This window comes from Coraliomargarita parva, from assembly GCF_027257905.1.
Taxonomy (GTDB): Bacteria; Verrucomicrobiota; Verrucomicrobiia; order Opitutales; family Coraliomargaritaceae; genus Coraliomargarita_A; species Coraliomargarita_A parva.
Window position 1 is genome coordinate 57,672 of sequence record NZ_JAPZEI010000002.1, and the last position, 115,343, is coordinate 173,014.

Annotated in this window: 67 protein-coding genes (2 of these 67 cut by a window edge); 43 read left to right on the plus strand and 24 right to left on the minus strand. The window is 52.1% G+C overall.

Features of this window, described 5'->3' with window-relative positions; translation table 11 throughout:
• From O2597_RS02780 to O2597_RS02820, 9 genes are all read left to right on the plus strand, one after another.
• Positions 1-4,029, plus strand: the 3' portion of a protein-coding gene (locus tag O2597_RS02780) for a hypothetical protein (protein WP_269522661.1). Its footprint begins 138 nt before the window's first position; only the last 4,029 of its 4,167 coding nucleotides appear in the window; its start codon lies off the left edge, out of view; its stop codon occupies positions 4,027-4,029.
• A 24-nt stretch (positions 4,030-4,053) separates the two neighbouring features.
• The gene (locus O2597_RS02785) at positions 4,054-6,363 is read left to right on the plus strand and encodes a sialate O-acetylesterase (RefSeq protein WP_269522662.1); all 2,310 of its coding nucleotides are present in this window, start codon (positions 4,054-4,056) and stop codon (positions 6,361-6,363) included.
• A gap of 10 nt (positions 6,364-6,373) precedes the next feature.
• Complete coding sequence (locus O2597_RS02790; protein ID WP_269522663.1) at positions 6,374-11,269, plus strand: hypothetical protein; 4,896 nt, start codon at positions 6,374-6,376, stop codon at positions 11,267-11,269.
• A gap of 6 nt (positions 11,270-11,275) precedes the next feature.
• Positions 11,276-12,676 (plus strand): family 4 glycosyl hydrolase, encoded by a 1,401-nt coding sequence (locus O2597_RS02795; RefSeq protein WP_269522664.1) that lies wholly within the window; start codon positions 11,276-11,278, stop codon positions 12,674-12,676.
• 2 nt (positions 12,677-12,678) lie between these two features.
• Positions 12,679-14,436, plus strand: coding sequence for an FAD-dependent oxidoreductase (locus O2597_RS02800; protein ID WP_269522665.1), 1,758 nt, complete (start codon positions 12,679-12,681; stop codon positions 14,434-14,436).
• A 15-nt stretch (positions 14,437-14,451) separates the two neighbouring features.
• On the plus strand, positions 14,452-15,834 hold the full coding sequence (locus O2597_RS02805) for an enolase C-terminal domain-like protein (protein ID WP_269522666.1): 1,383 nt from the start codon (positions 14,452-14,454) through the stop codon (positions 15,832-15,834).
• Entirely contained in the window at positions 15,831-16,832 is a 1,002-nt protein-coding gene (locus tag O2597_RS02810; protein ID WP_269522667.1) for a hypothetical protein, read from the plus strand. Before O2597_RS02805 ends, O2597_RS02810 begins: the two co-directional genes overlap by 4 nt.
• A 2-nt stretch (positions 16,833-16,834) precedes the next feature.
• A complete protein-coding gene (locus O2597_RS02815; RefSeq protein WP_269522668.1) occupies positions 16,835-17,017 on the plus strand; it encodes a hypothetical protein in 183 nt (60 codons plus the stop codon).
• 278 nt (positions 17,018-17,295) lie between these two features.
• Positions 17,296-19,062, plus strand: coding sequence for a sialate O-acetylesterase (locus O2597_RS02820; protein ID WP_269522669.1), 1,767 nt, complete (start codon positions 17,296-17,298; stop codon positions 19,060-19,062).
• A gap of 56 nt (positions 19,063-19,118) precedes the next feature.
• Here O2597_RS02820 and O2597_RS02825 read toward each other — a convergent pair whose 3' ends face one another.
• On the minus strand, positions 19,119-20,189 hold the full coding sequence (locus O2597_RS02825; RefSeq protein WP_269522670.1) for a LacI family DNA-binding transcriptional regulator: 1,071 nt from the start codon (positions 20,187-20,189) through the stop codon (positions 19,119-19,121).
• A 313-nt stretch (positions 20,190-20,502) separates the two neighbouring features.
• Here O2597_RS02825 and O2597_RS02830 point away from each other — a divergent pair, with 313 nt between their 5' ends.
• The 3 genes from O2597_RS02830 to O2597_RS02840 all read left to right on the plus strand — a co-directional run bounded on the left by O2597_RS02830 (position 20,503) and on the right by O2597_RS02840 (position 24,720).
• Positions 20,503-21,447, plus strand: coding sequence for a PEP-CTERM sorting domain-containing protein (locus O2597_RS02830; protein WP_269522671.1), 945 nt, complete (start codon positions 20,503-20,505; stop codon positions 21,445-21,447).
• A gap of 207 nt (positions 21,448-21,654) precedes the next feature.
• Positions 21,655-22,632, plus strand: a complete 978-nt coding sequence (locus O2597_RS02835) for a hypothetical protein (protein WP_269522672.1) — start codon at positions 21,655-21,657, stop codon at positions 22,630-22,632.
• Between the two features lie 60 nt (positions 22,633-22,692).
• A complete protein-coding gene (locus O2597_RS02840) occupies positions 22,693-24,720 on the plus strand; it encodes an alpha-amylase family protein (RefSeq protein ID WP_269522673.1) in 2,028 nt (675 codons plus the stop codon).
• Positions 24,721-24,758: 38 nt separating this feature from the next.
• Here O2597_RS02840 and O2597_RS02845 read toward each other — a convergent pair whose 3' ends face one another.
• Together O2597_RS02845 and O2597_RS02850 are read right to left on the minus strand one after the other, a co-directional pair.
• Positions 24,759-26,846 carry an alpha/beta fold hydrolase gene (locus O2597_RS02845; RefSeq protein WP_332108357.1) on the minus strand — a complete coding sequence of 696 codons (2,088 nt, stop codon included), beginning with the start codon at positions 26,844-26,846 and terminating at the stop codon, positions 24,759-24,761.
• Positions 26,847-26,856: 10 nt separating this feature from the next.
• Positions 26,857-28,866, minus strand: coding sequence for a hypothetical protein (locus tag O2597_RS02850; protein ID WP_269522674.1), 2,010 nt, complete (start codon positions 28,864-28,866; stop codon positions 26,857-26,859).
• Between the two features lie 659 nt (positions 28,867-29,525).
• Here O2597_RS02850 and O2597_RS02855 point away from each other — a divergent pair.
• The 3 genes from O2597_RS02855 (at position 29,526) to O2597_RS02865 (ending at position 30,428) form a co-directional block, all read left to right on the plus strand.
• Positions 29,526-29,699: a hypothetical protein gene (locus O2597_RS02855; RefSeq protein ID WP_269522675.1), complete on the plus strand. Its 174-nt coding sequence runs from the start codon at positions 29,526-29,528 to the stop codon at positions 29,697-29,699.
• Positions 29,700-29,781: 82 nt separating this feature from the next.
• Complete coding sequence (locus O2597_RS02860) at positions 29,782-30,051, plus strand: antitoxin VapB family protein (protein WP_269522676.1); 270 nt, start codon at positions 29,782-29,784, stop codon at positions 30,049-30,051.
• Positions 30,048-30,428 carry a type II toxin-antitoxin system VapC family toxin gene (locus O2597_RS02865; RefSeq protein WP_269522677.1) on the plus strand — a complete coding sequence of 127 codons (381 nt, stop codon included), beginning with the start codon at positions 30,048-30,050 and terminating at the stop codon, positions 30,426-30,428. Before O2597_RS02860 ends, O2597_RS02865 begins: the two co-directional genes overlap by 4 nt.
• A 54-nt stretch (positions 30,429-30,482) precedes the next feature.
• On the opposite strand, the gene O2597_RS02870 is transcribed toward O2597_RS02865, so the two are convergent.
• Positions 30,483-31,364 carry a helix-turn-helix domain-containing protein gene (locus tag O2597_RS02870; protein WP_269522678.1) on the minus strand — a complete coding sequence of 294 codons (882 nt, stop codon included), beginning with the start codon at positions 31,362-31,364 and terminating at the stop codon, positions 30,483-30,485.
• 91 nt (positions 31,365-31,455) lie between these two features.
• On the opposite strand from O2597_RS02870, the gene O2597_RS02875 reads away from it, so the two are divergent.
• The 9 genes from O2597_RS02875 (at position 31,456) to O2597_RS02915 (ending at position 42,800) form a co-directional block, all read left to right on the plus strand.
• The gene (locus tag O2597_RS02875; protein ID WP_269522679.1) at positions 31,456-33,339 is read left to right on the plus strand and encodes an FAD-dependent oxidoreductase; all 1,884 of its coding nucleotides are present in this window, start codon (positions 31,456-31,458) and stop codon (positions 33,337-33,339) included.
• 233 nt (positions 33,340-33,572) lie between these two features.
• A complete protein-coding gene (locus O2597_RS02880; RefSeq protein WP_269522680.1) occupies positions 33,573-33,827 on the plus strand; it encodes a hypothetical protein in 255 nt (84 codons plus the stop codon).
• Positions 33,824-34,252 (plus strand): TA system VapC family ribonuclease toxin, encoded by a 429-nt coding sequence (locus O2597_RS02885; RefSeq protein WP_269522681.1) that lies wholly within the window; start codon positions 33,824-33,826, stop codon positions 34,250-34,252. The genes O2597_RS02880 and O2597_RS02885 overlap by 4 nt, the downstream gene beginning before the upstream one ends.
• A gap of 206 nt (positions 34,253-34,458) precedes the next feature.
• Positions 34,459-37,023 (plus strand): GDSL-type esterase/lipase family protein, encoded by a 2,565-nt coding sequence (locus O2597_RS02890; protein WP_269522682.1) that lies wholly within the window; start codon positions 34,459-34,461, stop codon positions 37,021-37,023.
• A 54-nt stretch (positions 37,024-37,077) separates the two neighbouring features.
• Positions 37,078-38,493, plus strand: coding sequence for a glycoside hydrolase family 88 protein (locus O2597_RS02895; RefSeq protein WP_269522683.1), 1,416 nt, complete (start codon positions 37,078-37,080; stop codon positions 38,491-38,493).
• A gap of 23 nt (positions 38,494-38,516) precedes the next feature.
• Positions 38,517-39,380: an alpha/beta hydrolase gene (locus tag O2597_RS02900; protein WP_269522684.1), complete on the plus strand. Its 864-nt coding sequence runs from the start codon at positions 38,517-38,519 to the stop codon at positions 39,378-39,380.
• A 12-nt stretch (positions 39,381-39,392) separates the two neighbouring features.
• Positions 39,393-40,169, plus strand: coding sequence for a carboxylesterase family protein (locus O2597_RS02905; protein WP_269522685.1), 777 nt, complete (start codon positions 39,393-39,395; stop codon positions 40,167-40,169).
• 288 nt (positions 40,170-40,457) lie between these two features.
• Complete coding sequence (locus tag O2597_RS02910; protein ID WP_269522686.1) at positions 40,458-41,540, plus strand: hypothetical protein; 1,083 nt, start codon at positions 40,458-40,460, stop codon at positions 41,538-41,540.
• 12 nt (positions 41,541-41,552) lie between these two features.
• Positions 41,553-42,800 (plus strand): SGNH/GDSL hydrolase family protein, encoded by a 1,248-nt coding sequence (locus O2597_RS02915; protein WP_269522687.1) that lies wholly within the window; start codon positions 41,553-41,555, stop codon positions 42,798-42,800.
• 10 nt (positions 42,801-42,810) lie between these two features.
• On the opposite strand, the gene O2597_RS02920 is transcribed toward O2597_RS02915, so the two are convergent.
• Positions 42,811-43,935, minus strand: a complete 1,125-nt coding sequence (locus O2597_RS02920) for a GntR family transcriptional regulator (RefSeq protein ID WP_269522688.1) — start codon at positions 43,933-43,935, stop codon at positions 42,811-42,813.
• A 317-nt stretch (positions 43,936-44,252) separates the two neighbouring features.
• Here O2597_RS02920 and O2597_RS02925 point away from each other — a divergent pair, with 317 nt between their 5' ends.
• The 4 genes from O2597_RS02925 to O2597_RS02940 all read left to right on the plus strand — a co-directional run bounded on the left by O2597_RS02925 (position 44,253) and on the right by O2597_RS02940 (position 53,396).
• Positions 44,253-48,125 (plus strand): type 1 glutamine amidotransferase family protein, encoded by a 3,873-nt coding sequence (locus O2597_RS02925; protein ID WP_269522689.1) that lies wholly within the window; start codon positions 44,253-44,255, stop codon positions 48,123-48,125.
• 91 nt (positions 48,126-48,216) lie between these two features.
• Positions 48,217-51,684, plus strand: coding sequence for a hypothetical protein (locus tag O2597_RS02930; protein WP_269522690.1), 3,468 nt, complete (start codon positions 48,217-48,219; stop codon positions 51,682-51,684).
• Between the two features lies 1 nt (position 51,685).
• Entirely contained in the window at positions 51,686-52,402 is a 717-nt protein-coding gene (locus O2597_RS02935; RefSeq protein WP_269522691.1) for a hypothetical protein, read from the plus strand.
• A gap of 181 nt (positions 52,403-52,583) precedes the next feature.
• Entirely contained in the window at positions 52,584-53,396 is an 813-nt protein-coding gene (locus tag O2597_RS02940; protein ID WP_269522692.1) for a PEP-CTERM sorting domain-containing protein, read from the plus strand.
• A 752-nt stretch (positions 53,397-54,148) separates the two neighbouring features.
• Here O2597_RS02940 and O2597_RS02945 read toward each other — a convergent pair.
• Genes O2597_RS02945 through O2597_RS02960 form a run of 4 tightly spaced genes read right to left on the minus strand, consistent with a single transcriptional unit; the run spans position 54,149 to position 62,574 of the window.
• On the minus strand, positions 54,149-55,576 hold the full coding sequence (locus tag O2597_RS02945; RefSeq protein ID WP_269522693.1) for a GDSL-type esterase/lipase family protein: 1,428 nt from the start codon (positions 55,574-55,576) through the stop codon (positions 54,149-54,151).
• A complete protein-coding gene (locus tag O2597_RS02950) occupies positions 55,573-57,387 on the minus strand; it encodes a sialate O-acetylesterase (RefSeq protein ID WP_269522694.1) in 1,815 nt (604 codons plus the stop codon). The genes O2597_RS02945 and O2597_RS02950 overlap by 4 nt, the downstream gene beginning before the upstream one ends.
• A gap of 37 nt (positions 57,388-57,424) precedes the next feature.
• Entirely contained in the window at positions 57,425-58,258 is an 834-nt protein-coding gene (locus tag O2597_RS02955) for a hypothetical protein (protein WP_269522695.1), read from the minus strand.
• Between the two features lie 2 nt (positions 58,259-58,260).
• Entirely contained in the window at positions 58,261-62,574 is a 4,314-nt protein-coding gene (locus O2597_RS02960) for a sugar-binding protein (RefSeq protein ID WP_269522696.1), read from the minus strand.
• A 180-nt stretch (positions 62,575-62,754) separates the two neighbouring features.
• Here O2597_RS02960 and O2597_RS02965 point away from each other — a divergent pair, with 180 nt between their 5' ends.
• Positions 62,755-64,791 carry a hypothetical protein gene (locus tag O2597_RS02965; protein WP_269522697.1) on the plus strand — a complete coding sequence of 679 codons (2,037 nt, stop codon included), beginning with the start codon at positions 62,755-62,757 and terminating at the stop codon, positions 64,789-64,791.
• A 3-nt stretch (positions 64,792-64,794) separates the two neighbouring features.
• Positions 64,795-65,745: an alpha/beta hydrolase gene (locus O2597_RS02970; protein WP_269522698.1), complete on the plus strand. Its 951-nt coding sequence runs from the start codon at positions 64,795-64,797 to the stop codon at positions 65,743-65,745.
• 19 nt (positions 65,746-65,764) lie between these two features.
• Here O2597_RS02970 and O2597_RS02975 read toward each other — a convergent pair whose 3' ends face one another.
• Positions 65,765-67,249: a sulfatase-like hydrolase/transferase gene (locus O2597_RS02975; RefSeq protein WP_269522699.1), complete on the minus strand. Its 1,485-nt coding sequence runs from the start codon at positions 67,247-67,249 to the stop codon at positions 65,765-65,767.
• A gap of 11 nt (positions 67,250-67,260) precedes the next feature.
• Positions 67,261-68,646 carry a hypothetical protein gene (locus O2597_RS02980; RefSeq protein WP_269522700.1) on the minus strand — a complete coding sequence of 462 codons (1,386 nt, stop codon included), beginning with the start codon at positions 68,644-68,646 and terminating at the stop codon, positions 67,261-67,263.
• Positions 68,647-68,720: 74 nt separating this feature from the next.
• Between O2597_RS02980 and O2597_RS02985 the strand changes: the two genes are divergently transcribed.
• On the plus strand, positions 68,721-69,698 hold the full coding sequence (locus O2597_RS02985) for a LacI family DNA-binding transcriptional regulator (RefSeq protein WP_269522701.1): 978 nt from the start codon (positions 68,721-68,723) through the stop codon (positions 69,696-69,698).
• Between the two features lie 55 nt (positions 69,699-69,753).
• Here O2597_RS02985 and O2597_RS02990 read toward each other — a convergent pair whose 3' ends face one another.
• Positions 69,754-70,791 carry a substrate-binding domain-containing protein gene (locus O2597_RS02990; RefSeq protein WP_269522702.1) on the minus strand — a complete coding sequence of 346 codons (1,038 nt, stop codon included), beginning with the start codon at positions 70,789-70,791 and terminating at the stop codon, positions 69,754-69,756.
• 151 nt (positions 70,792-70,942) lie between these two features.
• On the opposite strand from O2597_RS02990, the gene O2597_RS02995 reads away from it, so the two are divergent.
• Positions 70,943-72,625 carry a glycoside hydrolase family 3 protein gene (locus O2597_RS02995; protein WP_269522703.1) on the plus strand — a complete coding sequence of 561 codons (1,683 nt, stop codon included), beginning with the start codon at positions 70,943-70,945 and terminating at the stop codon, positions 72,623-72,625.
• 13 nt (positions 72,626-72,638) lie between these two features.
• On the opposite strand, the gene O2597_RS03000 is transcribed toward O2597_RS02995, so the two are convergent.
• The 5 genes from O2597_RS03000 to O2597_RS03020 all read right to left on the minus strand — a co-directional run bounded on the left by O2597_RS03000 (position 72,639) and on the right by O2597_RS03020 (position 82,853).
• A complete protein-coding gene (locus tag O2597_RS03000; protein WP_269522704.1) occupies positions 72,639-73,400 on the minus strand; it encodes an HpcH/HpaI aldolase family protein in 762 nt (253 codons plus the stop codon).
• Positions 73,401-73,484: 84 nt separating this feature from the next.
• Positions 73,485-76,874, minus strand: a complete 3,390-nt coding sequence (locus O2597_RS03005; protein WP_269522705.1) for a beta-galactosidase — start codon at positions 76,872-76,874, stop codon at positions 73,485-73,487.
• A 267-nt stretch (positions 76,875-77,141) separates the two neighbouring features.
• Complete coding sequence (locus O2597_RS03010; protein ID WP_269522706.1) at positions 77,142-77,918, minus strand: hypothetical protein; 777 nt, start codon at positions 77,916-77,918, stop codon at positions 77,142-77,144.
• A gap of 20 nt (positions 77,919-77,938) precedes the next feature.
• A complete protein-coding gene (locus O2597_RS03015; protein ID WP_269522707.1) occupies positions 77,939-81,169 on the minus strand; it encodes a hypothetical protein in 3,231 nt (1,076 codons plus the stop codon).
• Positions 81,170-81,302: 133 nt separating this feature from the next.
• Positions 81,303-82,853, minus strand: coding sequence for a hypothetical protein (locus O2597_RS03020; protein WP_269522708.1), 1,551 nt, complete (start codon positions 82,851-82,853; stop codon positions 81,303-81,305).
• A 152-nt stretch (positions 82,854-83,005) separates the two neighbouring features.
• On the opposite strand from O2597_RS03020, the gene O2597_RS03025 reads away from it, so the two are divergent.
• Both O2597_RS03025 and O2597_RS03030 read left to right on the plus strand, forming a co-directional pair.
• On the plus strand, positions 83,006-83,929 hold the full coding sequence (locus tag O2597_RS03025; RefSeq protein ID WP_269522709.1) for an AraC family transcriptional regulator: 924 nt from the start codon (positions 83,006-83,008) through the stop codon (positions 83,927-83,929).
• A gap of 219 nt (positions 83,930-84,148) precedes the next feature.
• The gene (locus O2597_RS03030) at positions 84,149-85,888 is read left to right on the plus strand and encodes a TIM-barrel domain-containing protein (protein ID WP_269522710.1); all 1,740 of its coding nucleotides are present in this window, start codon (positions 84,149-84,151) and stop codon (positions 85,886-85,888) included.
• 399 nt (positions 85,889-86,287) lie between these two features.
• Here O2597_RS03030 and O2597_RS03035 read toward each other — a convergent pair whose 3' ends face one another.
• Complete coding sequence (locus O2597_RS03035; protein WP_269522711.1) at positions 86,288-91,474, minus strand: LamG-like jellyroll fold domain-containing protein; 5,187 nt, start codon at positions 91,472-91,474, stop codon at positions 86,288-86,290.
• A gap of 576 nt (positions 91,475-92,050) precedes the next feature.
• Here O2597_RS03035 and O2597_RS03040 point away from each other — a divergent pair.
• The 5 genes from O2597_RS03040 (at position 92,051) to O2597_RS03060 (ending at position 100,600) form a co-directional block, all read left to right on the plus strand.
• Positions 92,051-95,614: a beta-galactosidase gene (locus O2597_RS03040; protein WP_269522712.1), complete on the plus strand. Its 3,564-nt coding sequence runs from the start codon at positions 92,051-92,053 to the stop codon at positions 95,612-95,614.
• Between the two features lie 182 nt (positions 95,615-95,796).
• Positions 95,797-96,543: a hypothetical protein gene (locus O2597_RS03045; protein WP_269522713.1), complete on the plus strand. Its 747-nt coding sequence runs from the start codon at positions 95,797-95,799 to the stop codon at positions 96,541-96,543.
• 393 nt (positions 96,544-96,936) lie between these two features.
• Positions 96,937-97,530 (plus strand): hypothetical protein, encoded by a 594-nt coding sequence (locus O2597_RS03050; protein ID WP_269522714.1) that lies wholly within the window; start codon positions 96,937-96,939, stop codon positions 97,528-97,530.
• A gap of 359 nt (positions 97,531-97,889) precedes the next feature.
• The gene (locus tag O2597_RS03055; RefSeq protein WP_269522715.1) at positions 97,890-99,398 is read left to right on the plus strand and encodes an endo-1,4-beta-xylanase; all 1,509 of its coding nucleotides are present in this window, start codon (positions 97,890-97,892) and stop codon (positions 99,396-99,398) included.
• A 32-nt stretch (positions 99,399-99,430) separates the two neighbouring features.
• Positions 99,431-100,600 (plus strand): sialidase family protein, encoded by a 1,170-nt coding sequence (locus O2597_RS03060; RefSeq protein WP_269522716.1) that lies wholly within the window; start codon positions 99,431-99,433, stop codon positions 100,598-100,600.
• 161 nt (positions 100,601-100,761) lie between these two features.
• On the opposite strand, the gene O2597_RS03065 is transcribed toward O2597_RS03060, so the two are convergent.
• The 3 genes from O2597_RS03065 to O2597_RS03075 all read right to left on the minus strand — a co-directional run bounded on the left by O2597_RS03065 (position 100,762) and on the right by O2597_RS03075 (position 106,535).
• The gene (locus O2597_RS03065; protein WP_269522717.1) at positions 100,762-102,225 is read right to left on the minus strand and encodes a GH39 family glycosyl hydrolase; all 1,464 of its coding nucleotides are present in this window, start codon (positions 102,223-102,225) and stop codon (positions 100,762-100,764) included.
• Positions 102,226-102,350: 125 nt separating this feature from the next.
• On the minus strand, positions 102,351-103,247 hold the full coding sequence (locus tag O2597_RS03070; protein ID WP_269522718.1) for an alpha/beta hydrolase: 897 nt from the start codon (positions 103,245-103,247) through the stop codon (positions 102,351-102,353).
• 21 nt (positions 103,248-103,268) lie between these two features.
• Entirely contained in the window at positions 103,269-106,535 is a 3,267-nt protein-coding gene (locus O2597_RS03075) for a DUF5107 domain-containing protein (protein ID WP_269522719.1), read from the minus strand.
• 140 nt (positions 106,536-106,675) lie between these two features.
• Here O2597_RS03075 and O2597_RS03080 point away from each other — a divergent pair, with 140 nt between their 5' ends.
• Complete coding sequence (locus O2597_RS03080; protein WP_269522720.1) at positions 106,676-107,716, plus strand: substrate-binding domain-containing protein; 1,041 nt, start codon at positions 106,676-106,678, stop codon at positions 107,714-107,716.
• 20 nt (positions 107,717-107,736) lie between these two features.
• On the opposite strand, the gene O2597_RS03085 is transcribed toward O2597_RS03080, so the two are convergent.
• Positions 107,737-108,504, minus strand: coding sequence for an AraC family transcriptional regulator (locus tag O2597_RS03085; RefSeq protein ID WP_269522721.1), 768 nt, complete (start codon positions 108,502-108,504; stop codon positions 107,737-107,739).
• Positions 108,505-108,627: 123 nt separating this feature from the next.
• Here O2597_RS03085 and O2597_RS03090 point away from each other — a divergent pair, with 123 nt between their 5' ends.
• Both O2597_RS03090 and O2597_RS03095 read left to right on the plus strand, forming a co-directional pair.
• The gene (locus O2597_RS03090; RefSeq protein WP_269522722.1) at positions 108,628-109,674 is read left to right on the plus strand and encodes a zinc-binding dehydrogenase; all 1,047 of its coding nucleotides are present in this window, start codon (positions 108,628-108,630) and stop codon (positions 109,672-109,674) included.
• Between the two features lie 28 nt (positions 109,675-109,702).
• On the plus strand, positions 109,703-110,734 hold the full coding sequence (locus O2597_RS03095; RefSeq protein WP_269522723.1) for a Gfo/Idh/MocA family protein: 1,032 nt from the start codon (positions 109,703-109,705) through the stop codon (positions 110,732-110,734).
• Between the two features lie 45 nt (positions 110,735-110,779).
• Here O2597_RS03095 and O2597_RS03100 read toward each other — a convergent pair whose 3' ends face one another.
• Together O2597_RS03100 and O2597_RS03105 are read right to left on the minus strand one after the other, a co-directional pair.
• Entirely contained in the window at positions 110,780-112,111 is a 1,332-nt protein-coding gene (locus O2597_RS03100; protein ID WP_269522724.1) for an alpha/beta hydrolase, read from the minus strand.
• 41 nt (positions 112,112-112,152) lie between these two features.
• On the minus strand, positions 112,153-113,478 hold the full coding sequence (locus O2597_RS03105) for an alpha/beta hydrolase (RefSeq protein WP_269522725.1): 1,326 nt from the start codon (positions 113,476-113,478) through the stop codon (positions 112,153-112,155).
• Between the two features lie 265 nt (positions 113,479-113,743).
• Here O2597_RS03105 and O2597_RS03110 point away from each other — a divergent pair, with 265 nt between their 5' ends.
• Positions 113,744-115,343, plus strand: the 5' portion of a protein-coding gene (locus tag O2597_RS03110; RefSeq protein WP_269522726.1) for a glycosyl hydrolase family 28-related protein. Its footprint extends 1,427 nt past the window's final position; the window shows 1,600 of its 3,027 coding nt (coding positions 1-1,600); the start codon lies at positions 113,744-113,746; its stop codon lies off the right edge, out of view.

Below are 115,343 nucleotides of genomic sequence, written 5' to 3' on the forward strand. Positions count from 1 at the left end.
TCTGGTAAAGGTAGTTTAGATGGTGAAGGCTGGTTTGAATTTGATGTCGAGATAGAGCAGAGCGATTGGTATACGCTCTCATTCGAGAATTTACCCTCATTGATGTATGAGGTTTTTTTGGATGGGGAACGGATTATACTAGGGCTTCGTAATAGCGATAAATCGGCAGCGGAAACTCTGAGTCTTCCTCAGGAGAAGCTGACAACCAATGGCTGGACCGATGTCGCTCATTTGCCCTTAACGAAAGGAGTCCATACCATTCGCTATCAACGCGTGGGGCGCATGGGCTATCCGGCTGGCCTCCCCCGGCGAATGGCTCTTAAAGCCGCCTCTGGGCCGGAATCTTCTGTTAGTGTCAAGGTGCTTGGCTATAAGGAGCTTCGGTTGGGCGATCCATTTGAATTGGAGTTGACTGGAGGAGCCGGAGAGGCCCGAAGCTATGACTTGGTCCGATTTGATGAATTGAATCGGACGGATGCGGTCGTTGCGTCGGTTCACTTTCCGAAGAGCACTTCGTTTATTACACGTAAGGTTTCGATCCCTACGGATTCAGAGGGCGTTTTTCAGCTCGCTGTGCGCTCGGAAGAGCATCTGATCTCGATCGATGTGTTTGCGGGTCTCCGCTATTTTGTCGTTGATACGGAATTGGCGAAGATGCAGACGGAGCCAGCCGTCAAGCGTTTGCTCTATGTAGTCGATTGCGTCGAAAATACAATCAATGGCGAAGCGGTTACGCTGGGTGAGAATTACTGGGAAGCCAATGGTTCGACACGCCTCGTTACGACCGAGGCAGGCACTTATCGGGAAAGTAATAACGGAACTGGGCCTGATGTGGATCCGCACCCTCGTTTTGTTCAGGAAAACTTCTCTGGTTTTGCTTACTTGTTCGATGTCGAAGACCCCGGTTCCCGCTACCTGATCGAAATTGACCATCCGGATGATGATTGGCGCTCGGTCTGTATCTCTATTGTGGATGTTTATAACAAAGCCAAAGGCGACGGTTTTTTGCCGCCGACCGCGGGTTATGAGACCGGTGGGCCGGTTACTTTATCCAATCAGATGCTGACTGAGAGCGTTTTCTTCTACCCCAATGGAAAAGAGCTCCACGTTGGTCTCATGAGTGCCCGATTGGGGAAACGTGCTGCCGCTTCGAAAATCCGTATTTACAAGATCGAGGGTGGGTTGCGTCCCGAGAGTGGTGGTGCAAATGGACGCTTGGTTGGTTCCTATATGGAAGAGCCGGAGCGCTGGCATCGTCATTTCAATACGCCGGAGGATCTTTCGCCGATCCTGCGAGACTATATTGGACTCCAACGGAACATGGAGTGGATCGGTTATTCCGGGATGAATGCCTTTTGGCCGACGATCACTGCCTACCAGCAGGCAACTTACCCTTCGGAAGAGCTCGTTGGATTCATGCAATATGATTACAACATCCCTCGCCTGAGCGCGCTGTTATGCGATAAATACGGTTTGGGTTATATCGGCGAAATTTTTACTGCCAAGCAGCGCTACTTCACGGATAAAGTTATGGCGGAAGGTGCAGAGAATCCTGACGATTTGTATACGGCTTCTTGGTGGGGCTATCGCTACAACAAGACGGAGAGTCGGGGTGGAATTTTGCCCGTTTGGAATGTGCTGCATCCGCATGTGCAGGACAAAGTCATCGCGATCTATGCTGAGATGGCGCAAACTTTAGGAGACACGCGTTCCTTTGCTGGCTTAGCCGGACGTCTGAATTCGTGGAAGTGGTCCGGGCTCTTTGCTCTGTCCAGTTTAAATTGGGGATACGGGGATTGGACGATCTCGCAATTTAGTGACGATACAGGGATTGCAGTGCCCGGTGCTGTGGATGATCCAAAGCGTTTTGAGAAGCGCTACCGTTTTCTGACTAGTCCGGAGATGAAGGAGCACTGGATCGCGTGGCGTCAGGAACGCGTGACTGATTTTCTGGCGCGGCTTCGGGACGCAGTGCAAGCGGCGAAGCCAGAAGCGGCTTTTTTCCTCGTCGGCGATGCCCGGACGGATCAGGCGCATCTGCCGAGTGTGCCTGCTAATTTACAGCAACGAGTGGCACTGCAAGGTCTGGATTTGGAGCGTTTAGACTCCGAACCTGGCTTGGCATTTATGCCGGATTCGGGGTATGGTCGTGGTAAGTCGATGACTTTGTTACAAGACCAAGCTCAGTATGATGACTTTATGGATGCCGATTATATCGGTGCTGGGCATGGGGCTTTTAGATCGTATTCTGAATTTGGTTACTATCAGGAATGGGCTAAGGAATTCCCGCTCGATAAACTCGGGATGCCATTAAAGCGATGGTGGTATACTTCGGGTTCCGATGTGGCTGGGCGTAATCAACTCGAGCGCTATGCGACTGTCTTGGCCGAACAGGATACAATGGTATTTCGAGATGGTGGCTACCCGATTACCTGGGGTGAACGCGAATACTTTAATGAGTGGATGGCAGAATTCCGACGCTTGCCTCGCGTCCCGTTCGAGCGGGTCGAGTTTGCTGATGATCCAGTTGCTTTTTGGACATTGGAAACCGATGACGCATTCATTTTTTATGCAGTCAACCGCGAGCGTTATCCGGTTCAAACAACAGTCGAACTTCAAAATACCAAGCAAATCACACAGCTGGGAACTGGAGGCGTCTTTAAGCTGCAGGATGGAAATGTGCGTCTTGAATTCAAGCCATTCCAGTTGCGGGCATTTCGAGCGTCCAAGAAGGCCTCCATTGAGGCAGTTCAGTATTCTGTGCCGAAAGAAGCGATTGGATTTTTACGTTATCGCCTGTCCTTCGCCCAAAAATTAAACGCTCAAATGCAGTCATCGACCTATGCAGGGCTTGTGGAACCGAAGGCACAAAGCATGTTTCAAAAGAAACTGAACGAGGCTTGGAACTGCTTCTCGGCGGAAGATTACTGGCGGGCGCGCTCACTTCTTGTGTCGGCTACAATGATGCAAGTCTACCAGCAATTCGGTCGCTATCCGGAGGGACAAATCCGCGGTCAATTTATAAACCGCTTGGAAAACTTGGGCACGGACCGCTTTTCGCCCAGTGAGCCATTTCTGTCCGTCGAGGATTTGAATTCGATGCTTGTCGATCCCGATAAAGCCGAACTGCAGGCGTCCGAGAGCTTCAATCCGGAATGGAAATTCCAGAAAGTTCTGGTGACGAAGCATACGGGTTTCGAATTGGATTTGGATGTGCCGGTCGATGGCTTCTATCGTCTGAGCTTGGGCTATATTGGTCAGGAGGCCAGTGTAGCAATTGCTTCATTGGACGGAAAAAGTTTGAAGATTCCGCTTCATATCGATCAGCCAGGTGAGCCCCAGCGTGTTGATTTTGCCGCAGTGTCTTTGAAAAGTGGCAAAGCCCGATTGATACTTGAGGGCGCAGCTCCATTTGGTCTCTATGCTGCCAAATTGGCTCCTGATTTGGTTTCTGTGCCAACGACCCAATGGTCGACAGTGGGTCCTTTCAAATCGATATGGAACACCAATTTACGGGGCAAATCGAGTGATGAGGCGCTGAAGTCAGTTGCGATGAAGAAATTTCCGCCGGAGTTAAATCCTGATTTGGATGCGACTTACACAAACGAATTGGGCGATGCATTGTCCTGGCAACAGACTGGTGAGGTCGTCGGTTCCTATGAGGAGTCTGGTGTCAATTTTGCGCAACGGGCTGGGATTACTGGCTATTGGGTCGGCTTTGCTCAGACCTTTATTGAAAGTCCGCGAGATCAGGATGTGATTCTTCATGTGGGTTCCGACTGGTGGGCGAACGTATATTTGAATGGAGAAATCGTCCTGCCGATGGCGGGGCATGAGAAACTTTATGCGAATACCGGATTCGGCTTTAATGGCTGGAAGCCCAGAGCGGCAAAAATACATCTGAACAAGGGGCAAAACCGTTTAATGGTGAAGAATCATGGTGGCAGTATGAATTGCTGGTTCACCGTCTTTATGACGGATCCTGGCGGTCTCCGTTTTGCGCCAACCCCGAATGAATTATCAAACTGATCTCTGCATTCTAGAATGACCCAAATGATGAATATTCTAAATCGAAAATACCTTTCTGCACTCTGCGGTTTTACTTGTCTGGCCAGCACTTTATTGGCTGCCGAAGTTATTCAGCGGGATGGCTGGAGTTTTGATCGCTCACAGCTGACTGGTAGCGAAGCCGAAGTGGCTGCTGCCATCGAGGACGGGCTGCCCAACGAGTTTGCTGGATGGATGGAGTATGACTTTGAAGTCAGCGATGCGGGCTGGTATGCGCTCTATCTCAGGTGTGGTGCGCCCTCGTGGTCACACGATGTCTTCGTCGATGGAGTGACGTATGTTAGACTGCAGGGAGCCGATCCAGAGGATGTCGTGCCCAATGCGCCGAAAGACAGTGTGAATTTTAAGGAGATCAATGTCTATTTGAGTGAAGGCATGCATACTTTGCGTCTTCAAAGGAATCAATTCCCTGCGAATTTGCCGAGTCTATGGGAACTGCGTCCGGCTGAAGATGCGGGTGATACCGTTAGAGTGTGGGCGGATGAGAGTCGTCTATTGGACACCGAAACAAAAATTAAGATAAAGATCGAAGGCGGCGCTTCGTTCGAAACGAGCTATGATGTGTATTGGGAGGATCTGGCAACTGGTGAATTGACTTCGATCGGAACGGTTCAATTCCCTAAGGCATCCGCCCCAATTATTCGTGAGGCCGAGTTGAGTCCTCCCGGAGAAGGCTTTTATACGATTCGCGCGAAGGTTAACGATGCGTTGTTGACGAATGCCGATTTCAAGTCGGGTTTCTTTCTCGTTCAGGAAGCAAAAGAAAAGAAAACGCGTGAATTAGGCTTTGAGTTCTCAGCGTTGTTTCGAAGTGGTGCCGTCCTGCAACGTGATATGGAACTACCAGTTTGGGGTTGGGCAACGCCAGACAGCAAAGTGACTGTGGAGCTTGCCGGGCAGAAATTATCCACCCAGAGCCAAGCGGATGGACGTTGGCAAGTGACCTTCGAACCGATTGCAGTAGGCGGTCCTTATGAATTAACGGCGACTTCGGGAGACAAAACCCTGAAGTGCTACAACATTCTGATGGGGGACGTTTGGTTGCTCTCCGGACAGTCAAATCTAGGCGGGCCCTTGAAGAGTGCAACGGGTGCGGTGGAATACGCGTCTGAAGTGGATTACCCGGATGTGAGAATTACCAATAACTACCCTGATGATTTGGTGACCGATCAGCATGTTCTGCGGCACGCCTATTGGAACTCCGCTGTATTCGGTGGTGATGTGTCTAAAATGTATCCGTGGAAAGCGATTCATTATGCATTTGGACGGGATATCCATGAGGCTTTGGGCGTGCCGGTGGGATTGATTGATGCCGGGCGGGGGGGGACGATTATCTCTACCTGGATGAGCCAGGAAGCACATGAAGCCTTGCCATCGCTCAGGAAGATCGCCGAGGCATATGAAACTAATCTGGATGAAGCAATTTATGAATTAGACTACCTTAACAAGGTTGAGGCGGAGGTGCTTAAGTGGCGCAAACTGAAGGAGGCTGGCAAAGCGAAAACCAAGAAACCCAAACTGCCTACTCTCTACCCTCCAAGAAACTTTCCTTCGAAGCACTATGATCAATTGATTGCACCGATGGCACCTTTCGCTCTTAAGGGAATCCTGTGGTATCAAGGGGAAAGTGATAGCCCCATGGCTGCTTGTTACGAGGAACGTTTTAAACTCATGATACAGGAATGGCGTGAACTGTTTGATCAGCCTGATCTCGCGTTTCTCTATGTGCAGATTGCCTATGGAAGCGGTAAACATTTTACGGGTCCTGCTGGTGATTACCGCCAAGGTGAACTCAAAGAGGCGCAAACCGCTGCTTTGGATCTGCCTAATACCGCCATGGTGGTTACGGATGATCTGATGACACCGGAAGACGATGTGCATTATCTGGACAAGTTACCCGTCGGGCATCGTCTGGCTCGGGCGGCTTTGAATACGGTCTACGGTAAGGAAGTGCCTTACCAGGGGCCGACATTCCGGGAATTCAAAATTGAGGGGGATGCCATTCGTGTTTATTTCGACCATGCTAAGGGGCTTAGTTACAAAGGAGAGGTGTTGAATGCTTTTTCAATTGCGGGCGATGATCGTCAGTGGCATTGGGCGGATGCCCGAATCGACGGGGAGACTGTGATTGTCAGCAGCCCTGAAGTGCCGAATCCGGTTGCAGTGCGCTATTCTTGGTCCGAGTCCACCCGAGGCAGTCAGCTCATTAACAAGCATGGTTTGCCGACGCCGGTCTTCCGCACAGATGATTGGCCGAAAGTGACGGAAGGTGTGGATTGGGTTCGCGAATACTAGGATGTGGAATATGAAAAAATTAATTATTTCCATGTTGGTTTTCTTGGGGGCGAGCTTGCTCTCATTGGCGGAGATACCGCTTGTCGTTTCACGCGACGGATGGGACTTTGACCGTTCTAGAATCGACTGGCCCAGAAATGTTGAGCTAGAGCCTCTAAAAAAGGCGGGCACGCTGAAATTGGGTCAAGGATGGGTCGAGTATGATCTCGAAGTTCCTGTAGACGGTTGGTATTCGCTTTGGTTCAAAGGTATGTCGCCGGCATGGATTCGTTCGGTCTATGTTGACGGTGAGCCGGTTTTTGAAATCTCCAGATCGGATGACGAGGATGTGGATCGGGCATTCGGTGGATTCAAAGAAGGGAATCTCTGGTTGGACTCGGGCATGCACACCTTGCGCATTCATCGTCCTCTCCATCCCGGGGACTTTCCCGACTATTGGGAGTTGCGTGCATCCGGATTGGATGCTTCTGGATCCATTCGTATTTGGCCGTCCAAAAACGTGGTGCGAACACTGGAACCGATCTCTTTGAAGGTTGCCGGCGGGACGAAGGTTCCGACACGGTATGAGTTGATTTTAATCGATACGGTTTCTCATGAAGAGCAGGCAGTTGGGCAGATTGATTTTCCAGCTTCCGAAAAACTGATTCATCAGACTGTTCAGATTACGATTCCTGAGGAGGGTGTGTATCGTCTGGTGGCGGATGTTGATGGCCAGCGCTTACGCCCATCCGATCTAAAGGCTGGTGAATTTGTCGCAGTGAATACAGACCATGCGCCATCGGCGCCAGCTGAGTTGGTCACGACTCCTGTGATCGATATTGATTGCACGGCTGAACCGCCGGAAGGTCGATTCTGGGAAAAAGGGGGCGTTTCCACCTTGGTGGAGAAAGCGTTCGGCAGTTACCGCGAGTCTCCGGGCTCAATCACTGCGGAAGAGAGCGAGTGGGGACTCGATGGCTTTTCATACAAATTCAAACTTCCAGAGATCAACCGGCAGTATCGTTTGAGAGTGACGTATCCGGATGATGATCGCCGTAGTATGGGATTCTGGATCAATGACGGTTCGGAACCCCGTGGCACGGCCGCAGCGCAGGTCAATACCGGTGGAGTGGAAACGGGGGACCAATATCCGCTGACACACTCGATGAAAGTGCATGAAGCTTACTTCATTCCTAAGGCAAAGGATGAGGTTGTGATTGCGGTGCTTAATTTAGTGCCGGAAATGAAGGCAGCGGCTGCTCGTATCCAGATCGACCTGATCGAATCTGGCTTGCCCGCGGCGAACTTGGGGGAGACCCGGGGGCGAAGCTTTGGTTTTTATTTTGAAGAGAGTGGTCGCTGGAGAAAGTTCTTTGGTGCCGATGATGGAACTTCGGTTCTTGAGGACTTAAAGTCGCTCGATCGTTGGGGGCAATGGAATCGCTTCTTAGGTGCGAATCTGATGTTTCCAACCGTGGTGGTCTATCAAGGGGCACACCATCCCAGTAAGCTCTTGGACGGATATTTCGTGAAGCCTGTTAATGAAGTGCGTCTAGCATCTCTGATTGCGGAAAAATACGATTCAAAATTAGTGCCGGAGTTTCATCTTACAGGTCAGTCTTGGTTCGACCGTGAAGTCATGGGCGTTTGGGCCAAGCCTGTCTACGAAAACGGGCGCAAGCATTTTGAGGTCAACTTTGTTACGGATGATGCAAAGGACATGGTGATCTATGATAAGGAAGGTCGCACGCGTGTTGCTTGGGAGTCTTTTGTCTACAATCCTTTACATCCAAAAGTGCAGGACGCTTACATTCAAATTCTAGGCGAGATGGCGGATAGTCTTGCGGACAGTGAGGCTTTTGCCGGCATCAGTTCCCGCATGATGTTTCGTTGGCAGTGGCAGGGCTGGAATGCTTTGCCGAATCACAGTTGTGGATACGGAGATTGGACTATTGAATATTTCGAGCGGGAGACTGGGATCGATGTCCCCGGCAAGTCTGGCGATCCGAATCGGTTCGAGGAGCGGTTCGCATTCCTCATGGGGCAAGCACGTGATGCCTGGTTTGAATGGCGTTGTCAAAAGATACACGATTATCATAAGAGGTTGTTAGCACGCATCCAACAGGCAAAGCCCGATGCCAAATTGTATTTTAATTGGTATGGATTGCATCCGGATGTGGCCTTGAGCACGGATATTCTCGATCAAATGCGGGAGGTCGGGATGGATCCTAAGCAGTATGCGAATGAGTCGGATATCGTCGTGATTCCTCCGGGGGGTATGTATGGCCGTCGTTACTCGATTCCGACGAACGATGCGGATAAGTTGAATCTGATATACGATACTTCGATTCAGGAGGTCGGACAGTTCGATGGTCGTGCTTATGGCATCTACAGCGATTATTATGAGGTCAACCGACACTTGGATTGGTCGGAGTATGGCGGGCGGACGTTCTCGGCCTTTGATACCTGCACGCCATCCGATGTGAACGAGCGCGATATCTACGCTCAGGCGCTTGCCAATGCCGATACGAGCTTCCTGTCAACAGGTGGAAGCGGTTGGATTTTTGGGACACCGAGTGTGATGCAGCCATTTCTTCGTGAATATCGTTCTTTGCCAGCGGAGTCCTTCACTGCATGGGATCAAGGGCGTGATCCGGTGGCTGTCTGGTCATACACGGATGCAGATGGTGATTTCTGGTTTTACGCAGTGAACCGTTTGCCAGTGGCCGTGCATACTTCAATTCAGCTTCAAGAAGGCGCGATTGTCCGTTCAGCTGTTGATGACAGTGTGTTACCGCTTTCGGAGGAAGGTAGCTTGGAACTAACAATTGAACCGTTTATGCTGCGGGCATTTCGTATCCGTGGTGGTGGCGAACTGGTTTCCATCAAGAATACAGTGCCGGATACCTACACTGCGAAGCTTGGGCCGATGATTGCTGATGCTCGCCGCTTGCGGGCTGATCTCGCGGCAAAGCGCATTGCACCGGAGTTGAGTCGTGCAGATGTCGACGCGGCTTTGTCAGCCATGGATGGCGCCATCTCAGCCTATGAGGCAGGGGAGGTATATAAGGCGCGCGGCTTGCTTGAAAAGCTGCCTGCGGTCTTTGTTTACTACCTGAGTGGCCAATATCCGGAAGGATTGTGGGATCGTAGTCAAGCGCACGGAAACCCATATCTGGATACTTCCGATTTGGAGCACGAACGTATTTTAAATTCAAGCGAGCAGGAAATGGATTCCATACAATCCTTGGCCACCGGGCCAGATGGACTCATGTGGGTGAATTCGGAGAATACAATTCGTGCTTTTGATGCAAACGGGAACTGTGTGCGTGATTTATATCTATATGAAGAATACAGAACCTTTCCGGGGGATATTCGAAAACAAACGCTGGAACCTTCAGTTACTTACTCGCCGAGCATTTTCTTTGTCACGAAGGAAGGCAATCTGCTAGCGCAAAGTGGTGCAGCTCGCCCCGTCTTGCTGGATGGCAAAGATGGTCGAGTGCTTCCGCTGCCGAATAAACAGTTTGGTTATCCCGGTCAGGGCACCAGATTACTCGCTGCCGGTGGTGACGGGATTGCCGTGCTCTCTTGTCCGGAAGCTGGGCGTGAAGGTTTGTATGTCTATTCGACGGATGGAGTCTTGCAGTTTCAACTGAGCGAAGAGGCAGTGGGTTCTGCGGCTGTGGATGAACGCGGACGTATCTACGTGGGGCGTGCCGAATCGGTAGAAGTCTACAGTGCGGATGGACAGCACTTGCAGTCAATCTCTTCGCAAAACCCAAGGTCTCTGGCCGTTCGTGCAGATCGATTGGTTGTGCGCGAAGGTGGCTCCAAAACTTTGCGCGTGTTTCGCTTAGAACCGAATGGTGGCTTTAGGTTCGATTCTGAAGTGCAACTGGAAGAAGTGCCGCATGACTTCGATGTGGATGTGAACGGGAGATTGTGTTTCGCCTACATCAGACCGGTTGATCAAACCCTTGTGGGTGCTCGTGATCTGAATGAACCCAATGCGATTGTGGAAAGTCTCATCACCAGAGCTGTCTCTGGTCATCGTCTGACTGATGCAAGCCAATTGAAAGTTCTGGAAGGTCGAGTGTATTTCGCTGCGGATGGCAAGCTCTACCGGATTGATCCGACGAGGGATGATCGGATCGAATTAGCCTATGATCCTGGCTTTCGGATGGATCGACCACAGTTCGAGTCCTTTGCATTTGGGCCAGCAGGTGATCTCTATCTCAGCTCGCACTGGAATGGGATGAAGCGAGGGATCAATCTATTTGTGGCCAAACGAAGTGGGAACGGATGGGCAGAGCCTGAAGCGCTCAATGGGGGGCTGCCTGTGCTGGCTAACAGCTATGCATTCGCGCATGATTTGGCGGTCGACGGTCTGGGGCGTGTCTTGTTCGGCGCGAAAGGCAAGGTCGGACGTGAGAGTAAATACCTCATTCAAGCTTGGAGTGAACGCGATGAAAGCCTGACGACGCTCTACGCCTTGAACTCTAAAAATGAGGCTCGCTATGGTTTTTATCAGGATTCTGATGGAAAAACATATGTTGCCGGTGGGCAGTCGCGTCAGATTCTTTGTTTGGATGCGAAGGGTCAAGTTGATTGGGGTTGGGAGCGGACCAAGAGCAGTGCGCCGGGATACAAGGATATCCGGGATCCGAATGCTTTGACGATCGATAGTAAAGGCAACTTCTGGCTGCTGGATGGTTCACGGCACGAAGTGGAATTGTTTGCCCCATCGGGCGAATGTATGGCTGCGCTGGGCGGTTTTGGCACTTCAGATGAAGCCGATGGGGCTCTTCTGTTGCGTTCACCGTCGGGGATTGCCAGCATCCGGGATGCACAGGGCCGTGAATGGCTCTACATTGCTGATGCCGGGAATGGAGATATTGTGAAGATAGAAATTTATAAGAAATAAGCTGTTATGAAGGTATGTTTCGTTGGAGGAGGTGCTTTACGTCTATTCGGTATTATCCGAGGGGCGATGGCTGATTCTGGGGTGCTGGATGATGGGGAAGTCTTTCTCTATGACTTGAACGTGCCCCGAGCGGAAGCGATGGGAAAGATGCTCCTGAAAACGCCGGAGCAATCGCGGGCAAACTGTCGGATACGATGGGGCGATTCCTTGGATGAAGCGCTGGAGGGAGCCGATATGGTCGGCATTATTTTGCCGGCCAGCCCACAGAAATCATACATGCTGGGGCATCATGAGTCCTTTGATCGCGGTTTTATCAGTTCGGATAATGTCTCGCCGAATGGTGCGGTCTCGGCGGTTAAAATCGCTCCGGTTGTTATGAACATTGCCCGACGGATGGAAGTGCTGTGTCCCGAGGCTTGGTTGATTAATTTCGTGAACCCCATTGCGGTGCTTTCTGCGATGGTCAACAATCATACTAATATCCGTTGCTTGGGTGTATGCGCGGGTTTTACCAACCATCTATGGGATATTCCCAGGATTTTTGGGCAGGATGCCGAGGCCAAGGATTTAGAGGTTCACTGTGCCGGTGTGAACCATTTGAGCTATGTGGTTGAGGGTGAATGGCAGGGACAGCCGATCTTTGAGGCATTGGAGCAGCATACGGGGGATGACTGGCAAATGTGCGAACTACAGCCCTGGTGGAATGAATTCGCCCGCTCCAATATTACAAACAGTGTGAACACACTCGTTCGATTATGGCGCAAATATGGAGTTTTGGTGTTCTCTTCTGAAGGCGATGGTTTGGCGCATCTGATGTATGACGAGGCCTTGGTCAAATACCGAAAAGAAAATCCGAATCGCACGGTCGCCGAGGTGGAGGCTGCGATTGAGTCGGGCTGGCAAGCTCGGGCAAAGTTGGACAGCGACTTCAACCAATGGGTCGATCGGGACTTGGACACGAATTTCTGGGAAAATTACTGGAAGGAAAATCATACTTTCCGCCGGGCGGATCAGGATATCTTCGTAAGGATTATGGCGGCGGTTGCCGGTGTTCGCGAAATGCGTTTGGCGACCTCACGTCCGAACGAGGGCGCGATTGCGGGGATCCATCATGATCATGTGGTCGAATACACACAGTATCTTTATGAGGACTCCATCCGCTCAGCCTCGGTGTTCGCTTATGACATTCCGCCCGTGGTTCACGGATTATCTGCCGCTTTAGCCGCTCATCAAACCTTGCTCGGCAATGCACTGGCGTCAGAAGACCCTGTATTGCTGTCTCGGGCACTCTTAACTTATCCGGTTCGTCCTTTCAGCTCGGATCTGGGTGATTTGTATCGGACTCTATTTCATCTGGCCGGTGATGAAATCGCAGCCTGCTATCAACCGGCTATCCATCATTTTTAGTTATGAAGACAATTGATTTAAAAACCGAATTTTGTGTGGTCGGCGGTGGCCTTGCTGGACTCTGTGCTGCAGTTGCTGCGGCCAGACACGGAACGAAAACCGTATTGGTTCACGACCGTCCAGTGTTGGGTGGGAATGCCTCGAGTGAGATACGTGTTCCGGTGCAGGGTGCTTATGGCTCCTGGGATCGTAGCGTGCGCGAGACTGGGATCGTCGAAGAAATCATGCTGGAGACCCTCTACCGAAATCCCGGTGCCAATTGGCAAATGTGGGATCTCGCAATGCATGGGATCGCCAAGCAGGAACCGAATCTGACTCTGTTGTTGAACTGTTCATGCACCGAAGCAAGCGCGAGCGACGGACGCGTGCATTCGCTCCGTGCCTGGCAATCGACCACCCAGACTTGGTATGAAGTTTCCGCGCAGACATTTGCCGATTGCTCGGGCGATAGCATCCTGTCCTCTTTTGCCGGAGCTGAAATGCGGGAGGGGCGTGAAGCGGCGTCTGAGTTTGATGAACCGATTGCGCCGGAGCAGGCCAGTTCGACAAAGATGGGGATGAGTATTGTCTTTATCTGGCGCGACATGGGCAGTCCGCAACGCTTTATGCCACCCACTTGGATTCATGCCTACCATAACAATGAGGAGGCACCCAAGCACATGGATCAGATTAACCTGGAACCGATCAGTGGCTCGAATGGCTTCTTTGTGGAGTTGGGCGGTGAAGATGACACGATTCACGATTCCGAGGAGATCAAAGAAGCGTTGCTCAAAATGGGCCTTGGATTGATCGATCACTACAAGAATCATGGTGAGCACAATGCGGAGACTTTGACGCTTGAGTGGTTTGGCTTCCTGCCAGGCAAACGTGAGAGCTTGCGTTATGTGGGCGACTACATGTTGCGACAGAGTGATGTGCAGAAGCCGAATGAGTTTGAGGACATTGTCGCTTATGGCGGTTGGCCGATCGACGACCATGACTCCAAGGGCTCTTTGCGTAAGGGTAAGTATTCTCACGATTGGTTTGAGGTAAACTGCCCCTATGGGATTCCTTTCCGTAGCTTGTATTCGAAGAACGTCGATAACCTGATGATGGCCGGCCGAAACATCAGTGCAACCCATGTGGCGCTCTGCACGACCCGAGTGATGGCGACCTGTGCCGTCATGGGACAGGCGATTGGGACAGCGGCTGCCTTGGCTGCGCGTGAGAACTGCACGCCGCGTGAAGTGGGTCGAAACCATATCCAGGAACTGCAGGCGATGTTGCAGGCGGATGACTGCTGGCTGCCGGGTATTGCGCGGGATATTCCTGAACTTTCAGCGCAGGCGGCACTCACTGTGTCTTCAGGCGATGCGGAGTCGCTTCGCAACGGCCATGACCGTGAATACGAGGACGACAATCAAACAAATGCATGGCAGGCAGGCCAAGGCTCTTGGGCTGAGTATCGTTTCGATTCCAAGCAGAAGCTATCGCAAACGCGTATGATATTTGATAGTCATTTAAAGCGGAAGTGGGCAAATATGCCTTTGTGGTATCCCCGTGATGGTTGGGACACCAAGCCGGAGCCGACACTTGTGCGCGCCTATCGAATAATGATCGAAACTGATTCAGGCGAATGGGCTGAAGTCGCCTGTGAGAAAGAGAATTTTCAACGCTTGGTGCGTTTGCCTTTGGATATCGAAACGAAGGCGGTCAGGCTGATCGTGGATGAGACCTGGGGTGATGAAACGGTCAATGTATTCGCTTGGGAGGTCTGCTGATTTGGCACATTTTCAATGATGTGTGTTACTGGAATACAGCTCTATTTCCTGCCGGTTCAAACCCGAACACCTTATCAATTTGGTAAGGAAACGATGTCGGAGGTGATCTGTGCACGGGCTGCTGTCACCGTCACGGATACCAAAACTGGGAAAACAGCTCAGGGTTGGGGGGAGACACCCTTGAGTGTGGCATGGGTTTGGCCCGGTCGTTTACCCTTTTCTGAAAGGGAGGACGCGCTGAAGGATTTTTGCACTCGTATCGCCGAAGCATGGAAGCAAGCGGACTTTGTGGGGCATCCCTTGGAAATTGGGCACCGTTTTATCGAGGAGTGCCTCCCGGACTTACGCGGACAGTTTAATCAAAAGCGAGAGGTCGAGCGTCAGCTCCCGCAGTTGGCCGCTTTGGTATGTGCTTCTGCTTTTGATATCGCTCTGTATGATGCTTACGGCCATCTGCACGGGTTAGGCGTTTACGATTGTTTCGGCCCTGAGCACTTGACGAAGGATCTATCGCATTATCTGGAGGCGGATGCCGCGGAGGTCTCGTTTGATGGATTGTATCCGTCCGATTTCCTCGTTTCGCCTCCCGAACGGATTCCCGTGTGGCATTCAGTGGGAGGGACGGATCCGATTTTTGAGTCGGACCTTACCGGCAATGAACCTGACGATGACTATCCAGTCTTGCTAAAAGATTGGATTATTCGGGATCAGTTGAGTTGTCTCAAAGTTAAGCTTCGTGGGGATGATGCGTCCTGGGACTACGCACGTTTAGTCGCGATTGGTCGGATCGGGAATGAACTTGGTGTCCATTGGCTATGCGCGGACTACAATTGCACGGCACCGGATGCCGATTACGTCAATGCCATGTTGGATCGGCTTCGAGTCGAGGAGCCGCGTGTCCATGGTATGCTATTGTATGTGGAGCAGCCCTTTCCCTATGAACTGGAAGAACATCCAATCGATGTGCATTCGATTGCTGCGCGAAAGCCATTGTTTATGGATGAGAGTGCCCACGACTGGCGGATGGTTCGTCTTGGACGTCAACTTGGTTGGAATAATGTCGCACTCAAGACCTGCAAGACACAGACGGGGGCCATACTCTCGCTCTGTTGGGCAAAGGCTCATGGGATGACTTTGATGGTGCAGGACTTGACGAATCCTATGTTGGCGATGATTCCACACGCACAACTGGCAGCGCATGCCGGAACGATCATGGGGCTGGAATCCAATGCGCCTCAGTTTTACCCGGACGCATCCATCCCAGAAGCGACGGTGCATCCCGGTCTGTATCCCCGTGTCGGAGGGCAAATCGATTTATCCACATTAACCGGGCCCGGGTTTGGATATCGGGTTGACGAAATTGAACGTGATTTGCCTGCACCGGCTTTTGATGCATGAAGTGTATTCGTCTACAAATCTTGTCGTTCCTTTCGCTCTGCCTGTTTACTGGCTGTCAGCATGTAGCCAGTCAGCTCCAGCCGAAGCACGAAGGCACCCGGATCTTGCACTCAGATGAGCTGTATGCAGAGGTGGTGGACCCCGATTCAGAGAATCCATACCATCAGGGGCTTCGCTTTTCACCGGTCGCTCATGTTTTGAGCGTGTTCTATAAAGGGCATGAATTTCTTTACAACCCCGTGGCGCACAATTCGATCAAGGACGGTGGTGGGTTGGCGATGGAATTTGACCTGTTTCACCGTGGATACGAATTTGGCCCTCCCGGCTATATGGACGCAGAGGAAGGGGCCCCTTTTATGAAAATCGGGATCGGGCTCTTGAATAAGAACGGTCCAAAGTATGCCAGTTACAACCATTGCTACGATGTGTTTCAACTCGCGAAAACCGAGGTGGAGTGGCGAAAGGATTCTGCAGTGTATACCCAGCAGTGTCCCACGGTGAACGGTTATGGATACGAGCTGAAGTCTTGGTTGTCGCTGGAAGGGAATCGGATCGAAGTGCATCACCGATTAACGAATACAGGTAGTCGCAGCTTTTTTACACTGAACTACGTCCATAACTTTCTTCAGTTCGATGGCAAAAATTCAGTCAAGGGCTACGAGGTGTCCTTGCCGTATGAGTTCGACGCGACGATTGCGACAAAAGGTGTGATTCTCCAGGACGGTCGGAAACTTACCTTTGTCGATGAGGTGACTCCCAAGATGAAGGGGGCTTCCGCAAAGATTGAAGCATTTCCAGCTGATCGACTTGAGGAAACGATATATATCGATGATCCAGCACTGGGCATGTCGATGAAGGTGAGTGTTTCCGAGCCAGCCTGGCGTGTGACGATCCACGGGGGGATCGACTCATTGAGCCCTGAGCAATTTATTCGTTTGGATCTATCACCGGGTGAATCAAAGGAATGGGTTCGGCAATATATCTTTAAGGTTCGATAAAAATGATGACTGAGGATAAATTGTTTGATGTGAAACAAGCCCGCCAGATGGTCGAGGTGGTTCGTGGTCGATACCAGGCTTTAGATTTGTCGGATCGGTTTGTTTATCATGAACACGATGGTCCGCATGAATTCGATAAGAGTGATGCGGGCTTGGACTTTTTAAGTCATCATTTGGGTTTCTGAGAAATATGCCACATCGATGGAATCAGTATAATGGTTGGCTCCGGCGAGTAGTCCGTCCGGCGCGAATATGCATCGGGCTATTTCTATTGCTTAGCGCCGAGTTGCTTGCATTGGACTTGGGCACGCCGTTTCAGTCGAACGCAGTTTTCCAGCGTGACAAGCCATTGAAAATCTGGGGGACCGCTGAGGCGGATGAAGTCATCCGAGTGAGGTTCCATCATGCTGAGACGGTTGCTCGGGCAGACGCATCCGGCTCATGGGAATGCGTCTTGCCGCCAATGGAAGCAGGCGGCCCGTATCAATTAATTGTAGAAGGAGCACAGTCCCGGATAGAGTGCGATGAAATCCTCATGGGGGATGTGTGGTTATGCGCCGGACAGTCCAACATGGAGTGGGCTGTGGAGCGCTCAATGAATGCGGAGGAGGAAATCGCCGCAGCTGACTATCCTTCGATTCGATTTATCAGAGTGCCACGGCGCAACATGGAGAAACCTGCCGAGCGGGTTTCGGCAACTTGGACGGTGTGTAGCCCCGAGAGTATTGCACCCTGTTCGGCGGTGGCCTACTATTTTGCCCGCGAACAATGGAGGCGGCATGGGGTGCCTATCGGATTGATTGTCGCGCCTGTGGGTGGCTCTCGTATTCAACGGTGGATTAGTGAGGAGGGGTATCAGAAATTTCCGAACTGGAAGCAGGACTTCGACCGGAAACTGGAATCAATTCGGGAACCCGATGCGGTGAATGCTTTTTTTCGTGAAGCTTATCTCCAATGGATTTCGGACGAGTTTTCTGCCGACTATCTACCGAGCCTGGAGACGGAAAAGCGATTTTTGCATTCTGAGGTCCGCGAATTGTGGCTGGTTGTCTATCAGCCGTATTTTATCGAGAAATACGGCTATCGGCGGGACGGAGTCTATTGGTTGAGAACACGTAGGCAGATACCTGCTGATTGGGTCGGGAAGCCATTGGTTTTAGATCTGGGATTGGTGGATGATTGTGATGTTACTTATGTCAATGGGAGGCGTGTCGGGGCGACTGGGTTTGAAGAATCTACGTCGCCTTGGAGTGAGCAGAGGATGTATGATGTGCCGGGGGATGCCGTTGAGCAGAATGAAATCCAGATCGCTGTTCGAGTCGTTGATTTCATGGGTTCTGGAGGTCTACGAAGTGATGCGAAAATACAAATCCGTCCGTTGGATGGCTCATCACCTGCGCTCGATCTGAGCGGGCCCTGGGAGATTGCGGTTGAAAAAGTAGTGCCGGGATTACTGAGTCCTCCTCCGAGTCTGAACCGATCAAGAGCCGGCTATTTCAATGGCATGATTGCACCCTTTGTGGGCTATGGCCTGAAAGGCTTTTTATGGTATCAGGGGGAGAATAACACGCACGAACCGTTGGCGTATCGGACCCTCTTCCAAGTCTTAATTCGGGATTGGCGTGCACAATGGCAAGAGGAGACTCTTCCATTTCTGTTCGTTCAATTGGCAGCCTTCGATGCGCAGGGGGGCACTGTTCCAAATCCAGGAGATCGGGACCCTTGGGCTTTTATCAGGGAGTCACAGTCGATGGCACTCGACTTGCCATTCACTGATATGGTGTGTGCGCTGGATACGGAAGATCCAGAGGATATACATCCGCCAAACAAGCAAAAGATAGGGTATCGTTTATCTTTGTGTGCAGATCGGGTGGCGCATGGTTTATCGGTTGGAATGGGAAGTCCGCGCTTTAGGGAATACACAATCGAGGCAGACCGGATCTATCTATATTTTGATCGAGTTGGAGGAGGCTTGGAGGTCGACGGGAATTGGCTGTCGGGCTTCTCGATCGCTGGTAGTGATCGACGCTTTTACTGGGCGAACGCTGAGATTTTAGATGCAAATACGGTTGTGGTTTCCAGTTCGGAGGTTTCGGTGCCGGTCAGTGTCCGTTATGCTTGGGCAGCCAACCCATTTTGGGCTAATTTGACGAATGATTTCGGTTTTCCTGCCGAGCCTTTTCGGTTGGATGATTGGGATGGGTCTACTGATTCATCAAACAGTCATTAGCCAGGCAGATAAGGAACGATCTTGGTTGGGATGCATTGACTGAGAACTCAGTCGGATTACCGCTGCGCAACACTCCCACGAATGATCAATTTAGGTGAGATGATGGACTGCTTCAGTTTGTTCTGCTTGGTTCGTATCTGCTCCAGCAGATACCGCATTGCGGTTTCTCCCAAAGTGGTGGACTGCTGATCGATGGTAGAGAGGGTCGGCGTGGTATATCGACAGAATTCCAAGTCGCCCCAGCCGATAATTGAGACGTCATCCGGGACTTTGAGACCACGTTCCTTCAACTCTTCGATCGCACCGACAGAGCAATGGTCACTCGAAGTGATGATTGCGTCGAATGGCACTTTCGTATTGGTCAAATTCGCCACAGCTTCCTTGCCTGCCTCGAAACTAAAGTTCAGGTCGAAAACCAAGCGTTCATCAAATTCGATGCCAGCTTCACACAGCGCTTTCTTGTAGCCTATTTGTCGCTGTTGAATGTTGGGGTTCTCTGTATATCCTTTGATAAGCGCAATACGGGTATGGCCGGTATCAAGCAGGTATTTCGTGGCATCGTAAGCCCCTAGAGCATGATCGTTCCCCACGAAAGTAGTTTTGAGTGAGTCCGACGGGACATCCACCAGAACGAGAGGTAAGTTATCCCGGGTGAGTGCTTGATACTCGGCGGCGTTGGCATCGCCGCTTACGGTGACGATCATCAGACCATCCGCCCGGTATTCGCGGAGCGTCTTGATTTCTTTGGCGGCTGTTTCCGGCAAGCTGTGCGTCTGGCATAGAAAAATTTGCCAGCCTTCATTTTTGGCAAGTGTCTCGGCGGCGTAGACGATTTCGCTAAAAGTCGAGATATTCATGCTCGGGACCAGAATGCCAACAACATGGGTGACGTCCGATTTGATTGCACGAATCAGCGCATTCCGGTGATAGCCGCTTTGCTCGACTGCTTTAAGGATTTTTTTTCGCGTCTCATCACTCACCATGTGCTCACGTCCGTTGAGCACGTGGCTGACCGCAGCCCTGGAGACCCCAACCGATTTCGCAATCGTGCTGTGCGAAACTTGCTTGGTCTTTATTGGTTGAGCTTGTGCGGGCTCTATGGTGCTGGACTCTTTAAGTTCTGGCATGAATGGTTTTTATGTGGAGGGTCGTCTGTTGCCCGCATTGTGAAGTTTGTTTCGAACTATTTGACTTCGTGTGCTGCCTGATTCTCAGGAATTTTTAGGATCATCGCTTTTCTGTCAACTATCATAAGCTATTGTGGCGTGCTAGCGAGTGGGAGTAGCTTTTACAATGGCTCACGTTTCATTCCGAAATATGGATCTCAGCTGTTAAAGTTGTCGAATTGTGTAAATTAAGCTTGATATGGGGAAATTAACTATCATAAGGTATATGTGCTGTTGAAATGACATATCACCCAGACTGTTAACCTGTATCCCCATGATCAAATCTAACTCTTCTTCTCTTCTTTTTCTAAACTCTGCCGCGGTCGCTGCGTTTTTTGCTAGCGTCACAGCTTTGCATGCCTCGCCGCTGTTGCAGGAGAGTTTTCTACCTTCGGATGGCTATTCCAATACTGCCGCAGCTGATGCCTTTCCGGGCGACCTTAAGGATCAGGTGCTAACAGGCCCTTCAGGTTTTTCTGGCTCGTGGACTGGCAGCACAAGCCTCATTCAGTATAACACTGCTAATAATCTCAGTTATGGAAGCTATGCAGGTTTAGGTGGTGGAGTTGGCTTTGCCACTCCTGCGGATTCGACTGCTCGGTATGTCGAACGTGGGCTGTCGTCTGCGTTGGCATTTAATGGTGGAACATCCAGTTATTATCTTAGTTTCATGATGGACGTTAGTGCGGTCGATGCGACAGGTATGAGTTACGTCTCCGTCCGCAATAATAATCCGGGATCTGACAACTTCGCCTTTGGTTTGGGAGCTGGCGTGATGGATGGGAACTTCATGCTCGTGAATCGTAATTCTTCAAATACCGCAGAGTATCTTGATCTTGGCACAGCTTATACGACTGGAACGCATTTGTTTGTGATCAAATTGGATGATGGCGGCGATGGAAATTGGGATGCAGGAAGTGATCAAATGACAATTTGGATTGACCCGACCGATCTTTCATCGGAGGCCAACGCAACAAGCTCCAGCTTGGTCTATAGTTCGATTGTGTCGACGAGTGGTGCGGGGTCTTTCTCTATGGATGAAATCACCATGGGGGCTAACAGCTTTGCTTCGGCTGCGACTATTCAATATGACGAAATCGTGCTTGGCACTTCTTGGTCGGATGTGGTTGTGGTGCCTGAGCCTTCCACTTATGCTTTGTTGTTCGGATTCATGGGAGTGGCAGCCATGGGATTGAGACGCTCGCAACAAGGACGGTAGGCAACGTGGTCTAGAGTTTTATGGAAGCCCAAGTCTTACGAGACTTGGGCTTCTTCATGTTGTGGTGGTTTGGGCAATTCGGGCAGCCTCCGATGTATTCGTGTCGGTTTCCATAAATCACTTGCTTTTACACCTAAATATATCATATGGTAGGTGCTTGGGCTTTGGGCTATCTAAATTTCCTTATACCTTTGTCACTAGTTACTTATGAAAAATAAAATTTCTCGAAGTATGCCTTGTGTGTGGACTCGCCAAATTGGCATAATTGCCATGCTTGCGTCGATGTCGGTGCTGCAAGCCGATATCCTCTTAAAGGAAAGCTTTGTATCCTCTGATGGATATTCTGAATCTGCGGGTGGCTCTGGTAACCTCAAAGCCCAGAGCTTGTCTGGACCCGAAGGCTTCGAGCTGGGAGATGCTGTTTGGACGGGTAGCACAAGTCTGATGTGCTACTCGGACGCATTCAATTTGAGTGCTCCCTCTCTTCATTTCAGTGCTGGTGGTGGGGTTGGGCTGAGTCTGATCAATCCGACTTCTCGAAGCCTGATCCGTGCGCATGAGGATATCTCGTTTAATGACAGCACGCCGGCTTTCTACATGAGTTTCTTGATCAATCTTGGTTCTGTCGATCCGACTGGTATTGCCTATGTTTCGGTCGCAAATAATGCGATCGGTAACAATTTTGCATACGGTTTGGGCGCTGGTGTTAAAGATGGAAGATTCATGCTCATTAATCGTGATCCTGTTGGGCAGAATAAATCGCTGTATATAGACTTAGGAACTGAATATACGAAGGGCACGCATTTGATTATCATCAAATTGGACAGTGGGGCGGATGGACTTTGGGATGAAGGCTTCGATCAAGTAACAGTATGGATCGATCCTCAGGATACGACGACGGAAGCAAGTGCGACGCTCCGGAATACGACACATTTCTCAATCGAAAGTAGTAGTGGGGCTGGAGCGTATCCCATGAATGAACTAACTCTCTATACTGCCGATTTTTCGACGGTAACAGAGGCGATTTTCGATGAGATTCGGGTGGGCACTACTTGGGAGGATGTGACTGATGGCGCTGGGACGTCTTCTATAAAAACGGATATTCCTGAGCCTACGGCATATGCGCTCATCTTTGGGGGTGCGTCGCTTTCTTTCGCGATGAGAAAGGGTGTGTGGTTTCGCTAGAGATCGTCGTGATGGTAAAGAGAGCCTTAAAGTTGTGCTGCTCAGTTGAGTTAAATTTAAATGAAAAGAAGATTACCGTTTCGCCAAATCCACTTGGATTTTCATACTTCTGAAGCCATCGATTCGATCGGAGTCGGCTTTGATAAAACAAAATTTCAAAATACGCTGCTGGACGCGCATGTGGATAGTGTAACGCTTTTTGCAACATGCCACCATGGTTGGAGTTATTACAATTCGGAGGTGGGAGAGCGGCACCCGAATCTGGATTTCGATTTGCTCCGGGCTCAATATGAAGCCTGCCGCGAAGTCGGTATCAATACCCCGATTTATTTGACCGCGGGGATTCACAATCGTGCTGCGGAATTGCATCCTGAATGGTTATTGGTCGACCCTGAGGGGAAAGCACATTCCAATATTCTTCCGGGGTTCAAAATGTTGAGTTTTCACTCTCCCTACCTGGATCATCTCTGTGAGCAGATTGAGGAAGTGGTGAGCCTTTTCCCAGAAGCGGATGGCATCTTTCTCGATATCATTTCACAAGCGGATGACTGCTCGGTCTGGGCTTTGAAGCACATGCAGTCCAAAGGTTTGGATCCTAAGTCGAAAGAGGACCGTTTGCAGTCTCGTCTGGATGCATTGCATCGGTATTATGAAAGGGCCACGGAATCAGCCCAAAAGCTGGTGCCGGACATGCCCGTTTTTCACAACAGCGGAAACATCCCCCGTGGTTATCGTAAGATTTTCAAGTATTTCAGCCATTACGAATTGGAGAGCTTGCCGACCGGAGGGTGGGGCTACGACCACTTCCCGATTTCTGCAAAATACACGCATCAGCTCGGGCATGAATACTCGGGGATGACCGGGAAGTTTCACACCACCTGGGGGGAGTTTGGTGGATACAAGCACCCCAATGCCCTGCGCTACGAATGCTGCGCCATGCTGGCATTTGGCGCCCGTTGCAGTGTGGGCGATCAGTTGCATCCGAATGCTCTCTTAGACTCCAGCACATACGCGATCATCGGCGAGGCATATCAAGATGTTGCGAGAAAAGAGGCCTACGTGATGGGTGCCCGTAATGTGGCGGACATCGCGGTGCTCAGTTCAATTGCAGTTCAGTCTGAGGATGCTTTTCGGAAGAGCCGTCGTGAGTCCGATTCGGATACCGGTGCGGTTCGTGTCTTGCTGGAAGCGCATTTTCTGTTCGATGTGATCGATGCGGAAATGGACTTCGATCCGTATAAGCTTCTGGTTTTACCTGATGATATTTGCGTAAGTGTCGAGTTGGAAGCGAAGCTGCGCGATTATCTCTCTCGTGGGGGAAAACTCTTATTGTCGGGGGAGAGTGGTATCGACCCAGAGCGGGGTATGATTTTTGACGTTGGCGGTCAGATTGGAGAGCCTTCGGAGTATAATCCGGACTATTTGCTGCCTGCGGAAGCGTTGCGTCCCGGTTTCGTGAACAGTCCCATGGTGATGTATGATGCCAGCCGGCGGATTCAAGTGATGGATGGTGCGTCTCTGGGGGACGTTTACGATCCTTACTTTAACCGGGACTGGGATCACTTCTGTAGCCACCAGCATACACCACCGCGCCCGGAGCCTTCTGGATATGCCTGTGGTGTGCGTAAGGGTAATGTCGCCTATTTGGCACATCCGTTGTTCACTATTTATCGGAATTACGGGCAAGTGGCTCTCCGGCAATATATCTCTGCGGTGATCGAGGATTTATTGAGTGAGCCGACTGTTGTGCTGCGGGGGCTGCCTTCGACCGGGCGTGTCTCTCTGATGCATCAGGAAGCTGAGTCGCGCTATGTGTTGCACTTGCTTCACGCCAATACAATCAGTCGTGGTGGGGCGTCACATTTAAGTGGAGGCACGCATTCGGCCAACCAATGTTCCTACGAAGTAATCGAGGACTTGATTCCGATCCATGATATCGAAGTAGAGCTGGTCACTCGTGAGGGACTCCAAGCAGTCAGGCTGGAACCGAGCGGGGAAACCCTTGGATTTGAGGTGAAGAACGGGCGTGTCTCGTTCATGGTCGAGAAGCTCAGTTGCCACCAAATGGTTGTTTTAGATTATGCCTGAACAGGCACTTTCCTGAGGCTTGGCTTTCCGCCTCTCGGTTACTGGTGAAATTGAGTTATTGCGTCAAACCAGCCATTGGCGATCGCAACGTAGCCTTGAGCTGTTGGATGCACGCCATCGTTTGAAATGTGTTTTGCGGCTACCTTTTGACGCATATCATAGAGATGAATGTCATAGCCGTTTTGTTTGTAGCTTTCTATAACAGCGGGAAGTTTTGAATTGAATTTCACTTGGTTTGCCTCGCGATGTTCGTATTTGTCTCCGGTATACGGGATGAGTGTGGATACGATAATCTTCACTTCGGGGCGCATCGCATAGATTTTATCCAGGATGGTTTGGAAGTCTTTCAAGGTCGGTTCGACCTCCCGCTTGTGACTACCCAAGTCGTTTGTGCCTATCATCAGTAGGATGATGTCAGGATAGATGGGCTCCCGCTTTCCGGGTAAACCATCCAGCCAGTGGCCGCCGTTTGAAGTCCCTCCGTCGAGATTGTTAATGATGTGGCGGGTTCCATAACCCGCATGGCCTTCGTGGTGCTCGTTACCTGAATCGATCAGGGATGGAGTGACACTCACATCCTCCTGAGTGCCGACAAAGCGGAACTCATAGCCAGCATTGATCAGTAGCTCACAGAGCGGCGACCGGTAGCCGCCGGCGACAAGGCCTTGTGTAATCGAGTCTCCCAGTGGCATGATCGATACTTGCTTCGGTTGTGTGAGCTCCTGTAGGAATTCGACGACCGGGGTCGGGTCTTCCAAGCTGTGTGGGTGGTGTCCGATGCCGGGTTTCACTATGAGTTCTATACGACCGCCCAAAGCCTCGTAGCGGTCTTTGAGTAAACTGATGTTTTCTTCCATTGGGACAACTTCGTCGGCGTCACCGGCGACGGCTATAATCGGAATTCCGGCCTCAGCTAATGGCTCAAGCTTATCGATCGGGTTCCCATCCCATGTGAGTGCTTCTTCATCGCTAAAGCCATAAGCCTTCAGTAGTCGGCCCCAGTCTGCTTTATTACCATTGCCCCGTCCGCGTCCGCCCGGCCAGCTTTTGAAATCACAAACAGGAGCGTCCAAATAGAGAGCCTTTACCTTATCCGGATGGCGAATTGACCAGTTCAGTGCGTAAAGGCCTCCGCGGCTGAATCCTTCCAGCACCGGCTTCGCACTTAGATCGTAATGGTCTTTCAAATACGATGGGACGAGATCCATCATTTCCATCGCTTGGGGAGAGCCATATTGGTTCACCATATCCAGGTAAAAGACATGCCAACCCTGCTCCAGAAGTGCTAGGTCAACGGAGGGAAAGGCGCCGAAGAACTCTGTTCGCCAAATCCACGGGCGCCCCGGAGCAGGATTTTCCGGAATCACCAGTTTTCCGGGGCGTGTGCCGATGCCAAAGTCAATTCGCTGGTAACCTTTCCAACTCGTATATAACTCGTGTGGGACGGGGCCTTGAAATGCTTCGCCGGTAATCGCTTCGTAGACTTTCTTGGCTATCAGTGTGGCACCTTTGCGATTAGGGTGAATGCGGTCACCCATGTGACTTTTAAGATCATCTTGAGAGGCGAATGCACCGTGCACATCAATGACTGTGGCCCCAGTTTCGTTAGCCAGATGTTTAATGAGAGGGATTTGCTCCAGAATGGCGTTTTCCTCGATAAGGCTACCATCCGAATCAGGTAGAATAACCGGAGGTAAGCTCAGGTAGATTTTGGGTTTTGTCTCCAGAGTTTGAAACGCTTCGATGAGTTCGCGGTAATCCTTCGAGAAGTTTTCGTGTTTTGGCCAGCGTGTTTTATGGGCGTCATTGGTGCCGAGTTGAATGACGACGATATCCGGCTTGAAGTTGAGTGCTTGCTTGAAGCTGCTTCGTTCTTGATAGGCTAAACCGGTATTGTGCATAGCCGTCGAGCCGCTGGAGCCAAAGTAGCCGACTGTATAATTACTTGCTCCAAGCAAGCGCTGGAGTTGCTTGGGATAGGCGTCCAGGGCGGGGGCTTCGGTGCCACCACCTCGTGTGATACTGTCGCCCACACAGGCAACTCGAATGGGGGCTTTAGTCGTTTCGGCTGATAGCATTGACGAGAGATTCAGAAGGAGTAGGGCGGAAAGTAAGATGCGCTTCATCGCGAGTATATTAGGTGCTTGGGATTTCAATGATTAGAGTGTTTTCGTCTTTCAGTTGATCCCAGGTGATGTGCGAATCTACGACGGCCTGGTTCAGAACAATCCGCAGTTCCGTTCCAGGGGAAGGGACACGTTGGACCGAGATGCGCTTGTGGCGCAGAATCAGCCCCGAAATGTGGAATGGCTTGCTGGAAGGCAGGGGATTCAATGTAAACCCGTCGAGCCGGACCTGTAGCCCAAAGTGTAGCTCAATGGCGTCGCAGCACCAGCTTCGGGCAGCAAAGGCTTGTTTGCAGCCCGGATTATCAGTGGCCGGGTCCTCGTTTTCGGTTTCGTGAGTCAGTCCTTCCGGATAGGTGTGCTCGGCCCAGAAATGCGTCACGATACGCTCGAAGTCTTCGGCGGATTGCTGGTCGCCACAGCGGTTCATGATATTCCAATAGTAGCGGTCGACCGATGGATAATAGGCTCCGAGTTGGTTCCCGTCGGCCATGAATCCGGGGAGCGAACGGGGAAACATGTAGATACCGTGTTCAAAGAGTGAATTCTCCCGCAAAAACTTGCCGATTTGCTGGGTGGCTTCCGCCTTAGGTAATGTGCCGAAGGGGGAGACGTAGAGTTGGCCATAGGCCGGGTAGTATTTGCGCTGACTCAGGTCGCTCTCATCGGCGGAATCCACCCAGTAGTCGCGATCGCTGTCCCAGAGGACCGATTCCATGTCGGCTTTCAGTGTAGACAGTTCCTGGTCGTAGCCCCCACAGAGTTCATTGATTGCCGAAAGAGCCTGAAAGTAGAGTGAGTTATTGATCAGGCTGATATCATTATCTTTTTGCTCCAGTTCCTCCGGATGGTCAGGGAAGAAGCCCATGCCGATGCTGAGAGAGTTGTGTTTGGAGCGCGCGGCTCCGGCTTTTTCTACGATGCTTCGAGCGAAGGGGAGGTGCTTGTCCAGTGTCGTTTGATCGCCAGTGGCCGCAAAATAATTGTAGAGCATGACGACGTAGAGGCACTGCGCACTCGGAGCCATCGAATATTGCAAACTAAAGTCGCTGTGCAGCGCGTGGGCCACACCTTTCTCCGGATCCGCAGTATTCTGGCAAAATTCAAGCATCTCGCGGACGAGTCTGGTGTGTCCGCTCCAAAGCCATGCTTCGGCGTGCACCATGCTGTCCCATCCCCAGACCCAGTAGCTTTGCGAAGCGCGAATTGCGCCGGGTGTGTCTTCCAGGGCTAGTGAGCAGACCGTCGGGACCGCATTCGACAAGGCGGAATCCAGGCAGCGATTGCCACTGTCGAAGTGTAAACCACCGAGCAAAGACGCCTTATAGTTGGCCATTTTCCGCTCGATCCGGTCATCGATCTTGCTCGGGTTCGGTCGATGATTGAATGCGAGGTAGAAGGACACTGAGTCGGCGGGCTCTGTCGTCTCGATATAGTATTTGAAGGTGCCCTTTCGTGTCTGCGTCCTCAATGTCTGGGTGGCACCCAATTCCAACGTTGTCTCAACGGGATTATTACCGACTTCGTCGATCGTTCGGGCACGTAAACCATCCTCCCCGAGCACTTCCCAGTCCTCGTTGACCCTGTCTGTCGCTTGTGTGCGGAGATGTCCGTGGAGTATTACGCGCGCACGGACTTTGCGTTGTGCAGGATTCTCAATGACCTGGATACGTTGAAAGATCACGTTTTGATCGAGAATCAGGGAGTGATGTAGTTTTACACCTTCCAAGGTGCACTGTGACAGATAACCGAATGGCGTATGCTGCGTTTGATTGAACTCCGGGAAATAAGCTCGGTCGTCAATCAGCACCTGTAGCCGAAAGAGCTTGCTGAAGCCCGATTCAATGCTGGCTGCCAGAAGCAAGCTCTTGGCATGTGGTTGTTTCCCGTAATAGCGTATGCCGTAAAGGCCGCCGTGACGGGCGACGCATGCGGAGACGCGTCCGGAAACGTAATGTGTGTTGCCCAGGCCAAAACCGTGCGGGCTTGTCGGGATGAAAGAGGGATATTCGAGGGGCATATGACGTAATGTTGAATCAGCGTATCTGCACTAGGCCTCGAAATAAAGTAGAAGCGATCGGCAGATCTGGGAAATACCGTTTAGCAATTTCGCAAACAGTCAACTATCATATGGTATCTGGGGGCTGAATTTTTGTTAATGGAGATCTGAAACCCTGAGAAAGATGGCTGCGTAGCAATCTTCAACGCTCTTTAAGCCGGTTCGACATATACCACTAAATTAACTCAATGAGTGAGCGGCCGATCATCAGGAGTGGCGAGTTGCATATCGGTAAGCCCTTGAAGGTCTGAGAGTCACACCGAGGCTGCTCAAGAGAAAGCTCTGACTCACTTTTTATTGGGGGGCGACTAAACTTTTTCTCCAACAATAATTCATATATATCAATTATTGTTGCGATAAGTTCCGAAAATGGTCTTTTACTGTGAATTCCTGCGAGTGTCTGTCGAACCCCAAAAAACGCTATAATCGCATGATTTCTCTTTTCCAGGCTGCATTATATCTTGCTTCATTTATCATGGTGCTGACGACTGCATCGTCCAAAGTCGGACAAGACGTGTCTGCGGTCTTCCAATGCGCGAAGGGTGGCGTTCCTCTGCGCTATGTGTCTCTGGGAGAGTGAATTACTCAAGATAGTGAAGGCAGGATGATTACGATATAAAATGAATAATTATACAACCGAGCAAATCAAAGCACAGCGCTGGCTCTCCATTGGTGATAGCATCACGGATTACCAACGCCGCGACGATCCGCAGGGCTGGGGCTACGGTTACGTGCGGATGATTCGACAATGGATGGGGGGCTGGTGGTTCGGTTCGGCGCTAGGCAGCGTTTAATTGCAAATACTGCCTAGTCAGATGACGAAAAAGAGGGCGTTTGACCTTGAAGAAATTCAATAATTCATGCATGTTATCATGCATGGCAACTAAAACAATCAGTTTGGAACTGGATGCCTATGAGCGCCTGAAGCGTGCCAAGCGTGGAAAGGAATCCTTCTCGGCCGTGGTCCGCCGGGCCCGCTTCGATGCGCCGAAATCGAGCGGTTCGGCGATTCTTGCCGAAACGGCGGCGCTGTATCATGCGAAGAAAGGGGCGTCGGCCAAGACGCTCGATTACTGGGACAAGGCCGAGGCAACAGATCGTGAGGTCCCCCGGGTTTCGCCAAGCAAATGGGATGACGAGGCATGATTCTCGATACCTGCTTTCTGATCGATTTGCAGCGCGAATTTCGGAAGGGGCAGTCGGGGCGTGCCACTGCGTTTCTGGAAGCGCATCCGGATGACCGCTTTTGCATTTCGGTCATTTCCGTGACGGAGTTCTTGGAAGGCTTTGCGCAAATCGCCGACGGGGAGCGCTTGCTTCGTGCGTATACCCGCATCGACATCGATTCCAGAGTCGCCAGTCGAGCCGCTAGCTATCGCCGTCAACTCAGGCAAGAGGGGCAGCTGATTGGTGACTTTGATATCCTGATCGCCGCGACGGCCGTCACGGAAAGCCTGCCACTGGTCACGCGCAACACAGCCCACTTTGAGCGCTTGCCGGGCTTAGAGATTGTCGGGTATTGAGCACCGCTTTATTTGATAGCTTCCATTTATCCCGTTTATTGAACTGCAAACATCTCAGGCCAGAATTCCCTGTTTCCTGAATTGAAGTGGGGTCGTTTGCATGCGTTTTCTAAACCAGCTATTGAAGTGGGCAGGGGATGAGAATCCCAGAGTGTAGGCGATGGCTTTCATGCTTGTTTGATCGGCGAGAAGTGCATCCTGTGCGGTGCGTAGGCGGCGGATGTCGATATGTTTAAATACTGTATGTCCCGTTTCCTCTACCATGAGTCGGTCGAGGTGGGTGGAACTCAGTCCGACGTTGTGGGCAATCGTCTGGGGGGAGCCGGATTTACCCAATTCGCTGATCGGGGTGGAATTAATGATTTCCAGTGTCTGGGACACTTGTGGGTGTCCTTGGCGCATCGATTCCGGGTGGACTCCACACTTGTGGAGAATTGTGGCGAGTTCGATGAGGAAAGTTCGGAGTGCATTTTGAGACAGTAGATAATGGCGCATGTCGACGATCTGCTTCGAGGGTAGAAAGCCTTCGCCGACATGCTTCTTCATCAGGTGCAGAACTTTGCGGGCTTCTCGCTCGAGTTGCGGATGCTGGCTTGCCGGGAAAGCGACCGGCAGGCCCTTGTCATAGAGCGCTTCTCCGGTTGGGAGTTGAAAGCGGTAGCCAATGGAGAGCAGTTCACAGTCTGGACTGAATTGCTGCCAACGCTTGCCCTGCTTGAAAATCAACCATTGCCCGGCTTTCGCATGAATCCGATTTGTTTCGCTTTGGCCTGTGCTGGCCCAACCATTTTGAACCAGGGCTGCGGTCTGGAAGTGATAGGTATGGCTATGTGCTGTTGTTGGCAAGTTCATGCGCTTTTGATAGGCCCAGAGAAGTTGAAGGCGCATGCTGGACCATTGGTCCAATCGGAACTGGGGGTAAGGCGCGTTTTGCATGCTAATAAATATTGGGAATTTGATATAAAATGTGTAATTCTTGAAATGGTGTCGATTTGATTTATGCGCGATTTATCCCGAGTCTGATTCGGTGAATAACAAACTGGATTCAAAGAAGCACGAAGCCGAAGTCTGCGTCGTGGGTGGTGGTATGAGTGGCCTGATCGCTGCGGTTGCAGCGGCCCGACGCGGTGCGAAGGTCATTTTAATTCATGACCGTCCGGTGCTAGGGGGGAATGCTTCTTCCGAAGTCCGCATGTGGATCTGCGGTGCGGGTGGCCATCACCGGAAGGAAACCGGCATCCTGGAAGAGATCCAGCTGTTGAACCTGGCACGAAATCCGCATGGAAACTACTCCGTTTGGGACAGCGTACTCTACGAGTTTGCACAGATGACGCCAGGTTTGACCACGTTGCTGAATTGTAGCTGTAACGACCTGATGATGGATGGGGACCGTATTACCGCGGTCAATGCCTGGCAATTGACCACGCAGACCTGGCATACGGTGACGGCGGATATCTTTATCGATTGCTCGGGCGATTCGATTCTGGCTCCGCTGTCCGGAGCCGAGGTTCGCTGGGGACGTGAGAGCCGGGAAGAAACCGGCGAGCCGATCGCCCCCCTGAGATCCGATCTGAAAACCATGGGGAATACCATTCTGCTGCAATTGGAGGAGACCGCGGAACCTCAGGCGTTTACCCCGCCGGAATGGGCTTACGTTTTTGATGATGAGTCCAATTTGCCCTCGCGCGTGGGGAACGGTTTCGGGCACAATTTTTGGTGGTTGGAAATCGGGGGCTTAAAGGATACCATCAAAGACTCAGAAGTCGTTTACGATGAGTTAGTCAAGGCGGCTTGGGGAGTCTGGGACTACATGAAAAACCGCGGTCCGCAGGCGGAGAAGCTTCGCAATTGGCGTTTGCGCTGGATGGGGTCCTTGCCCGGTAAACGCGAGAACCGGCGCTATGTGGGACCATACGTGCTGACGCAAATGGAAGTCGAGTCGGAGGGGCAGTTTGAGGATGTCGTGGCCTACGGCGGATGGAGTATGGACGACCACCATCCCGCCGGACTGTATTACCCCGGTAAAGCCACTATTTTCCACCCGGCGCCGTCACCTTATGGGATTCCATTTCGCAGTTTGTATTCAAGGAGCATTGGAAACCTGTTCTGTGCCGGTCGGAATATTTCCGTGACTCACGCAGCACTGTCCTCGACCCGTGTGATGGGCACTTGCTCGCTGCTGGGGCAGGCTGTGGGCACCGCGGCCGCACTGTGTGTGGAGACGGGCTGTCTTCCGGATGACGTGAGTGCTGGCAAGATGAAGATCCTGCAAACACGATTGATGGAAGACGACTGTTGGTTGCCGGGACACACGCGAGCTCCTTCCTTGCCGATGAAGACTGCAGTGCTGACTGTCACGTCCGGGGATGCGACGGCTCGACTTCTGGATGGCCATGAGCGTGAGGCAGACAAGGCCGCACATGTCTGGACCGGGCCTCTTGGGGCATCCATCGAATTGAGGTGGGATGCCCCGCAGGATGTGGACTGTCTGCGTCTGGTCTTTGATAGCGACCTGAGTGATGCCAAGTGCATGCCTTGCCGTTATGGATTGGATAAAGAGCCGATGCGGGTCCCGGAGACCATGGTCAGAGCCTTCACGGTCGAAGTTCAAACAGCCGATGGAGTGTGGTCCACACGGCATGAGATCGTGCAGAATGCGCGCCGTCTCTGGGTTTTGCCGATCGCGCAAGCTGTGATTGCAATCCGGTGGACGGGGCATTCGACCTGGGGTGCAAAGGACTTACGTCTGTATAGCTTGGAGGCGTCAGCTACGCCAATGCCTCTGACGCACACACCAGCGCAGGGCAATAATTGGGCGGAAGTCGTGGCTGAAATTCCTCAAGAAGATCTCGCTGAGCCGGACCACGGACTCGAAAACCGGGGACGCGGCACCTCACGCATAGGGGCGTAGATACCATCGGATATTCGTTTGAATCGCTCATGTCGGTGTCGACTCTTTCGCGTAGCTGGGAACAGGTTCCTATTCTGCCTGATTCCACAGCCTCTGCCTTATCGCGACAGATCCGGTTCAAGGAGTGGCCATGACCTATGGCTGGCGGGAGACTTTTTGAGCCAGCCGGTGGAAATGTCCTCAGCCAAGGGGGAAATTGACAATCGAATATTTAGAAGCATATTTATGCTGTTATGAGGACAACAATCGACATCAGTGATGCCACGCTGGAAGAGCTGCGTCGGAGAGCGGGAGAGTCACAGCGTCCCTTGCGGCAAGTGGTTGAAGAGACACTTCAGAGAGGGCTTGCATCGAATCCCACAGTGCGGAAAACCGTTCCGGTGAAGAGTTATCCGGTGGGCATCAAGGCGGCTTACCGGGGGGTGAGCCTGAATCAACTTTACGACCAGATCGAATCGGAGGATCATCTCAAGCTTGCCGAGGAATGATCATCCCGGATGCCAATGTCTTGATTTATGCGCATGATGAGAAATCGTCGAATCATCGCGTTGCAAAACGATGGTGGTCCGCGGTTCTCTCGGGGAGCGAACCTGTGGGGATCCCCTGGGTGGTGGTGTTGGCGTTTACCCGGTTGATGTCGCATCCCCAGATTTGTGAAAATCCTCTTTCGGTGGAGCAGGTGCGTGGCATCACTTTAAGCTGGTTCGAACTGCCGCAGGTTCGTCTGATTCGTGTCGGTGAGGCTTCTTTGGCGCGCTTCTACGACCTGCTGGAAGAAGCCGGGAGTGGTGGCAACTTATCGACGGACGCCCTCATCGCCTTACACGCCTTGGAGCATTCGGGCACGGTGTATAGTAATGACCATGATTTCGTGCGATTTTCCGGAGTTCGCTGGATGAATCCCTTGAAGTGAGAAGGGTATGCTCGGAGTGCCGCTACCCCAAATATAAATATTAGAAAACTTTTAGTTCGGGGCACTCGGGAGTGGGGCGTGCAGACAAGCGAGTCCTAGCTTCAGACCTGTAGCACTTGAAATTGTTCTACATCAATTTGGGTTGCAATGTTTCCTTGTGTTGTATCCTTTGGGGCTTTCAGAGAATCGAATCCCAACGACTGAGAATGATGTTTTCGAAGCCCCGTCTGCTATTATCCTTGGCCATTGCTTTGGCGACTACGTTGAACCTTTCCGCCCAAATGGGGCAGGATGTGGCAGCGGTCTTTCAGCGTGCCAAGGAAGGGGCTCCCTTGCGCTATGTGGCGCTGGGAGGTTCGATCACGCAAGCGGGGAAGGGCTGGATCGGTCCATGGTTGCGGGAGCAGTTTCCCGAAAGCGATGTGACTTCGGTCAATTCCGGGATGAGCGCGACGGGGAGCGCCTTGGGCGTCTTTCGGGTGGATCGGGATGTGATCGCACATCAGCCGGATTTGGTCGCGATTGAGTATTGCGTCAACGACGGAGGAGCGAGCGACGAGGATGCCATTCGCAATATGGAGAGCTTGATTGTCCGCTTGAAAAGCCTGCGGAATCCACCGGCCATCATTATTCTCGAGGCGGCGGCCAAGGGGGGCGTGAATTTGAAGCGTCATCGCAAGGTGGCGCAGCATTACGACTTATTGGAGGTCGATCTGCAGAAGGCCGTGGATACCGAACTGGCGGCGACGGATGCCCCATGGGAAAGCCTCTTTTCCGATGCTGTGCATCCAATCGCTCCGGGGCATGTGCTTTATGCCAAGGCAATCGCCGAAACCTTGACGCCTTGTCTCAGCATGACGGATGCGAAGATGCCGGACGGCTTGCCCAAGCCGATGAGCTCGAAGCCGCTGGTGCTGGATGGACGGATGGTGCCTTTGTCCGGTTATAGTGATGTCGAAGACTGGAGCACGCTGAATTCCTTACCTAAATGGTGGAATCGTTTCTTCCATGGTGTGCAGCATAGCGAGAAGCCGGGTGCAGTTCTGGATATTCCATTTCGTGGCACACGGATCGGTTTGTATGCGGCGATGGACCCGTCCTACGGTAGCTTTTATGCGAGTGTGGATGGTCATGCGCCGGAGCATGTCTTTACGAACACGAGAGGCGGATATTTGTATAAAACCTTAGCTCAAGATCTGGAAGCAAAGGAGCACCGGCTGACCATCGTCCTGCCCGCCGAGTCCGATCCAGAAACAAGGATGAATGGGCCGGTAAATCTCGGCTACCTCCTTCTTGCGGGTGAAAGTGAAGCGAGCCGTGAGCCGTCGCCGCAGGGGCCGATGAATCCGGAAATGCTTGCACATCTGAATTTTGAGACGATCGCTTTGGATGATTGGGAATGGGCCGGTCCTTATCGATTAACGACGACGGCCAAGGATGCACTTCCACTTTTGGATGTCTCGTTTGCGCCGGAATTATCCCCGGAGACGGTTGTATGGAATAGTGACGGGCAGGCGCGAAACGAATTCGATTTTCGCGGGCTTTTCGATCTTTCCGAACCCGCTGTGGCTTACGTGCGTGGCGAGTTAGAGCGCGAAGCGGATGGGGCGGCCTTGCTTGGTGTGCAGGTCGACTATTTTGCCAAGGTTTGGATCAACTGTGTGCTGGTTGCGGATATTGATTCCGGTCATGGCAGTCCCAAGGGCTATGTGTATCTGCCGGTGGCTCTGAAGTCCGGCATCAACTCTGTATTGGTTAAAGTCGCCGCGGGTTCCGAAGGGCACAAAATGGGGTTGGTACTCGCGTCTTTAGACGGGCCCACTGAAGCATTTATGAGCACAGCAAACGAGAATGAGGTGGATGTTTCCAAACGTCCCAAACCGACCTATGCCAATGTGCCTTACGGCACGGATGAGCGCAATGTGATGGATGTTTGGCTGGCGGATTCCTCGCAGCCGACTCCCTGCGTGATTCACATCCATGGAGGTGGCTGGCTGGGGGGCGACAAGTCGAAGGTGGCGGACCCCCAACGCTTCCTCGATGCGGGTATTTCTTACATCGCGATCAATTACCGCTTTCTGCTGCAAACCATTATCGACACCGGGAGTGAGCGCGGCACGGCACCGATCCAACCGCGTGGTGACTATACGAAACCGCCAGTGGATGTGCCGCTCTATGATGCGGCGCGGGCTCTGCAATTTGTGAGACACCAAGCTGGCGAATGGAATATAGACAAAGCGCGCATCGGACTGACCGGTGGTTCGGCGGGCGCCTGTTCGTCGCTTTGGCTGACCTTTCACGACGACTTGGCCGATCCCGATGCGAAAGACCCGATTTTACGCGAATCGACTCGTGTCTGGTGTGCCTCAGTGGAAGTGGCGCAAACAACGCTCGATCCCCAGCAAACGCTCGAATGGATCCCTAATGCGACCTATGGCGGGCATGCCTTTGGATACCTCTGGGACCGTAGTGATCCCACTTTAGAGATTCGTAGCTTTCTGGCCGACCGCGAGAATGTTATGGATTGGATCAAGGAGTATTCGCCCTACGAGCTGGTGACCGAGAATGATCCTCCGGTGTATTTGTTTTACCGCGACACGCCAGGTAAAGGCAAAGAGCAGAAGGATCCGACCCACACATCCACTTACGGTGCCCTGCTGATCGAAAAGCTGGAAGCGAAGGGAGTCGACTACACATTTATGCACGGGGGTGTCGAGGATCCTGAATTCAAGGATTGTGAAGCCTATTTGATTCACCAACTGAAAAAGTAATACAGGTCCAGTCTGTAACGAATCATGCCTTCGAATACTGGTCTGGGAGATGCTATGTTAACACAAAAAAGATATTTTACGGAACATTCCGAATTCACGAATGAATTCGAGGCGCTCGAAGGAAAAACCGGTCCGAAGTCCCGCCCTTTAATGACTTTGAGTCGTGATCGGGGAACCCTTTTGACTTGGACGAATTTGCCGTCGCCGAGTGGACGTCTGAACCTGGTGCTTACTTTTGTGATCGAGGCCCCCACGGCTCATCGCAGCAATTGTATCCAAGTCTATTATGCAGGCGGTGATCAGATGATTGCGCAAGCCGAAGTGAAATTTTCCGATCCATACCAAGTGCTTTCGATTTCCTTGCCAAAAGAGATTGTCCCTGAGGACGGGGTCTTATCTTTGGAGTTGAAACTGGCTTTTGAAGGATTCCTATGGGTCTTTGCTCCAGATTCTGAGGCGACTGGTGGGCTTGAATTGCATGTGCCGCATCTGGTGGACGCGGATATGCCTGCCGATTCGTTTTTGGATCGATTGGCAACACTCGCATCACTGCAAACCTTCAGTTGGAAGGAAGGCTGCGTATTGGACGCCTTACAGGCTTTCTCGGATCGAGGCGATTTTCCTCAAGCTTCGAAAGCGATTCGTGATCATTTGGAGTATTTTAATTTTTCCGGCGGTGATTTGGAGTATGAAACACCTCGGAGTTTTAGAGTTCGAAATGAACTGGATACGATTGAAACGACCTTGCCGTTTACGCATGTTGCCTTGATTGATCCGCAACATCCCTGGGTGGATATGGCCATGGATTTCTGGCGTCAACTGATGGCGGAGAATGGTCAGGTGCAAGACGAGGAAATGATCTCGAGTGAAGGGGCTTATACGGTTGCTTATCCGATGACACTGATTGCCAAGTTGCGCAATGAGCCGGAGTGGTTTAAAGTTGCCGAAGACTTGCTGGTGGAAACCTTCCAGCGACTGGTTCAACCGGAGGGGATTTACTTGCGTCACTATACCGATGGACGCCGCACTCACAAAAACTGGGTGCGTGGTCTGTGTTGGCAAATCTTGGGGCATGTGCAGGTGCTAAAGCATCAACCGGAGCCCTCCGAAGTGATCCAATCCCAGTTGATCCAGCTCGCAGAGTTTGCGGCTAAGTATCAATTGGAGGACGGTCTTTGGGCATGCTTTGTTGACGAACCTGAAGTGTTGCCGGATACCTCGGGGTCGGTCGGTGTGGCGGCGGCATTTGCCATGGCGGCTAAAGAGGGTTATCTCCCTAGCGAGTATTATGATCGGGCATTTTGCTGCCGTGATACTGCGAGGACGTATTTGACCGCCGAAGGCTATTTATCCGGTTGCTCGCAATCCAACAAGGCTGGCGAAGCCTTGCAGCGCAGTGATTATCGGGTAACCTTGCCTTATGCTCTCGGATTGTTTGGGCTGCTTGAGGCGGCTTGCCTATCGTCTTAAATTTCGAACTCAGATTACATTTTATGCAACTACCTTATTTATCCATACTCCTTGTGCTCGTATCATCACTGTGTGCCGAGGAAATGCCACTCTGGCCTGAAGGGGCTCCGGGAGCCTTGGGGGCGGAGGAAACCGATATCCCGACGCTTACCGTGACTGTTCCTGTTGAAGGAATGGCCAATGGCGGAGCGGTGGTCATTTGCCCCGGGGGCGGCTACACTCATTTAGCGATGAATCACGAAGGGCATGCGGTGGCCAAGTGGTTCAACTCGATCGGTTACACCGCAGCTGTTCTGACCTATCGTTTGCCATCGAAGGGCTACCCGCATCCGGCACCGATGCAGGATGTGCAGCACGCAATCCAGACCTTGCGCTCCAAGAGCGAGGTCTGGCATTTAAACCCCGAAAAGATCGGTGTGTTTGGTTCTTCGGCGGGCGGACATCTGGCTTCGACCGCAGCGACACACTTTCTTGCTGCGGACCCTGAGGCGATCGATCCGGTTCTACGAGTTTCCAGCCGACCGGATTTTCTCGTGATGCTGTATCCGGTGATCAGCATGGATATGGACCTCACGCACCGTGGATCTCGCCAGAACTTGTTAGGGCGGGAGCCGTCGGACGAACTGGTTGAGCTGATGTCCAACGAGAAGCAGGTGACTGCCGAGACACCACCGACATTCATCGTCCATGCCGACGATGACAAAGGCGTGAAGTCCGAAAACAGTATCCGTTTCTACTTGGCTCTGCGTGATGCAGGAGTTCCGGCCGAACTGCACATTTTCAAGCAAGGAGGCCACGGCTTCGGGATACGTGACAACCGGACTATACCGGTGCATCAGTGGCCCGACTTGCTGGAGAAATGGCTAAAAGCCGAGGTTCTGCCCTGAATGCTATAAACTATGAAACTTGTTGAATCTCTGATCGTTGGAGTCGTTATCTTGTCCGCCCTAGTCGGATCTTCGATGGGGGCCTCCGCTGAAACTCTAGATGGCTTTGTTGCCGGCAGCTATACCGCGAAGAATGGGTATGCGCTCCAATACCGACTCTACTCTCCTGAAATAGAAGACGGAAAAACCTATCCTCTGATCGTGCATTTGCACGGTGCAGGAAGCTGGGGGGACAACAATGAAGCTCAATTAGGGCAAGCCAAACGACTCGTGCGAAGTGACTATCCGGCTTTTATCCTGGCTCCCAAGACGGTGCGACCGATGAAATGGGTCGATTTGGACTGGAAGCAAACCGGACATCACCAGCCGGAACAAGTAGGGCTCTCTTTGGAGGCGACTCACGAACTTCTCCTCAAGCTTTTGAATGAGACTCGTGAGATCGACAGTAGTCGCGTTTATGCCAACGGCCAGTCGATGGGTGGTTATGGCACTTGGGATCTTATCACCCGTTATCCTGAAATGTTTGCTGCGGCCGTGCCTGTCTGCGGAGGCGGTGATGTTGAGAAAATGCCGCGTTTGCAAACGATGCCGTTATGGGTGTTTCACGGCGCAAAAGACACGGTTGTACCGGTCCAGAATTCGCGAGAGCTGGTAGCTGCGCTGGAAGCGGTCGGCAATAAGCACGTGACCTACACGGAGTATCCTGATCGTGGTCACGACGCGTGGGTGCCAGCCTACAACAACGATCAGCTGTTTAGTTGGCTGTTCGACCAACGAAAGGGCAAATGAATCCCTCTGTCCTGAACCTTGCTTCGCTGGGGGCTGGTCGGAGCTTTGAGCTATGTGATTGAAGATAGAACTTTAGTTCTAAATCTGCCTATCTGCTGATTTTAATATACTTATAATTTTAATGTAAAGACAGTAGAGAAATTGCTTGAGTTTTTCGTTCTCGGATCTCTGGATTTTAAATCCTGTTGGTTGAGTCGGGTAGAGGTATTTCCCTATCGGATTCCATTCTGCCGATTTTGACTCCTTATGAAAACGACACTCCGACGCAAAATCTGCTTTTCTTTGATCATGGCCACATCGTTCGTAACTTCATGCCTCGCTGCAGCCGACATCGAGCTTTCCGGGACACGGCAGCTCACGATGAGCCATAGTCTCGATTGGGTGCGCTGGAAAGTGAGTGATGATCAGAAAGGGCACGTGGACACCATCTTGGACGAAATCAATTGGGGGACTCCTTCAGGAAAGAAAATCGTCCGTAATTGGGATTTTCGCTTATCGGATGACGATTGGGCGAACCTCGTCGCGCAGCATGGTGCGGCGCCGGAAGAAGAAGCGACTTTTGATTTGTGGGTTCCCAGTGATACGAAGGTGGTTCGTGGCGTCGTGGCGATTTCGTCGCATGGGTCGGGGAAGGCTCTGTTTGAACGGTCGGATTTAAGGCAAATGGCTCGTGAGCTGGATTTGGCTTTATTCCGTTTTGTCGGTAATCCGGTGCAGCGAGGCTTCTGGCCGAGGAGTCTTTTGTTCGATATGCTGGAGGACTTCGGCAAAAAATCCGGTCATCCCGAACTGGCCAATGCGCCGCTCTTTCTCTACGGCCATTCAAATGGTACCGGTTTTTCCGCTTTGTTCACGTCGGCGGCCAGTGAACGGGTCTGGGCGTGGGTTTCCATGAGGCCTGGAAGCACCTATCAAGTCTTTCAACCGCGTGCGGCGCAGGTGCCTGGGCTGGTGATTTTTGGTGAGGACGACCAGTTTTTTGCCCGTCCCTCGGTGAAGGAAAATTTATCGATTATACCGCTAGTCAGGAAAGAGTATGATGCCGTCTGGAATTTTGCGGTGGAAGCGCATACCGGCCACGGTCCTGGTGAGAATACCTGGCCACTGGTCTTGTCATTCCTTCGAAACAGCTTTGAAGCGCGCGTTCCGTCGGGTGCGGATCCGCGGAGTGGCCCCGTCGCATTGAACCCCTTGGACGTGGAGGCCGGCTATCGAGGCGAGGCTTGGTCTGAGGAGGTGGGCGGCTACCAGGACTTGGAAATAGCGCCGGCGAATGACTTTAAAGGTGATGCGGCGGCGGCATCCTGGTTGCTGAATGCGGATTATGCCAACGACTGGCACCAATTTCAGTTAGAGGGCAAAATCAACTAAGGGGTATTCAATATGTTAAGTCGAAAACTCGAACTGTTTTGGGGCGCCATTTGTTTATCGGCAAGCTCGCTATACGGGGGACTCCAATCCGGAGATTTGGTCGCCATTGTGGGGGACTCCATCACTGCTCAGTGTATCTACTCTCGATATCTAACCGAATACCTCGTGATGTGTCAGCCCAGTCCCTATCTGGAGGCGGTGCAGTTTGGTTGGGGCGGTGAATTTGCCGGGGCTCTGCTCCGGCGGCTGGATCATGATGTCGGTTCGTTTCAGCCGGAAGTGGTCACCTTGTTATATGGCATGAATGATGGCCGCTACCAACCGCTAAGCGATGAACGTCTGAATGCCTATCGCGAGTCGATGACAACGGTGGTGCACAGTTTGAAGGATGCGGGCACGCGTGAGATTTATCTCGCGTCACCCGGACCGGTGGATCCGGCTTATTTTTCGAAGTCGACGGTCAGAGCGGAGGATTATAATCAAACCCTTAGAGCTATTGGCCAATGTGCTCGGGAAATTGCCGAGTCTGAAGGGGTTCATTTTGTCGACGTCAATCGTGTTATGGCTGAGGGGATGGCGGCAGCCAAGGCGCGCTTTGGGGCGGATTACCAATTGGCTCCAGACGGGATTCATCCGCGAACGAATGGGCATTTACTGATTGCCTCTGCCTTTTTGAAAGGGATGGACCTTGATGGTGAAATCGGTCGAATCACCGTCGACTATCAGCTTCAGCAAGCGGAATGTGATGCTGCGCAGACGGTGTTGTCTTTTCGTGAGGGAGCTTTGGAAATGAAGTCCAGTCGCTATCCCTTCATCCCGGAAAGCGATGGATCCAATCTGGATGCGCGGACGATGGCGTCGTTAGTGGATTTTCATCGGGAGCTCAACCGCTACTTGCTGGTCGTTCAAAATGCACCCGAAAAGCTGGAAGTTTGTTGGGGAAATGCGAGCCGGATTTACTCTGCGGATGAGCTGGCGAAAGGGATTAATCTGGCGGCGGATTACTACGAGACGCCTTTTGATGAAGCTTTCGCCAAAGTGTCACGTTCAATTGCCAAACAGCAGCAATTCGAGCGCGTTGCCGTAAGGCAGTTGCTGAACAGTATTCCAGCGTGGGAGCGTGAATTTTCGGATACGAAGCCCGAGCTGGCCGGGCAATTGAGGCAAGTGATTCTGGAGAAATCGGCAGCCTTGCGGAAGGCGACTCAGTCTCTGTTTGAGCCGGTTCGGCATACGATCCTCTTGAAGCCTGTGGATTAATTGACCGCCCCTATGCTTTTGGCAGGGTGATGGTCGAATATTCGTATTCGAAGGCGATGTGAGCTGGCTTGGTTTCATCGCCTCGGTATTGAGCTTCAACCAAATCGATCAAAGCAGAGACTGCCGCTGAGGTATTTGTAATCATCCATGACGCCTTGAAGGGGCAGAATAACTCAACCCCTTCATTGCGATGAAAGAAGAATTGCGGGCGTTCGGACTTATGCAAACCGAGTTCGAGAGCTGCGGTGATGACACCCCGAACTGCCATGTCTGGGTAGCAGATGATCGCATCCGGCAAGGGGCCATCATCATTCATTTTGTGCATGGTCTGATAGCCGTAAAGTGTTTGATTTCGCTGATAGTCGTTCGGGAGTCGAATCCAGGATTCTTTCGTGGTCAACGAATGTGCTTTGACCTCTTTCAGGAAGTCTTCCTTGAAGTATATCATGTTGGAAGGCACGCGCTCGTGGGCGCGGTCCGTGTGGACTGGGCTGATGACGGCGACGCTCTGGCATCCCTGCTCTTTGAGGTATTCCAGTGGTTCCTTAAAAATATTTTTGCTGCTGAAGGATGCCTTGTTGAAGACCTCCTTCGCGCTGGTGTTGAAGGCTGTGGCAATCGAGAGCTTTTGTAGGGCGGGGAGGTTGATTGCGTTGGCCATGGGGACGATCAAGCCTTGGATCTCGTCCTTCTGAATTGCTGCAACCAAGGCCGGAAAGGCTTCGCGTTGAGCAAGTTCGGGGCGACGGTCGACGAACATGCTGACTTCGTAACCCCGTTGAGTGAGTTCTCGTTCCAGCAAGCCTTGGATGCTGCGGTAGAATGCCATTTGAGAGTCGGACCAGATTCGCGAGGTCCAGTAGTAGACTCCGATATTGGTCAGGGCTCTCGGGCGCTCGCGAACAAAGGTTCCAGATCCATGCCTCCGCTCCAGCAGGCCTTCTTTAACAAGATTCTTTAAGGCAATGTGGGCAGTCGAGTTGCTCGTATTCCAGCGTTCCGCCAGATACGCTGTGGCCGGAAACTCGGTGCCTGGAGCCAGCTCACCACTTAAGATTTTTTCTCGGATCTTATCGGCGATAATCCGATGTGCAACTTCACCCCTCTGAAGCTTAATTTCTTCGAACTGTTCCATTCTTTGGATTATCTTGGGCTAAACTTTTTTACCCTGGCACCTCGTGGTTTAGGGCATCTTAGTGAGTTAGTGTTATGCAAACATCATACAGTTCAAGAGAATACAACATAGCAATGCTTCGTTTGCACGGTTGAGCCTGCTGACGATTGATGAATTGACAATATTAATGTAAAGACATTAAAGAATCAGATTTGTCACGTTTATCCCATCTTTCTATGTGCTTTGGATTGTATCGATCTGTCTCTGTGGCCGTATCTTTGCGTATCGCTGCGATTTGCTTGCTGTTCATCTCAAGTATTCATTTGGACGCAGAGTCCGTGAAATTCGCATCACTCGAGTTGCGTGGTTATGGTGCCATCACCGGGGAGGAACTATTCAGTGAGCACGGAAGTGTGCTGAAGCTAGCCAGTGAAGACGAAGCAAAGGCGTCTTTGCTGCAGGCCAAGTATCTCTCGGATCTAGAGGTGCTCCCAGAGGTTATCCGGAAGTCTTTCCGTATGGGCGGCTCAGAAATCGATGCCTCAGTTGTCGAAGGACAGGGAGTTGTTGCCGCGCTTCGCTCTGGAAAATCGGTTTGGATCTTTGCTTCCTCTGACCTAGATCTATTGGCAGCCAATATAAATTCTGAAATTGGATTGGATATAGGGCTTTGGCAGTCTGCATCTGATGCTGAGGTGCCGATGTGGCTGGATCGCTGGGACCGGTTCGCTTTCCGCCACTATTATCGTCCTTGGGAAACGCCTAAGGATGAGGAAATTAATAGCTACAATTTCATTCAGGAGTTCGATTTCGCCGAGGAACAGCAGCGCTCGGGCTTTGTTTTCTGGGAGAACATGAATCCAATCGATACGGCCGAAGGCATGACCAACTCTGTCTATCTAGATTGGGCACGCACTGCAGCGCGTGAGCGCAAGTTGCCGATCGGGCTGAACATCATGACAGGCGGCAAGGGAAAGGGGTGGCTGCGCAACGAATATCGAGACCAGACCCAGATGAAAATGCCGCAGTTCATCAGTGGTTTTCACAAGGTTGGCGATCCATATCTGGGCGGCAATGGGATGCCTTCTTGGGTGGGCAAGGATATTCAGTTCAAAGAACTATGTGATTTGAAGCACATAGTGGAGGACTTTGCCGGGGACCCGAACCTGACCACGATACTGGAGCCTCACGGTGAGTTACGACACGGCTTTCAGGACATTTTGATGGAATACGGTCCGCTGGCGGATGCCAGTTATCAGGAATATCTCACGATGAAATACGGAGATATTGAGACGCTGAATCAGCGCTGGGGCGTGGACTTTGATTCAATGGATGCCGTTCGTGTGCCCGAACTTGCTTCGTTTCTGGGGTGGGGGCCTGATGCACTTGATCTGGCTGGTATTTGGAAGCTGAAATACGAACCGCTGCCAGATGGGGAGACCTACAAAATCGTTTATAATTCTAGCAAATACAGGCGGATGATCCAGACACTAGGCGCACGGGATGAATGGTTCGCCATCGATTTCGACGACGCAGACTGGGGCGATTACAAGGCACCGCTTACCGATCAGGGCATGTTTATTGAGCAACGCCCGGCGGTGGTGCGGCGGGAAATCGATGTTCCTGCTGAGTGGCTCTCAGGCAAAGACAAGGTATGGCTCTACGTCTGGGATCTGAGTATGGCCACCCATGATACCGTGAAAATCGTGCTCAATGGCACAACAGTCGCTGAGGATAAGCTGTCTCATAATGATCCACACCGTTGTGCTGTGGAAGTGGGCCAGCTGTTGAAGCCCGGTAAAAATCTCCTCGCGATGCGTTTGCCCAAGGCGCTCATCGCCTACCGGGTTTACCTTTCGCCGGACGAGCCGTTGCAGTATCCCAATCTGGGAGAGCAGGGGAACGCACGCTGGGTCGATTTCACCGATTGGATTCGCTGGACACGCATCGAGGTTGTGCGCGACTCACTGAATATGATTCGGCAGGTGGCACCCAATCAGCAAATCACCCTAATGGCTCCAGACGCCTATGCGGACGACATGCTTCAACTCGCCAAACTGTATGGCGGTAACTTCCACAACACTGGCTACATGGGAGCGTTCTGGGCTGATTATCTACCGACACTGATGCGCGGCGCGAATCGTCCCTTTAGTTTGGAGCCGGGAGGGCCGGCAAGGAGTCTGGAGGAATTCAAGAAGCACATCGGCCTCTACTCAACCGAGGGCATTCAGGCCATCGACTATTTCATTCACATTGGCAGCATCCTTTGGAATGTGGAGATCCGGAAGCATTTTGTGGACAACCTTCCGCTGATTAAACTGATCGGCAAATACCATGTGCCCAAGGCTGAAATCGCGGCGCTGTATTCGACGATGGCCGGATCCTACACCGGATTCCCATGGGCACCTGATTCCGGACGTCTCGAAGCTGGTTACTGGCAATGGAATTGGCGGTCCTATCTGCGCGGTCTCTATGAAAGCGATGGGCTCTCTGAATCCTCTTTTGAGTCCGGCGACGCTAGTCAGTATCGGGTCATTATCGATAGCAACACCATCGTGATGGATGAGAAGTTGCTTCTGGAGATCGAAGACTATGTCCGTGAGGGCGGTATTTTTGTGACCTTTGCGCAGACGGGGCGTCACACGCCGGAGAAGCCAGACTCCTGGCCGATTGCAGATCTGACCGGCTTTGAGGTTCTGAATATTCATACGCTTCGTGACGATGGCACCGGGGCGTCAAAAGCTCACGACATGTATCCGGCATCCGGAGAGCCGGTCTTTCACGGGGACTGGAATGGCACAGAAGCGAATGGACTGTCGCTCAAGCAAATTGCACCCGATGCGCGTCCACTCATGTATTGGGACGACGGCACCGTGGCGGTCGGCGTTCGTGAACTGGGCAAAGGCAAGATCATACAATTGGGCTGCAAGTTTGACGGTCGTAAAATGCCTGATCGCATGGACCCGCGTGAGAGCGGTCTGACTAATTCGGCTACACAGACACGCCGTCTCTTTTCGCAATTGTTCGCCTGGCTTGGTGTGGCACCCATTGAGTATGACTGGACGCCGGACAACTCGAATATCATTCTGCGTCACTACGAGTCAAACAACGGTTTTTATGACGTATGGGTGGCTTGGAACCCCTTGAAGGAAACTCCGTTGGAGGGGCACATTCAGTTGCCTGCTGGCAACCATGCAGACTGGGCTTGGGACGTGGTCGGACAGACCCGTCTTCCGCTCGGCGATAAAGGCATTCCTATTGCGCTGGAGCCGTTGCAGACACTTGCTTTCCTGACGCCGCGCGACGAAATCCAAGCGGCTCCTACTCGGTGGTTCAAACTGCAGCGAAACTGGTGGCTCAGTCCGTTAAAGCCAGAGCCTGTTAACTATGACGCGCCATTGCACCCGCATTCTGTCGATCTAGGCACCGATTGGGCCATCCTCCCACTCACCGATGGGCAGTCTCCAGAGGCAAGGCAACTGACGAGCGACTTCGACGACTCGGATTGGAAGCATTTGGATATGCTGGGAGTCTGGAGCACGCAGCCACGGTTTGCTGGTGTCGATCATGCACTGCTGCGTAAGACGTTTACCGTGCCGGAAGATTGGACGGATGGTGTCATCGAGCTTTGGTTCCAGTCCTGGATTGGTGCGACCTTTGCCACCGAAGGCCGGATCTGGTTGGACGGCAAGCTGGTCAGTGACTGGACCGAAAACGGCATTGCAGGGGACAATCCTTTCGATGCTCTGACTCCGGGGTCGACGTATACACTTGCTTTGGAGATCAAGAGCGAGTCGGTGCTGGCCGGCACACGAGGCACCGCATGGCTCTGGTTTCGACCCACTCCAGCGGAGTCAATCAATCTGGCAGGGACATGGCAGTCGACCGAGGATGCACTCCACTATGATGAACCGGTGACGCTGCCAGGTCGTGTTGACGCCCGTATTTTGAGTCGTAAAGTTTTTGTCCCCGAAGACCTCGCGGACATGCGTGTGCGTGTTCGTTGGGAGGCCAGTGCCAAGATTCTGGGGGTTCTAGTCAACGGCCATTGGATCATGCGTTTCCATCATCCGGTCGGAGATGCCTTTGAACTCGACGTCACGCCTTGGGTGAAGTTCGGGGCTGAGAATACTATCGAGCTTTCCAGTATGACCTATCCCGCGCGCGGAAATGTCAGCTCGGTCGAGCTGAATTTCTATCCCCGGGATTGACCTGCAAATCGCTGTCCCATAAATGAATCTACCCAGTCTATACCATAATCAAGCTCCGGTTTTTGAGCCGAAAATACCCCTCCGTTATCCTATGAAACCGTCTCCTCCTGATAGTCGCCGCAATGCTGGTTTTGCCTTGGTGGTTGCGCTGTCGTTAATGGCTTTCCTGCTGCTGCTCCTGCTATCGTTGACCACGATGGTTCGCATCGATCAGCAGGCGGCGTCCGTGACTCGGGAGATCGCGCGAGCTCGGGCGAACGCGATTCTTGGTTTGCAAATCGCGCTGGGCGAATTACAGGTCGTAGCAGGGGCGGATCAGCGTGTGACGGGAACTGCGGAACTGGCATCCGATTCCCTCGACGACAACCAGAAGCACTGGACGGGGGTTTGGGATGTTTCCGGTCGCAATTCCTTCGATGCCTTTTCGCCTCCGGCGGATGTCGCTTGGCTGGTCTCCGGCAAAAATTCAACAGGCGATGAGCTGGAACCGGGTGACACTGTGGTCGATGGGATTCTTCTCGTCAGCAGCGACTCCGAGCCGTCGAACAACGTGTTGGTCGGTAAGATGGGAGTGACTGGTAGCGACGACGCCGTCAATGGGCATTACGCATTCTGGGTGGGAGATGAAGGAGTCAAGGCCAAGGTTAATTTGGTCAACCCGCATCGCGACGGTTCGGACGAAGCCAATCGCTACACCCAGATGACCGCCCAACGTAACGGAATTGAAGTCATCTCAATCGACGAGAGCGGTAATACCCTCGGCAGTGTCATTGATCCCGATAGCACTTCGGTTGAGTCGCTCCTGCCGCGTGTTGAAAGCAATCAGGATTTTCCGCTTCTGGACCCTGCATTGGATAGCCTTTATGCCAACCGAATCCATGACGTCACAACTGTAAGTTACGGGCTCCTGTCTAATGTAAAGAAAGGTGGCTTGAAAAAAGACCTCAGTCTGGCCTTCGAAATGGACTTCAATGATTTCAATGCGGATTCCACTTTCGCTTCCGGGGGAGAGTCGGTTCCCTTTATCTCCGACCACCAGGTGAATTACCTGTTTACCTTCGACGATTTTCCTGTGCCCGGTCCTGACTCTGCCGATGCGTTGGTGCGCGGTCCCAGTTGGCATCTGCTGCGCAACTATTACCGGCTATACAAGGACGATGATCCCGATCGTATGCAGAGCTACAAGTATGGTAACCCACTGGGAGTGCAGAAGTCCGGTAGCGGATATACCATCGCGTCGCGTCCGTATTTTCCAGAAGGCTACCGCGGCTCGGACCAGCGCAACTCCCTGCCGCAGGCCTATTATGACGTCGAATTCGACCAGAATGTTAATGACACTTTTAAGGTCAGTAACATGGAGCCGATTCCACGAGTGACCGATATGGCGATCACACCCCTGATCACCCGGATGCAGATTTTCATCAGTGTGCAGGCAGTCGAGCAGGCGGTGACGACCGAAGGGGAGACGCCAACGTATCGTGTGGATTTGCATTTTAATCCGGTGGTTACGATTTGGAATCCCTACAATGTCAGCTTGAGCTTTACCCAGTTTTCAGCCGGTTTCAGCTTCATCAATATGCCCATCACGATTCATGTGACGCCGCCTGCGGGGACGCTTGAAACTTATGTCAGCCGCTTTCAGGACCTCGGAGGATCGTCCAAAGGCAATGTCGGCTGGTCGTTTCGGATGATGGGGACTGAAGCGCTGGAACCGGGGGAAATCAGGGTCTATTCGGACCTCACCATGAGTAGCAATCAAGCCAGTTCGGCCGGCTATTTATCGGCACAGTTGGGAGCGACCACACTGGCAATCCAGCAGACCGACGCGTTGATTTACGATAAGATCATCGATGCAAGTGGCACATCTGACGAGAACAGCACGATGCAGTCGCTCATTGTGGAGGAGGGAACCCAGTTGAGTCTCGAAATCTCGAATACCAGCCGGATCAATGTGAGCAGCACGCTTAGACGTTGGGTTCCGGGAGGCTGGGATGACAAAGAAATCACCCTTGGGTATTTGTATACGAACGATTCCAGTAATGAAAACTTCATCTGGCCTTCCGCGACCGCTGGTGATTACGTGTTGGTCGAGGAAATTGCCAGCACGGTGGCTCCGGAGCGGCATCCGGTGGGGATGCTCGATGCACACCTTAAAGCCTCCACAAGCTTTGCGCCGCCGCAGTTTCTCGGGCTCTATAATCCTCGGGCGAGTTCTTTTCGGCGCAATACAGGTAGTGACAAAGATGGCGGTGAAGAAATACCCAGTGTGGGCAATTGGTTTCTCGGTTTATCTCGCCTGACCAACTGGAGTTCCGGCGAGCCGTCCATCGCTCCGGATGGTTCCGGATACTGGGGCGACAGTAACACGGGCGGCGATACACGTGTGACTCTCTTTGAAATTCCCACGATGCCCTTGCAGTCGTTGGCGGCTCTGCAACACGTCAACAATGTAAACCACTACGCGCAGGAGCCCGCCTATGTGATTGGCAATTCGCTCGCCAGCCCCTTCATCGATCGCGGCGCGGTTACGCGCACCATTACGGATAGCGGTAAGAGCTACACACAGGTGGACTGGTCTTTTCTCGCCAACGATGCGCTCTGGGACGACTATTACTTCTCAAGCCTGGCACCGCGTGATGACCTGAATCTCTCAGATACCGAATTCGACAAAATTTTCCAGGAATATCTCGATGGCGAGTCCCTGCCGGATTCGCGTATGCGGCTGTTTGCCAGCAATGATGCTGCTTTCCTTGATTATGTTACGGATGCTTCCACGAGTTCAGGTATAGCAGCAGATGCCTACAAAAAGCTGGCGGCCAGCCTCGTTGTCGATGGTGCTTTTAATGTGAACTCGACTTCAGTCGAGGCTTGGAAGGCGCTACTCAGCTCACTGAACGGTATTGATATGGAGTATGTCGAAGGCGATAGCACTCTTTCCGACAGCAACATTGAGAATCCCTTCAGTCGCATGAGTCTGCCGGGTGGGGATGACAGCGATGACTGGCGCGGTTTCCGTTCACTATCGAATGCGGAGATCGAGAACCTTGCGCAGGAGATTGTTCAGCAGGTCAAGGACCGCGGGCCCTTTGTGTCGCTGTCGGATTTTGTGAACCGCCGGCTGGCTACCGATGGAACGGGGTTGAAAGGAGCGCTTCAAGCGGCGATCGAAGAGACCAATATAAATGACCAGTTTTCGGATTCCGTGAATTCGCAGGACGTTTCGGATGCGAACATCGCCTTCCCCGAGCACGCGATTGGCAAGGTGGCCTCGGGAGCTCCCGGATATTTGCGCCAGAGCGATTTGCTCATGTCGTTGGGGCCGGTGATGGCCGCACGTTCCGATACCTTCACCATCCGCTCTTATGGGGATTACGAAGACCCGGTTTCCGGTCAAAAAACAAAGGTTTATTGTGAAGCGGTTGTGCAACGTGTGCCGGATTACGTGGAGACTGGCCTTGAACCCTATGATGACTACAGTCTTTCCACTGCCGGCGGTTTGGATCTGGGGCGACGCTTTGTGATTCGTTCCTTCCGCTGGTTGAACTCCGAAGAAATTTAATATGCCTCTTACCCGTAAAGTTGTTTTCCTCATAGCTGCCCTCGCGTCTCTGTGCTCCGTGACGAGTCATGCGGCGGAAACGGACGAAGCCCTGATTTCGATTCGCTTTTCCTGCTATGCGCTGGGGACGATCGATGCCCGTGGTCTCTACTATCTGGATGAGGGCGAACCGCGCGCGTTCCGTATCTCTTCAGCTTTTCGTCGAGGCCCTTATGACTATACAGGACCGAATCCATTGGTGTTTTACCGGGATGGACGTTCGCCTGACGGGAGCACGATACGCATACCAGTGGCCAGCGCCCGCATCGACCCGGCGCTTAAGGAGCTGCTCCTATTCTTCGTTAACAACGATGCGCACCAGCCAGGTGAAGCAACGCCCGAAATGAAGGTGATCGTGATGAACGACGACTTGCGCGCGTTTCCGGCGGGAGCCTACCGGGTGTTTAATTTGAGCGAGCACGAGATCGGCTGCCTTTTCGGCGAAGAGAAATTCATCGTGCCCGGTAAGGACTATAAAACGGTCAACCTCGACGAAGGTGACCAGGTCAATGTGCGCATTCATTTCAGCTCGAATATCGACGGGGAATGGGTCCCACAAATCAATACGCGTTGGCTCTACAGTTCCAACGAGCGAAATATAGTGTTCGTGGCCGATGACTACTCAACACGCCATCCGCGTCTGAAGATCAATACGATTACGCAATATCTTGAGCAGTAGCCTTACCACCGACGAAACCTGCCAAGTGTAGCGAGGGTAGCCGATATTCAGTAAAATTGAGCTTGCATTCATTCTCACTCGCATTAAATTCTTTATAGTCTTCTAATTAGTAGAGTGTAACTTTTTCGCATCCTTCAAATTCGTCCGTTAAAATTCATCTACACGTAAATCCCTAAGTCTTATGAAATACAGATTCCCCGCCCTTGGTCTCGCTGCTTGCGCGCTGTCCAGCTTTTCACTCTCCGCCGCAGACATTGTGGTCAATGACTTTGGTGCGTTGGAAAGCACCTCTAGTGCAAATATCTATGATGTATCGACCACAACTTCGGGAAACTATTTGTTGGTCGCAGTGACAACTGAGTTTAGCAATCAGCCCTTTGCTTCAGGAGTGACATTCATGGGGGGGGATATGGTTGAACTCGTTTCTGCTGCGAGCGTCAGCGGTGATAATACATATCAAAATTATACCTCAATTTGGGGGATTGCGACGACTTCGACAGGTGGGGTTGGCTCTTTGGACATTGATCTGAATAATAGTATAAGCACGACTACGGTCATCAGCTATCTCTTTCTCGATAATGTGAATACGAGCTCACCCGTCCTTGGTATTGCTTCTGATGGTAATACGACTGGAGCAAGTTCAACTCTGGATTATAGTGGCGATCCCCTTGCTGGCAGTTTGGCTTTTGTTGCGAGTAACAATGCCGATTATACAACTAATCTTACAATCGCATTCAGTGAAACTGCTGACGATGAGATTGTGTATCGGGATGACGCACCTTCGATATCCTCTTTATTCGGTTACTTTGCATTCGATAGTGCGGCGACCGATTACACCAATACTGTGGCCTTCACAGGTAGTGGCGGAAATGATCGCTACGCCTCCGCCGGTGTCATTTTGGCCGCCATTCCGGAACCGCATACTTCTGCGCTGTTGGCCGGAGCCATGGGCTTGGGATGGGTGATGCTACGCCGTCGCCGTTCGCTGCGATAACACATACATTTCGTCTTTTTAAAAGGCCCACTTCGGTGGGCCTTTTTTGTTATGTGAAGGGGGGCTTCTGCTTGATGAGGAGGTTCAAGTTGTTGTATACCACTTCGATTTGATTATGGCGTATCGGGAATCCGTTATCGGCGTGACCGTCGCTGCTACAATCGCCCTAATGGATGATTGCCGACATTAATAAATTGGCGTCAACGGAGTCAGGGCATCCTGCCCTGATATAAGAATGCTCTAGGGGGTGTCTGGAAATAAAAGTTAGTCTACATTTCGCATAATATATTGCGAACAAAGTGGAGGGACCCGCTCTGCGCGTCCAATTTAGACCTGCTCGTGGCCACGCAGAGCGTAGCCCTCCAATTTTGAGGATTTAAAATGCACATGGGTATATTTCCAGACAGTAGGGCGGGACGCCCTAGCTCCGGTAGCTTTCGCAACTTCTAAGAACGAGTGGATGAATGTAGGGGCGTCACTTGCAGTGTCCTGCATAGCCGGAGGCGGCGCATGGGTGACGCCCGCCGAGCCAAAGCTGTCAACGCTGCGGGCGCCACGAGCGACGCCCCTACGTATAAAAGCCGATCCTTTCATCTTACGATTTATGTAGCGAATTTCGCTGACACCACATTAGAGCATTTACCACTTCAATATGATTATGGCGTATCGGGAATCCGTCATCGACGTGACCGTCGATGCTACAATCGCCCTAATGTAGCATACGGCGTAAGCCGGATGATTGCCGAAATCCCCTAGTTGAGTCGAATCGGCATAGCCGTCAATTGGCCTTCGAAGACCGCTTGGATAAATGGACGCTGTGCTTCAACCCATGCTTGATAGGCTTCCTTCGTCGGACGACTGAATACAGGAATTTCGTTTGCAGGACGGTCTTGAAATACTTCTACCAGGTCTAAGTAATCGGCCTGAGGCATCGCTTCGGCGATCGATTGAAGCCTCTGATTGTATTCGATCATATAACTGGTCGCTTTTCCGTTGCGAAGGGGAAGGGTGCTTTCCAGTAGGAAGCGGGTATCCGGATAGCGTTTAGCTAATTCATCGACGATGGCTTTGACGCCTTCGGCGACTTGTTCGGGCGTGGTGCCGCCGCCGGAAACGAGGTTCTCCTGCATTTGGATGACGATTAGTTTCGGTGCGATGTTGTCCTGCGGGACCTGCTCAATTTGCCAGAGTATGTTTTCGGTTCGATTGCCCCAAATGGCTCCAAAGACAGGATCATACTTTTGGTATTCCGAGTCATAAAGGCCGTCCTTGATCGTGTTGAGACGGCTCAAGGTCGTATCGCCGAGAAAAAGGAGATACCCCTTCGATCGTTCGGTTTGGGCGACAAAACGTTGGACTTTATATTCCCAATCTTTGCGGGCCTGAGGAGTCACAACCTTTAATTTCCCTGGAGTCGCAACAGGAGCCGCGGGTGGTGGCATTTGAACCGGGGCCGCGGTCAACCAGGCATCGACAAAGGGCTGCACACTGTCGGCCCAGATTTGAAAGGCTTCCGGCTTTTCCGGATGAAGTCCATCGGTGAACCACGTCGTATTGAGGCTCCCGTCTTGCTTGAGGAACTTGTCTCCGAAATATGTATATCGCACCATTTCCCCATCATCGAGCTGGCTCAAATATTCGTTGATCGCTTGGATTTTCTCCATGGAGCCTGCCGGTTTGCTTCGGGGGAAAATACCTTGCACCAATACGCGCGTGTCCGGGTGTTCCGTCCGTAGGATGTCGACAATCTTCCAGACGCCGTAAGCGATCTCTTCGGCAGAGTTGGCGTGTAAATTGTTCGTGCCGATCATGAGCATGACCATTTTGGGAGAGACCGGATCAAGGACACCGTCCTCCAGACGCCAGATTACGTGTTCGATACGGTCTGCACTGATGCCTAGATTGAGACAGCCGTAGGGATCGTAGCGCTCTTCACGTAATGCCCGGCCGGATCCGGCTGTCCAGCGGCGTGTGATCGAATCGCCCAGTAGGACGATCTGGATCTCATCCGCTCTAGCTTTGGCGTCTTCCACCATGCTTTCATGGAGGTCGAGCCATTCACTCAAGACTTTGGGTGTGGTCGAGGATGCGATGTCCGGAGCGCCGAAGATCGGAGTCGTCGCTGCACATGCGATTGCCAGAATTGATGTGAATTTTGAATAGATGATTTTATGACTCATTGGTTTATGAATTGTTCGTCCAAGTAGCTGCTGATTTTTTCGGCCCACATTTCGCCGTGTTTCTTTAGTCCTGAGGTGCTGAGATGGATACCCGCACGGTCCTCGCCGACTAAGGTGTCCGTATCCGGGCCTTCCAGAGCGATGCCTGCCTCCCAAAGTTGCTTTTGTGCGGTCCGAGTGGTTTCAAACAAGGGTTCCTTCGGGCTGTGATAGGAGACCTGCGCGACCATCCATGGAATGTCCCAGCCGGCAGTTTTTCGAGTGGCGGCGATTATCTCGGACAGGGTATCAAAATAAAATTCGGTGGACGATTTGACGCTACTCTCGCCCTGATGCCAGAGCATGGCGCGGAAGCCGTAAGGACCGAATTGGTTGATGCGGCTCATAACCCAAAAGAATGGGAAGCTGCCGGGTTTCCAGTATTGCACGGGCGCGCCGCCGTGACCGGTGATCGAAACCGCGACCGGCACATGGTATTCCTCGACAAGTGCATCGCCGAAAAAGGTCCAGGGGCTTCCACCCTGGCTAAAATCACTGCTGCCAGGAAGCGGGTCTTCGCAGGGGCGCCAGATATTGCCGTCGAAGCTGACGACCTGTCCGGTTTGCGTCTTGTTGTAACGCTTACCTGACTGGCCGTAATTGGTTGAGTTGGATTGTCCGCAGACGACAAAGACCTCACCGATTCCAAGGTGTTCGACCGTATTTTCTGCGATGACTTCACCGTCTTGGAGTGCGCGGATTTGAAGTGCATACCACCCGCCGGCCGGCAGTTCCCACGAGGCATTAAACCCATGTGTCGCTTCATTATATTTGATCTCCTGCCATTCCAAGGGCAGGGGGCCGAAACTTGATTCGCCGACGAGCTTCGCCTGCACTTTATCGGCAGCCATTTTGAGACTTCCGGAAATGATCAATGGGCCTCGGCTCTCAGACTGCCGTTGGAAGACTTGGTAGTCTTTCGGCGAATACAGGCTGATTCCTGAATCATCGGATGACCCTGTTCGGGGAAAGGCAATGTCCGCCATCTTCCGGGCAGGGATTTTGTCCGGAACCAAAGCTTCCATCGTTTCGGCATCCTTTTCCGGGAGTGGGCTTGCCTGAATCCGGATCTGACGGGTCTCGCCGGGTAGCAGAGTCGCTTCCCAGACTTGGAGGAGGCCTTCCCTCCAGTTGGTGCCGACCTCGTTCGCCGGGCCCCAAATCCGGTCGCCACCGGTGACTTCGATTCTCCAGTCTGTTTGACCCGCCTCCTGAAACCATATCGTATCCTGCCAGAGGCGGACGACCGGGGTGCGAACCGGGAGCGTGTTGTTCGTTTGGACGAGGCACACTGTCGGGTCCAGCACCATCAGGAGCTGCATCGTTGCATCCGACTTGTTCCTGGCTGTGATGTGAATCGCGTTGTTCGCACTGAAATCGTAGGTTAATGCCGCCAGAGGACCTTCGGCTACGATTGTTGTGGAGTTCGTCATTTGAACGTCGGTTAATTTCACCGCCTCGTTTTGCCAGAAGAAGAGGCCTCGAGCCCCATCGAAGGGATGCGCACCGGGCAGACCAGTCCCGATTTCGAGAAAGTCGGGTCGGTGTGCATTGGGCGTGAGGTCGTAAATCTCGTTGGGCCTTAGGAACCTGAGGCTACTCAGGTTGCCATCATCTGCGATGATACTCTCGATGCAGGGATTACCACTTTGCGAGACGCGCAGATAGTTTTTCTCGGGCCTTATCTTTACCGAATTCGTATCTTGGCCTGAGATTGGTAATAGGCCTCCAATGATGCAGAGGCCGAGTAGGAGAGATTGTTGGACGAGCATGAGACAGTCCGGGGAATCCCCGGGTTGGTTGATCGTTCTATTTGACCGCTAAGATTGTGAACTCGTCGGGCACCGCATTATAGATGCGAAATTGGTCCATCGAGAGTTCCTTGGGAATGGAATCATTGCGTGTGCCAAACTCGAAAGCCGGATTATCCAGAGCTTGTCCGGTGGCGTTGAGCTGAACCTTAAAGCGACTGGTTGCTTTGGCGATCGGAGTATCTGTTTTGTTGATAGTCGTATTGCCTTCGACGATGTAAAGCTGCGCCTTAATGAACCCGCTGGAGTTTGTTTCCAGCGTGGCGGCCAGATGGTAAAGTGTGTCAGGCTTGTATGCGAAATTCTTCGTGCCAACGGTCGCTGCTAGAATCTGGCCGTCGACAACTAGCTGTAAGGCCCATGAACCACCAGTATTGGTCGTAATAATAAAGCGAATCTTGTTATCCGGTCCGAATCGTATGTCCAGAGGCCTGAAGCTGGCAGCTTGCACCTCTACTCCTGAACTTGTAAAAAAGAAATCCACCGCACCGTTGAGTTGATCGAAGGAGTCACCGGTCGTATACATGCTGTTGAACCCGTTCGCGGCGCTGTCCGGTTGGATGTGAACGCCTGCTGAATTGTTGGTCTTTCCAGGGCCGTCGATTAGCGTGAGAATTCCGTTTGCGGATGCAGTGAGATCGTCTTTGGGGTTACTATCGTAGAGTTGACCGGTGCCACCGAAGGTAACGATGTCATTCGGGCCTCCGGTCCCATTGTGTTCGCCGTTGAAATCGGCTTGCAGGACGATTTCGGCGGAAGCCGTTTGTGTGAGTGTGGTGAGTGCCAAGAGCCAGACTGCTTTGGGGAGGACTGAGGTTTTTGTGTGTTTCATTTTTAATTTGGTTGGACTAATTGGATCTGGCCGAAGTGGGTCGGGTCTTTTTCGACATCGATACCGGAAAACCAGCGAATACGTTTGCGACTGCCACTGAGGCGGTCCGCACGGTCTGCATCGTTCAATACGACTGCCATGCTGAAGGTCTTTCCGGCCTTTGCATCGTCAATGCCGATATCTTTCCATGGAATCGCGATCTGGTAAGTCATGTCGCCATTATTACCCGTCGGTTCAATGCTTGCCTTCCAGCTGATATCAGCGATGGCCGGTGTCGGGTGACGACGGTTGATCATCGGTCCCTTGGCGTCATCTCCAGGAAGATAGGCTTCAAATTCCCAGTAAGGCGCGTCGGCTTTTCGAATGTCATCCGGCTGAATTCCAAACTCGATAGAGTCCCCCATGAAACCGGACTGATTACGCTCAGGTTGTGCGACATGCCGGTCATCCAGAGCTTCCACCCCCAAGTAGAGGTAGTTGTCGTCCCATAATAGACGCAGGTTCCCCACGATGTCGTTTTTACCGCGATAAGTGACATCCGGCAGGCGTTTGGGATAAACAACTATTTCATCTTGATTCACGCCGAAGGGAAGCACTTGTGCTGAGGTCCAATCTTTCCACGTTCCATCCATCGCGGGCGGTTGTGCCACATGAACGGCTTGCCCGAAATTGAATGCGCCTGATTGTGCATAGTAGGTGCCGGCTGGAGTTCGTATTTCCGCTTTGATTACGCTTGTTTTCCCTTGGGGAAGGTTCGTCATGACTCGTTTCTCAATTTGAAACTGACCATGCGGCTCTATTTGAATGTCATCCGATTTTGTATCCACCAAGTCGCCCTTCCAGGATACCGTGCCATCGAAAACATGGCCCGTGTTATTCCTGAGTTTTAATAGCACGCTGGGCTGTCCTAAAACTGTGTCGTTTCTCTGGAGCATCGCAGTTAAGCGATGGCTGGGCTCCATAGGGCCGCCATTCGTTATAAAGATCGGACTGCCCGTCAGCTTGAGTGTGATTTCCCCATGATGTGTTTTATGTGAGGTCGAATTCCCCATGATGTCGGTTACCGTCACCTCCTTATTCTCAGTCGATAGGGTAATCGATTTCTCGCCGGCGTTGGACCAGGCAACCAAGGCGCTTGTGGCATCCTCGTAAGTCCACTCGTATAATGAAATTGCCTCGGTGGAATAATCATTACTGGGCTCACCATTCCGGAGGAAATCGGCCAGGACCGCATGTGCTACAAATTGTGGGCGGGGTTGAAGGCTGGGGGTGACCATCATGATCTCAGCTTCGGTTGCGCGCACGAAGCCCCACATATTGACCGAGCGAATGCGCGGGTGAAGTTTTGCGATTAGAGTTAGCCAGTTCCGCACGAGCGTCTTTGCTCCATCAATTTCGCCATAGCGTCGTGCTTCACCTTCGAAGGGGGATCGTTGTGTGGCCTGCTCTTCGGACCAGACTGATTTGTCGGTGTCGCCATGCTTGTCGAACTCTTTGAGTGCGTTTTGCATGACCTTTAGCATGCCGGAATACGCATTGATGATGGTTCCGTCGAACCTGCCGTTTGCGGGTGATTGGTAGAGGCGCTTGATGGTTTTGGCTTCGAGGTCAGTGGCTATATTCCCGGTTAATACCAGTTGGTCCGGATCGATGGATTTGATGCCGTCATACTGGCTCGCTAGAATCGTGTCATATTCCAGATCTCCCCATCCGTCACGGTAGAATGGGTTTGAATTCGCTTGTTCAATGCCCCAGTTCCCGTAAGCGATCGCCTTGCCTTTCAAGGCTTCAGCGATGGTGCGACCAGCTGTTTTGTAGGCTTCGGGATCGATCGGTTGGTGAACCCTTGGCATCAGCTGCACGACGCAATCCAAGCCGATGGAGCGATACCAATCGATTTCAGGTAAAACCTTGGCGATCCTTTGTTTCAAGTCTTCCTCCGTCGGCGCATAATACAGGCGAACCCAAGTGAGTCCGAATCCGCCGATTTGTAGCATTGTTTCGAGTTCTTGTTCGTAGGCATTGCCATTGCCGTGGATCGGGATGAGTAGTGTCGTGGCTAAGATCGGGACGGGAGTTTCGGGCTTCTCAAATTCAGGAATAAGACCAAAGCGCCCGTGTGTTTTGCCGATAACAACATCGCCATCCAAGAGTTCAGCTTGGGCGTAGTAGGCTCCAAATCTGCCGGGTGCCGGAATGTTGACATGGACTTCTGTCGTGCTGCTCCCTTCAACATGAATGCCGCGCTTCTCAATTGCCGGCCACTCCTTACCCCAAGGATCATAGATGGTTACACGCAGGCCGATCTCGCGTTGCTCACCCAGCAAATTATGGAGCGAGAATTTAGCATCAATATCCTTGCTCGGGTCCCGGTAGATATTTCCGGGTGCACTGTTCAGTAACTTGCCCCAAAGGTTTTCATACGCGACACTCTTGTTCGGGCTCGGGAGAAAGGGAGGTGCGATTTCTTTATGGGCCGAGACGAACCAATCCCGGTATTGATTGGTATTGCCAATGATTTGTGCTTCTTTCGCGTCGTTCGCCGCTTCAGGGGAGATTGGCCACACGGCAATGTTATCCGCATAGGTGCGCCCCCAACCGCCTTTGTCTGCGGCTAATTCCTGTCCAAATCGAACCCGGAAAAAGCGTGCCTGATCCGGTGCAGTATAGGGGAGGGTTGCGTAGTAGGACCATTTGCCGGCAGGGATCGTATTCATGCCCGTCCGAGGTGACGTATTCGGAGTCAAGGCCTTGCCGTTCTGGTCGTAAAAAATAATTTCAAGCGGACCGGTCCAAGCCCCTGTGGTCGCCTTGCCCGGACGTATCCATGCGCCACATATATAATCTGAGCCGGGCTTGCACTCGACCGGATCTGAGAGCCAATAGCCGTCGACCGGGTTACGCCCATACCATGAATTCCGAGGGGAAAGCGGTGGGTCGATTGAGACATTCAACAGAGCACCCTTACCTGTATAGGTAAGGTCCTGACTCCAGACTCCTTTGCCACGACCGATTGAAAACTCGGGTCGACCATTGGCATAGAGCTTCTCCAGTTCTTCTTCGGTCCAATCTTCCTTTGAACTCCCCACATAAGTCCAGTTCGCCGGCTTGCCATTTCCACCAAGTTCGATGTCCCCGTTGGGAAGGAGGTTTTCTGCGTATTGGATGCTCGGGTCAGGGCCGGGGTGTTGCAGCTCGATGATCACTTGTTCCTCGGCAGCGACTTCATTGATTGCGAGCGATAAGTCGTCGAACCAAGCCGTTCCCAGCGTATATAGCATGCCGGCAGTCAGTCTGGCGCTGACTGCCTCTCGTGGTGCCTGAGCCATTGGTGTTTTTACGGCCGTCCAGTCTTGATTCGACTCGACCGCAGCAGACCTGATTGAGTTGCCTAATGGTTGATTATGACGATCCAAAAATTGAATTTCGAGGGCGCCCCCGGGAAGAAATCCATTTGCGTTTATCGTGCCGGTTTTTATGTATCCACTGAAGCTGTATTCGCGGTCTGCGCGCACGGGTATTACAATACTCCAGCCAGTAAAGGGGCCGTCTGGTGCGTCACTCACTTTGACTGAGTTTGAGCCCGAGCGAGCTACGTTCATATCGATTGAGGTCCGAGCAGAACCGTAAGGCTGCCAGTGCTCCGGTTGGTTCTTTCCGGTCAAATTCTCAAAGCTGCTGTTGGATAGACTCGGGTCCAACGGGCGTATGCTGACTTTACGGACCCAGGCAGTCGCCGGCGCATCCGCAATTTTGTTGGTGAGGGCAATCCGGGCAACGCCCTGATCCACACCTTCAGGCACTTGAAAGTTGTATTTGAAAGTGGCGAGCCGGTTTGCGGTGATCCAGCTTTGAGAGTTGTTGCTTGTTTGTATCCGCTGGGCCTTTAGAAACTTTCCATTGTTGGACATGAACAAATCCAGCACGAGCGATGCATACTTGCTTCGATCAACCGATTGTGCGTGCAGGCCTTTTGCCTGATATTCGATCGACATTTCGTAGTCGTAACCCGGCAACAGCGGGAAGGGGGCGGACACTGCGAGGCCATAAGCCTGACCGCTTGAGTCGGACTCAAGCTTAAGGGCCGGTTGTTCCTCGATTTTCTCCAGACTAATACTGACGCCTTGGGGGGCCAGTTGTCCGGATTCTTCTGAGATTTCATTTCCCGATTTTATGTTGCCGATTTGCCACGACGATAAGCAGCCTCCACGCATCTCTGTGAAATCAGCATTCGGGACCAAATCCGAAAAGACCTTCGGAGTGGTGCCAATGCAGGCTGCTGAAAGCAGAAGATAGATGGATAGGGGATGCTTCATGTGGGTTTCGTCAACAACGATGATCTCGACCTGTATTATACGGATCTATCAAGGTTTGAGGGGAAAATTAATGCGGTTATTCTTTTGACAATTGAGAGTAAAAGACAGTAAACAATTCGCTTTCAAGTTATTTTTCCACTTTCTGAGGGGCCGCCACTCGCGGCTTTGAACAGTTCACGAATGTCAAAGTCATTATCCCAGTCATATCAAAATCCTTTATTCGGGGAGATTGCATTCCGAAGTCAGTCTTACCTGAAAGCAGCTGCCCGTGTGGCTGAATTGTGGTTTAGCGAATCCGGAGAGTGGCAAATGTCCTCGACGCCTCTACTGACCAGAGAACGTTTCTGGATATGCTTCGCGTTGTTTAGCGAAGGGAACCGAGAACTTGCGAATGCTGTGATTCGGTCGAGTAAGCTTGTGCGTGATGAGTATGACTTCCGGTCGACCTATAATATTTTCAACACCAATATTGCTACGGTCTTACTCCGATCTCATCGCGAATCGATGGATCCGGATGTCATCAGTCTTTTGGAAGAGCTCGTCTGTGATGGCTTTGCAACCTGGGCGGGTAACCGTGCCCCGGATTACCAATTTCATGGCTTCAATGACAACATGCCGGCAAAGGCTCTTCTTGGCTTAATTCTAGGGGGTGAAATGTTGGGGAATTCAGCGGCGGTGGAGCACGGGCTGTGGAGCTTGCGCCAGATGGCGGCTCAACTGTCACGAAGAGGGGTAAATAGCGAATTTAACTCACCGACCTACACCCCGCTGACGTTGCATGCCTTTGCTGAGGTGGCCGAGCATGCAGAGAATGAAGAAGCACGTGAATTGGCTGCCGCCGTGGAAACTCGTTTGTGGTGGGATCTTGCGGCACGTTTTCATCCGGAGACTGGTATGCTGGCCGGACCTTACTCGCGGGCATATACTGTGGACGTGCTGGGGCAGGTAACGGGTATGTCTTCTCTCTTGTGGTTCGTGCTCGGAGATTTATCACGAATGTCGCCAATGAAGTTTTTCGAGCCAGATAGTAAACTGGTGATCCACCATTGCGGCAATCTACCCTTCAATATTTCGCAGATGTGCTGGTTTGCTGCGGGGGAGTATCATTTGAGTGAGACCTGTGAGGAGTTGTTTCGCCGTAAGAACTATCCATTTCATGCTGTGGCGACCGCGGAGGTGGGTGCATCGACTGTGAGTATGTCGACGGCGGTGCGGGTGGAAACTTATCTCAATGCCGATTTCTCGGTCGGGTCATCAAGTGTCCCCTTCTTGAATGGAGTTCAGTCGTCACCGTATTTTGTGACTTACCGGCGGAATGAGCATCTCTGCGATGTATCCGATGTGGGCACTGTTTTCAGCAAGATGCTGCTGAACGACGCGGTTCCCGGCGAGATACTACTTGAAAGTGAGGACGGCGATAACCGCGGAGAACAGTCGAACTTGGCATCCTGTGCAAATACGCAAACGCTACAGTCTGAGGATACCGTGATCGTCTTGACCCGTCCGCATGCGGCCTCTGCCAATCCTGAAGATCGTTCGGAGATAACTCGTATTCGTGAGTTGGTTCTTTTCCCCTCGAGCTTTTCTGGAGCAGATGAAATACAGGTTGGAGCGCATGGAGTTCGAGAGCATTGGTCCGGTGAGGTTTCGAGAGGGCAGTGGATCGGTTGCCGCCGCGGGCGTTTACTGATTGCGATCCGCCCGTTGGTTTATACGAGAACGCTCGGAACGCCCCGGATTTCTTTGGAGGAGGAGAACGGCTACCAGTATATCTGCACTAGTTTCTACGATGACGTCTCGCGGGAATTCCGTGAATCTGATCTGGCTGACATTTATGGTGGTTTCATCGCAGAGCATGCGAGTGTCGACCAATACAACTCTCTGGAAGCCTTTGTCCAAGACCTTGAGCGTTCCGTGATTGAGGATTACTTTTGGACGACTCGAAGAGTGCGTTATACTCGCCCTTTGAGCGATATGAAGCCGGAATTGGAAATGGAAATCTCATGGACGCCTGGAGCGCCGATGCCGCGTTTCGCAGAGATCAACCGTCAATTAGTGGATTGGTCGCAGTGGAAAGCCAGTGCGCCTGCACCATCGGTAGAAGAGCTTCCTTTGCTCGGGAAAACACGTGGTCGTGTCCCCACCTATTTCCCCTGGGAGCATCTGAAGTGTGTGCAGGCCGATTGGCCTTGGGCGATTGGCGATACGGGAAGGTAATTCATGAGCAAATCGATGGTTGAAGTGCGGGATCCAGTTGGAACACTTCCGGAACCCACATTTTCCAATGTCTCATATGGGGACACGGAACGTCAGGTGATGGATGTGTGGTTGGCGAAATCAGACCGTCCGACGCCTGTGGTGGTTTATTTTCACGGTGGCGGTTGGCTGACCGGTGACAAAAGCAAGGTTGCTTTGTCGGGCGAGGTCCAAGACCTTCTGGATGCGGGTATCTCATTTGTCTCCGCGAATTATCGCTTTATCCAACAGAGTATCCGAACGGGGGATACATTTGTGGAGCCGGTTGTGGATGCGGAGCGCGTTGCCCGGGAAGCGCCGCCGGTGAGTGTGCCGATCGGGGATGCGGCACGTGTGGTTCAATTTGTGCGGAGTCAGGCTGAAAGTTGGAATTTGGATAAAGCGCGTTTAGCGGTTTCCGGCAATTCCGCCGGAGCCTGTTCCTCTCTCTGGTTGGCTTTTCACTCGGACTTGGAGGATCCGCTTGCTTCGGACGCGATTGCACGGGAGTCAACACGACCTTGCTGCGTTGCAGCGATGTGTGTGCAGACAACTCTGGACCCGAGGCAGATGCGGAAATTTATCCCGAACATCGTATATGGCGGCCATGCCTTTGGTTTTACCTGGGACCCAGAGAATCATGGATATGAATTTGAGCGCTTCAGTGCTTCACGTGATATCGTGCTCCCCTGGGTTGAGGCTTACTCTCCATATGCCTTGCTGGATGAATCGGCACCTCCCGTTTACATGGAATACACCGGTGGGGCCCCGAATTGTGCATCGGATGAAAAAGACCCGAACCACTCCGCTAATTTTGGAGTGCTCATTCAACCTCGCTTGGATGAACTCGGGATCGAATACGAATTTGTCTATCCGGGAATCGAGCAACGGAAATACGCGAATGCGGTCGATTACTTAATCGATCGTTTGTCCTAAGGCCAAGTTATCATCTTCATCATGCAGATGAAGAGCGGGTTCCATCGGCATCGAGACAGTCCGGCTGGAATGGGAAAACCGATGGGCGATAGCGCCGTTCGCCCCCGTAGTAGTCTTTCGTCCGGCTTGTGGATCGCCATGAACGGTTGGCCCAGTCTGCACTGCGAAACGGATCCCGGATGCGGTCCATTTCGGCAAGCAATTGATCGTGCAACTCGTCACGCTTTTGTTGATGTTGATCGGCCTCAATTAGGTTGAGGGTTTCGCTCTTGGATTCTTCGCGCAGATAGAATTCATCGGTATCCACTAAATTGATCACCAATTTCTCATTTTGAGTGATCAAGCAACGCACCGGGTAAAATCCACCCCAGCCATCATGATTCAGGGCGAAGCGTGTGTGGCTCAACATGAGGCTCTCTCGACCCTTTGTTTGAGGCTGGTGTAACTGTTTGAGAAAGCTTTGCCCCTGAAGCATCCCCGGAATTGGCTGTTGGCTCAATTCCAAGAGTGTCGGAATCAGATCCAGATGGCTGACGAGCTGATTGCAGTGTGTTCCTGTCGCGCCTCCGGGCATACGCACGATAAAGGGGATGCGCGCGACCTCTTCATACATCATCGGCCCTTTTTGGCGGAGGCCGTGGCTGCGTTGCATATCGCCATGATCCGAGGTGTAGATGACGATGGTATCGTCGGCATGATCCTGGTCGATGGCATCTAGTATGCGTCCAATTTCCCGGTCCACATATTGATTGCAGGCGTAGTGGCGACGCAGGCTTTCTCGGTGTTCGGATTCTGAAAGCTGTGGCACCTGTTTGCCGTGTGTTTGTTGGAGCTCGGGTTTGCCATCGAGCGAAGCCTGAAAGTTCTCTGGAACCGGGATTTGCTGACTGTCGTATGTTTCCCATTCGCCGGGCGGACAAACGTAGGGCCCATGTGGTTCATCGAAAGATGCGACAAAAAGAAAGGGCTGCGAACTATCGATCTGTTGCTTGAGGAAATCGATTGCGCGGTCAGCGACTTGCTTGCCCCAGACATCGTTCTTCGTGAAGCCGCCGGCGCGGAGTTCGTCGGACGTTTTCGCTTTGAGATAAGTGTGGAATTTATCAGGACCTAGAAAGTCCGCGTAGTTCTTGCCGTCGAACCACCAGTCTTGCGGAAATCCGCCGCCGGCGATGCCATCGCCGAAATAGGCCGTGCCATCGAGATGCCATTTTCCGCTATAACCACAACGATATCCAGCTTCGGAAAAGATCGTGCCCATGAGCGGGAAGTTGAGGCCGGGTGCCATGCTGTTGGCCCATGCTCCGTTGATTGGAGGATGAATGCCTGAGAAGAGGGCGGAGCGTGCCGGCGTGCAAAGTGGACAGGTGGTATAGGCGCGGTCGAAGCGAATGCCTTCGGATGCCAGTCGGTCAATGTGCGGTGTGCCGACCTTCGGATTGCCGGAATAGCAGCCCACCATGTGGGTGGGCTGCGTATCGGTCATAATGAGGACGATATTCATCCTATGTTACATTAAGTGTAGTGCAGCTGCGCAGTTGCGGTGCAGTCAGTATCGGCGATGAGTCGAACCCAGTGTGCACTAAAGCCTTCCGGGAAAACGTGTGGTTGGTAGCTGTTTGCCGGGACCTCAATCGTGGTATAGCTTTCAAACTCACCACAGCCGAGGAAGTCGACTTCGACGGTGAAGGTCACAGTTTTCTCGGATTCATTCTTCAAGTGGAGCGACTTTTTGTCGAAGCCTGTCATGAGATACGGGTCCGACGGCTCTCCGCCCTTCACTGCATCCTTCCACCAGGGGCCACCCCAGCCCTTGGCTTTGCCGAGATTCCATAGGTCGTCGGTTTTGCCGAACCAGAGTCCGGATTGCGGTTCCGCGCACTGCAGGTTGCCACCGGCTTCATGGCTGGTGTTGTCGGCACCGACGATGAACATGCCGTTCCACGAACAGAAGTCACTATGCACCCAGAGGTGGGTTGAGATTGGTCGGATACCCCACACACGGTTGCCGTAGGCCCAGGGAGAAATTTCATACCACATGCCGTGGTGGTCCATCATGAGGCGTTCGTGTTCAGTTGAACGGATACGTGGCCATTCCGTTTGCCATTTGTGCTCGAAGCAGTGGGAGGCCTTGGGGAGGCGATAGGTGGTCCATTTTCCATCACCGCCAGTGAAAACCTTGAGGATGGCTGAGGCGCGATCCCAGCCGTTGGCAAAGATGGTGCCGCCGAAGTGGGCGATTCCATTGACACAGACGAAAGGCTTGCGCTCTAGAACGGTCCATTTCTCGCCGTCGTATTCCGCTAGGGTGCCTTCCTTGCGTTTCCCGAGGAAGTCGTCCTCGTTGTAGTCGTTATTGGTAATGACCAGACGACCCTGCGCTGTGTAGCAATCTTTGTAGTGGCAGGAGCCCTCACCTGGTGTTTCCAGTGTCTTGGTCAGGTCGAAGAGAAGCTTAGTCTCGAGCGTATGAACATTGAGCTCAAAGAGTTCGCCTTCCATTCCAAGCATGTAGACCAGATTCTTCGGATCCGTCAGGTGAGAGGCGGTGCCACAGAGGCGGATATCGATGAGCTCCTTCACTGTGCGGACATTATGGTCGGTGTCGACGATGTGTGGTCCGATGATCAGTTGATTGGAAGGATGGTGGACAAAGCGATTGGCATAGGTGCCGTCTACACCAGCCGGATGCTTGGTCATTTCATAATTCTCATCGATCACGCGAAGTCCCGTGCCAGTGCCGGTTTCTTTGCGGTGCGAAGAATAATTGACGATGTAGAGCTTGCGTTGCCAGGGCATCAAACAGCCGATGCCGATCTCGCTGCGGGGTGGCCCAAAGTCAGCAACTTGGGCAAAAGACGGGACGACACCGGAAACATTGGGGGGGAGTTTTGCATTCATGTGCTTGAGAATGCCGGCCTTATCTTCCTTGCCAATCTTGTCGAAATGTTCACATTAACATTTTAACGGATTTTATGGATCATTCTACACAACGTCGGCCGACCTTGATGGATGTCGCTCGATCTGCGGGCGTGAGTCATATGACTGTGTCACGTGTGGTTCGGGGCACGCATCACGTTCGTCCTGCAACCGTTCAGCGGGTTGAGCAGGCGATTCAAGAGCTTGGTTACAAGCCGGATCCCACCATGTCTGCTTTGGCTGCCTATCGGATGCAGGGTAAAAATACCAAGGGGGAAGCGAATTTGGCTTTTTTGGACCGAGACGAAAGTCCTTACAGTGCCTTGGTGTATCAAGGCCTAGTGGATGAGGCGAAACTGCACGGATACTCTGTGGAACGGCATGTCTTGATCGATGATGGCAAGGCGCAAAAACAGCTCGCCCGAGTTCTGGTGAGTCGTGGTGTGCGTGGTTTGCTCTTCGGCCCGTCGAATGTGGAGTGGAGTTATACAGGATGGGATTGGGATGAGTTTGCCATGGTTTCCTTGGGGGCGCTGACGCACAACCCGGTGATGCACTCCGTTTGCATTCATTACTTCGAAGCGGCTTATAACGCCTGCCGCATGGCATTGGACGCTGGCGCACAACGAGTAGGCTTTGCGGTGGAACCTCGTTTAGAGAAACGCACAGGCCACCAATGGTTAGGCGGCTATACGGCGGCTTTAGCGGCTCAAGGTCTACATATATATCTTGGGAGTTGGCCATTAGCTGGGCCTTTCAAGAAATGGTGTCGAAGCCATCAGTTGGATGCGATCCTGTGCGTGAATCCTCAATTGCTCGATGCCTGGCCGGGGGATCACTCATCTGTCTACTTATTGAACGATGGTGGAATGAAAGCGTCTCAGACGATGAATCGTTACTATCTCGATCCCCGGCAGATCGGGGTCGAAGGGGTGCGTTTCTTACATCACCTGCTTTTACGTCGCGAGTATGGTTTACCGAAAGAGTCAAAGGCTACGGTTCTAAACGGGACTTGGTATCGCTCCGCATCATGAATAGAGCTTGATCGAAAGCTCGGTTGCTTATGTCAACGGCTAAAGGTTTATAGTCTTACGATATTGGCTTTCGGGAGGGCAGTGTGCTACCTTCGATCCAGACGCCGTCGATCAGGACCCGGCGAGGACACGTGGGGAGGCCGAGTTGATTGTTAGTGATTCGTGAGACCACGAGTTCGCAGACAGTGCCGCCGACTTGCACATTGTTTTCGTCGATGCCTGTGAAGTCGGAATCCGGTGGACGGTTGAGACAGACGAGCCCAATATCATCGGGCGCAGAGAGATTCATTGCTTCCAGCCACTGTATTTCCTCGCCTAGGAGTGTGATGAGGGCGTCGGGTTTCCAACGCTGATACCAGTTTTGAAAGCGAGTGACCTCCGTGTCATGAATGGTTCCGGTGAAGACTGGGATTTGCCGTGACTTAGGCTGTCGGAAGTTGCAGGCGAGGTAGGCGGCGAGCCAGGAGTTGTCGTAGCCGTCACGGGCATGCAGCGAGTGCTGGGGCAGGCAGATGCCAATGCGTGTATAGCCTCGCTTGAGTAGTTCGTTGTAGGCGCGGGTGGTATTGCGTTGGTGATCACTGGATGCCCGATCAATGGGAAGTTGGCAGGAGACATCGCTGACCGTGGCAGCGGCGTAGCGGTCCCATGTCAATTGGGGCAGGGTGCTCGGATTTTCGCCAGAGTAGGCGAGGATCAGGCCGGTAATCCCACGAGAGTAAAGAATGCGGTCCAACTCTCGACTTTCACTTAGTTTGCTTGGTAGTGGAAAGATTTCTGTGCGGTAGCCGTATTCAAGTGCCTGTTCTTGATGTCCCAGATAGAGACGTTGAATCGTGGAATTTTTAGGAGATCGTTTGAGATTATTTCCTGCGAGTATGGCAATCGTGCTATGTGCTTCCGGTTTACGCCCTTGTCGGATTTGCTCCATCAAAGAGCTGACCTGTGGGTTGGGGCGGTAGCCTGACAACCGAGCGCCTTCCCAGACCCGCTCGCGCGTTTCTCGAGGGATCGATGGATGGTTTCGCAGCGCACGGGAAACCGTTGTTTGCGAGAGTCCCAGCTGGGCAGCCAATGCACGTTGGTTAGGCATGATTAGACGAAAATTTAGGAATCAAAGAAGCAAAATGTCAATGATTACGCATCGTGAGTCATAGAGTGATCGTCGACAGATGATCTGGATTTGGGCAAATTTTTATCCGTCACATTAAACTCCTGTTATCCACTTTTATAGTATGAACGATATGCTTAAGACATCTTTGCAAGAAACGAACAAGGACCCGATCGAGGCACTGATTCAGTCTATGAGCTTGCGCGAAAAAATCGGGCAGACGGTGCAACTCGGACTGAATTCGCGCTTTTACCAAGGAGAAGCATTGGAGGAGTATCTCGCGGAATACCCAGTGGGTAGCGTGTTCTGCGGTGGGGAAATCATTACCCATGCCGAGGGCAAGGCCGCGACCTTACGCGAACAGCTCGCGCGTGTGCAGCGTGCCAGTAAGTTCCCATTGTTGGTCGCGGGTGACCTGGAAGCTGGAGCAGGACAAGCGGTCGCCGATAAGACGCGCTTTCCCATGCTGATGTCGTTGGCTGCCTGTGATGACGAATCAATGGCGTATGAGTATGGTAAATACACGGCCTTGGAAGGGCGCGAAGCCGGATTTAACTGGACCTTTGCTCCGGTGGTGGATGTGCAAAAGAATTGGTTGAATCCGATCGTAACGAATCGTGGTATGGGAGATGATGCCGGGCGTGTTGCGAGGCTTGCGGGAGCTGTCATTCAAGGGATGCAGGATCACGGGCTGGCCGCGTGCGCCAAGCACTTTCCCGGTGATGGAGTCGATTTCCGGGATCAGCATTTGACGACATCGGTCAATTCACTGACTGAGTGCGAATGGTGGGCGCAGCATGGAGGCGTTTTTCAATCAGTCATTGATCGCGGTGTGCAGACGATCATGCCCGGGCACATTGCGCTGCCTTGGTGTGATCCGGTGCGTGCCAAGTCGGGGCGTCCGCGTCCGGCGACATTATCGGAACCGATTCTGACTCAGCTCCTGCGCGAGCGCATGGGCTTTGACGGTGTGCTGGTGACGGATGCCTTGATCATGGCTGGATTTGTCGCCTGGGCACCGCGTGAGGAGCGTCTGCTCGAAGCCTTCATTGCGGGCAATGATGTCATGCTCTGGCCTGAAAAGGATTATTATGGACTGATGGAGCGCGCGATCGACTCAGGCCGCGTGAGCATGGAGCGATTGGATGCCAGTGTGCGTCGGATTCTTAAACTGAAGCAGAAGCTTGGCCTGCTTGATTTGCCTGATGCTTCACAGCAGTTCGCACCGATTGTGGAAGATCCGATTGTTCGTGAAAAAGCCGTTGAATTATCGAGTCGTGTCGCGGATCAGAGTATCACCTTGGTGCGAAACCGTGAAAATTTGCTGCCGCTCGATGCCGGCAAGGTGAGAACGGTTCTTCTGCACAGCGCGATCCCGGAGCATGTGTACGACAAGCACATCGATGCATTGGCTGAAAAGCTGGAAGCGCGTGGGTTGGAGGTGACCCGCCACAAGAACGGGAACTGCCTCGACGTGAACAAAATGGAGCAGGCCGGTCAGACTTGGGATGTCTACCTCGTTGTCTATTCGCTGCAGATCCACCAGATGAAGAATGCAGTGCGCCCTGTAGGAGAACTCGGCGAGGTGCAATGGGCTCAACAATATGCCGAGACCATGAAGCCGATCACAATATCGCTCAACACCGCCTACCTGACTTTCGATAACCCCTATCTGGATACGCTGGTCAACGCCTATAATACGCATCCAACCACGATCGATGCGCTCGACCGCGCGCTCTTCGGGGAGATCCCCTTCAATGGGCAATCACCGGTTGAGCTGGACCCGATACCGGAGCGCACCGGATACTTGGGGTGACGCAGGCTTTTGATCAAAGACGAACCTGTTTGCACCAGTTCTGGCAAGCATTCATCAGAATGCCGACATCGACCGAATAGCAGAGGTAGTGGATCCCCATCGCTCTGTATTTTCGGGTGGTTTCGGCGGATTCGACAAAAGTGCCGACTGGAATGTTCTTCCTTGAGCATTTTTCGACCACTGATTTGAGTGCTTCCAGCACTTCCGGCGCTTCGGTTTTGCCGGTCATGCCTAAAGATTGTGACAGGTCGTAAACGCCGACGAAAATCATGTCCACACCTTGGACCTCAATGATTGTATCCAGATTTTTGAGACCTTCTGTGCCTTCGACCTGTGCGATCACGGTGATGTCCGAGGCCCTCGAGAAATAATCCTGTTTGTCCGTGGAACTGTGGCCAGCGGCGCGGACATATCGGCAGACTCCACGGTGACCGAGTGGGGCAAAATGTGCTGCATCGACAGCGCGTTTCGCATCTTCCGCGCAATTGACATGTGGAATCTGAACCACGCGCGCGCCGAGGTCGAGCGCCTGTCCAATCTGCTCCGGACGCAGGCAGCGCACGACGGCGGTTGTGTCGGAGCATTCGCAGGCTCGGATGAGGTTTCCCAGTGTCGTGACGTCATTTGGGCCATGCTCCAGATCGAGAATGATAAAGTCCATTCCGCCCATGCCCATCGCTTCGATCATATTGGTGTCCGAAGTTTTGGAGAAGGGGCCGAGGACGGTTTCGTTTTGCAGCTTTTGGTGAAAGGGGATCGGAAATGTTTGTTTCATTTAGCAGATTTTATCAGGTGCCTTGATGTGTGGAACTTGTATAAATGGGAGGTTTATCGCGTTTCCTGCTTCGCTTGAATCAAGTCAACGCTTAGAGGATGTATTCAGAAATTTCAGACGAAATGCGGCGACTTCGCTATGGCCCAAGTCGACTTGAACTCCTTGTTCTTTTAATTCTTGGCTGGTTCGTTCGATGGTTTCGTCCTTGCCGTTGATCAGCTCCGTCAGTGCATAGGTGCCAGCCGGGATATTGTTCAACTTTATCGTGCTGTGCGGGTTGTCGCCGTCATTGTAGTGCATGACCAGAAGGTAATAATCGCGACCATTCTTGTGACGCAGTAGATTTGTCCAGAAGTAGGGAGAGTCCACATCGGTGGGTAAATCGGCACCCGCCAGTTTGGCGACCGCCCGCACGAGTGGCATGTCAGGAATTTCGTTCGATTTTGAAGGGGGGATGGTGCTTCGGGACCATTGCACCAAGACCTTCCCTTTGCCAAAGTCGAGTTCCGTTAAGCTGGGACGTGTTGTATCATCATTGAGATAGGCTAGGGTGCTGCCGGGTTGTTTGCCTGCATTCCATGGATGGCGAATTGTGGCCAGATTTCCATAGCCTTCGAATGCGGCACCATCGGCCGCATTGAGTGCACCATACACATTGGGTTTGAGGCCTGTCGGCGGATTGAAACCAAAGCGTTTCAGAAGCACCCAGTCGGCATCCTCATCTTCGATGCTGTAACGACCGACCTCGGCATCCATCAGCACAATTCCTCCCCGGCGCACGTAGTCCACGATTTCGTCGATCTTCGATTGCCCCATGGCGACAAGGTTCTTTTGTGTCATGACAACGAGCTTGGCATCTGTCCAATTCTTGCCGGGCGCCATGCCGAAGGGCACTTGGGCATCGAGAAATAGTCGTGTGCTCCATGGATCGGTGCCATCGGCAGTGGATAGGAATCCCGCAGCGACGATCCGTGCGTCCGAGTCGGCATAGTAGCGCACATCGCCGTGGAGTGCTTCGGTCGGGCGCAGTTCCGTCCAGATCGGTTGAAATTTTTCGTAGCGGTCGAATGCGATCGGATCTTTACGCAGGCTATCCATGCCAAGCTCCGGATTTCGTAGCACGGTTTCGATCGGAATAAACATCTTGCAGTGAGAGTTACTGCCACCACCCATCATCATTGAGTAAAAGCTGGTATCGAGGCGGGTCGGATATTTGTATGCCCATTGGGTGACGGATACTTCTTCGGCGCGTTGGGGGATTCCCTCTTCGGCGACTCGGATGAGACCGGGGCCAAAGGTGTCGGGGCGTTCGCAGCCTCCATTTGCAGTCAGAATCCCCAGATCGGCAAACTTGCTCATGTCTTCGGGCATGATACCCTGTATGTAGACCATAATTAGGTGATCGGGAGCGTCTTTGCGAATCATCGATCCAAATTCATAGAGCGTGTCACTGATGGCTTTGGTTCGGAACCGCTGCCAGTCAAAGTGGAACTTTCGCGTAGCGTCTTCGCCGTAGGTCGGCGGCATGATTTCGTCGAAAGACTTGAACTCTGTTCGCCATGCTTGGTTCGCGTTTTCAATCTTAGAATACATGTCTTGCGCGTGCTTGCGGAAATCCGACAAGGTGTATTGGTCGAAGCCTACATAATGGTCTGACCAAGGGGAGTCACCCGGATGCTCCATCAGATAATAGTAACCCTGTGTTGCCGGATGGTTGCGCGTATGTAGCACGCCTTGGCGAAGAAAGTCCTCCATGCCTTTGCGAATGACAGGGGAGTGTAGGTAGTTCAGTCGAGCTCCGTGGAAAAGGTAAGCTGTGTGACCGAAGATATTGCCATCTTTGCTTTTTGTGTAGTGTGAAGGGAGCCACTCAGGAGCTGTAAATGAGAACCAGATCAGCACCGATACGTTCTTCGATTGTGCATAATCGAGAACTTTATCGAGCATGCTGAAATCATAAACGCCTGGAATGGGCTCCACTTCGGACCAGCGCAGGATAAATTCAAAGTCGTCAGAAATACCCTTCATCTGGTCGATCAAGGCCAGGTTCTTTTCGAGGTAGTCCTGCTGTTTGTTACTGATATGCGCCATCAGGTGAAAGGTCGGTTCAGGCGCATGGATAATTTCTTGTGCTGTTTTGAGGTCCTTCGGTTTGAGATACGGAATGGCGTCGGAGTCGACACGCTTGCCGATAAAGAGTTCGGTGCGATCCATGAGCTTATCAGCGTCCATGACTTCGACACTCAGCTTATAGGCACCTGCTGTTAGTTCTCTCAGGTCAAGTTCAACAATGCCGTCGTCGCCGATGGTTTCTGTGTGCTCGAGTCGAAGGGTGTCGGCGTTGTCGTGTAGCTGGAAGACCGATTTTGACCCCGGAGAATCGAAAAAGCGAACGGGCACGATCCAGTCCTCATCGATATCCCAAACCATATCTTTCCTTTTCGGAGCGATACGAATCCGACTTTCGCCGATACGGGAGTCAGTATCTATTATCGGATACATCTTTGAGGGCTGCCCCTTTATGATGAAGAGGCGAAACTCCTTCTCGACGATGCGGCTGGGAGCTGGATCGCTATTAAAGCGAGCCTTCACCCGAACCCAGTAGGTGCCTTCGTTTTCAACAGGAAAAACGATTCGTGGCGTTTGTAAAATGCCGTAGCCATCACCTGATTGGGGATCAATTTCAAACGACTCGTTTCCAGTCATAAACGGCTGGCCGCCGTAGTCTTGACGAATGTCCCAGTCGATGTCGAATGAGCGCGCTTGGTTTCTGGTGTCCAGGTCGCCGATTGAAAGGGATGGAAGACCATCCAACTCACCGAATTGTTCAACCCGGTTAAACTGATAATGGAGTGAGCTGTTGTCCGAGTCGACTGTGGTGAGCCGGAAATCACGTAGGTGTATACTGTTGACCTTTGGGGCCCCTTCTTTGCTCATTAATTGAAAGCCGATCAAAGTAAATGGCAGTTGTGCGGGCCCAGTCTTATCCAAATAGATGTAGCTGCCGGTGCGTATCTCCTTCATGCCCGGCGTGCTGGCGCGCACTTCACCTAATCGCTCCATGCCGCCGTCAAAACGTGCTCCGAGAAAGGTGCCACTTTTTAAAGTGGCTGCGGACTTGCTGAAAACAAGAATTTCCTGTCCGTTTGCATCCCGCACCACAGGTCGAAAGTCCAGTTTGTAAATCCAGTCGCTCGTGATCGTGTAAGTGAGTTCTTGGCCGAGTGGGATTGGAATCGGTTTTTTTAGGCTCAACCGGGTTGTCTCGCCCTGAGACATTTTATCGAGCTGTATACTTAGAAAGTCGTTTTTCTGTGTGATGCCGACTAATTGGTCGTTCCATTCCCATGCCTGAGGCTGGCTCAATTGAGGCAATGGGTGTATTTCGGGCTGAGCCTCGGCCGCGTTCAGGTTTGTGTTGGAAAGCGCGAGGAGCGCCAGACCGCTGATTTGGTAAAAATGCTTTAGAATCATGTGCTTTTTTAAGGACGCAGACTTAAAGAAAGGTAGAGCTATTGGAATTAGATGGGGATAGCTTATCAGATTCTGGAGAGCCAGCCTATGGCATATGTGTCTTGTATGTCGTCTATTTGTAGACCTGCTGGGCGGTCTACTATTGTGAGCTGTGGGAATCGAATTTATGGCAGATGTGGATAGGGGGTTAATCGCCGTAGCGTGCGACCTTGGTCGCGCCCCATCATTCCTGAAGCCTGCCGTCCTTCAAGCTGGGCTACCATCGATTTACTCGGAAGGCATTTCCAGAGCGACGATGCGATATGCGTTTTGCTGCTCGGACTTCTTGTAGATCAACGTGAGAATACTGGCCTCGGGGTTGACACGTAGGCGCTGCGCATAGCGTTCTCGCCATTTGCCTTCTTCGTTCGGGGCTCCGATTCGAACGACAACGAAAAAGTCCTCTTGGGGGCCGAGGCTGGCCGTATCCGAGCCCCCGGGCATGAGGCGTAAGGACTGTTCGTTGAACATGCAGGCGATTGGGGTAGTTGTCAGGTTGTAGATGCGCGACTTGCCTGCGGGGATACTTTCCAGGGAGTTGTTGATTGGATAGATGTCGTATCCGCCACCTAATTTTTTGGGGTAAAAGATGAGCAGCGCATGTTGGTCGTTCGCCGGTAGATCGACTATTCCCAGCTGTTTGCGTTGGATCGTGCCGTCGCTTTGAGGGATGTCCTGAAAGAACTGTAGAGGGCCGGTCCCTGTGTATTTATAGCGGGGTGATAAGCGTTGTTCCAGCGCGTTGACTTGAACCGCTTCATTGATGCCAGTCGGGCAGTATTGAATGAGGGGCGGTTCGTAGGCATCCATGAGGAATATGCCTTCGGCTTCGTCGTTGCGGTTGGTATCGGATCCGGGCTTCTTGATGGTTTTCACACCCGCGGGTGTGCCACCTTGCCATAAGTAGACTTGGAAGGAGAGCTCGCGGGATTCTTCTGTTTCCACAGCACTGGCGGTTGTGATGCAGGCCAGAAGTAGAATGGTGAGTGTGTTCCGAAAGTTCATGGTTTGAAGGATCGAAGATCTTAAATATCCAGCCATCGGAATGAAACGATTTTGTATCGGCGACCGAAGGTTTGATTGACGGATTGAGTCAGTGCGGTCGGTGAGATTTCGGCTGCATCCGCATTGTCGATGTATTCCGGCAGCCGTTGCACGATCGCCTCTCCCTGGACTTGGGTTTGCGAACCGTTCAAGGGATTTTCATGCTGGCCGTAGACGTGTATTTTGAAGGTGTCCGAGCGTGCGGTGAGTGTTGATCCCAAGCGTGCCAAAAGATCGGCTTGTGTGAGCCAGCCTGGAATACCTTCACTGCGCCAGCCTTCTTGAGCGGCTTGATTAAAGCCGGCTTCTGTTCGAGGGGTGGTCTCAATTTCGGAGGATTGCAGTGAGATATTGATTTTTGCATCTTCCGGATCGATCCCGAGTTCATTCGCCTCGTCGTTGCTGATGGTGTCGGCTGCCTCCAATGCGGCTGCCAAAGCGCCCTTTAAGCGGAAGGCATCCGTTCCCAGTTCGGCGGGCGCATTCTGATCGGGGTTGCGGTTTACAAACCCAGCCAGGGAAGTGAAGGGACCGCGCCATTTGATCTGTTTGACGATTTGACGGGCAAGGTTCTTGATCTGATCGGCGGTGAGCGTGCGGTAGCCGTGGTAGCCGGCCGTTTCGTATTCATCGTCGTTATCGGGATCAAAAGCTTCGCCCTGGGCATTCAGCACACGAAGGTAGGGCGCACCCTCTGCTTGGTCTGCTTCGATTGTTACGCCAAAGCTGTAGGCCAGAATTGAGCGCCATGCTTCTTCCGAGGTGGAGTTGATGTTATAGGCTCCATCCAGAAGGAACTGGGCTGCTGCAGTCTCACTGGTGAGTGCTGTCGTTGCGTCAGAGTCCAGTGGGACGAGTCTCAAGTTAGCGGGAAGTCGGCTGCTCGCGTCGGGTAGTGTGGAGAAAAAATACGAATCCCAGATCGCTTTATTTAATAGATATGAGTAGTCGTAATACAGTCCTTTGATGTTTGTATAGTTGTAATTAAAATACTGAGATGATGGAGGTGGATAGTCGCTCCAATTTGTGTCTATTGAATCTAGATCAATGCTGGCGGGGGCTAAGCTGTTTCCTATCGCATAGGCAGGAAGTAAGTTATCAAAACGTCCCCATTGCAGCCGGTATTTTGTTTCCAGATTCTGTTTTGTATATAAATCGGTAGTCGTCGTCACCTCTGGTGCCGGGTAGTAAAGAGGTGCGTCCATCAATTGACCAATTGAATGTAGCTCTGATCGTGTTGGAGGTCTATCAAATAAGACACAGGATTGAGTATAGACCGGGTTGGTGGAATAGCCTACACCGGCCTGATCTCCAGATACAGGAAGGCTAGAATCCTGCTCGTCCCCGTTTAATTTTACGAATGCTTCGTAGCTGGGGTTGTTAATCCGTGAATAGACGACATCATTACGATTCTTTGCATGATGGAAAAAGAGCGGGTTCGCTCCATGGGTTGCGGCTCTAGGATTATAGTTGGCAAGCCACTTGATTGAGTTGTCAGCAGTATTGGATTCAACAAAATTGTGTATCGACTTCATCCCGATGCTTCCGTGCATACTCATAATTGGTTGATTGATCGCTTGCATCGGGGTTGGGGCAGCAGCGGTATTAATCCAACCCGATAGATAAAAAGTCTGGTAAAGAACCGACTCATCGTCGCGACGAACAAGACGGAGTGAATTTGAGAATGTAGTATATGCTAGCAGCTCAAAGGTCGGAGGTGTAGAACTTGATGAGTCTATGGTATTACTTGTATTAATGTAATAGCTCGCCCGTGGGCGAAATCCAGGCAACAGCTCGGACTGTCCATCGGCTGGTTTTGAGTGGCGGTTGAATTCCGTCATCAAAGTGCTGCCGGATGGTGGTGAAAAAGAGATGGCTTCACCGGGTTCCAAGCGGACATTCGATAAATTCAAGCTGAGTCGACCAGTTGTGTTTATTTTCAGATCCTCTTGGGCCCCATTGAGTCGTATGTCCCAGGCTGTCAGAAGCTGATCGTAATGGTGGATCGTTTCAGTTGTTGAATTAACTTGATAGAAAGTCTGCCCAAAATCGAGACGGTAGTCCGTCGTCTCCAACGGGTAGCTATATGGGTTCCATAATGTGACTGCAGGTAGAAAATCGAGGTAGATTTGGTATTTTCCTGCACCTGATGGGACCGGGTCGTATCGGGGGAGTATATAAAGTTGAAAATGTGTTATTATTGGTGAGATGCCCACGTGATCCTGACTTTGCGACTGCGCTCTAAGTTCGTCGGATGTATTCAAACTGATCGTTGCCCAGTCTTGAAGCTGAGCCCAAAGGGGGCCGCCGGGATCGGAGTCGCTTTGTGATCCACTGACCGGGGCGAAAATCTGTCCAGCCGGCATGAGTGATCCGTCGTAAAGAGCGAGTGTTAGATCCTTTTTGAAGCCTCCATTCCGGACGTCGGTCAGTAGTCCATAGCTGCTTGTCGTTAAATCATGAATACGATCCTGAATGGCCGCAATCTCAACTGCATCGCTGGCTCCGTGGGATAGTTCATTTACAAAGCTTATGCGGTCTAGTTCGGCTGCGGTCAATTTGTCGACCCATGACAGGTCAGTCATCTGTGTGATATCTGCCTTTTGGGCCGAGAGGAGTTTTTCGGATGAACCTGTGGAGCCCGTGATTTTAATCTTCGCTTTGGTGCCTTCATCACTGACCCGGTAGGCATAGCCGTCGCTGTCGTTGATGCTTTGATAGGGGGCATTTGCGCTGTTGTCGTCGGCCAGGGCCACGTGCTTAGCTGGTAGGCTGTCTGGTTCAATGAATCCGGTATCACTCCTTTCGAGCCCCTCATTGCCACTGACCAGCCATGTGAGGAGGTTTCCCGAGTTATCCCAGACGCCAGTCCAGTTGGCTTCCTCTTGGCCGTCGATTTCACTGGTCGCCGGATCACTATCCAGAATGCTGGATGTCGCGGTGATGCGCTGATCCGGTCCGGTTTGCTTCTGTAACTCACCGAGGGCCACATTTAAACTCAGCAGGGCATTCTGACGTGCCTGCAGGTGTTCCATCTGATTGCTGGAATTAAGAGTTTCCACCCGCGCCAAGCTCGCCAAGCTGACCACGAGCAAGAGGATGAAAGCCATCAGCGTAAGCGCGACCACCAACGCAAACCCACCATTACGTGGGGCTGCGAAATGAGTTATTTGTATTTCGTCTCGATTGGCTCTCTTGCGGCGAGTCTGCATGTTTGGAGTTGGGGATCGTTTTGTAGACTAGGTGCAATTGTTATGGGATACCCCGTGTCATATAAAGCCTAAGGTTTACTATATTTGTCTAGGAATCATATAAATGTAATGTCCGATGGCTTTCAGGTCTGGGTCATCGATCCCGTCCACCAGAGTAAGCGGGGCCCCCTGCTGCGGTAAATCCTCCGCTCTTGCCTTCGGCAGAGTCTGTCATCCAGAAGGAATAAAGGTCACCGCGTTCCATCTTGAAGTGCAGGCGGACGCCGTTTTTCTCCAGTCCGCTTAAGTCCTTCTGCTTCCATTGGATCTCGGCACAGGTGCTGTTGCCGGTAAAGCCGATACAGTCTTCATGGGTAAGCCCCGGAATCGCTTTGTCCGATGAATCCAGTATTTCCACGCTCAGTCGTGATCCGACCGTGTTGGCATTAACGAAGAGCTTGTGCCCATTGAAGCGAAGTCTGCGTGTTCGCAGGAAGCCATCGGGGCAATTCGGGCGCATGGAGACGAATCCGTCGCGACGGATTTTAGCCAAGCCCATTGCGCCGTTGGCATACATGCCGTTGGTGCGCCAGTCTTTGGTGATGCGGTCGGGATCGCCGCCGTAGGCGGAGTAGTAGAGCCAGAGCTCGTCACCGACGATACAGCACATGCCGGCACTGGATTCGATGTAGCCGTATTCCCAAGAACCGTATTCCCTGCGTGCCGGAATGAAAGCTGTGCGATCCGGGCGATGCCAATGATAACCATCTCGACTACTGCTTAAGTAAAGCTCGGTGAGCTTCGGCTCTCCTCGTTTCTCCCCGTGTGGGTTGTTGGGGCCGTGTAAGATTTGATGAAAGCCGATCATCATGCTTTCGTAGGCAATCGCATCAAAATTGTAGAGCTGCGCAGGGAAATATTTGCCGTGATCGTAACAGTCCGCCCGCATCCATGGAGTCATCGTCTCTTGTGTCCATTGGGCACTTTCCATGAAGCTGTCGCCTTCGTGATAGTAACGCGCCCGGCAGGCCTGTTTGTGCCACTTCCGGATACTTTGCACCCACTTGCGACGGAGAGGGTTGTAATACATCGTGCTACGGTCATCCATCGGACCGGATTTGCCTACGTAATCCCAATGGACGCCGTCGTGAGAAGTGTAGAGCCGAGCCTCGAAGTTATCGATCCATGGTGGCCCCACCGGATTCGGCTCGCGCATCAACATCTTGTAGCGTGGCTCGTCTCCCGCGGCTTCGTGGTCGATTATGACGCTGCCCGAGTCTGGATGGATGTCTTTGGGTAAAATTAAATTTGTATTCGGAACGACATCCAGTTTCGGCCGCTCCCAGTGAATGCCGTCCTTGCTGGTCGCGAGTGCTGCGTAGCCGAGATAGCCGGTCATATACCACATCTTGAAGAGCTGATTGCGATCGTCGAACCAGACTCCGCCGCTTTTAGCGATCGCGCAGCTAGGGAACTGGGGATTGGTTTCCTCTGGGGACGCGGGCCAGAGGATTGGATTGCCTGTGTATTTCTCCGGACGGTGGTAGCAGGGGCTCATGCTTGTCTGATGGGCTTCCCAAAGGAAATCATCCAGAAAGAGTTGGCGCCCTGGTTGCAAGTCGATCACGTCGGGGATGTTTTGCAAATAAGGGACCTCTATTGGCTGTTTGTCATTCAGGTCCTTGGGGGCTGAGATTTGGGTCATATTCAAAATATTAAGGGTAGATGTGCTGTTTTATCCTTTATTTCATGAGGATATAGCTAATGTACTTGCCTGGTATAGTTGATTTGTCACAACTCTATACGTCTCGTTCTGTGTGTAAAACCCCTAGTTTGGTCTATTTGTAGAATTCTATTATGTCTGACAGTGCGCTCGATGTTTGGAATGGTGTGATTCGGCAATACGGCTTTGAATTTGCCGGTTCCCGCTATGCCGGCCATTCTTATTTGATTCATAGAAGCAGTTTCGGCGTGGGGGCGGAATTCCAACCTCCTTCGGCCGATTATTGCTGGAATGGGATGAAGCGGGGAGGCACCGATGACAATCAATGGTTGACCTTTCAGTGGACGCTTGAGGGCGAGGGGGAACTGCAAGTGGGAAACCAAATTTTTCCCCAGACGGCGGGGCAGGCTTTTCTGGTTCCGATGCCATCCGATCATGAATACCGGGTCGTTCGGAAGGGCAAAGGCTGGAAGTTCTTTTATCTATTCTTGAAAGATACCCATTGGGTGGTGGACCGCTTATCCCGTTCGGTTTCCGATTGGTCCTATACTTTTCCGATTGAGGAGGCGTCGCGTTTTCAATCGGAGACGCTACGCTTGATTGAGCTTATGTTTTCCGGTCATCTGGACAATCCCTTTGATGCCGAGCGTGCGGCTTTGTGCTGGATGTTGGAAGTGGAAAGGCACTTGTATCAACTGAAGCATCCGGAAGATCCGCGGAAGAAATTACTTTCGATCGCTGACCGCTATTATCGCGAAAACATGCACCGTTCGTTCGGGGTTCAGGATTTCGCGGAAGTGCTTGGCATGGGGCGGGCCCAAGCCTCTATGCACTTCAAGCAGATTACGGGGGTATCACCTGCCGCCTATTTCAACGAATTGCGGTTGAAGCAGGCCATCAAGTTGTTGAGGCAGGGGTATAAATTGCACTACATTGCGAAAGAAACCGGTTTTGCCGATGCCAATCATCTGTGCAAAGTCTTCCGGCGGGTCTATCACATGTCGCCCGGGCAATTTAAGAAAGTCCACGGGATCAGCTTGGTCGTCGAGTCCGACTGAACCGCGCGCGGACCGATTACAGATAGACCATATTCCTGACATCGGGGGCATTTACGCTTGAGCGTGTTTTGCTTATTATTCTCCAATGTTATTGGAGTTTTTACGCACATGCCCGGGGCATGGTTCCATCGCTCGTGGTCGTTGTTTCAATTATGCGAGTCGTGTTTCCACTGCCGAGTTGGGTGGACACGAGTCTGATTTTTGTGATGGGGGGGAGCGATGAGTTTGCTCTCGACGGATGTGCGAAAACCCTTGGAAACCATCCGCCTTGGGTGCTTTCAGTTGGACCCGAAGAATGGAAGCCTGACGATATGGGAGTCGGATGGTGCGTCCTTCTTGCTCCGTTCGGATTCGGGAGCCTACTTTCAGGCGGTCATCAATGGGCGGTTGGTTGACACTGAACTCGTCTCCGTGAGTTCGGAGGGCCGTTCCGTGGTGTTGCGTTACTCTGGAGAGTGGCTGGATGAGATGCTGGTTGAAATCACTGAATGCGATGAAGGATCGGGAGTGGATTTCAGCTGCACGATTGTGCCATCAAAGGAAGTTCAGCTCAATCGTATCGAACTGTTTTCCGCAGACACACAGCTCAATGTCTATGAGGTTGTGAACTTCAGGAACCGGCACTACACGCCGGCGACTTGGCCGGAACTTCCGACCTGTGCGTCCTGCGAGACTAGCACATATTCCGACGACTGGCAGTTTTCCCCGCATCCGACAGCACTTTTATTGAGGAAGAATCGCGAGGCGCTTTTTGCCGGATTATTGGATTTGCAGCCGACTTATGGAATGCACCTGAAGGTCGTCCGGGGGGAAGTTCAGCATTGGTATTTGGATTATGGTGATGCACCGCATGGCTTGATACTTCCAGCGCACGAGAGTTTCCATGTCGGGCGTATGCGTTTCTTTGTGCGCTCCGAACTCTCCGCCCATCAGATGTATTCGGGTTTTGGTGACATGCTAGTCGATGAGAAAATCGTTCCTGCTGCGTCTGAGAAGGTCCGTCACCGTTGGTGGGAGGAGCCAATCTACTGCACTTGGAATGACCAACGTATGTTGGCGAACTGCCGGTCGGAAGCCGAACTGGTCGACCAGACTGTTGAAACGGTCGCGGGTGCCTTGGCTCAACTCAATGAGTCTATGGTGCGGCGTGCAGTCGACGTGATCTTGCGTGAGCGGCTGCCAATTCGCACCATCCTTCTGGATGAAGGCTGGAATCTCGCCCGGGGGGATTGGCAGCCGCACCCAGAGCGCTTCCCGGACTTACGCCAACTGGTCGATGATCTACATGCGCTTGGTTTCAAAGTCATGGTCTGGTGGAATTGGGCGGAGATTGCCAAAGATGCCAACATCCCTGCTGATGAGTTAGCGGGGGGCGGCTGGCTGAATCGGCGCGGCTTCCGCTGGCGCGACTACTCCGATCCGAAGGTCCAGCAGAATTACCTAAAGCCTTTGATGCGCACCTTCTTCTCCGACGAGGATGGTTGTTATGATTTGGATGGGGTCAAAACGGATTTCCTTGCCGATAAGGTCCACCCCGAGAATCCCTTACACGATCCTTCGTGGCGGGGCGAAGAACAGTATTTCCTGAAAATATCCCAGATATTCTACACTGAAATGCGCATGCACAAGGCTGATGCCTTGCATTTGGGCTGTGCCGGTAACTACTGGCTCGCGCCCTACATCGATTTGAATCGCACTTACGATGTGCATACCAGCAATTGGCGCGAGCACGAGGAACGGGCGCGTATGCTCATGTGCACTTGCCCCGGGGTTCCTGTCTCCTACGATATGCATGAGTTCAACGAAACTATGGCAGAATTCTTTGCCTCTATTGCTCGTATGAACGCCTGTATCGAGATCGGTAATGTCCTGGCTCTTAGAGATGATTTCTTCTCGAAGCCGCGTCCTGCCGATGCAGACCACTGGGAACTCCTGCGTCAAGGCTGCGCGCTGGTTTGAGTTTCTCAATTGCTTCAGTCAGTATTATACCGATTCGATTTAATACTGGTTGAATAGGTCGCCCGATGGTAGCGGCGGCTGTCCTCAGCCGCTATTGCGGTGTTGTATGCGGTGCTTTCTTACAAACGGCCTGTGGCGTGTGAGGACACACGCCGCTACCAAATTCAATCGAATCGGTATCAGAATTGGTAGCAACGCATGGCTTCATGCGTCCTACGGTTGTGATTAAAGGCCGAAGTGGGGATCAACGTCTGTCCTTATGATCGATGACTCAAGCGATAGCAAATGAGCATGCTACACCTGAAAAGATGAGCTAGTTTACTAAAAAGCGCTTCCCGAAACCGGGAAGCGCCTTTAGTTCCTACAAAACTATGCAGGTAGAATCTATTTGGAGCTTGTTTAAGGAGTCACCTTATCCATGCGATAGATCGCGAGTTCGAAGGGATTCAGGTATGTAGAGATTCCGGTTTCCGCTAATTGCTGGGCTGTGAATTGGCCTAAGCTCGTATTCGAGATCATTTCAGTGACTTGGTAAGTGCCTGCTGGTAACGACCAGTAGACATTCCCCTGCACAGGCGGTTTGCTTGTGATCTGGGTCGATGGATGGTAAACAAGTCCGTAGTAGTCATCACTGTCCGACTCCTGTAACAAGTTTGTCCAGAGTGATGGTGAATCGGCTTCACCGTTTATGGTTACCCCTGCCCATACGGCAATGTCTCGCATGAATGGGTATTCCTCGTTCCAGTGTGCCGGTATGTTCGACGTGGCGTAAATCATGACTACTTTTCCAAGACCGATGTTTCGGTAGGTCATGACCGGTCGTGCCGGATCGTTCCCGATGTTTGCGATGACTGTTTCGTCTGCTTTGAGTGATGGAAGCCAAGTGTCTCGCAGACGCCATGAACCGGCAGAACTGTCAAATACGTCTCCTATGACTGGATAGACTCCCATGTAGCCGGATGTATAATTGCCAGGGATATTAAACCCGAGACGTTGCGCAAGAACCCAGTCTTGATTTGGCAAGTCAGGGCTATAGCGCCCCGCATTCACGTTCATGACGAGAACCCCGCCATTAGTGACAAAGCTTTCAAGCTCATCGATGATGTTTTCTTCGTAGTATTCAATGCGGGGCAGGTGGATCATTTTACCCTGCACAGCCTTGTCGATTTCAACGCCGGGGGCAGTCAACCCAGCATCCATTAAATTATCGAATGCCCAGACATCGCGATAGGAGTCTGTTCTGTCCTCATTGTATAACATGCCGGATCGTTTGTCTTCCAGTAGGTAGACTTCACGTTCCATAGGCAGCGTGTATCTTAACTCCTGCCAGATCGGGATGAAGTCGATGAAGCGTTGCAGCGCATAAGGAGCCGGAAGCAAGGTTTGGTATTCCGATGAGACGAAGTAGAACATCTTCACATTTGAATGAAGCCCGCCACTCAATAGCATGGTGAACAGCGTGCTATCGAGCTGAGTTGGATACTTGTCTGCCCATTTCCCAACGGAGACTTCTTCGGCCCGGTGATGGAGGCCGTATTCGCCCTGATTCATTGCGTCGGATCCGAATGTTTCCGGAGTCTCGCTGCCGCCGTCCGCGAGCATGCATCCTTGATTGGCCAGATACTGCCAGCTGTAGGAACTGGAACAACCTGTATAGACTTGGATGATGCGGTGGGTGTCTTCTGCACGAATGGCGTCGACGTAGTCCATCGTGAGTTCATCCACGCCGTTGCTCAGGAATGACAACCAATCGAGTTGTTCTTTTGTTTTCGCAACGTTTGGAGGAAGGCCGACTTGATCCCAGTTTGTGTATTGGGTGCCCCATCGACTATTAAGCGTTTGCAATGTTGAAAACTCATTCTGCATCTGTTCGCGGAACGCAGTTTGCGATTCTTCGGAGCCACCGACATACCATCCTGAGGTGTAAACGTCTGTTGGGTGTTCCAGCAGGACATAGTAGCCATGGACTGCTGGGTGGTCTTTGTAACGGCGTGCAATCGTTTGGTATAAAGTAATTGCCTCCGCTTTCATCGATTCCGCATGACAGTAGTTCACCCGTGCCTTATGGAATGTGTAGGGAATGGGGTTAAATATTTCCCCGTCTTCGGTGCGTGGTTCCTCAAAAACGGCACGTAGCCATTCAGGCTCACGCCCGGCGAGTGATGGCCAAATCAATACGGTGATGCCTTTCTGCTCTGCATAGTCCAGGAAGCGATCCAGTTCAGACCAGTCGTAAACGCCTTCCAATGGCTCGATTTCATTCCAGCGAACGATGAATTCAACTGTGTCAGTTATGCCCGCCGCCGTATCAAGGAAATACTCAAGCTTTTCCCAACGTTGTTCTGGATCTGTATAGTTTTCATGTCCATGCGGCATCATGTAGATGATGGATGGTCCAGACATCATATCCTGCCAACTCGGCACGGAAGCCGGAATTGCCCCCGGAGTTGTCTCAGGTTCACGCACTCCGAACAGGCGTGTGGATTGATCGATCTTGTAGCCGTTCTCGAGTAATTCGATATGGATTTCGTAGGCACCCGGATCCAGATTACCCAAGGTGGATGTGATATCGAAAGGTCCGCTGCCGGCGGCGAGCGTTCCGCTGTCAGAGACGACTTCGACTCCGCTGATGGCTTGTGTTACCGACAGTGTCCAGGTATAGGTTTGGTCTTCACGACCATCTCGCTTCCAGACGCGTGATGTCCAGTCTATCGACAGTCCTGCATCCACGACGAAACGACTTAGAGCCGGTTCCATTCGTATCCATGAATTAGGTATGCGCTGTTCGGAAGGAATCTCGCTGTGCACAGTGGCAGGTTGACCGTGCAGGATGTCTAAGCGGAATTCCTTTTCGTCGACCCGGTCTGGGTAGGTAGAAGCGAAATTGTCCCAGATCTTTTTGGTGCGAACCCAAAAGGTGCCCTTTTCAAAGACGGGGAACTCGATTCGTTCCATGAAGTTGGCATCATAATCGGGATCGTTTCGGTCGAAGGTGTAGGATGCCTCACCGGTCATGATGGGCTGTCCGTCGTAGGTGTCGTAGAGCTCCCAACTGATCAGGAAGGACTCGCCATACCATAGCTGGCCCAGTTGCCCGAGGGTGAGTGAGGGCACCGGTTCATTTGCTCCGTAATGATCTTCGTCTGCCAGTGAGTAATAGAAATCGGCTGTGCGCCAGTTCAGGTTTGTGAACTCGAAGTCGCCAAGAGAGATCACTACGGGATCTGCTGTTTGGCCTTCATCCGGCTCTTTATAGGAGACGCTTTCAAATTGCATGCCAGAGATATTAAATGGAGCAACGGGTAGGGTGGAGTTCCCTTCATCCAGCGCCCAAATGTTATAACCTGAAGTGCTGTAAAGAACTGGACGTATAAAGCCGGGCGCATTCAGGCGCACTGGTCTCGGCTTGAAGTTGTTCGGGAAGAATTGCGTGCTTTGGGGCAATAAGGCGGACACCAGTTTGTATTTATAGTCGAATCCACGGCTATCCGTAACGAGCAGGTAAGCATTCAAGCCTAAGGGCCACTCATCTCTGGAGAGAATGTTCAGTTGCACATCGTTACTCCATTCCGGCATTGCAATCGGCTGGTTTAGGATGATTTCTGCCGTGTTGCCTTTGCTGAAATTGGTAATCGATACACCGACGCGGTCAGCGACTTGTAAGAGGCTGAGCATGCCTTGAGACGCGGTAGGAACGGACCAGTTGGTTGAGTCCTCCATCGTGTCAATGTCCTGCGCGCGTAAGGTGCCTTTGACTCCAGTCGGGGCGGCAGAGCTGCCATCAAACCACATATAGTAATAACCGTTTTGTTCCCATACATCGCCAACGGTGCGACCACTGGCATCGAAGCCTTCACTGTATTGCCATTCCAAGGTGCTGACATTCACGATCGTGTCGGTATCAGCACTTTCCCATAAGTTGAAGAGCTTGTCCATGACGGCGACGTTGTATCCATCCAGCAGTGCGGGAGCTCCATAAAGCGCGCGCGCTTGTCCCGGGGTGAGTGCACCGTTCCAGATGGCGACATCGTCGTAGTAAACCGGCACAGTGCCCCCTCCTAGGACGATGGGCTTCGTCGTGGGACTGCAGAGCGCGGCATAATTGTAATTGATGGTTTTTTGCACGCCATCGAAGTAGGCGCTGTAACCTGTCGTTGTGTCCCATATGAAGACGACATGCACCCATTGTTCCAACGGGAGTTGTTCATAGACATAACGCTCGGCTCCGCCCATAGCTTTGGGCCGAAGTCGGCCTTCGTTTGAACTGGGTCCACCGGCAACTGAAAGCGCCCAGCCGTTACTGTCGGAATTGTAGTAATAAGTCTGTAAGGTTGATATCCACTTATATGTGGTGGAATCCATATACATCCAGAATGTAAAACTCATCTGGTCGCCGGTTTCAGTTAAGCGCAGGAGATCTGTGCTGCCTGGTAACACTAAGTTACTGGAACTGTTTGGCAGACAAAGGGCGGCTGCGCTGTTGATCCCACTTGGGACAAAGCTGGCTGAGGTCGTCGGAGTTCCGTTCGGTGCGGCGTTGCCTCCGATGATTCCCATGTTTTGCAGGCTGAAGTCCGCGCCGTCATCAAAAGGAAAATAATACAGTAGTTCTGATTGTGGATAGGCTGAGCCACGGAGGCCATTCGGGGTATAGGTTCCACCGTCGAGCCACATGTAGTAAGTGCCGTTGTTCTCCCAGACATCACCAACGGCATGCCCTGTTGTGTCAAAGCCTTCCGCGTAAGTCCAGTTGAGTTCTCCAATGGATACGGACTCGCTAGTATCGGCAGTCTGCCAGAGCTCGAAGAGTTTTTGCATTTCGCCAACATTATAGCCTTCCAAAATGGCGGGAGCTTGGCTTAAGGCTCGGGCTTGCCCTTCGCTTAGGGCAGAGTCCCAAATCGCGAGGTCATCGAAGTAAACTTCGGCGCTGCCACCATTGAGGACAAGCGGTTTATCAGTGTTGGTGCATAATGCCGTATAGTTAGCAGAGATGATGCTCTCTGAGCCATTGATAAAGGCGCTGTAGCCGCTGCTGGCGGTGTCCCAGATTAAGGTGACATGGACCCATTGCTGCAATGGAACCGTATCTGGGGTGTGGCGATGGCTGCCATTCATGGCATTGAAGCGAATCTTACCAGCATCCAGGCTAGGTTCGCCAACGATCGAAATTGCCCAACCTGCTTGGTCACTGTTGAAAGAATATGTCTGTAGAAAGACGATCGATTTGTAAGTTTCAGAGTCAATATACATCCAGAAGGATATGGACATCTGGTCTCCTAGGGTATCCATTCGTAGAATATCAGTCCCAAAGGGAAGCTCCAAACGGCTGGAGCTATCTGGTAAATAAGCCGAGCAAGTGCTCGCTATGCCATCGGGAGTGATTGAGGCTGAAGTCGGACTGCCAGTTGGCGCTAGGGAGCCTCCCAGTTGTCCCTTGTTCGCAAGTTCATAGTTGAGGCCGTTGTCGAAGGGGAGATAGTAGAGTAAGCTGGCTTGAGCACTTGTGATGCATAGAGCCGCTAGAAAGAGGAAACGGACTGCATTGAGCAGCCAGCCTTTCAGGTGGGGATAGGCGGTTTTCATAGATTGTGGGTTTTTTCGTGGGGGGAGGAGCAGTGGGACCATCTCGACCTGTTGCTCGTCGCTAGCCGATACAAGGTCGACTGGTGTGTGGAGTAGTCTCATCTCAAGACGGTTCAATTTTAGTCCGAATCTCGGATCCCGGCAATGGTTGATTTGAATGGAATGTAGTCGATTTGAATAATGATTCGTAGTGCGTGCTTTTATATGCTTCCAGTCGGCTTGAATGTCTCTGTGCTGGACTTACAGATGAACCACAATTCAGACACTCCAACTATTGAGCTTTCGGAGGCTTGTTAGTAGAGTATGCAGAGATATAAATTTCCTGTTCCTCTTGAACCCCCATGTTGCTCCAACTCTTTCTTACGTCCCTTGCTCGCTCTACGCTTATCGCCTCGCGTTTATTCAGGATTCAATCGGCTTCCGCAATGACCTCATGCTCCTTGTCGAAATTGTAGAGAAATGCATCTCGGGAAGCAGATTTTGCAGCTCCATTGCCGCATGGCTTCGCTTTGTGAAGCCGCCGGCGCTAGGCCCCATAGCCATAATTTATAAATATCAAAAACTTAACGAACAAAGATGAAGATAAAACAATTTATTCTGCTGAGTCTCATTGCGAGTTTTAGTCTGACTTCTTCCCTTTTGGGGCGGTATGAGTCGAGATCTCTCAATGGATTGACTGCCAAGGATTGGAAAATTGAAGCTCGTGAAGGTGATGCCGTTAATTTGCAATCCAGTGATAGCAAACTGCTGGCCGTTGATTTTGACGTAGTCGTTGACCGTTCTCTAATGGTAGGCCACGTGCGTCGTATTGAAGGTGACTTTAAACTGCTTCTGAAAGAGCCGATCACATTGAAAGCCGAGGATCGTCGCGTTGTCTTTGAGGCTCGCATGAAAGGCGCGAAGGATAAGACCTATCAGATTCGTCCGCTGATTGAGGATGCCAACGGGGAACTCATTTCTTATATGTCAGTTCCGGTTCGTAATTTCCAGGAATCAAAAGATGGTTGGGCTTTTATGAAAACTCATGTTTTTGACATGAGTGAGGCGGGTGGAGCCACCGATAATATTTTTAGAGTAGAAGGCGGCGATCTTAATGCTTGGCCGGATGGCGAGCTAACCTTCCGTGGCTTTCAGGTTGTCGTATTTGCCGACCGCACAAAGCGTGTCGAAGGTGAGAACGCTGGAACGCTACTTATCGGTGATATTGCCTTTGGGGGAAATCGAGCTCCGGATGAACCTTTTGCCTTTGCGGACTCGATTTTGGAGGACGCGGGCAGCTATGAGATTGGTTTTGAAATACGCGCGGCTTATCAAGGTGCTCCGGTCAAAGAACTAGTCAAAACGATCGCTTACGACCCTGAGGATGAACAGAGCCGTCTACAGCGCATTCTGTTGCCGATTGGCGATCTTCATAACAGTTGGGTGCGTTACCAAGTGCGTGATGAAGCTGGGCTTCCAGTTGCCAGTGAGGATATTCGATGGGAGCAGGACATCGCACCGGAAGTATCCGACGGAGTCGAAAGCGTTGATCTGAATCAAGCACCTTTGCTCGGACTCGTTCGGATCAATCCGGATCGCTTGAAAGATCCAAAGCAAACTGGAGGCGTCTATGACGCTGGCGAGCCAATGAAGGTCCAGTTTCGTGTTTTCGAACCCAAACATGTCGAAGGACCTTACGAATTGAAGTGGGTCTTCAAGCCATATCTGAGTGATGTAGTTCTTGGAGAAGGGACGGTGCCGCTTGAATTTGGCAGAGCCGATTTTGTCGATGCATCGGTTGAGATGCCAGTTGTTGACCAACGTGCTGCGTATCGGGTTTTTTACTCGATTGAAAATGCCGATCAAAAAATCGTGGACGACGGCGAATATGTTTTAGGTGTCGTGGCTGAAGGAATCGCTCCCTACCTGTCCCGGTCAGGCAACCTCCGTGATCGTGACGAGATCAAGCGTCACCCTTATTTCCGGACCACTTATTATTACAAGCGTAAGCGCGGTGAAGTGCCGGATGAAAATGCGATCATCAAGCATTTCAAGGAGATGGTAGATGAGTCCAAGCAAATGGCTCCGCATATCACCTATATGGTCGATTTGGCTGAATTTGAGATATTACCGGGTGTATTTGATTTCGCTCTATTGGATCAAGTTATGGACGCGGCGGCGGATAGTGGTTTGGGAATTACGGTGCGTTTCGCGCATGCTGAGCAGGAAAGGCCGTATCGGTGGCTTCCCTACACGCTGCCGCGTAGCTTTGATGGCACACCGCTCGAAGGACACGGTTTCTATGGTAGCTATGCGGTTGCGGATGCCAATTATCGGGAGTCCTGGCACCGTGCCTTTAAAGCCTTGTATGACCGCTATCAACAGCATCCAGGATTTGAGGGCTATTTTGCCACACAAGCAGGCGGGGAGTGGGCGATTCCCGATGAACCATGGAACGGCTATATTTCTGACTACTCCGTGGCCGGACAAAGAGGTTTTCGTGATTACTTGAAGCAAACGCTCGGTCTTGATTTGGAAGCCTTGAACAAACGCTGGTCTACCGACTATGAAACATGGGAGCAAGTTCATGCGCCTCAGCCAAACTTTGCCATCGGCAAGGCGCCGGATTTACGTCCACAATGGATCGATTTTCAGAACTGTAAAGACAGCTGGCGCTCGAGTTGGTATGATCGACTTTCCAAGCGTATTCGCAGTTATGATGAGCATCGTGTTATCATCATCTACGCAGGCTATAAGAGTGCTACTAACTCGGGATTACTTGAGCGTGTCGACTATTTTCATAATGGCGGTAATCACTACCTGGAGGGGGAAGGCACCATGGTGAAGATGTGGGAGCAGGATCAAGTCGGCTGGATTAATGAGCCGCATCATCCGCATCGGTGGGCCGCCTATGGAGACCCGGCAGATCGTGGTTGGGTGCTGGATTGGCAGATGTTTGTTTCGACGGCTCAATCCGGAGCAGGCGGTGCCAACTTGCACGTCTATTACTACCCGAATCCGGGGCTCGATTTGGCGGCTCACTACGGAGGCACTTATGCTTATGACCGCTACGAACGCTATAAGCCAATCTTGCGGGAAATACACGACATGAAGTTGGTTCAGGAACCGAAGCAGGTGGCTGTGATTCAGGACTCCGCAACACTATTAACCAAACACCGGACGACATTCTCGGCTCGAAGCCTTGATCTTCAACGTTGGTTTGAACTGATGAAGGCCGACGTGGTGGATTTCGAGCCGTATCGCGCAGATCAGGAAGCCAGCTATAAGATGCTTGTGTTGAATCCAATCGATGAAGTCTTAAGCGAAGAAACGATCGAAACAGCGAATCGCATGGCGCGTAATGGAGCCTTGGTGGTTATGTCGGCGCGCACTGGTCGCTATACAACAGGAGATCGAAATGCCGAGTATCCACTGCTTCAAAGGCTTGGGATTAACCGACCCACAGGTGAATGGGCGATGAACGACGCGGATGTGGCTGCAAAGATTCAATCACCTAATTGGCTCGGTGATAATCAGGCAGGTTTGCCTTTCTTTTCGCAGAAGGATCTACGCTCCGCGCTGAAGCGCGAGGATTTGCATGAGTTTTATTGGAGTTGGCCCTACCGGTTTATTCCGGAAACCGATTACTTCGGATACTACAAGGGCAACAAGGATGTCGGAGGGCTGACGCTCGCGACCTTCCCGGATGGTGGTGTGGCTGCCTCGCTTCACACTGTGGGGAAGGGGCAAGTGCTTGTATTCTGGGGCACCCCTGAAATGGAGCCTGAATTGCAGAAGGGGCTGATGGCTTCGATTGCCAAGAAAGCTGGAGTGACCAACCCGAAAATGGACAATCCCATTCCTTATATGCTCGAAGGCATCGATGCGTCGAAAGATCGTTTTTACACATTTATCTACGAAGAGCAGGCGGGCAGCTATAAGCAGAAGATTCCCAATGTGCCCGATGGTGAATGGTTTGTTGACGACATGGTCGCTGATGCCCGTCTGGGCTCTTACGACGGCCAATCCATTCGTGAAAGTGGCATGAATCTAGAATTTCGTTCTGAATCGTCGCCGCTCAAAATTCTTCGTTTCATTCGTCCCAAGCAAATGGGGAACGCGAAGTGGATCGAGAAGTATCCCGATTTCACGGAGAACTGATGCGGTTCACTGGCTGTGAGCGCTCTGCCTGTGTGGTCGAATCGATTTGAGGCAATTCCTACTCAGAAATCAACAAATCGACCACATCTACGACATTCGGACAATTGATCTGCTGCCCTTGCTTAAGGTATAATCCATATCGTTTCAGCTTAACCCCTAACTAGATCTAATCTCATATTATTATGAATCATAGTTGTTTACAAATACACAAGGTATGTCGTTCACGTTTCGGTATCTGTGCCGGAGCTTTGTTTTTAGCCCTTCAAGTCAACGCTGAGTCTTTGGTTTCGTGGTCCTTTGACAGTAACACTCGCGCCCCTGAAGGGGTTAACGAAAACATTACTGCGAGCAACTTTGGCCCAGAGGGAAACTTTATTACCTTGGCGCTTACGCCGAACAGCACCGTTCGTGGTGTTGGTGATACTGGTTATTTACAGACTTGGCAGGCCGGATGGACCTACGCGAGTGAGGCCGAGGCATTAGCAAACAATACTTACTTTACCTTTACACTGACGCCGGATGAGAACTACGAGATCAACATCAGTGAAATCAGCTTCTATGCATGGGTGAATACGGCAGGTCCCTACGATGGCGGCAACTACAATTATTTCCTGCGTAGTAGTGTAACAGGCGACACAACCTTGGGGACCTACACAGATAATACAGCGGTTAACAGCAGCATTGTGCCGACAACCGATGTCCAGGGCACTATAGTGCTCAGCGAACAATTAAGCCTCCAAGGTGTCACCGAGGCGGTTACATTCACTATCGGTGTTTATTCTGATATAAAGCCGACCGCTGGTTTCATGCGAATGGACCAAATCGAAGTCAATGGCACAGTCAGCGCGATTCCTGAACCGGCCTCATGGGCTTTATCCGCGTCAGTATTGGCGTTGTTTGTGGGTGTCGCACGTCGACGTAAACGCTAGCATTTAGCTGTGCGGGGCCGAGATAGTGCCCCGTATTCAGTTGAAATTGGATTCACCTATTAGAGCGGTCTGGTTTATTCCCGGACCGCTCTTTTTTTATGGTCAGATGGCTATTGTGGTGCTCACGGTCAAATAGACCGAATCTTAGAAACTGGGAGCATTGAACTGTTGCCCTTACTTTAGGTATAATTCAGGTTGTATCCCTTTCACCCTAGCTAGACTGAATCCCATATTACTATGAATTATAATTGCTTACATATTTCTAAGCTCTTCGGAGCACGTTCTATACTTTGCTTGGGAGCCTTCTTCGGGCTTCAGTTAGCGAATGCAGCATCCTTGTCGACATGGACCTTCAATAGTAACAATCGCGCTGCCGAAGGGGTTTACGATAACATGACCGCGAGCATCTTTGACAAAGCTGGAACCTTTTCGGGCTCTCTGGCTATCACCTCAAATAGCACGGTGCGTGGCGTGGGAGATACGGGCTATCTGCAGACATGGCAGGCAGACGATATTTATGCGAGTGAGGCGGATGCTCTAACAAACAACACATACTTCACGTTTACATTAACACCGGATGAGAACTACGAGATCAATCTCAGTGAGATCAGCTTTTATGCTTGGGTGAATACGGCAGGTCCATTCGATGGCGGGAACTACAACTTCTTTCTACGTAGTAGTGTAACGGGAACCGCGACCTTGGGGACTTATACCAATAATGTGGCCGTTGCCAGCAGCACGGTGCCGACCACTGGCAATCAGTATACTATTGCGCTGAGTGATCAATTGAGCCTCCAAGGGGTGTCCGAGGCGGTTACATTCACCATCGGTGTTTATGCTGATACGAAGCCGACCGCCGGTTACATGCGAATGGATCAAATCGAAGTCGGAGGCACAGTCAGTGCGGTTCCTGAGCCTGCCTCATGGACACTCTCTGCTTCCTTGTTTGCGTTGTTCGTTTGTGTGGTGCGTCGGCGTAAACGCTAGCATTTGGCTGCGTGGGTCTGTTCCTGCGACCTGCTTCAGTCGAAGTTAGATTGATCCATTAGAGCGGTCTGGTTTAATCCCGGACCGCTTTTTTGTTATGGGCAGATCGCTATCTTGGTGCTTTCGGACAAATTGACCACATCTTCGACACTGGGACCATTGACGCATGGTCTCTGACTAAGGTATCCTTGGAGCAGACAGGGGTAGGACGCTTGCGTCCTTGTTAAAAGAACCTGCCATCTGTTTTCTCGCTCAATAAACCTTACCCAGTGATGCCCCAATCAATCGATATCGCTTTAAACGCGATGGTTTTAGGCGCTGTCACAATCACTTTTCTCTGAAATTTATCTCTCCTTTTTATGAACAGTTCTGCTAGCAAAGATCGCGTCAACATGAGTGCCGATGATGTTCTAAACATCATCCATAATGATCCCACTTCGATTGTCGGTGAGGCTTACCTGAAGCGTTGGAGTCCGGAGCTTCAGGCTCAGATCGACGCCTCCATCGAAGCGAATCGAAAAGTTGATGCGCATGTCGATCTGAGCGGGTTGCCAGCGGGCACTTCAGTCGAGGTGGAGCAATTGGATCATGCATTCCGTTTTGGCGCTCACATTTTCAATTTCAATCAACTCGGAAGTCGTGAGTGTAATGATCGATACAAGGATTTATATGGCACATTCTTCAATTCGGCGACGATTGCTTTCTACTGGCGTAAGTTCGAACCGGAAGAGGGTAAGCCTCGTTTCAGTGGCAAATTTGAAGACAGTGAAGCGTATTGGAATGCTGTCCAGGATCCGAAGTCCCAACCGCATTGGCGTCGACCTGCCACGGATCCTGTCGTTGAGTTTTGTGAAGCGAAGAAAATTCACATGCATGGTCACACTCTGGTCTGGGGGAGTGCCACTTGGAATAATCCACTTTGGATTCGTGAAAAATTGCCGCTTCGCTTCCGCGACTTGGTCGAGGAAAAGAATGGAATTATACCGATCAAGGCTCCGCTCTTTGACGAGCTTTCCGATGAGCAGCTCGAACAGTTGATGCCCGAGTTTGCTCTCGAGCTGAATACGCTGATGTCGCGCCGCATTTATGAGATTGGTCTGCGATATAAAGGACGATTGGGGAGTTGGGATGTCGTCAATGAAAGTTCTGGCGACTTCAGGGACGACCAAATGGTACCCGCGTCTGGTATCTGCAAGAGCCTATATGGTTTGATGCCCGGGGACTACACTTTCCGCGGATTCAAGCTGGCGGAAAGTGTCTTCCCTGACTCGGTCAAACTGAATATCAATGACAATAATATGCGTCCCACTTATCGGGACCAGATCGAGTCATTGAAATCGCGTGGCTGCAAAATTGATGCGGTTGGGGCGCAAATGCACTTGTTTGACCCGAAGGTTTGTCAGGCGATAGCCGATGGTGAGAGTGATCAGCAATCACCGGATCAAGTTTATGAAGAACTCAATCGCTTGGCGGAAACGAATCGACCACTGCATCTAAGTGAAATTACGATTACTTCGCCGGACTACAGTGTCTCCGGGCAAATGGTGCAGGCGATTCTGGCTAGAAACTTGTATCGTCTCTGGTTCAGTCTCCCATCAATGTCTGCGGTCACCTGGTGGAATGTGGTGGATGACTGCGGCGCTCCGGGCGAGCCCTCGCTCTCCGGTCTCTTCTTCCGCGACATGACGCCGAAGGCTGCGTTTCACGCCCTCAACGATTTGATCCATAACGAATGGAAGACGAAGCTGACTACTGAGGTATCCGAAGGCGGCTGTATTGACTTTCGAGGATTCCCGGGACGTTACCGCATCAAATGGACCGATGCTCAGGGTGTCGAGCAAAGCTCAGAGGTTTTGGTCCAGGGCTAAGGTGCTTTCGGCAATCTGCCATATAAACGCATATGATGACTACGACGATTGATTTTGATAGAACTCCCTCGGCATTGGATGCCCCGGAAATTATTGAAAATCCGGGACCTGAATTTCAGCCGGATCAACGCCCCTTTCAGGGAATTCCGACGATTGAGCGTAGTCCCAATGGAAAACTTTGGGCAGCTTGGTATGCGGGCGGCGACTGGGAGTCCTGGCAGAATTATGTGGTGGTTGTGACCAGTGAGGATGATGGTGTCACATGGTCGGAGCCGCGTTGGGTGGTCGCTCCCGGTGGCACGGTGCGTGCCTTTGATCCCTGTTTGTGGGTCGACCCTCAAAACCGTCTCTGGCTGTTTTGGGCGCAATCCATGTCTGCGAGAATACCGGCAAATCTTTATATGGACGGCCGCTTTGGCGTATGGGCCATGGTTTGCGAGAATCATGAGGCGGAACAACCGACTTGGGGGCAACCGCGCTACATCGGCGATGGTATCATGATGAATAAGCCGACCGTTCTTCAGTCCGGTGCATGGCTCTTGCCGATTTCGATTTGGATGAAACTCAAGGAAGGCGAGGGTCATGTGCCTCCGTTGTATCATGATATGGGCGAGCGGATCGGTGCTTATGCAGTTGTCAGCCATGATGATGGGGAAAGCTTCGAATATCTGGGGAAGTCCGATCAGCATGAGAAACCCAGTTTTGATGAGCACATGTTTGTCGAACGTCGTGACGGATCGATCTGGATGCTGATCCGCACTGATGGCGGGATGTGGGAAACTGTTTCCAGGGATCAGGGGCGCACATGGGAGAAAGGAAATATATCTCCAGTGCCCGGGGAAAGCACGCGTTTCTATATCCGTCGTCTGAAATCGGGTAAGCTGTTGTTGGTTCGCAATGATGTCCCCGAGGGGCAAAAGCCAAATCGTTCGCACCTAACGGCATATCTGTCGGATGACGATGGATACACCTGGAAAGGTGGCTTGTTGCTGGATGAGCGGTCCCGGGTCTCCTATCCGGATGGCACGCAAGCGGAGGATGGCAGCATCTATGTGACCTATGACTATAACCGCACGAAGGAGCGGGAAATTCTCATGGCGAAGTTTACCGAAGCGGATGTCTTGGCTGGCAAAATTGTTTCCAACCAAGCGCGTTTAAAAGTTCTGATCAATCAGGCGTCAGGACCCGGTAGCGAACGATAGGACTATTTTCTCAGCCAAGTGGCTTGCTTTGCGAGATCCTGCTTAGTGGGCAATCGCATGTTGCGCTGGATTTCATTCTGGAACGGACCAGGCTACTGGGTGTAGAATTCGGTTGAGCGCCTGAGTGATTGAGGCGGCTACACATTCCAATCTCTGAGATACTAGATTAACTCAATCAGCGAGCGATCCGTAAGTAAGAGCGGCGAGTTGCAGATTGGTAGGTTTTTGAAGACGCGGACGCCTTCGGCTTCGGGGTCCGGGTCCATCCAAGTCTCTGCGCAGGTGCGTTTATCGAAAGTGCAACTCACTTCAAAGACTTCCTGGGTGATTGGATCAATCAGAACAGGATTGTCGAGTTTGAGCCCATCTTCGATCCAGTAAGTGAGCTCCATTTGCAGGATTTCGGGATCGACTTCGACGGATTCGGGTATCCACCAAGCTAAGACAGGAATATCGCCGCAGACAAAGTTGGCTTGCCAGGTTGCAACCTTTGTATTGCGGGGGTCTTCGGCGTCGCTCATCACACTGATGTGCGATGAGCTGCGTCCTTGAGCTGGCTCCATAGGGTCAGCGAGTAGGGTCGCAAGGGACTGTAGGGCGTAGTAGGCTGGCTTTGGTGAGCCGTCTTCCAGTCGCACGATGCCATAGTGGAAGGTCTGTTTGAAGGCCGCATAGTGGGCAAAGTCGGCCATGTGGAAGTAGCTGCACATCTTGGTGTCGTTGTGCAGTTCGAGTAGAAAGCGGCGGAGTAGCATGCGGGCTTGGATGGCTTCGCTGAACTTCATACGGGACAGGGCGCCGACGCCGACTGCTTTTGGGGGCACGTAGGATTGGAAACCGGATTCGCCCTGCCAGTATTCTAGCTTTGGATTGTATTTTTTCAGCACATGCTGGAAAGCTGGGAATTCCTGTGAGGAGTGTCGCTCTGGAATCGATTTGTATCCGTGGTAGGTGACGATGTCGATGAGTTCGCCCAGTCCGGCCCTCATACAGTCTTCAAGAAATTTAATGCTCCACGGAGTCATGCCCCAAGCGATCGCTCCACCAATTAGTTTGGCATCGGGCTGAATCTTTCGGAGTGGTTCCGCTGTCATGCGCACGAGATCGACATACTCGGCTGCCTTTGGACCACGCTTCCAAAAGGAAGTAAGGTCCGGTTCGTTCCAGACTTCGTAGTGGTCCACTCGGTCCTTGAAGTGTTCGAAAAGGGCCGCTGCGTATTGTTGCCATGCGTCTCGCTCTTCTTTTGAATCGAGCGGAGGGAAGCCCACGCCGGTATCCCCTGCACCTTCCGTGTAGAGTTGGTTCCCGTAACTCAAGCTGAGCCATGGGGTGACGCCGCGCTCGATGAGTTTGCCAACGACTTCGTCGAGCCAAGCAAAATCATAGACCCCTTTTTCTTTTTCAGTTTTGGTCCATCCGGTTTGGACACGGGCCCACTTGACTCCGAGATCGTTGAGGACCGGCCAGGCTTGGTTCGTGTCCCACATGTCGCGGTCGAGGGTTTCAAAGCCGACTCCAATGCGTGAAGACTGAATCTCAGTGCTTTGCTTAGGCTTGAACTTGCCTAGTTTTTTAAGGCCTTTGTATTCAGCCGGGAGGATGGGGGTTCTGGGAATGCTCATGATTGACACTATGCCAGACTTACGGAAATCTTAGCTGAGTTCACGTTTAGTTACTTAAGCTAGGTGCGCGAAAACTTAATAGATGTGGGTGTAGCTGCTGAGGGGCTCGCCTGAGTATCTAATCATTATTCGGAAAAAAAACTGTCGAGGAAGGCGATGATCTGGTTCTCCAGTTTGTAGTGCAGGTCCGGCTCGGCTTGCCCGTTGCGCCAGATGTTGTGTCCTCTCTCTCTGCGGCCTTCATAAAGAAAAGCCTGTAGGTTGGCTCCTGATTGGTTCCAGATGTCGATGATGCGATAGGCTTGTTGTATGTCGACGACGCCGTCCTGTTGGCAATGAAGCACGAGGAGCGGGGGGAGCTTTTCCTTGGCTGCCGCTATGACGGTAGGGGAGGCTGCGTGGAAGATGGCTTCTTTGTTGGGATCTCCCTTGGCGAAGCCGGAAAAGTTCATCAGTCCTTCGACTTCAGGGGCATTCAGCTCGGTTGGGCCCGATATATCGATGATGCCGGCAATTTTATCATCGGGTAGTTTCAAGCCGGTGACGAGAGCGAGGTGACCGCCAGCAGAAAGTCCGCCGACGACAATTTGGCTGTGATCCAACGCTTCCATCGCCGGGTGTCCGGCTTCGAGGAGAAAGTTGGCTGCGGCCATGCAGTCTTCTTCGCAGGCCGGGTAAGGGGCTTCGGGGAGTAGACGATAGCTGATGTTGAAAACAGCATAGCCTTGTTCTGCGATGAAGGCAGCGACCTGTTGCACACGCTGACGCGTCATGGATTTCCAAGCTCCGCCATGGATGAGCAGGACGGTTTTGGGCTTCTCTACATCCTTGGGGATGAAGAGGTCGCCGTAGCCTTTTACACCGGCGATTTCACTGTATTGGATGTCCCGGATGATGTTCAGGTTGTCAGTGCTCGCTGTGGTCATTGGGTTTTGTGTGTCGGCGTTTAGGTTTGTTTGGAGAATCCCGAGCAGGATGCTGACGGCCAAGCTTAAGTGCTTCAAGGGGTGTATCTGTTGCATTATTTCCCTATTTTTATGTAGTTAAGCTTTGAGCTCCTTAAGGTCGATCCAAGCATGCAGTCGTCCGGGATCGTATGATTGACTGAGTTCAAGGTCGGCTTTGGCTCCGACTGCATCGCCGAGAGCTTGTTTCGCTTTACTTGTGAGATATTTGAATTGAGCGGTGCGGGCTTCTTCGGGCTGATCCACATAGGAGATGAAGAAAGGCGTAGTGCTGAAGAAGCCGGCGCTACTATCCTTGAGCGCCTGATTCCATTTGCGGAGGCAGTCGCGGAGAATGCGTTCCGCACGGGCGAACTGTCCGAGTGCCTGCAGGGCGCGGGCCTGGTAGACCGGTAATTCGGGCAGATGCATGTTGGAGAAGTATTCGATTTCCAGCTTCAAAATGTGCTGGTAAAGCGGGCGGGCTTCCTCCGGACGTTTCAGGGCATCGAGGCAGTTTGCTTCGAATAATTGGTGCGGCACCAGCCAAGTTTCGCTCCAGAGGCCGGCTTCCAAGCTCTGTGGCAGGTGCTGGGCGTCACGAAAGTGTTGGAGCGCGGCTTCGTAGTTGCCTTTGGTAAACTCCATGCGCCCAAGCAGGTGATGCGCGAACATGTATTGTTCGACTACAGCGTGCTCGCCGCCTTCGCAGGGGACGAAGTGGTAAGCGTTGAGGAGCTCCAGTGCCGCTTGCGGATTGGCTGCCTGGTTGTAGGCACGCGCCCATTCGAGGATGAGGTCGTCCCGAATGGTTGCGCTGGGATCGCTGTGAGAATTCAGGAAGTCGAGGCGTTCGGCTGGTGAAACCCCGAGCTTAGTCATCACATAGCCAATTTCGTAAACGAGTTGCTCGTCGTCGGGAGTAATCTCCAGCGCTTTCTGTAACAGTGGAAGCACATCCGACTTTTTATCGAGGTGACTGTAGTAGGCGACGGCTAGGTTTCGCAGTGTTGGGGCGAAGTCCGGAGTTAGTTGCAGGCTTTCTTCCCAAAGGGAGGCGGCTTCGGCGTATCGGAATTTATCATACAGCAGGCAGCCGAGGTAGTATTGGGCCTTTGCCGTTTTGTCCGGACTGTTGTCGATGACTTGCTCCAATGCCATCAGTTCTTCCAGACGGAAGGGGTAGGTGTGCGGATTGCAGACCGCTTCACCGCAGGCGATGGCTTTGTCTGCTTTTGTCTGATCGCCTTGCGCCAGATATAGGCTGGCGAGGGTATAGTGCACCATGGGATCGGCGGAGGCGGGCAATTGTTCCAATAGCTTGTGGGCTTCTTCGTTGAAGCCGGCTCCAGTCAACTCAAATGCCAGATCGAGTGCCGTTTGTGATTTTGACGTCTTCAGGCTTTTGATGAATTCCGGGATGCTGCCGTCTTCGGACAGCACGCGAAGGTAGCGAACTGTCAAGTGGAGTGGGTCGTTTTTCAGTGCTGTCGCGATACGCAGGTCGGCACTGGCTTTATGGCCGGTCTTGAGCTCTGCAAGGATCGCGAGTGAGATCGCTAGTGGGTTGTCTGCCGCGTGGGCGAGTGCATTCTCGCTGTGTGTCAGCATGTCTTCATACTCGCCACGGATTCCATCGATGCTGGCGATCTGACTCATGGCTTTCGAAATCATCGCTTCATTCCAGCTTGATTTGTAGAAGGCATCATAGGCTGCATCGATATCACCCTGTGCTTTGAGCACGAGACCGAGTGCGTAGAAGACTTCCCCGCAGCGTGGGTTGCCATTATGACGGGTGAGCACCTTTAGTGCGTGTTCCAGACGCTCCCGCGCTTCGGTGAAACGGCCCTGTTTGTAATACAGGATACCGAGGTCAATCAAGGCGGGGGCATAGTCGGGGGCGCGCAGCAAGGCGGCTTCCCAGTAAACCTGAGGCAAGTCCTTGGGGCTGCGGTATTGATCGACATGCGTGCCTGCCAGGTGGAGTTCCTGTGCGCTGTGGAAATGCGCAGGACCCGGAATGTCGACCCATGGTGCGGGGATTTCTTCGGCCTTCTTCGGTTCGGTCTGGTATTTGGCGATTCGTTTTCCTTCGGAATCGACGATTTCGATAGAGATGGCTGCTGGGTTGATCGCGCACTCGATCGGCAGCACGATGGCAGCGGCGGGTGAGAGGTCGATCGTCGTGTTGAGAACGTCTTGCTGGTCGGAGCGTAGGCGGACTGTGGCACCTTTGAACGTGCGGGTCGTGAGAATCGACAGTTTCGATCCATCCTTGTTCAGGCTCAAGGCACACTCGGTGTTGGCGTAGGTGGGAGCGCCGATCTTATGGATCGGATACCAGAACTGGGAGAACTTTTTGGTTTCGTAAGCTTCCAGCCAAGCGAAGTTCGGTTGATTATCCGTATAGCTGCCGGCCATGAGCTCGGCATATTCCCCGTCGGTGTCGGTTAGGGCACGCTCCCATGTTTTGGATAGCTGATTGTAGGCCCAGGTGAAGAGCTTCTTGCCGGGCGAGATGTGGTGGTTCGCCACATGGACGACGCCGCATTCTTTGCCATGGTCATAGCCGCCGAAGAAATCGTATTTCGATGCGGCGGAGAAGTAAGAGGTCGGGCTCTTGGTGTTGGCGTGTTGCTGGATATCGATGTCTTCGCCGAGGCGGATACCATTGTAGGTGCCCGAGTTGATCGGCCAGGTGCCGACTGAGCGGTGGTAGTGGAAATTCACGTAGGACACATCGGTGGGGAAGAAGATCTGGTATTGCTCGTTGACCGGGACGGCGGCGTTTTCCCACCAAAGGAAGGAACGTGTGACCGGTGTGCGGTTGCTGACTTGCACGCGGGTTTCAAAGATAGCTTCGCCGGGGCGCAGGCGAATTCCGACCATTCCTTTCATGCGTTCAATCGGGTCGTGCTCCGAGAGCCAGACAGTGACTGAACCATCCGCCTCATGTTCGATTTCATAATCGACCGGCATGAAAGTGGAGGGCCTGTGGTGGTAGGGCCAGTTGAACTCGACGCCACCGGAGATCCAGTTGCCGAGCGCTCCGATGAGGGCCGGTTTGATCACGCTTTGCTTGTAGAAGAAATCATAGCCGGTGGTCTTGTCTTTAGCCGAGAAAATGCGTCCACCGAGTTCAGGAAGGATTTCGATGGCAAGGTATTCGTTTTCCAGACGGATCATCTCGTAGTCACGGTCCGCTTTGGGCTCGCGCAGCGTCTTGAGCACGACCCGGTTTGGGTAGGGGCGGCCGCTGGTGCGTTGGTGCACGCGGTTTTCGGCGAACATGGGGAGGTTTTCGGCTTCCGCCTCCGGGTAGCTGGGGATTGTGACGGTATCGATTTTGACTTGAACTGTGCTCATTTTAGACAGATCGCAGAAGTTTAACTTGTATATACAGGAATGTCTTGCCTGTTCATTTAGATTGAGCATTTATGTATTATTATATCAAATATAAAGCAGTTCTAGGTTTGAATATCTTGTATATACAGGACAGTGAATAAATGGCAGATAGCATTCCATCGAAACGGTTGAAGGTAATCGAAGCTCTGAGTCGTGAGCTCGAGAAGCCGAAGTATGCCGATGGGCTGGCGCTTCCGAGTGAAGGTGCTCTGCAGCAACGCCTCGGAGTGAGTCGGGGGACCATTCGTCAAGCGCTGGCCGAACTGGAGCAGCATGACCTGATCTACAGGATCAAGGGCAAGGGAACTTTTGTGCGTCCCAAGGAGGAGGCGCGCCCCAAACCTGTGGTGTTTCTGATCCGCGAGCCTTGGAAGGTGAGTCACTTTCACAACGCAGAACTGCTGCGGGGCATGCAGATGGCGGCGACTGCAGCCGGTGCGTCTGTTCTAGTGAATAGTCAGACTCCCGGGGAATGGACCGTCGAATTTTGCAATTCCATTGCCGGAGTCGTTGTGCTGCCGCGCTTGTTGGTTGACAGTGATTTGCTCGTTTTACGACAACGCAGGGTTCCGTATTGCATGGCGATGGAGTCGGATTTGGAAGGTGCGACGATTGTAGATCACATCGAGGAGGCAGCCTACGAGTTGGCAAATGGCTTAATCGAACTTGGGCATCGACGCATTGCCTTGCTCAGTGGCCACTTTGAGCACTCGGACCGTTTTAAGAAACGGGGGATCGAGCGTGCTGCGAAAGAGGCGGGGATCGATTTCAGGACATGGCCGGATTACTGCACGAATTACGAGGCCGCGCTCGCTTACGAGATTGCGCAGGATATTATGGGGCAGCGCAATCGGCCCACTGCGATTATCGGCTTTGACAATGTATTGGCAGTGCAAGCGATTCGGGCGGCCAAGGATGCTGGGCTTCAGTTGCCGCAGGATCTGAGCGTTGTCGGCTTTGGTGGGCGCGACTTCAGCGATTTGATGGATCCGGCCTTGAGCACCGTCAATCTGCGAGGCGAGCTCGCGGGCAAGCTCGCCGTCGAATCCCTCTTGTCTTCAACTTGGACAGGGGATCGGCGTATTGAGGCTGGCTACGATCTGGTCTGGCGGGGAAGTAGTGGGGACTGTGCAGCCGAGTGATTTACTGCGTATTGGCTCGCTTAGCTGTTATCTTGATGCCTCGAGCGGTATTCAGAAGGGCTGCAACCAATCCGTTTTTTGAAAATTCGGGAAAAATAATAGGGGTTTTCCAAGCCGACCTGTTCGGCGATTTTGTGGACGGGTTGGTTGGTGAATGTGAGCAGTTCACGGGCGGCATCGAGTCGCTTTCGAATGAGATATTGGATTGGGGATTCTCCCACGTTTTGTTTGAATAAATGCCGTAGGTGGTCGGGGCTGATGTAAAGGCTTCCGGCGAGTTTTTCAAAATTAATGGTTTCGTTATAGCGGGTATCCAAAATTTCTCGTGTGCTCTGCACTTGCTTCGGAGTTGAAGTTTGGGGTGCACTGGCCGCGGGGGTTTGAATGCGAAGTAACTCTACGATTATCCAGCCGGCGATCAGGTCGATACGGGTTTGCTTGAGTGGGGATGTCGGGTGCTCCATTTCACATTTTAAGCGGAGCAGATCTTTCCCAATCTCAACCGGTATATTTTGCCAGAGTCCTGCCTTAAGCGTTTCGGCCATGCTGCCGGTTACGCCGAAGCAGATTTGCTCGCCGTCAACTGCGGGGGTATCCGCGTGCGGCATTCGGGCGTGACTGACTGAAAGTTCCCCGGGGTTATAGGCGAACTGCTTGTCCTGTAGCTCAAGTAAGCCATGCCCCTTTGTATAGTAAACCAGCTCTGTGCAGCTATGCTCGTGCAGTGGGCAGGGGTTTTTCGGGGAGACTGGGATTAGGGCTGCGAAAATGCAGGAAACTGTGGCCATATAAAATCTTTGAAATGTGCAAAACGATTCAGCCAATCTGTGTATTCACGGTTGCGGGAAGTTTATGTAGAGTATGGGCACTGTTTTATGAGCTATATCCAATTCTTTTAACCGCGAATACCTATGTCGACTTCGATCAATGCAATCGTCTTTACGGATATCAATCAAGTCTCCGTGCAAGCGCTCAGCCTGCCAGAGCTCGCTCCGGAAGAAATCCTGTGTGAAACGCTTTATACTTTCGTCTCCCCTGGCACAGAGCTTCGGGTGTTGGGCGGTAAATATTCCAAGCCTGAGGACTTTCCACTGGTTCCCGGCTATTCAGCTGTTGCCCGGGTGATGGAGGTCGGCGTTGAAGCCAAGGGCTTTCGAGTTGGGGATCTGGTCAGCGGGCGAAATCCGAAGCGCTTACCCGGTATCAATGCAATGTGGGGTGGGCAGGCTAGCCAACATGTCTATGCTTGTTCGGGGGAAGATCGACCAGTTCTCTTGCCGAAAGATATCGATCCACTTGATTATGTCGTAGCCGAAGTTGCGTCGATCAGTCACAGGGGTGTTGAGGCGGCCCGTCCATCACCTGAAGAGACGGCTGTTGTGGTCGGGCAGGGGATGATCGGTTCCTTTTCTGCCGCTTGGTTGATGGAGCGTGGTTGTCGTGTGATTGTTTGCGATGTCAACGAGGCTCGTCTGGCTCAGGCTCGTGAACGTGGTGTCTTCGAAGCTGTCAACATGAAGGATGATGACGCGATGCAGCGTTTGGGTTTTCTGTTGAATGGTGGTGCGGATATCGTGGTTGAGTCGTCGGGCACGACTCCGGGGATTGAGGCTGCTTTTAAACTCCTTCGTAAAAAGCCTCAGGCCTATGGGGCGGACTACAAGGTCGAGCCGATCGGTTTTTATGGGGGCGATTGGCCGCGCTTGGTGGTTCAGGCCAACTATTTACGGGATATTGCTATGAACCCATTTAGTTTTTTTTCGGGGGAGGGTGTGACTGTGCTGACTCCGAGCGACCGTGGAGTTGAGGATCGGCAGAAGGTGGTCGAGGCCATCCGTTCCGGGCGTTTTGTTGGGAAAGATTATGTAGACCTCGTTCTTCCTTATACGGAAGCCGCTGACGGCTATGTGAAACTGCAAACGCAGGCGGTGTCGTCCGTTGCCTTTAGCTGGATATAAATAATAAACTTCAACCAAAAGATTTTCTATGAAGACAATTCGATCTGCAATTATCGGACTTGGCTCCTCTTCGGCGGGGAAAGGCGGCGCTCATTCGATTTCATATTGCCACGGATGGGCGCAGTCTGCGACCCCAGGCTTCGAGTTGGTGGGCGCTTGTAGTCGACAGCAACAAAATGTGAACGATTTTATCGCCGAGTTCCCTTCGTGCGCCGGTTATCAGGATTACCGAAAAATGCTTGAGGAGCTTCAGCCGGATCTGGTGGTAATCTGTGCCTTTGCGACCAGCCGTGAAGCGATGTTGATGGCCGCTTTGGATAATTGTGCCAAGGCTGTCTGGATCGAGAAGCCATTGGCGCTCGATTTATCCACGGCAAAACGAATGATGGATGTTGCAAAGGCGAAAAAGGTGCGTTTGTTTGTCAGTCATCAGCGTCGCTACGGTCTGCCCTTTGAGTGGTTCCGGGATGCTGGTGCAAAAGTGGGGCAAGTTCTGGGCGTTGATATTGTTCAGCCTATGCCTAACTTGTTGGATTTTGGTCCACATTTAGTGGATGCTGCCTTGTATGCTTTGGGGCGTGAGGTTCAGCTGCGTTCAGTTTTTGGTGCGGTAGATTGGTCGGATGTGGGTGAATGGCATGGGGTTCGGACGGAACGGCAACTCTTGGGCACCGCGCATATGACTGATGGCTCCCGTATTTGTATTGAGGCGGGTGGCGATCACCCTAGCCGTTTCCCGATTCTTCGTCTGAACGGGAGTTTGGGCTTTGCGGAGCTTCATCTATCGCCTGCGGAGGATGCGAGCAGTGTTTTTCGCGCCAGATTGTCGGGAGAATCCAGTATCCGAAGTCCGGAGACGAGTGAGCACTTCCATCACAGTGAGGATGGGGCGCTTTATATGAAGCGTGCCGCAGCTGATGTGTATCGTGCGATGACCGAAGGGATGGCGACTCGTATCGATGTTGGGGAAGCCTATCGTGGTTTGCAAATCATAGCCGGGGTATATGAGTCTGCGCAATGTGGGCGGCGACTGCAGGTTGAAGAACTCGGTCTTAACTGATGTTGTGGGATTGCTGCAGCGGTTGGACTGTGGCGGATTGGAGATCTATCGTAGCTCCGGGCCTGTCCACATCGGGAAGGTGACGGGTGTGGCGTTCTTTTCGATCTTGTCCACCTTAACAGTCATCGTGATGTCACCGATCTTGGATGTGGTCCACTCGCCGGTGCTTTGCCCGTAGAGCTTCCAGCTTTGGATTGTTTTGCTGGCTTTGATTGCCTTGGCGGCATCTTCGGACTGAACGATGCCTTTGATGTGGAGCATGCGGATTCCGTAATGCGTGCCGCTGTAAATCGCTGCAACGATCTCAAGCACGCTCTGTCCTTCTTCGTTCGTGGAAACACTTTGCACGACGAAGGGGAGTCCTTCGAGGGTGAATGGAGTGTTTAGTTGCTCGGTTAGCTTTGTCTCGTAGTACTCTGCTGCATCCAGATTCGTGCTGACTTCATCGAGGCGGATCATGTAGTGCCGGTAGGCTTTCAGAAGATCCGCCATTTCTTTTTTGCCAGCGAACTGGTCGCTTGGTTTTGGGCTGCCTTCGGCCTTCCAAGCTTCGACTCGTTCGATGAAGCCGGGAATGATCCAGGTTGCATCCCGCTGCACGGTGCCGTGATCGCGGCCTGGTTGCTGATGATATTCGGTGAAGGCGTGTCCGGTATTTTCCAGGCTAATTGCCATAAGGGCATTTTCCTCTACCCGGCATTTAAATTCGATGTCGGGATCGCCGACGATTAGGCAGATCGGGGGCAAATCTTTGGCGACATAATGTAACGGTGCGTATTCATCGACCACTGGCCGGTATTGTGGGCCGGTATCACCGAGGAGCTTCTTCACGTTGAAGTGAGTGCTGACTTGCCCGCTGACAGGGATGACACCCGCGAGTTCATTGAGTGTGTGTTCATATTCTGCGAGCCATTTAGGATCCATGCCGATCATGGCAGCCAAGTAGCCACCTGCGGAGTGCCCACTCACATAGACTCGGTTCGGATCGCCGCCGTATTCTTCAATGTGATCGAGCACCCATGCGGTCGCTGCTGCCGCGTCCTGGTGGCACGCGGGAATGGGAGCTTGGCCGGTGAGTCGATAGGTCACTGCGACTTGGGCGAAGCGTTTATCTTTGACCGGAGAGAAGCAGGGGGTGCCGCCGGCAAGTCCTCCGCCATGAAACCAGATGATGGTGGCAAAGCCGGGGTCGCCTTCAGGCACATAAAGGTCGAGTTGGCACTGTGTGCGCCGGATGTCGTCAGCCGGCAACTCCAGATCGCTTGGGCGGTAGTTGATTCCTGTTTGTGTGGGAGTCAGTCCATGCACCTGTGCGGTGCATAGGATTAGAGCCGTCCAGATGAGAAGGCCTAAGGAGTATTGTGGCTTTATTATCATGCTCATCGTGAAGTTTTAGAAGTGTGCGGGTCGCTTTGAGTCTAGCGTAATTCCGGTCCGGCCCACATCGGGAAGGTGACGGGCATGGCGTTCTTCTCGATTTTGGTGACTTTGACGGTCATGGTGATGTCTCCCAGTTTGGAACTCGTCCATTCGCCGGTGCTTTCACCATAGAGCTTCCAACTCTGGATCAACTCGCTGGCTTTGATCTCCTGGGCGGCTGCTTCGTTTTGAACGATAGCTTGAATGTGAAGCATGCGTATCCCGTAATGCGTGCCGCTGTAGATGGCGGCGACGATATTGAGGACAGTTTGCCCATCTTGGTTGGTGGAAATGCTCTGCACAACAAAGGGAAGTCCTTCGATTGAGAATGGCTCGTTCAATTTGTCTGTTAGTATTGTTTCGTATTTCTTGGATGCGCCCAGATTCGTGCTTACCTCATCCAGACGAATCATATAGCGGCGGTAGGCTTCAAGAACGTCGGCCATTTCCTTATTGCCGGTTAGCTTTGTGGCTGGGGTGAGACTGCCTTCGGCTTTCCAAGCTTCAACCCGATCGATAAAGTTTGGGATGATGGTTCTGGCATCAGTCTGCACGGTGCCGTGGTCACGGCCGGGGCACTGGTGAAATTCGATAAAAGGATGTCCTATGTTTTTGAGGCTGACTGCAAGAAGCGCATTCTCTTCCACCCGGCTTTTGAATTCGATGGCAGGATCGCCTGCGATCAGGCAGATCGGTGGCAGGTCAGCCTTGGCATAGTGTAACGGAGCGTATTCATCCACCACCACCCGATATTGATGGCCTTTGTCTCCGAGAAGCTTTTTGACATTGAAGTGGGTGCTGACTTGTCCACTCACCGGGATGACACCCGCAAGGTCATTGGGTGTGTGTCCATACTCGGCGAGCCATTTTGAGTCCATCCCGATCATTGCTGCCAGGTAGCCGCCTGCGGAGTGGCCACTCACATAGACTCGTTTGGGATCGCCACCATACTGTTCAATGTTGTCCAAAACCCAGGCTGTGGCTGCGGCCGCATCTTCAATGCATGCCGGAATTGGTGCCTGACCGGTCAAGCGATAGGTCACGGCGACTTGGGCAAATTGTTTGTCCCAAATAGGAGAAAAACAAGGTGTGCCCCCGACGAGGCCACCACCATGAAGCCAGATAATGGTCGCGAAGCCAGCATTGTCATCCGGGACGAAGAGGTCCAACTGGCATTGAGTGCGCCGAATGTCGTCGGCCGGTAGTTCCAGGTCGCCGGGACGATAGTTGATCCCTGTGTGAGTCGGATTCAGGCCATATGCTTGTGTGATCGCGAGTAAGAAGGTGACGCACAGCGCCGCGAAATATGTTCTTCTTTGAGGCATGCCGGTATCTTCAAGGTAATTGCTTGGACAATGCAAGCATTTGTAAAGACATTAAAGACTTATCCTTGTGCCTTGACAATAAGTTTGACATTCCATTACCAAAGACACTAAAGAGTTGGTGGAGGATGTTAATTGTATGGGCGTCCCAAAATGCCTCCATTTGGAGTTGTTTGTCTGCGTTCAAAGTTTCTTTAAGCACTCAATTAACAATCTGCTCGAACCGACATCGCTTGGGTGTCGAATACCCCGAACCCCACTTCGAATAATGATGAAAAAGCATACCCCCTATGTCTTGGGACTCCTGTTCCTGTGTTCTGTCTCTTACTTGTTTTCGGCGACTGATCTTGCACCGATGAGTTGGAATCTGCGCTCCGACTGGATTGATGCGACGGATCCGAACTATGGAGGGGTCGGTGACGGTGTGACTGATGACACGGCTGCGATTCAGGCAGCCTTGGATGATGTGAAAAATGCCGCGTGGACGGGGCATCTATCAGTTTTGTACCTGCCTGCGGGTAACTACCGAATTACAGATACTCTGGAATGGAGTGGCTATGGTATGATGTTAATTGGGGATGGCCGTGATACTGTCATCCAATGGGATGGCGCTGCCGGTGGGACGATGCTGCATACTCTAGGAGCGACCCGCACGCGCTTCATCGGGATTGTTTGGCAGGGTAGTCCGGATGGTACTGCCACACACAGTAACCGTGCTGCCTATGGGATTGATCATCATCCCACGCTGAGGTACGAGAGCCGGACCCGCCATGAGAATGAAGCCTTCTATAACTTCACAACTGCCGGGATTCGTGGTTTTGGAGGCGGTGGGAGCAATGGAGATGATCCGACTGCTGAAACGATGATTTGGAATTGTCGTTTTAAGAACTGTGAGACCGGTATTATTGTCGGCAGCGATGCCTACAATAACTATCAATGGATCATTGAAGGGTGCCATTTCGAAGATTGTGGGACGGGTATATATGGGGGAAAAGGCAAGAGCGTCATTTTTGACTGCCGTTTTGAGAATTCCTCGGTCGTGGATATCAGTACATCAGCCGGGATCGCTCAGCGGGTTCGCCGTTGTGTCTCGGTGGGCTCCAACCATTTCTTTAAGGTTATTTTCGGTTCCGCCAGCGGCAGTCAAATTATTGAAGACTGTCATATCGATGCATGGACGAACACTAGCTATGCGGTCAATTTTTCCGCGCAAGGCCCTATGCAGGTTACGGATTGTGTCTTTACCAATCCTCCCAGCACAAATGCTCCGATTAAAATGAGCAACAGTTATAACCCCAGTCGCTTAACCGTTGGGGGAAACTACTGCGCAGAAATCAGCACGCTGACCGATACACCAGTCAACTGCCAAGTCGTGGAATTGCCACTGGGCGCGCGCGGGAGCAATCTGCCTTCGAGCGAGGTTGAATTCTTGAAGGACACCTGGCCGGCTGACAGTGCTAATATCCTGGATATTACACAACCGCCCTACAATGCAGCGAAGAACGATAAGACCGTGGACTCAAGTGCGGCGATTCAAGATGCGATCGATGATGCAATTGCTGCGAATAATGGCACGATCGTCTACATACCCAGGGGCTATTATCGCATTGATTCAAGCTTAAGTCTGACTGGGGGGAATTACACGATTGAGGGGAGCGGATGGCTCAGCCGTTTGTTGTGGTATGGCACCGCCGGCGATTCCATTCTGGAACTGGTTTCGCCTCAGGATATCGAGCTGAGGCAGTTCAATCTCATGCAAACGAGTGGGGATGCGAATGCGAGCCCGGCCGTGCCTGCGGATATGACGACGGTCGCCATTGAAGTTTCCGGTTCGGATACGACGAACCTCGTCATCGACGGCGTCTATA

Bases quoted from the DNA above. Each gene is read 5' to 3' on its own strand.
- O2597_RS03015 (WP_269522707.1), bottom strand. From the start codon at position 81,169: ATGCAGACTCGCCGCAAGAGAGCCAATCGAGACGAAATACAAATAACT.
- O2597_RS03020 (WP_269522708.1), bottom strand. From the start codon at position 82,853: ATGACCCAAATCTCAGCCCCCAAGGACCTGAATGACAAACAGCCAATA.
- O2597_RS03045 (WP_269522713.1), top strand. From the start codon at position 95,797: ATGAATCATAGTTGTTTACAAATACACAAGGTATGTCGTTCACGTTTC.
- O2597_RS02920 (WP_269522688.1), bottom strand. From the start codon at position 43,935: ATGGAACAGTTCGAAGAAATTAAGCTTCAGAGGGGTGAAGTTGCACAT.
- O2597_RS02930 (WP_269522690.1), top strand. From the start codon at position 48,217: ATGAAACCGTCTCCTCCTGATAGTCGCCGCAATGCTGGTTTTGCCTTG.
- O2597_RS02985 (WP_269522701.1), top strand. From the start codon at position 68,721: ATGGATCATTCTACACAACGTCGGCCGACCTTGATGGATGTCGCTCGA.
- O2597_RS03100 (WP_269522724.1), bottom strand. From the start codon at position 112,111: ATGATAATAAAGCCACAATACTCCTTAGGCCTTCTCATCTGGACGGCT.
- O2597_RS02820 (WP_269522669.1), top strand. From the start codon at position 17,296: ATGGAAGCAGGCGGCCCGTATCAATTAATTGTAGAAGGAGCACAGTCC.
- O2597_RS03050 (WP_269522714.1), top strand. From the start codon at position 96,937: ATGACCGCGAGCATCTTTGACAAAGCTGGAACCTTTTCGGGCTCTCTG.
- O2597_RS03040 (WP_269522712.1), top strand. From the start codon at position 92,051: ATGAAGATAAAACAATTTATTCTGCTGAGTCTCATTGCGAGTTTTAGT.
- O2597_RS02935 (WP_269522691.1), top strand. From the start codon at position 51,686: ATGCCTCTTACCCGTAAAGTTGTTTTCCTCATAGCTGCCCTCGCGTCT.
- O2597_RS02960 (WP_269522696.1), bottom strand. From the start codon at position 62,574: ATGAAGCATCCCCTATCCATCTATCTTCTGCTTTCAGCAGCCTGCATT.
- O2597_RS03070 (WP_269522718.1), bottom strand. From the start codon at position 103,247: ATGCAACAGATACACCCCTTGAAGCACTTAAGCTTGGCCGTCAGCATC.
- O2597_RS02965 (WP_269522697.1), top strand. From the start codon at position 62,755: ATGTCAAAGTCATTATCCCAGTCATATCAAAATCCTTTATTCGGGGAG.
- O2597_RS02905 (WP_269522685.1), top strand. From the start codon at position 39,393: ATGAAACTTGTTGAATCTCTGATCGTTGGAGTCGTTATCTTGTCCGCC.
- O2597_RS02945 (WP_269522693.1), bottom strand. From the start codon at position 55,576: ATGAGTCATAAAATCATCTATTCAAAATTCACATCAATTCTGGCAATC.
- O2597_RS02975 (WP_269522699.1), bottom strand. From the start codon at position 67,249: ATGAATATCGTCCTCATTATGACCGATACGCAGCCCACCCACATGGTG.
- O2597_RS02990 (WP_269522702.1), bottom strand. From the start codon at position 70,791: ATGCCTAACCAACGTGCATTGGCTGCCCAGCTGGGACTCTCGCAAACA.
- O2597_RS02940 (WP_269522692.1), top strand. From the start codon at position 52,584: ATGAAATACAGATTCCCCGCCCTTGGTCTCGCTGCTTGCGCGCTGTCC.
- O2597_RS03055 (WP_269522715.1), top strand. From the start codon at position 97,890: ATGAACAGTTCTGCTAGCAAAGATCGCGTCAACATGAGTGCCGATGAT.
- O2597_RS03010 (WP_269522706.1), bottom strand. From the start codon at position 77,918: ATGAACTTTCGGAACACACTCACCATTCTACTTCTGGCCTGCATCACA.
- O2597_RS03075 (WP_269522719.1), bottom strand. From the start codon at position 106,535: ATGAGCACAGTTCAAGTCAAAATCGATACCGTCACAATCCCCAGCTAC.
- O2597_RS02880 (WP_269522680.1), top strand. From the start codon at position 33,573: ATGAGGACAACAATCGACATCAGTGATGCCACGCTGGAAGAGCTGCGT.
- O2597_RS02810 (WP_269522667.1), top strand. From the start codon at position 15,831: ATGAAGTGTATTCGTCTACAAATCTTGTCGTTCCTTTCGCTCTGCCTG.
- O2597_RS03060 (WP_269522716.1), top strand. From the start codon at position 99,431: ATGATGACTACGACGATTGATTTTGATAGAACTCCCTCGGCATTGGAT.
- O2597_RS02830 (WP_269522671.1), top strand. From the start codon at position 20,503: ATGATCAAATCTAACTCTTCTTCTCTTCTTTTTCTAAACTCTGCCGCG.
- O2597_RS02915 (WP_269522687.1), top strand. From the start codon at position 41,553: ATGTTAAGTCGAAAACTCGAACTGTTTTGGGGCGCCATTTGTTTATCG.
- O2597_RS02870 (WP_269522678.1), bottom strand. From the start codon at position 31,364: ATGCAAAACGCGCCTTACCCCCAGTTCCGATTGGACCAATGGTCCAGC.
- O2597_RS03005 (WP_269522705.1), bottom strand. From the start codon at position 76,874: ATGATTCTAAAGCATTTTTACCAAATCAGCGGTCTGGCGCTCCTCGCG.
- O2597_RS02845 (WP_332108357.1), bottom strand. From the start codon at position 26,846: ATGAAGCGCATCTTACTTTCCGCCCTACTCCTTCTGAATCTCTCGTCA.
- O2597_RS02970 (WP_269522698.1), top strand. From the start codon at position 64,795: ATGAGCAAATCGATGGTTGAAGTGCGGGATCCAGTTGGAACACTTCCG.
- O2597_RS02855 (WP_269522675.1), top strand. From the start codon at position 29,526: ATGAATAATTATACAACCGAGCAAATCAAAGCACAGCGCTGGCTCTCC.
- O2597_RS02910 (WP_269522686.1), top strand. From the start codon at position 40,458: ATGGCCACATCGTTCGTAACTTCATGCCTCGCTGCAGCCGACATCGAG.
- O2597_RS03030 (WP_269522710.1), top strand. From the start codon at position 84,149: ATGAGTTTGCTCTCGACGGATGTGCGAAAACCCTTGGAAACCATCCGC.
- O2597_RS02890 (WP_269522682.1), top strand. From the start codon at position 34,459: ATGATGTTTTCGAAGCCCCGTCTGCTATTATCCTTGGCCATTGCTTTG.
- O2597_RS02805 (WP_269522666.1), top strand. From the start codon at position 14,452: ATGATGTGTGTTACTGGAATACAGCTCTATTTCCTGCCGGTTCAAACC.
- O2597_RS03065 (WP_269522717.1), bottom strand. From the start codon at position 102,225: ATGAGCATTCCCAGAACCCCCATCCTCCCGGCTGAATACAAAGGCCTT.
- O2597_RS03035 (WP_269522711.1), bottom strand. From the start codon at position 91,474: ATGAAAACCGCCTATCCCCACCTGAAAGGCTGGCTGCTCAATGCAGTC.
- O2597_RS02885 (WP_269522681.1), top strand. From the start codon at position 33,824: ATGATCATCCCGGATGCCAATGTCTTGATTTATGCGCATGATGAGAAA.
- O2597_RS02800 (WP_269522665.1), top strand. From the start codon at position 12,679: ATGAAGACAATTGATTTAAAAACCGAATTTTGTGTGGTCGGCGGTGGC.
- O2597_RS03095 (WP_269522723.1), top strand. From the start codon at position 109,703: ATGAAGACAATTCGATCTGCAATTATCGGACTTGGCTCCTCTTCGGCG.
- O2597_RS03080 (WP_269522720.1), top strand. From the start codon at position 106,676: ATGGCAGATAGCATTCCATCGAAACGGTTGAAGGTAATCGAAGCTCTG.
- O2597_RS02840 (WP_269522673.1), top strand. From the start codon at position 22,693: ATGAAAAGAAGATTACCGTTTCGCCAAATCCACTTGGATTTTCATACT.
- O2597_RS02900 (WP_269522684.1), top strand. From the start codon at position 38,517: ATGCAACTACCTTATTTATCCATACTCCTTGTGCTCGTATCATCACTG.
- O2597_RS02955 (WP_269522695.1), bottom strand. From the start codon at position 58,258: ATGAAACACACAAAAACCTCAGTCCTCCCCAAAGCAGTCTGGCTCTTG.
- O2597_RS02995 (WP_269522703.1), top strand. From the start codon at position 70,943: ATGCTTAAGACATCTTTGCAAGAAACGAACAAGGACCCGATCGAGGCA.
- O2597_RS03105 (WP_269522725.1), bottom strand. From the start codon at position 113,478: ATGCCTCAAAGAAGAACATATTTCGCGGCGCTGTGCGTCACCTTCTTA.
- O2597_RS02850 (WP_269522674.1), bottom strand. From the start codon at position 28,866: ATGCCCCTCGAATATCCCTCTTTCATCCCGACAAGCCCGCACGGTTTT.
- O2597_RS02835 (WP_269522672.1), top strand. From the start codon at position 21,655: ATGAAAAATAAAATTTCTCGAAGTATGCCTTGTGTGTGGACTCGCCAA.
- O2597_RS02785 (WP_269522662.1), top strand. From the start codon at position 4,054: ATGATGAATATTCTAAATCGAAAATACCTTTCTGCACTCTGCGGTTTT.
- O2597_RS02950 (WP_269522694.1), bottom strand. From the start codon at position 57,387: ATGCTCGTCCAACAATCTCTCCTACTCGGCCTCTGCATCATTGGAGGC.
- O2597_RS03000 (WP_269522704.1), bottom strand. From the start codon at position 73,400: ATGAAACAAACATTTCCGATCCCCTTTCACCAAAAGCTGCAAAACGAA.
- O2597_RS03085 (WP_269522721.1), bottom strand. From the start codon at position 108,504: ATGGCCACAGTTTCCTGCATTTTCGCAGCCCTAATCCCAGTCTCCCCG.
- O2597_RS02895 (WP_269522683.1), top strand. From the start codon at position 37,078: ATGTTAACACAAAAAAGATATTTTACGGAACATTCCGAATTCACGAAT.
- O2597_RS02825 (WP_269522670.1), bottom strand. From the start codon at position 20,189: ATGCCAGAACTTAAAGAGTCCAGCACCATAGAGCCCGCACAAGCTCAA.
- O2597_RS02865 (WP_269522677.1), top strand. From the start codon at position 30,048: ATGATTCTCGATACCTGCTTTCTGATCGATTTGCAGCGCGAATTTCGG.
- O2597_RS02795 (WP_269522664.1), top strand. From the start codon at position 11,276: ATGAAGGTATGTTTCGTTGGAGGAGGTGCTTTACGTCTATTCGGTATT.
- O2597_RS03025 (WP_269522709.1), top strand. From the start codon at position 83,006: ATGTCTGACAGTGCGCTCGATGTTTGGAATGGTGTGATTCGGCAATAC.
- O2597_RS02790 (WP_269522663.1), top strand. From the start codon at position 6,374: ATGAAAAAATTAATTATTTCCATGTTGGTTTTCTTGGGGGCGAGCTTG.
- O2597_RS02815 (WP_269522668.1), top strand. From the start codon at position 16,835: ATGATGACTGAGGATAAATTGTTTGATGTGAAACAAGCCCGCCAGATG.
- O2597_RS03090 (WP_269522722.1), top strand. From the start codon at position 108,628: ATGTCGACTTCGATCAATGCAATCGTCTTTACGGATATCAATCAAGTC.
- O2597_RS02980 (WP_269522700.1), bottom strand. From the start codon at position 68,646: ATGAATGCAAAACTCCCCCCCAATGTTTCCGGTGTCGTCCCGTCTTTT.
- O2597_RS02860 (WP_269522676.1), top strand. From the start codon at position 29,782: ATGGCAACTAAAACAATCAGTTTGGAACTGGATGCCTATGAGCGCCTG.